The following is a 115,343-nucleotide window of genomic DNA, read 5'->3' as shown; positions in this document are numbered from 1 at the left end:
GCTGGAGGCCAGCATCCTGAAAACGCCCCTGGGACGCCCTCACAGATTTCCCAGTAATGCCACTCAATATCCCCCGTGCTACCCGATCCGTCGACGTAAAGGCCATTCGGGCCGCAGCGGGTGGAGACAATGTTGAATGCCGCTTCTGCCCTTTGGTCGAATTGGGTCAGGTTTACTTCATCGACAACGATGTGGTAGCCCTGAGCAGCCCGTACAAACAGGTACTGATAGGGTTGGTCGGGAACAAGAATAGCGCCCTCGCACTGCGCCCACATCTGTAGGCAAATTTCTGCCGCAACTGGGAAGCCATCGCCAAGCCCCGCGCCTGGCGGAGGCCGCACCGCATTGTCTGAAGGAAAAGCCTCCATGGCTAAGTAGGCGATCCACTGCCCAATCTGGTGCGTTGCGTCGCGATCTGTGCCAGCGACGAAGCCGACATGATAATTGCACCCAACCTTCAGGGGTCGGTCCAGCCGAACCCCGATCGCTTCGTCCAGATCGTTGCCCTGGCCCTCCCCAAAGCTGCGCAAAAGAATCCAGTGTGTTCCCTGGAATGCCTGCGTCACGATTCCTTCAGAATCGCTGCACGCCGCGCTTGCACTCGATCGTAACGACGGGGTGCCTCTCGCCGCGAACCAGTCCGACAAGTCGCCGAACACGCAGTCGCCGCTGTTTGTGTCCCGAAGCTCAAATCCAGCATTCGGAACGATCGCGTGAACACACAGGTGGGCCAGGTCTCCAACGCAAGTCCCTGCTGTGGGTCCCTGACACGGGGTTCCGCGGGGGTCGATTAGCTGTGCTTTAAGTGTGACGGCCGGAGCGACGGCGGTCGCCATGTAGAATAACAACCGCGCACACTTGTGTGTTGGGCATGTTGACATGATCAAATTACTCCGCTTTATCGCATTTCCGACTTGATGTGAAATCGCGCCAGGAATTGATCGCGGCCGTGGGGATCAACCATGAGCCGAACGGACATGGTGCCCACAGTAAGTAGTTCTCACTCGGGATCCTCCATTTGCCAGGCTTTCAACCATAATCCTACCGTGCTGAGCCTTTGGGTTTCAACGGAAAATGAGGTCTTGTGGTGCGTACTCACCGACCGGCCACTCAAACATGCCAATCCTGCCCTTTTAGCCCCGGAAAGAACGCTTTGGGGTTGTTTCGGTGCAGTGTGGCCCATACGTGCATAGGCATCATCAATCGATCCACCCTAGCGCGACTGCTGACTACTTTGCCGCAGGTGGGCACAACGATTTTTGAGCTTCCGTGAATTGAAGAGTGCAACCTTATCAACGAGAACAGCTTAGCATGCTGCTAGCACTTGGCCACACCATGAGGATGATAGGGCCAAGCGCCAGCAGCAAATTGGGGGGCATTAAGGACATGGCTGGCCTGAGTTTAGCCGCTCCTAATGCCGTCTGCATCAAGGGATGACAGAAGGACAAGTTCGGCTCGGCGCGGCGTTTCCCCCGCCCCGCGCTACGTTTTTGCACCGCCGTTCACAACTCGGGACGCCAGTCGCCGGGACGGCCGGCGCCGCCACCAACAACAGCGTCGGCATTTCCGGCGTCGCCTGGAATTGCATGATCATGCCGCTGCGGGTCAGCAGTCCTGGTGGCATCGTTTCTTGGTCGAACCTCGCCACTGCGCTGTCCTGGGCCGCCGACCATCGGGCGAGAGTGGCCAACATCAGCTTCGCCTTCGGTGCCAGTCCGACGGTAAGCAGCGCCGCGCAATACTTCCAGAGCCATGGCGGCGTAGTGACCGTCTCGGCCGGCAATTACAGCACGGTCCACATCAATCCCGACAACCCTTACCTGTTGGTCGTCAGTGCGACGGATTCTGGTGACAAACTTACTACCTGGAACGACACCGGCAGCGACATCGATTTGGCGGCCCCCGGCGTCAGTATTCCTAGCACTTGGAACGGCGGCGGCTACGGATCGAGGAGCGGATCCTCCATGTCCGTCCCGATCGTCGCGGGGGTTGCGGCACTGGCGATTTCGGCCAATCCAAGCCTCACGGCCTCCCAGGTGCAGGACCGGCTCGGCGCTTTCTCAGCGACGGTCAAGCAATCGGCCGACGATCTTGGACCCGCCGGCGGGGACCCCAGCTACGGCTGGGGCCGCATCAACGCCGGCCGGGCCGTCGCATTGGCCGCGGAAACCAGATCGCCGCCGCCCGGTACCACGCCGCCGACCGTCAGCAGTCCAGGTGGAATTCGCGGAGTTGGACCAAATACGCCCACGGGCTGCGACGCCGAACGACCCCTTCTACATCAATGACTGGCAACTTGTCGACTCTAACCATTATTGGAACAGGACTTACACGATTCTGTGATTCCCAAAACATGAACGGTCGCGGCTTCTTGCCCCGAAGGTCACACGTGTCGTACCGGTTAAGTAGGCAAACGCGCCGGTGCTGAGGCGCGCGGAGCTTTGGCCTTTCTGTTTATGGCAGGTGGATTATGCGGCGAACAAGCTCCCTTTCTGCTATCGCCTGAATTCGTTTTTCGAAACAGCCCCCAGCGGCTGGCCCTTTTGGAGGCGAGCCGGTGGTAGTGCATCGGGGGAACCCTCCGGCGGGAGGGTCCCTCGCGGCTAACGCCGCTCCCGGGCGAACCGGGCAACCCGTCCCGCGGCACACCTGGAGAAATCCTTATGCTCTGGATCGCATACATATTCACAGACTACCAGCTCAGATCCCTTTACCGACCTTATCGAGATGGACGACCGTCGGTTATCGACAGCGCTCTCGCGGAGCTTTTCCGTGAGGTATTGCTTGTTGCGCGGCAGCGAGGACGAAACGCTCAACGCGTTGAGGCCTACGGAGGCGCTGCGATTGCCGGTCTTTGGATGAGCCTAGGTCGGTTTCACGGTACGGAAGAAGTTTTTCCGCGCTGGGCGAAACGAGTCATGCGGAACAAGCTAATTGACTACTATTGGGATGAGCGTGGGCCGCAGCAGACGATCACAGATCTCGGCCCCGAGTCGCGGGTATCTGTCAAACAAGCGCCGGCCAAACGGCAGCCGGATATCTTGCTCATTAAAGAGGGGTTAGAGTGCCGATGTCAGCTTCTCGGAAGAATCAAATCTTGGCTCGCCCAGCTCGACGAGCGGGTTCACAAACTCTTTCGGTGCCGCTATCAGGCACAGCACACGTTCGCCGAGTGTGCGCTGGCAATTCACGTCGCGAAGCCCCGGGCGTGGTTTCTCCACGAGCGCGAGATAGGCCGGCTGCTTGAAGTACTCGCGGACGCTTTCCCTTCAATCGGCTTGACCAGAGATCGCCTTATCGATCTGTTGTGGGCTGAGTCCTTGTGGGCAGTCGACGAGTCGAACCTGGCGGCCTGAGGGATAGTGGACGCCGACAGCGGAAAACACCACAGGATTGTCATCATGGAAGAGCGACCAAATGGGGAACCGTTAGTGACACGCGAAGGCTTCGACACCAGCCGCAGGGCGGTCGAAATGTTAGGTGAGAATCATGGGCTCGGGGAGATCATCCGCAGTCAATGGGGATCCGAGCCTGTGCTCACCGGGGAGTCGCTCGCGATGCTCGAGCGAGTGGCGGGGCAGATGGCTCTCGCGAAGCTGTCGCCCGACCTGATTGAGATTTTTTTCAGTCAAATGCTCGTTGCCACTTTCACGGCTATCTACGCGGTCCGACGGGGCTACTACGAATACTGGAAGGACTTGATGGAGAATCCTAGTCGGCGGCTGCCAAATTCTACCCGCCGCCAAAAGAGTAAGCCGCCGGGCCAGCCCACTCGGGGTTCTGAATCGGGCGGCGAACCTGGAGACAAAACAGAGGGTCATCATCCGGGATTAGGCGAGTGAAATCCGGGGCTTCGAGTGCTGCTACGCAATGGTCGGTTGGGGCAGTCGTTTACGCGGACCAGCAAAACAGGTTTCTCGGATTCGCTCCCAGGTGAAGCTGACCATTGCGATGCGCCTCCGTGCAATGCGGCATTGCTGGCGCGATCTCTCAGGTGCGAATAGGTCGCACGATTTGTCATGCGTTCGCGCAGGCCTGATTCTCACATCTTCGTCGGACGCCCAAGCTGAGATTTTTAGAGCATTTTTTAGTCGAGCCGGTTAACGGCTGCCCAGAACGTCAGTATGAATAGTAGGAGCACGCCATGAAGACTTCAAGAACATGTATCCTGATCGAACTTCCCAGTCTACTTTTCGTAGTCCTCGGCCACGCATCCGAGGCGGCGACTCTCACAGTGCAGAGTACCCCGGCTACGGGCGCGGTGATCCAGGCACTTCCATCATCCGCAGGCGGAACCACGAACTATGTCAGAACCGGAGTTTCCGGAAGCGTCTCGCTTACCGCGCCGGCCACCTTTAACGGAGCCGATTTCGTCAAATGGACTGTGGTTGGGCTCGAAGATTTTCCAAGCCGTTACCTCCAGATTGCGATGATCCAGAATTGGACGTGTATCGCGGTCTATGAGACGCCATCCACATGCGGCAGCCCTTGCAGCCTGAACATCACGAGTCCGGACGGCGGGGAGTACTTCTGCGCGGGAAACACGGTGGCCCTGGAGTGGAGCGGAACATCGACGCCGGGATGTCCAGACGTGATCATCGAGCTTTACAACGGTGGAGCCATCGCGCAGCTCTTCAACATCCTAGCCAACAACGGTGGCTACTCCTGCACGCTGTCCCAAGGCCTAGAACCTGGCGATAGTTACAGATTCCGTATTCTCTGTTATGACTGTACCAGCGCGTGTTCGGATTGGAGCAATGCGTTTTCGGTTGTCGCGCCACCACTGGTTATCCAGAATCCAACAGATAATGCGATCTGTAATGGACAAACTCATCAGCTCTGCGCCGACGCGTCCGGTGGCCACATTAATAATCAGTGGCAAAAATGGACGGGAAGCGCGTGGCAAGATGTCGGGAATACCGAATCGTGCTATTCAACAAGCGTCGCGGGCACGTACCGCTGCAAGATCTGGAACTCTTGTGGCACAGTCTATACCAACAGCGCCCTCCTAACGGTGAACTCGCCGCCATCGATCACTGGTCAACCACAAGGAACCACAATTTGTTCTGGTGTGACGCACCAGTTCTGTGTGACCGCCACCGGTAGCGGCTTGAGTTATGAGTGGCAGAAGGATGGAATCAACATCCCAAACGCCACGTCCTCCTGCTACACGGCCAACCAGGCCGGTTCCTATCGCTGCGTGGTGTCCGGAAGCTGTACACCGCCGGCGACAAGCAACAGCACCATGTTGACGGTGAACTCGCCGCCAACCATCACTGGTCAACCACAGGGAACTACAATTTGTTCTGGTGTGACGCACCAGTTCTGTGTGACCGCCACCGGTAGCGGCTTGAGTTATCAGTGGCAGAAGGATGGAGTCGCCATCCAAGGCGCCACGTCCTCGTGTTACACGGCCAATCAGGCCGGTTCCTATCGCTGCGTAGTGTCCGGAAGCTGTACACCGCCGGCGACAAGCAATAGCGCCACGTTGGTCGTCTCGACGACAGCGAATTGGTATCCCGATCAGGATGGCGATGGGTTTGGTAGCGCAATCGCGCATCCTATGACAACGTGCATACCGCCGGCTGGATATGTGCCCAACAATCAGGACTGCAACGATTCGAACAGCTCAATCCACCCCGGTGCAAGCGAATCTCAGTGCGACGGTATTGACCAAGATTGTGTGGGAGGCGATCTCTGTCCACCGTGCTTTAGTAACGGGGGGGACTCTGACAACGATGGTGTCTGCACCAACATTGACAACTGCCCGAATACGCCAAACGCTAATCAAGCCAACTGCGATAGCGATGCACAGGGAGACGCATGTGACAACGATGATGACAACGATGGTGACCCTGACATTACAGATTGTGCGGACTGTGACCCAACGCGGAGCCATGGCACGCCTGAAATTTGCTCCGACGCCATCGACAACGATTGTGACAACCTGACCGATTGCGCCGACGCTGATTGCAGCGGGACTGGTTGCGTGTGTCAAGGAGGCGATAGCGATGGAGACGATATTTGTAACAACAACGATAACTGCCCAAATACCACGAACTCAGACCAGGTTAATTGCGATCATGACTCACAGGGAGATGTCTGCGACACCGATGATGACAACGACAGCACTCCTGATGTGAATGACTGTCAACCCTGCAACCCTAATGTTCATCCGGGCGCGTTTGACGTGCTGTGCGATAATATTGACCAGGATTGCTCAGGAGCAGACTCATGTCCTCCCTGTTTCAATAGCGGAGGGGACGTGGACAATGACGGTATTTGTAACAATAACGATAACTGCCCCAACACCGCAAACCCGGACCAGGCCAATTTCGACAACGATGCCGAAGGGAATGTCTGCGACACCGATGATGACAACGACGGCACTCCTGATGTGAATGACTGTCAACCCTGCAACCCTAATGTTCATCCGGGCGCGTTTGACGTGCTGTGCGATAATATTGACCAGGATTGCTCAGGAGCAGACTCATGTCCTCCTTGCTTTGTGCAAGGCGGCGACAGTGACCGTGATGAGATTTGTGATTCCATGGATAACTGCCCCACCATTGTCAATTCACTGCAGGCTGATAGCGATGGCGATGGCAGCGGCGACGAATGCGACAACGACGACGATAATGACGGCGATTCCGATGACGTAGATTGCGACGATAATAATGCTGCCATCCGACACGGTGCAACCGAGATTCTGTGCAACGGCATCGACGACAACTGCGATGGAGGCGACAGTTGCAGACAAGATTGTGCGGAAGGATCTCAAATGTGCGGGACTTGCGGAACATGCGTTACACCAGCGGTAATTGGCATGTTTGGCTGCATGATGGGGGCAAAAACTCAGCGAAGGCGAAGAAGGAATCGTGATTTGAACGGGCCTCGCATGAGGTAAACGCCCGTCGACATGTCGATGTCGCCGGTCGAGGGTATGTTGTACAATAGCTACCCACTGGTTAGACACGAAATCTGCAATCAACGATCAGGCCGTAACACCAACCTAGAGCACCGTCGAGTGTTTTCAGCTACTCGACGGCGTATTCTTGCGTATCCGTCTATGTCCATCACTTCGCAGCTTGACCAGCTAATCGCACGAAGCGTGTGTGAAATCAGGGCGGAGTGGAGTGGTCAAAAGCTACGCAAGGCAGACCGGCACACGACCGACTAGTCGCACGAGGCGTGGGAAGCCCCAGCGAGATCGATTATGGCACCACAACTGCGAGACGGGGGGGTCTCCCTTGCGGCCGGCGGGCACAACAGTTTTAGCGCCTCTGTGAATTCGAGAGCGCAACTTTTTCAGCTAGAACAACTTAGCGTGCTGCTAGCACTTGGACACAAGGTGAGGATGATAGGCCCAAGCGCCCGCAGCAAGTATTGCGTCAGCAAAGGCATAACGGCCAGAGTTTAGCCGCTGTTGAGGCCCTTCCGCCGATCAAGGGTTAACCCTTATTACGGAAAACCTCGAAAACCGCATCAACTCAGATGCAGTACGCCAGTTTGTTAACCTTCGAGTGTGTTTGCCTCTCGACGATCCTCCACGTGTGCGCGATGCCCCTAAGGTCATATAGATTTTTCTGCCCGCGGCGCTCAGACTTTTTGAAAATTTTTTTCAGGCGGGCAATTCAGGGGTCGTAGGAGTCGTCAAACCCAGGCGGAACGGCTCATGGAAACCGGTTTTTGAGCCTGGCAGCTCAGCCTGCGGGATTTTCCGCTTCGGCACGTATCTCCGCTGACGCAGGAGACGCTCAGCTAGTCGCCCAGGCGCCGGGGTTCCCCCCAGATGTGCCGAATGGCACCGGAATCTCAAATGGGGAGGTATCCCCCCTTGCGTGGGTCGAAAGATTATCCCTTGGGCTTGGCCTCCTCGATCTTCTTGGCCGCATCACTGGATGCGCCCAGCAGTCCTTTCGGGTTCCAGGCATCGTACGTCCCCTTGCGAATGCTCTCGATACGGTCGCGCATCTCCTGAACCGCCTCCGCCGGCACCTGATTAATCGCTTTGAACAGCTTGACGATGAACCGCTGGGCCGGGCTGCCTTTGACCGCAACGTACTTTTTCTCTTTAAGCCAGGCCATGAATTGGACGGCGTTTTCAACATCGGAGGGCGTCTCGTCGGGCTTCGAAACGGTGGCGACATTGTTGACGAAATTGTTCGCCCGGCGAGCCATGGCCGGCACCATCATATCAAAGAGCGAATCGTCCCCACCGTCCAAGACGTTTCTTTCGAACATCGTGTAGGCCCTCCACGCATTCGAAAGTGCGGTCCCGTCCATCCGCGCCCCCTTCAACAACAGGCTGGCGTTGCGGGAGCGCACCTGCATCTGGCTGATCTTCTTCGTGAGGGTCATCTGGGCGTTATTGAAGCGCTTGAAGTCACGGTCTAGTTGCTTGATGAGGATGGTCCAGAGTTCGACCTCCTTCCACTTCTTGGCGGCGTTGGCCTTCTCCAACGAGGCCTTGGCCTCGTTGAGCTTGTACTCACCCAGCGCCTTGATGTACTCGTTTTCAGCCCGGTAGCGGTCTGTCCAGTCCTTGAACGATCCTGACCTCGGGTCGACAACTATTTCTGCCATTTTCATCTCCTCATCGATTCAGTTTAAAAGAACTCTCAGCGGTTGGTCGGAATACAAGGATCCGAACCATCCCCATTCTGAGCGACCTCGCACCACGAATTAACGTCCCAACGTTTTGTTGGCCGCATCAAGTCGCTCCCTCCATGTAAGGCGGGCCAGGTCCCAAGAGACCTCTCGTGGAGAGTGCATCTCATCCGACGCCAAAAGCATTTCTTTGATAGCGAGCGCCGTCCGTTCAGCCTGGAGTCCGGCCAGAGTTACCAATGTCTGGTAATTGCGTTCACGCGTGATGACGTCATCGGCCGCCCGCATGTCGTCAACCCTGGCCTTAAGAATATCTCGAATGGCAACCAGACATTCCCACGCCTTGTTGGCTCCCTCAAAGGGCTCAAGTGCATCGCTTAGGAATCCTCCGACAAGTTGCAAAAAACGCTGGACTGCTTTCTTCTGATAGTGCTCGTCCGAGGCTCCTAATGCGGCAACCGCAGCCCATCCTGTAATATCCGCGGTAAGTAAGACAAAACGGGTTGAAGCGTATGTCAGCTGCCCGGCACGAAACGTACTCTTGGCGACAGCTTTCGAGAGATCGGAACCAACGACGTAGGCCTCGGCCTCGGTAGGATCGGAGGTCTTATTTGCATTGACCACCTGCTGTTCTGCTTGGTCGAGAAGCCGCGCTGTTGACTCGATGGCCTCGTCGATCCGTCTTTTGCGACGCTGCACTAAGCTATGGACTTCTACGGATAGAGTTTCCAAGGAGCTGGCGAGCGCGAGAACGGTGGCCATCGAATCAGAATAGATCCGTTTCGCATCGTCACCAGAGACGTTCCCGTACAGAGAAGTTTGCACCTGGAATCTGGCTTGAAGGGCGTTCATTGCTGTGACGATTCCATCCGGCCTTGATCGCTTCCCGCTATTACGACCACCTTCCGATCTTGATACATTCTTCAAGAGTGTTTCCACTGGTGCGGCGCATTTGCGCGAAGTCAGAAACGTGAGTACGTTGCGGGCTTCAAGCACATAGGTCTGCACGGTACCCACGGCCTCCTCTTTGTTGCCCGTCGGCTCCCACTTGAGAAAGCGGGATAACGCCTCTCCTAGACGCTCGCGCAATTGGTCGCCGATGATGTCGAACCAATAGCTATAGTGGTGCCACATGGCCGATTGCAGCAGCGGTTGTGATTCGACTTGGGCCAGTAGCAGCCTCAGGTCGAAGCAGAATTGCATGAACAAACTGAATTCATGAATTGCGCACGAGCGGGCGTCGCGTTCGGACGGAGGAAGTAGCAGATGGCAGATGAACTCCTCGGGCGCCTCGATAAGCGTTACCACGTCGTCGAACCAATAGCCCTCGATCACGAACGAGTCCAACATCCGAAGAAAATACCCATCCTCGAGCTTTTCCATGAAGCGTCGATCCAAATCCAGAAACGTCAGGAAGCACCCATTCGCATCATTGCTTTCGTGTTCCTGCAGATCGCGGGCTGCGCCATCAATCCGACATCGAAAAAGCTGGGGCAGCTTTGTTGGATAGAAATCTTCGTAATAACGCCGTACGAGCTTATTTCCGAGGATCAGGCGGGCTTCCGTTCCGAAATCGGCCTCATCAAGCTTCGGTATGAAGCGTATGAGGGAAGCAACTTCCATGGCGGAGTAGCAGTTTAGTAACCGATCTGTTGCGGCTCGAAGTTCAATTTCTCTCGCCGCGACGATCGGTTGCTGGCGATAGTCGCGGAGAAGGGTCGCGAGCTGTGAGCCTTTTTTGCGGCGGATCAGGTCAACAAGGTATTTGGCCGCCACGTGCGCCTCTGTGCCGAAGTAATACTTCGCCTGCAGGTCTTCGAAATTTGCCTGTTGGAGGTTCATAGACAGGCCTCCAGGAGGGTTAGCGGATCGAGAAAGTCCTTTCGTGGCTTGCACACACTTGTATGCGTAGTACCGGGGATCGCGTCGGGCGGTGGATCGTCACCGAAGGTGCCGTTCTCGACAATCTTTTCGTATTGGGCGATAACTACTTTTTTGGCTATCAGGTGAGGGTTGGCCCCGCCCTTCGTCGCTGTGGCGGTATCCTCAAGCAACGATTTCAGCGCTCTTGAATCCGGTTTCAATTCGTCAATCAAGGGTGACACGAAGCGGGCACCGATCCCAAAGAATCTCAAGAACTTGAAGGAACTTGCGGCCTCCAAGGCCAGGTCGGCGACCCTGGCCCCCATGTGTGCCGGCGCATATAGCACGAGTTTCGTTCTTGACACCCATTTCAACTTGCCTCTGGTGCCATCGAGAAGCGCCCGACGAGCGATGACCGCACCAAGCGAGTGCGCGACAATCACTAATTCATCGTACTCAAATGACGTAGGCCGCTGGGCAGACGGCGGAAGGTTTGCGGCGAGGAACTCTTGGGTCTGGCCCAGTAATCGATCGACGAAGCTTCGAAAGATCGCCGCGCTGGCGTTCATTTGGGCTCGCAGACCGTCATATCCGTAGAAAAACAAGTCGTATCCTGAGCATTTTGGACACTCGGGGAGAATGGTGTGAAAATCCGACCAAGTAGTGATCGCCTCGCCGCTGAAACCGTGGATAAAGAGCAAGGCCTTGCGGTTGGGTTGCACAGCAAACAGGGCCTGCGTTTCACCATCAGGCTTTTGTGTGCCTTTCAAGGTCCGAGGCGCGAGGTAGATTTGCATGAGTAAGCCCTCTCGGGTGGTTACGTACTTGGACCAGCTACCACTATTCGGGTCAGAGGTGGTTGCATTCTGCTCGGCGACCAAAGGTCCTCCGTGGGCGGCTTGCCCCCCTGAGGAGCGGCGAAAAGCAATAACCCGATGTGCTCGCCTAGCTTGCGATAGCTTTCCCACTGGGCTTCGTCGAAGTACTGATCCATCGTCGACTCCTGAGGAAAGTTAGGTTGTGTTTTTTGGTATTGAAGGAGATCGGCGGGCTCGTCCCCTGAAAGTCCCGGTTTGATAATGAGAATCCAGCCCAATTGCTCGGGATCAGAGTAGGTGACTCGCGCCAAAAGGGCGTGCTTCGGAAAGTACGTAACGCCTGCATCCGCGTCGTTGACTCTACCTTTCACTAGGCCCTCGATGGGGAAAAAATCTTCTGGAGCACCGATGATGTTTAGTAAGTCTGGATGGACGACGTCTTCGAGGTATTTCAAGTCGTCGGCTGATTTGAAGGACGCTGGTCCTTCAAAGTTCCGGTGGCGCAAAAACTCAATCTCCGCCCCAAAATCGATTCGAGCCTTGCGGACCAAGTTGGCGATGTCCGCAAACTCGTATCCGGTATCACGGCCGGCATCGCTAACGATGATGAAGGGGACGCGCCGGCGAATCAGTTCGTACGCCGCCGTGTTCTCGAAATGCCCTCCGTCAGACAAGTACCAGTGGCGTCGTGCTGGTCCATGAAAGCGCCCCATAAACTCATCCAAAAGGCAGGACTGGACCGGCAACACGGTGCTAAACACCTCACCCATTAACGCAGCAAAACCGGGCTTCGTTCGTCCCTTACGCTGGCCGGGCACGACATGGCTGTCCCACCAATATCCGAGGCGGATGTTGAGGAGTCCCAGCAAGAGACTTAAGCCTACGGACGTACTCGCGCCTAAGCCCGTGCTCACGGCCGCCCCGGAAATGGCCACCCAATTTCCCAGCTCCAGCTTTTCCACCGTCCGCGGCTTCCCATCAGTTCCGGCAGTGAGGGCATGGAACCTAACGACCTTGGCCTTGTCTCCGTGCTTTTCTTCTTTGTCTTCTGGTTCAGAAAGCAGGGGGACAAGCTCGTCCTTTTCCGCACTGGTCCAGAGCGCGTGATCGTTAATCCCGACGCTCATCCCGCACGGGCCCACGGCCATCGATAATCCCTTGCGGTCCCGTTGCTCGATTTGCGACTTGCCGGAGAACGTCTCGTTGAGCGTAACGTTTAGAAGGTGAAGAGGACCACCGACCTGATGGGGTTGGTATTTGTTCAAGGGGAGTTCATCCCCCGCGATGGGATCGGTAATGCTATATTGAGCATCCTCTCGTCGCGTCACGTTCGACGCTCCGAGGTACGCTCGTTTCAAGCGAGCGGAATAAAGTTGTTGATGAGAAGAAAGGTTGACGAAGCCAAATTTCCGGCTGAACCACCACGAAAAACCAAAGCTAATCAACACGGACCATACCAATGGAGCGACGCCCTTTACGACGTTGACTGGTCCGGTCGCGTTCTCCCAGGGTATCTCTCGATTCCAGGCGAGGCGATGGACAAAAACGGACAGACTCAAGACGATGATACTTACCCATGCGACGGCGATGAGAAGAGCGACCAAATCAACGGGAACCCTGAGCGATTGCCGGCGCGGTAATTTGTCAAACAGGTTGGCTATCTTTTGCGCCAGGCCGAAGATCACCGCAATCGTGACGGATGTGCCCGTCCATTTCGAGGGGAATTCAAAGTTCTCGAACGCCCATTTTCTATACAGAGTTTGCCCGATCGAATCCACCAGCGCAAAGGTGAAGAGGACGAGAGTCACGATGAGGCCGATAGACAGGCTTTTGGCCAGTCGATTGCGGGTTCTAGCCAGAATTTCGGTGGTCGGGATTTCGGCGGTCGAAGGAATTTGAGATTCGTTGCGGGAAATACCGAACAGGGTCGCGATTGCTGGCAAAAATACGTTGAATTGTGTCAGCCAATACAGACCTCCCGCTGGCACCATCCAAACGGCAAAGGTGAATACCGGGAGGAAGATCCAGGGACTCCACCAGAAGCCATCTGAAGAAGTGGGGCTCAACCAGCGTTCATAGGGCGGGACGGTGTTCCACAAATATCCGAACCAGACTCGCACCAAGGTCGTGCTCGTCAAGACGAAACATAGGACCAGCAACCCGACAACGTGAATCGCTACCCAATTGCGTAGATAAACTGCCGCCGCAAGCCAGGAGTCTCCAGCTCCGTTGGGCGAAAGGTAACGCCCATTCTCCCGCAGCCAGCGAACGGGCCAGGAAAAAGAGTCCTTCAGCGATTCCTCGACCTGTTCAACTCTTTTTTCTTCTGCACCCTCATGCCGGACGAATAAGCCGCCCAGGAAGCTCCCGAAATAACCGCCGCCGGAGACGGTGGATAGCCAATCGATTTTGCGAAGTAGATTCTTGCGGGCGAGTGCCTGGAAGAGCCCGAGACTGAAAGTCGCGCTACGAATCCCACCGCCCGAGAGAGCCACGCCGACTTGGTTTTTGGCGGTTTTCTGGTCAGGTTCTTTTCCGCCGTTGGATTGGGTTTCAATCCCCGCTTTTTTTCTGCGCGTGTTGACTCCATTGGTTTCCGCGTCGCGCAAAGGTGGTGGATAGACTCGATCAAGACACGAAATCCTAGTGCGCTTGTTCGTGTCGTCGATCGGCGCAGGATTTTGTGATCGTCTTGACGATCTCTTAGGCGAAGGCATAGCTAGCGATCTCCCGGTCGTGTCCAGGAAGTCTACTTTCCGGCATCCTGCCGGGATTGTGCCCGGTAGCCCGCAAAAGCGCCAATCACGGGAACAATCACCGCAACCTTGAAGGCAAGTAGCATCCATCCAACGGAAGCAGTCTCGTACACGAGGGGCTCTTTCCAGAGGAGTGTACTGTTCAACTTCAACACCGGAATAGCCTCCAGGAAATGCCACAAGTAAAAGTCCATTAGTCGGCCATGGTTTACTTCTGGCGAGGTCGACGTCGTCAGGGCGAGGTTGCCGTGGCTCACAAGGTAATAGGTAATCGCGGAGAAAAAGAAAATTGAGATCCAAAGCGCGTTGAAGGAATACGCGAACGGCGCGAAGAAACTCAACCTACTCCGCAAGAACCCAAACAGCCGTTCACGGTTTCTCTGAGTAGCAATCAGCGCGATCATGCCGATAAACAGAATTCCCCAAAGGACAAACGCCACCACCTGAAATATTACGGTGAATTTGTCTAGAATTGTCGCAGAGAGCCAGCGGAAAAAGGCGGCTGGTATCACCGCCACGCCCATCCACAAGGTCAAGTGGAAGTACACCGACATGAAAGCGATGCCTGCTCGACCTATCCACCGGAACCACAGGTTAAGAATTGTCAGTACGACCATCACCGCTCCGAAGATCGCACTCGCCCATACTTGGCTAGGTGACACACCTACCCATAGCGCGATGAAGGCAGTAATTGCACCAAAGCAAAGCACTCCCGCAGAAATCTGGAAAACATCCTTCCACGGGACGGGTTCCGTTTTGACTTCGGCCAAGTAATAGTCTTTCACGTCTTTAGAATCCTTGGTGACGTGGCACGGGGACGCGGGCGTTTGCAAGGCCCAAGAGACACTTCCTCAGTGTTGATCCCGGCCCACAAAGAACTCGACCCACACCGGCCAGTGGTCCGACACTTTCTTATCCGTAAAAGCACGATCGACGCCCCAGTTTCCCGTGAGGTCGCCAAACGCACCTTGGGTGACCACGATTCGGTCATAGGCGCAAGGGGCGGCCGCGATGTTAGTATCCGCATCGTCCGGCACGACCCACCGGTAATCGTCGCCCCGGATGGCGAGCGGATTTAGGTGGGCGACGCTGGCATAATTGCAGGAGGCGTTGAAATCCCCCAAAACCACGAAATCATCTTCATCGGGATAGGCCATTTGCGCCCATTCCACAACATCGTGGAGTGCCTCAATCTCCGCGACGGCCTGCTCAGGGGCGGTGTGAATACTGATTAGGACAACGCTGAGATTGCCGGATTTCGCACGGAACCGGGCCATAAAGGGCTCGCGTTGAAAGGAGTCTGCCGCCGAATCGTTGAAAAGTCTTGGAGATCCCACAGGCTCGATCGTGGTCGAGTTGTAGTAAAACCCATACTGCTCCTGAGAATCCCCGTCATCATCTTGAAGGCCGGTCCGCGGGCTTACGATCATGGCGTACTGAGACCCATCCCCGTTGATGCTGTCAAGGAATTTCTGGGGGACTTGGCCCTGAGCATCCTTGATTTCTTGTACGGCGACGAGGTCGTAGGCGCGGATAATCTCGGTCAACACATTCATGATTTGGGGCTTGCCCGCCTTGGTCTTGCCAAAGACCTGGATATTGAACGTCGCAATGCGAATCGTGTCGGCCACGGCCGCGGTGGGCGGGAGCATCCCCGCAGGGCTTTGGGTCTCAAGGCCAAAAGGCAGCGGGTCTTGATTGGAGAAGATGGCATTTAGGACTGCCGCTAAGCGGATGCCGCCCTCCTTCAGGCGGCGCTCCACGATGGGTAGAGCTTGGTCGTAATAGGCTTCGCGCAGATCATCGTTCTCCCGCACGCGGGTGCTGGGAGAGGCTGCACCACTCGATGCGGCATCACGATAGGCATGCACGCGGGCGAGTTGATAGGAGGTATCGGTCCATGCAAAGATCGAGTTCGTCGTAGGCGTAGTCCAAGTCTGCTGTTGGCCATCGCTGATTTCACCACTTAGCGCCTGGGCGTAGTCTTCCCACGCCAAGTCGCCGAGGAGCTGCATCCGCCGCTCAATGATGAGGTCATCCCAAACGTTGTGAAGATTGACCAGCCACCCCTTGGCCTCATTGATGTACTGGCGTCCAAAGAAGCGAACGGCGATGCCGTTTCCGCCCCGGTCCTCCTTGTAGCCGGCATGCAAGGGCTGGTGGAGGTCGCCAACAAAATGGGCCAACAATCGTATCGCTTGTTTCTTTTCGCCTTTGCTGGCGTTGGGATCGCGAAGGACCTTGGCATTCGCCATGATCCCGCCCACGACGCAGTCCCCTTCCGAACAATGTTGATCGTGCTGGTAGGATGCCTGTTTTTTGGGGACGTTGACGTAGTGATAGGGCTTGATCCAGTCGTATTCCTCCAGGCTTCGTACACGATCGGGCCAGGTGGCGGCGTAGAACAGCGTTTCGGAGCCCAGGATATCCCGAATGGCGGTCTTGGCCTGGTTGTTGAGATGTTGCCAAGCGATTTCGGCGATCACCATGTGTCCAATGTGCCCCCACCCGAAACTTGGGACAATGGCAATTCCAATGAGGATTCCCGCTACGCCTACAATTCGTGTTTTTCTAGTCATGGGATTGATCAATTGATCTCCTGGTTGAATTAGGAATTAGTCTTTTTCCGACGCATACTCGACAAACCAATAGCACAATTGCAAGAAACCAGATGGCTGCGAGAACGTAGACCACCTCCAGCCAAACAAGCCAGAGCATTGCGGACACAGCTGATGTCAGGATGACCAAGACAGAAATGCACGCCACGCGGAAAAGAAATTGCTTGGCCGGTATCCCGCGGGCCGCCCAAAGGGCAACCAGATAACAGGCGACTGCGATCACGGCGAGCGCCGACCACCATGAAGTCCGTCGAAAGTAATGCCCCGTGCGCAGCGAATGGACGGCGTATGCATGCGCGACAACACCCGGTTTATTGCCAAAGGGCGTAACAAAGATATCTCCGGGTGAGTCTTCACCGAACATAAGGAACGCGTTTTTGAGTAAACTTCGGCTGGACGGATTCGCTTCCAGCTCTTGATAGGTGACGACTGGGATGGCCCCTTGTTTGTCGGCGGCAAGTGAGCCCGCCGGGGCGATGAATCTCAGTCGTTTGTCGTCAGGCAATTCGAGGGTTTTTCCGCGTATCTTTGCGACACGCAGGCTTAAGGCCTCCAGATTCTCGTCATCAAAAAAAAGCGGCATCAGCCGGACTACGCCATCGGCATCCCTGAGCCCCACCAAATGACCGCGCTGGTTGGCGGTGAAGCAATCGTCGAGATCGTTGGGCATCGATCCCGGGAAGTGGCGACGCCCTTCCTCAACGATTTCAATCCCCACGACGATGTCCAGCTTGGATTTCCGGACCGTTTCGCACAGGACTGAATCAAACCCGCTTATTTGCCGGAAAAAAACATCAAAAGCAATTCCCTTCGCCCCGTTCTCCTCGGCCCATTTGATCAGATTCGCCAATTGCCGACGAGCGTCCAGGACCGAGCGTTCCTTGGAGAACGATCGCGTGACGACAACGAGGTCATCGGGATCGAGCGGCTTCCGTGGGACAATCTTGTATCGCCAGTCTCCCGTCCAGGCGGGTGCGAGCCAATTCCGGTCGACGGGCTGGCCAAACAGAGTGACCTTTCGGTTCCAGACGAGCAGGTCGGAATAGGCCGCACAAGAAAACATCACCACGTAAACCGAAAGGAAGGTCAAAAGCTTGCGATCGAGAAGCCACTCCTTCCGGCCAAAGGAAGAACGAGCCGCGATTATTGCGACGATGCCAAGCGGCACGAGGATCCATATGACTTGCCATGGTTGGGAAGTAAAATGGTCGGCAGTCGCTTTCCAAATGGTCTGTAGCAGGGCGATAGGAAGCCCCAAAATGATGAGTTCGAGCATGCGATCACGATACCTGGAAAGCCGTTCCTTAAGCGGCAACATGGGGCTCTGGTCGTCCGGGGTGCGCGGCGGAGGTTTGGGGTCTGCAGCCATAACGAAAATCGTGACAACCAAAAAGAGCGACTGCCGCTCCCAGAAACGTCATCAGATCACCAGCGGACCGAAACCGCCCTCTTCTGGGTATTTGTGCTAAAGCCGGGCTTGGATACTCGAATGTTGAAGGAGCAGTTCTCGGATCGGCGTTTGCACCGCCAGGAGACCGCAAACTCACCCTTCGCATTGGTCTTTCCGAGGATCGTCGCGCCCCGAATTCCAACTAACTCCACGGGCGGTTCGCCTTTGATAATGACCTCTGCGTCTCCAACCGGCTCTTTCTTCGTCGTCGATACAGAAACAATTAGGGTTGCAACTTGGTCGGCCCGAAACTCCCGGGGAGTGGTGGTGCCGACATTGACAATAAGAGGGGCGTCAGCCTGGCCTTCGGGGAGGAGTCGTTTGATCTCGTCCGGAGCGATGTGGTATTTCTGGATTTCAACCTCGCCAATGAGTCCATCGTTCTTCATCGCCATTTTGTACCAATGCAGGGCGTCGTCCTTTTTGTTCAGCTTCAGATATGCCGATGCGGTCAGGAAATCGCGTACCGAAGCGGATCTACGGTCCGGTTCTTCGATCCGACGGAGGTTGTACAACGCGCCTCGCGAAAGGTTGTACTTGTTTTGAGTCGCTGCCAATGCCAAGCGGACCTCAACGTCCTCTGGGTTGCTGAGTACCTGTGCGTATTGGTGTGCCAAGGCTCGGAAGACGTCTCGAGGAGATTCACCTGCTACGGGGCCGTGGTCTAAGTCAATTGCCACGCCGCTCTTGGCTAAGTCGATTCGGGCGTAAGCCTGGGCGGCGCGGGAATAATCCTCCCGCGGGATATCCATTCGTTTCAGGCCGGCCGCTGCGAAAAGGACTTTTTTTCCATCCTCGACAAAATCGGGCTTGGCTGAGGGGGACGACCGAAATGACACTTTGCCCTCGTAGACCGAAAGGGCGATCTGCGTCTGGTCGTTCTCGCGAGTCACGCTCACGCCATACATCGTGCTTTCCGATCCCATCGTGACGCCGCCCGCGGTGATCGAGGTCGGAGACTCTGCAATCACGTCGGCACTGCCGGCGCGGAGGTCAAAGGTACACTTCCCGGTGTCGTTGTCCCCCGGAGTCACCAGCATCCGGAAGGGAGCGGAGAACCGGAATGATTCGCTACGCTCGCCACAGGTCACTTCGACGGCGATGTCCTCTACCGCGCATTGCAGCTCGTCGCCGACATTGAGTTTCATTTTGGCAGAACACGGCATTGGTTGAGTGCTGCCGAGCGAGAGGATTGTCACGTCAGAAGTCTGGCTGACCGGATCCGTACCCTTGACGATGGTGGAAAGGACGACATCTCCATTACACAAAGTCACGAATAGCAATAGGGGGAACAAAGTAATACTGACAAATCGGGGATGGTTCATTTCGTTCTCCTCCCCTCATCGCGAGGGCTGCTGCTGGGCCGGCGAAGGATTGCAATCCACGGCAGCCCGACGATTGATGAAGCGTTCCCTGGACTGGCACGAGCGCTCGGCGCGACAAGCTCGAACCGATCGTAAGCTCGCGCCCGACTCGGCTGTGGGCGCGAACAAACGATCGTGTTCCCAAGAAATGTTGAGCCCCGCACTCACGGCCCGCCTGGCTGAGGGCCAAACTAGTGTCGGGCGCAGTACTCCAAAGTCAACCACCGAGGGCATCCGAACCACCATGCATAGGACCTCAGAAGGATTGGCTAGGACTAGAGACACTCGGTTATCCAGCGTGACCAATATTCGTACCGTCGCCCGCACCCGAAACTAGAACCGACCGCTTAAGCGACGTCTTTGGTCTCGCGACGACGAGATTGACCGATGGAATTCCATCTTGGCAACGTCTCGCTTAGCCTTGGTAATCCGGGCCAACGTACCTCGAAGTGTGGCCTCGTCGTCATCGAAGTCGCCATGGTGGGCGGCAGACGAAGCCTGCGGGGAGCCCGACGATTGGTTGTTCGGGGCCAACACTAACTCCGCCTTTCTGCTGCTGATCAGCTTCTGGAAATCGGCGTCCTTATCTACGAATTTTTGCATCCCCAGGAGCGGAATCCCCTCGCTCTTCGAATCGAAAGGGATTCGTGCCCGGTCCTCAAAGGCGTTCGAGACCAAGTAAAGCAGCGATTTGTGGTACACACCGGCGCAGTTGTCGTTTTGCTCTGCACAGTCGCTCAGATTAAATACCGTCAGCGCCTTTATCTTGTTGGTCTCCAACATCTTGCCGTAGGTTTTTTTGAAATATTCGAGAGTGATCGCCGGCGCCCAGAGGATGCAGTTTTTGATGACCAGCCCTTGAGCGGCCAAGTTCTGGGCCAGCGGCGCGAGGAGAATGCTGCCGGCGCTATGCCCTACGAGGTGCAGGCGGAGGGGAATTTTCTTTGCCAGCCTGCCAATCAGTTGCGCAACCAGTCGAGCGCCGCCTTGAGATGTCTCCGTGGCGTCGCGAGCGTTTTGTTTCATCTGATCCCAGAGTTGTCTACCCAGCACTCTGGCCACCGGTTCCAAGGCATCATCCAGCCGATCGAGCATGAAGTCCTTGGATGCATCGAGGATTCCCTCTGATCTCCGGCGCTTGATGGCATCCTTCAAGATATTCGTGACGGTCGACCAAAAATCCGTCTTCCAGATGAACGCGAGAGGGTAGACCTCTTGTTCCAACAGGGCGGAGCGATATTCCGCGACGCGCTGCACCGCCGACACCTCATCCGTCAGCCCGCCATGGGCATAGAGCAAGAGGTCGCGCGCCTTGGGTCTTTTGTCCCATTTTGCGGTGATCTGGATGAAATCCTTGGTGATGATCCGCTCCACATCGCTTTGGCTAGTGCCGTAAGTTCCGCCCTCGCGCAACCTTCCATCGTTGCCCAGGCTGATGATGTGGGGGCGCTGACACTCGGCCGCGTAGGCGTGCGATTGTTCAGCGGCCTCCCAACGGACGACCGCCTGGGCCATGTACGAATCGATCTCAACGGGCGCGCCCAACCGGGCCACCCACACGTCTGTGCCATTCTCCAGCCAATCGTCGTAATGGATCCGGCCGAAGCCTCCCCGCCCCCAGGTCGGCCCCCAAGAGTTCTGGATCCAAAAGCCCAGTCGGTCATAGGCCACGATGGCAAACGCATGACCCCCGACCACGTCGGGATTCCGAGGGATGATGCCGTTTCCTCCTACGCGTTCCCAGCCCACATGGACATAGGCCGTGGCGTAGAGAATGTTGACCTCGGCGATGGCGCTGTGCATCGCCACGAGGTCTTTGTGGTTCACTCGAAAATACGCACCCAAGGGCCGGAGCAGCGCATCCCGGCTCCGTTTGGCCGTCAGATTCCGATCCGGGGAGATCGTCTTGCCGTCGGGTTTGTAGTACGGCCAGAGTTCCGACGCGCAGACACCATGCTTGTGCCAGCCCTTCATGGCCCCTCGGGCGCTGGAGCCGTCGTAGCTTTCGCCGGGCCACTCGTCGTGTCGTTTGGCCATCTCGTAGAACATTCGCGGACTGACGTCAGTGGCGTCCGGGATGACCTTTCGACAGCGGAGCAAGAAATGGGCGACGGTCGACAGGCCAAAGCCGGTGCAGGCCCCTTCCCTGCCTTGGTCCAGCACAGGGACTTTCGCAGCCAAGTAATCCTCCAAGTCGATGCGGATAGGAACTTCCACCAGCGTGGGAATATACATTTTGTCCCGGAAGTCCAACGTATCGGGAATCGCGTTGACCAGCCGGTCATTGACCCGTGCCTCTGGCGTTGCGGATTCCATGGCACCCTGCCTGGATCGCTGGCTACCCTTTCTCCCCGCACGGCGGCTTGCGGAGCGGCTCAGAGGCCGCCGTGTGGGGCTGGACTTGAATCGTTTCGATTTCATTCAAGAACCTTCCGGTCTTTGTGCGACCGAGTGCCAAACAGATTGGGCTCTTGCTCGAAACTGGCGTTGGGGAGGAAGGAGCGAATCGTGCTATGCCACTGGCGATACGTAGCGTTCGCTGGCAGATCCTTCAGGGCCTTGATCGCGAAGTAGGTGAACGCCCCATTCGCCCGTCCCTCGAACCAGGCATCGGCGCTGGTTTGCAGGTCCTGGCACCCCGAAATCAAAAGTCCTTGATGGGGCCGCGGACTGGTGACCCGCCCGTGGGAGATCAGCATGGCCTTTTCAGCCTCCTTCGGCGGAAGGAATTTTCGCGGATCGAGGAATCGGGACTTCGTGGGCTTCTCATCACCCCGTAGGACCATCCTCGGGGCCCGCGAGACACTGCCCGAGTGGCAGGAGTCGCTCAGGAATACCAAGTTCACACCCGCCTTGCGGGTAGCGAAGAGGTCGTAAAGCTCGTCGTCCGTCAGTACGGAGTTCTGGCCGACGTCGGAAGGACATAGGACCTCGTCACGGCCGTCGGGCTCGTCGCCATCCTGCTCGGGGACCCAGGAACCATGTCCTGAGTATTGGAAAACGAGGCTATCTCCGGGATTGCCGTCGCCGATGAGGCGCTCGATCTCCGCTACCATGGCGGACTTGGTGGCGCTGCGATCGAGCAACTGGCGGACCGTGAAACCACGGGACTCCAGGACCTTGGTCCAATCTTGGACATCGTTGACGCATCCCGACAGGTCGTTCTGGATGCCGGGGTAATCATTGATCCCGATACAAAGGGCTTTCTTGGCCATGATTTTCTCCTTCTAGACTGAGAGGTTGTGGTTTTTCGAACGGGACAGACCGCCGATGTTCCAGCCAAGACCGGCTGAACTCGTCGGCAAACGGCGATTTCTTGGTGGTATTGGGCGCTTCACCTCCCTTCACGGGCAATGAACTGGATTCCGCTGGCAACCCTCATTCGCCGTGACCGTCTCGAATCTGTCACGGGGACAATATTTTCTTTCCGACGCCTGAACGAGTGACGGGCTAGCCGATGGGGATCCCGACCCATCAGCGTCAGGCTTTCGATTTATGAGTTGGGCGGTCCCTTTCCTCTCGTCTCACTGAATGAATGCGTCAGGCGACCGCCTGCGCAGTTTACAGACTGTCACACCGGGCGGCTTTGCCCAGCTGAATTCTTGGATCAGAATTCTTCTTAAGGGTTTTTGCTTATTGCATCAGCAAAACACCTGAGGTTGACGGGCTGGCCACATTGGTCAGCTCAAAGTGCTCGGCTCCCGACCTAGCTCATGCACGACCTCCCTAAGTACATATAGATTTTTTTGCCTCCGGCGCTCAGGGCTTTTGAAAAATATTTTCGTGGTCGTAGCAGGGCACGGGGTTCCTGACCGTTGTGCGGTCGGTCACAGATTTTCCCAACTTGGACGTCCCGTGTTCGAGTCCCATCAATCGCTATCTTATTGCATTTCAGAGAGTTAGGCGTGGTATTACCCCACCCAGCACATGCCGTTGAGGAGGGTAGAAGTGTCGGTGTTGGCCCGGGTACTTTCGTATCGCGCGGGTGAGCTGGACGTCGCTTGTTTGCGGTCAACTATTGGCCCCGCGGCGCTACCAAAAGCTGTTAACCAGTTCTTCCGCCCCGACCCCTGACGACGAGCAACACCGCGCCTTCAATCTAATCAGTTAGGGACTTCAAAGTGAAGGTTAGACATGCGACCTCGGGGAGAGTGCTGCTGCCCCGCCTCAAAACCGCGGCCTCTGGACCACGGTCCAAGTGAAAGGTCAAACGTAATTCATACTCTCCCTCCGGCAGGTCGGCCGGATCCTCCGGTATGATTAAGGCGCGAGTCTGGTCTTCACTCCAAACGACGAGAGGATCTTCGATCACTGCAAACGAATCCTTACTGATTTGACGCATCTCCCAATCGATACGCGACCAGACGAACGGTTCCGGGCTTTCGATCAGGAGGCCGATCCACACTCCCGCGGAGTGGACAGCATGAATCTCAATGGACTCTGGAAGAGCTCGATACGTATCTTCTCCCAGAAACCGCGAAAGCAGGTCGACATAAGTTTCCCATGCAAAGTTGTGGAGAGCCTCCAGTGCGGAGAGAGTCGAATCAATTTTTGCAGCCTGGTCTGTGTCGGAGGCGGCGGCCAGCGAGGCGCGCTCCGCCTCCACAGCATCTCGCAAAGTGGATATTTCAGAGCGCAGAGAGGGGAGGTCTGTGTCGAATAGCTCCGAGAGGCCGGATTCGGTCATGCCAGCGGCTTCCAACTCGTAAACCGTCCCACTGAAGCTGTCGCAATGTTCGGAAAACCCGCGGTATCGCGAGGTTGTAAACTTCCATTCGAGGACCGACTGTCTAGGAGCTGAGAGGACTTGGAATTCCGAAAAAGCCACGCTGTCGCGACTACCGAGGAGCCCCGCTGATCCGCTCGCCGCCATTCCGTCCGGTGAGTCATCGAACACCGTCTCCTCACCCAGCTCGACGAGAAGTGCGCCCCCTTCACATGTTATCACGACGTGGCAGCTCGACGTGGAGGGCTCCAGGAAGCCGGACGCCACAGTCTTGTCGGTTCCTCCAGAGCGAACGACTAGCGACCAATCGAGGTCGTCTTCGATGAGCAGGCGGCAATAGTTATCCGAGTCGCTGTATCGAACCAACACCCCCGCACCGTGGTCAGTCAGTGCATTGAGAGTGACGTGGACTTGATAATCCTTCCAGGGCTGGCCTTCGCCGACAAGTGCCCGATCGCCGATATCAATCGACTCCCAGTAATTCGCTGGCCAGGAGCTCTCAACTAGGTCGGAATTGAATAGGACATGACTGCCCATGAGGCGCGCTGCATAGAGTTCCTGGCTTCCCAGGAGATTGTCCGGCCAGTCTCGCACCAGCACGGAGTAGAAGTGAGCGCCAGCGTTTCTCCAGGTGTACAGCGCAATTTTCCCGGAGCCGAGTGCCTCTGCATCCGTGTCCTCCACGTCGAACAGATACTCCCCATCGAGCTGACCACGAATTCGGTCTCCCTCGCATCGCACGCATAAGGTGAATTTGTCACCAGATGGATAGGCATCCCGGTTGCTTGAGGACAACCAGTCGAAAGGAAAGGATGTAAGACCAAATGGTATGAAAGAGCCAGCCGTTGAACTGAAAAACGTATTCTCCCAGAGTACCGTAGCGACGCCGCCGGTCATACGCACCAGTCGACGGTACCCACTGTCAACATCTACGCTCAGTCGGTAGTAACTGGGGTCTCCGGCATCGTTCTCGGAATACCGAAAAACGATGCCGATGGCGCTCTGGGCGGACTCCATCTCGACTTCCATGGCGAAGTCAGTCCAAGCGGAATCCCCCGCCACGAAGAGGGTGCCCAGTTTCTCAGGAGATTTTTCTCCGTATGTGCCATCGTTCATGAGGCCCTCCTGGCGGGCCTCGCCGTCCGAAACGATCCAGGACGAGGATTCCTCGCTACCCTCATCCACTACCACCCAGGAATCGTCCGTTCCCTCGAAATCCTCGTAGAAGAGCGCCGAGGCGGATGCGGAGATCATCTGCGGCCGCAGAAGATCGGCAGTTTCCACAAGCTCACAGTCCTCGAGTGCTGCGTAGTACTGGGTATCGGTTGTCGTCACTGCTGCCGTAGGCGACTCACCCCATTGATTCTCGAGTTCGAGCTCCTCGCCGGCTCCGTCGGTGACCGGTTGGTCGTTGCGGTCCCGCAATTGAATTACGAGGTCGGCGCCATACATCTGCTCGACGTAGTTCTCTTTAGGCTCCATTCCGAGGTCGTATGCGGAGTAGACGGCAACGGCCCCATCCTCGGGGATGCGGCGCTTCGTGTAGAGCTGGAGGTCGGTTAGGAAGCCAGCGTCTGGGAAACCGGTGGGAGGATCGGCGATGGCATGCCCAATGGGCAGGATTCCGGGGGGACCACCGGTCTGGAAGTATGCGTAGTGAGTAAACACTTCTGGTTCCTGCTCTGTGCCTTCCTTCTCCAGGGTTGCGGAAGTGATGATCTTGAGGCGATAGCGCGTCTCTGGATCAAACACCTGATCCTCGCTTCCCCAGGATTCGCCACTTGCGATCAACCTTTCGATTCGACTTGAGTTCCAGGCGACGGCATCGGCCTCACTTTGTGTGGTGAAACAGATCGATTCGACGAGAATCCTCTCCTCCAGCAGAAGAGCGTACAGATCAGAATCGTATTCGAGCAGGTAGCCGTTATCGCGGTTCTCAGACTGGAGGGTCTTGATTTCAACCCATTCGATGTTCTCCGCCTCTATTTCGAGCTCGTCATCCGAGACGATCGGGAGTTTGTCGAGGTCTATTTTGGGCAGTGAACCGTAGATAGCCTTCCGGCGGTCCTCCATCTCCACGGATGCAATCTCGACTCCGCCGGAATAGGCGATGATCGTGGTCTTGCCGATGCATTCCAAATTGAGGCGCACCTTTGACATGGGTTCAGGAAAGGCAACATAGAGAGAGAACGTGGATAACCGTGGCTCGTTGAGCACGCGGAGGGCGAACCCGACGGACGGCGTCCATTCGGAATGCTCGATGACATCCCGTTCGACGCTTTCGGGGGCATAAAACGTCAAAACGCCCCTCTCAAAGAGCGGGCCGAAAGACGTGCCAATCAACTCTCTTTCTCCCCAATCCACGCATTGCTCGGTTGCGGTACGTGAGTCCACGCATGGCCACGAGGGGTGCAGGGCGAGGAAGCTATCCGCGACAACCCTGGAACTGTTCCGCGCATACGCAAAGGGCGATCGGACCCCAAGGTAGAGGCGGGTGGGGAGGACCTCTCCGCTTCCGCCGTCGATGGCCGCCCAACAGGTCTGCCCTGGATCGAAGTCAACAGCTTCCCAGCTCCCGTCCAGGCTTTTGCCGCATCGTTCCAGTTCCACCGAAACCAGTTCGTATTGAATCGAGTAATCACCCACGATCTGATCGTTCGGCTCGGATTCCCCGCCGGTTCCCAGATCGTCCTTGAAGTGGACCGGCCGGTTGAACACGATGACAGGTTTCGCATCTAATGGGACGAATGGCGCCCAACTAACATCCACAGGAACCTCGCTCGGCTCATGGACATTTGTCGAGACTTCCAGCGGCCAGGTTTCCGTGCACTTGAGATGCTCGAGACTTGCGGACTGGAACGGATCGATAAGTTTCGGGACGTCCTCTTTCTTCCACTCAAGTTTGATCGAGATTTCGCGATCCTTCAGTGGTTTCGGTAGATCGATTCCGACCGCGACTTTTCCACTGATCAGGTAGGCCGTCGGCGTGTTGCCCTCAAACTGGGTGTAGGCGAAGAGACCCAGGCCGAAACCCGCCACTTTGACCGCGAATTCGCCTCCGAAGTCGATTGAGCCGTAAAGATGGGCCGGGCTCGCGCTGACCTCGGCGGCGCCTTCCAGCCAGGCCTCCATCGTGACCTTCACGGGCCCAAACTTCCAACTATCTCCTAAGCTGACACCGAAGCCGGACCGCACACTCGATGCGTCGAGCATCAAGTAGGCATGCGCGTGGAAAAGGGCGAGGACGTCGGCATGAATCCGCCGGTCCTCAGGCTGGTCTTGGCCGATGTATAGGTGCCAGGCGGAGGCGTTGGTGAAACTGAAGTACGCCTCGGCGGATGCCCCGATGTCGATGATCTTCGCCAGTTCGAGCTGGGCGTCGATGTTGAGCTGGAAATACCCGGCGAGGGCGTCCAGGACGGCCAGTGCAGTGAACGCTCCTTCGGCACTTCCCTCGAGGTCCGGGAGCCCTTTGAGGATGTCCGCCTTGGCCTCGAGCATGATGACGGGGCCAGGCAAAAGGAAAACGAGAAGTCCTTTCGCGGAGACCGAATAGCCGCCGTCGAAGAGCGTGCCGATGGTCAGGCCCGCGCCGATCGCCAGCGCGTCGTCCCGGCCGGCCCACTCTGCATCAATAACTTTGAAGCCCGACGACTTGTACCATTGGTACCAATCGTCTCCGTGGGTGGCGGGATAGATGTTACATCCATAAAGACCCGCCATCCCGTAGATGGCTGTCCCGGTGGCAAACACCGGAATCCCGACCGGTAGATCGAGGCCGAGGAAGATTCTATTATACTTGAACGTCCCCGAATCGTCGGTCTCCTGTCCGATGATGACGGACGCGTCGAGGCTCACCCCGAGCGGCAAAAGTTCCAGGGAAACGTTGCCTTTAAACTCATTCTTTTCGTCCTCGTTGTAGAGCGCCACGGTCCCGTCGAGGTGAAGCAGATTCGGAATCGTCAGCTCAACGCCGATGCCATTGAGTGTGATCTCGGGAGCTTTGTCCGGGTCGTCCGGATCCCAGATGACGCGCAGGCCTTCAACGGAGGCGCCCATCGGGAGCGGTTTGGGGAAGGCCACCCCGCCTGAGCAGCCAAACCACCGCCGCCCGTCATCCTCGTTGCCGAAGCCGATCTGCGTGATCTCCATGAGGAAGCCGTAGAGGTCCAATGAGAACGGTTCCTGCAGGTCGATCCAGCCGCCGTCGATCTGGACCTCGCCGTCGGAGGAGATGCGGAGGTTTTGGATCTGGACGTCGGGCCAATCGAGATCGGCGAGGGTGAGGGAGAGGGTGCCGGAGAGAGCTAGGGTGGCCTCTCCGTCTTCGACCCCGAGGCCCAGGCTGGTGATGCTGAGCGTGCCGACGCCGTCGAGCGTCAGAGAGACCACGCTGTCGCTGTCTGCGTCGGCGAGCGTGACTGCGAATCCGCCGTCGGATGAGAGGCTGAGGGCGACATTGACTTGCTTGTTGAAGAAGGGGATGGTGAGCTTGCCGGAGATGGCGCCCTTGACGATGGCGTTCTGGACGAAGGAGAGTTCTACCGAAGTCAGGGTGAAGGTGAAACCGAAGAGGGTGGCGGTCTTGGACCCGGAGAAGGAAACGCTGCCGGTGAAGCCGCCGGAGCCGATGTAGCAGTCCTTGAACTCGACTTCGTCGGCGATGAGGTCCTTGAGTTCGGAGGGGAGGTAAACGCGGGCGGAGTCGAGGTAGAGGCCTTTGAAGCCGGCCGGAGCGCCGGAGGGAAGTGCGGCTTGGGAGCTAAAATAGAGGCCGATCTGGTCTGCCTCGATCACGACTCCGGTGTCGCCGATCATGGCGGGGGGCAGTGAGACAAACGGGGCAATGTCAGGCAGCGAGACGTCGATGTCGCCGTCACTGTCGATGGATACACTGACAGCAGTGATTCCGAGATCAAGTGGGAGCGCTGCTCCATTTGAATCGGTTTCCACAACCCAGGCGCCGTCTTCATCGCGGACCGGCCTCAGGAGCGAAGCAAACCGCAGGACGGCACTCACGGCCGGAAGACGCACTTGGAACCCGTCCAAACCACTCTCGCCGTGAAGCTCGACTTCGATTTCGAGCGACGTCGAGCCGTCGGGTTGTCCCAGATAAGCGCCCATCCCGTCCATGCCGGGAACTGAGAAGCCGATCTCGCCGTCGAACTCGATGGTGAGGGAGACAACGGTGGTGTCGTCTGACTCCGAGACCTCGTAGGAGGAGATGCCGACGCGGTCGAGAAAGGAATCGCCATCGGGGGCGGTGAGGATGGCGTCGTTCCAGGAGGAGGCGAGCTGGCGGAGCGAGATGAAGGTTTGAGTGGTCATGAGCCTGCCTTCATTAGGTGAGGGGCCATGAAAGTGTGCCCCGGCATACGACTGCTAGCCCAGCGCCCGTAGACTCAAAAATGGAGAAAGTTCCTATAATAGTCCCCCGATCAGATGCTCCTGCGTCCATGGCGCAGACTATCTCGAATAGCCCATCGCTGCTCTGCAAAGTCACTTCCTCGGCAAGGTCCTTTCCGCTCACCGCTGTGAGAATGACTGGGAGCTCGCTCAGGTGAAACGTGGAAGCATCGAATCCTCCACCGAGGGATTGGACGGTGACCTGGAGTCCCGCCGCGGTCCATTTGAAATCCGCTGCTGCACCTGGGTCCAATGGGGCTCCGATGTAAGGCGCTAACGATGAATCGCTCGTGTCGGTGATGGTGGTTGAGCCGGTCTTGACGACCGGCGCGGCAAGCCGGAGCGCCAGACCCCATGGTATTGTGGCGTTCTTTCCGGGCCAGGGAGTGATTTCTGCGACTCCATCAACGACCAATCCGACGGAGTCGCTGCCATCTCCAATCACCGCGTCGCTTACGTTGTGCTCCACGAGCAACTTGAGCAATGGCTCGATCTGTATTCCGGGCAGTGTTGCATCCTTCTGAGCGAGAAAAAACAGGAGGCGCTTCGATCGATGAAGCCCGTATATCGGCTTGCCCTTTGGAGCAAAGTACGGGAACCACTCGCCCGCCAGCCCAGTATTCGCGATTTGCGTGATTCGCGCATCGTCGCTCATGTTGGATATTCCGAAGGGAATTCCATCATGCAGCAAGGGCACGAGTGACCCGACGGCGTGGCTGAACTCAGTACCGGGCGCGTCGCGCGGATCAAGTATCGCCGTGCTCTGGGCCCGACCCACCGAATACACGTCAATTCCCCTCCCGGGCATTTTTCCAATGTAGTACGAATCCATCTTAACATATGAATCATGGGCTCTACCGTCCTGGATGATCGGCCCTGACGATGTCGTATCGCCGAAGAGGGGAACGGAGTATTTCGGCCCGTTAATGACGACGCGCAGACCATCAGCGGTGGAGGCCTCCGCTGCGGTGCCTGAAAACGTGGAGCCCGTAACTTCGAATACTTCGAGATCGTAGAACGCGGCATCAGCAATTACAAAGTGGAAACCATATGTTGGGTCGCGTCGAGCGAATAAGCCATTGTCCGAAAGATAGCTGTCGCGGACAACGCTGAAGAGGTCAGGTGTCGAGAAGTCAAAGTCAGCAAGTGCCATGTGATGCTACTCGGGTGGACTACTCAACCAATCGCACTGCTTGCGCTCGCGAGCAGTGCTTCCAGCTCTGCTTGGGCCGATTCGAGATGTTCACTGACAGCGGGGTCTAATGCCGCGTCACCCGACTGCTTCCAACGACCGGCTATCACTTGACCCGTCGTCTCACCGGCATTGTCTAAGTCCTGATATAGGCCGGACTGTGTCTCTTCATCAAGCTCGCCAAGACCCAAGAGCGTCGCAGCGCGTTCGGTGATTTCCTGCACGCGAACTCGGAAGGAGTCGATGGCTGCGACCGCAGTCGTGACGACGTCCTGTGTATAGGAGAATGAGGCGGGATACACGGTCCCGTCAACTGAGACATCCACCGTCCCTTCTTCCCCCTCGGGTACTGTCGCATATAAAAGAGTGCCATCGGTAGAGGCGTGTAGGTCGGTCCCTGCCACTGTTCCGAACGTGATCGAAGACGAATCCGAAAGGCCTGAGCCGCGAAAGCTCACGCGGGTGCCGCCCTCTACCGGTGCAACTGCTGGCATGAGCGGACCTTGGAGCAACTTCAAGAGGGGGTGGGCGTCCACCAGTGGGCCGCCGAGGGTGGCGAACACGGAAAACTGAAACGCGGGCGCGAGAAGCGAACTTTCTGCATCGTGGAGCGATAGCTCCACCTTGCGATAAGCGGAGGCGTGCGCGGTGTCTTGCGCACCCCGGCCCAGCCTGGTTCCAGCGCTGACGAGCACAACCGAGTCGCCGCTCATGAACTCGTCGACCGCGGCCGCTCGCTCGTCGCTGGTCAAGTCGGCATACACCGGGTTGGCCGCGAACTCGACAGTGATGTCGATGCGGACGGCTGCTTCGTCGAGGTTTGAGTACACGGCGACCACGAGTGTCGGAACGCTTCTGCCGCCGGACGCGGACTGGAGCGAGAGGTAGTCCCATACCCAGGTCCGGCAGATGAGGGTGGGAGTTGTGACGGGAGTGGTTCCGTCCAGGCCGGGCGCACCGGTAGGTGCGTAACGGACCGCGGCCTTGATCATGGCGTAAATACCGGAGTACCGATCGTTGGGGTCGGTCCAGATGGAGACGACGCTCGCTGTTGAGGTCTGCGCTTCGATGCGGGATTCCAACTCGGCGTAGAACGTCTCCGGGTCTTCGCCGGTTGGATGAAGTCCTACGGGCATCGCCAGCGTGAGGGATTGGTCGCTTGCCATCGTTCGCGCTCGTAGCTGAGGTGCTTCGTCAATCGGGCAATGCGTAAAGGGCCCTGACTTCCGTCTCTATGAACTCCGAGTTGAGCAGACCGGTGCCGGACTTCACCCGGAGCCGGTAGACATAACTCACATGCGGCAGCGCCGAGCTGTCGTCGAATGCGTCAGTGCCAGACAGGATCCACGCCGATACAGCTGACCACTCCGTCAGTGTGGCGGCGCGGCGCTCAACGAGGGCCTGGAATCCGTCGGCGATGGGATCCCACCCCAGGTGCACTCCGAGCACTCCCGTGGCTTCCTGCCACTCGGAAACGGTGAAGGCGGGAGGGTCCGGCGGCGCTGTGTCTATAGCGCGGACAGAGACTACAGCAGTGGGACTCGACACGTTGCCATCGGCGTCCACTGCGGCGAGCCGATAGAAGTAGTCGGTGCCGCCAAGCAAGCCCGAGTCTTCCAGTGCTCCTGCCGTCGTCCCGGGTGCGGCGGGAATGGTGCTGGTCGGTTCCATGCGGCGTACGTCTTGCAGCGTCAGCTCATCCGTTGCCCGCCACACGCGGTACTCCACGAGATCGTCCTCCGTTCCCGCTCTCCAGGTAAGCGTGATGGAGCGTTCGCCGCCGAGGGCTGAGAGGATGACGGGGGTGGCGGGGGAACTGATATCGCAGACAGCGACGGGCAATAGCGGCGACGACCAGTTGCTCAGATTGCACGATGCATCGATGGCACGGACTCGCCACACGTAGCACCCCCGCCCCCGGCCGTCGAAAGTATCACGGTAGGTGATGGTGGTGATAGGGTCCTGCGTGATTCGGCTGAACGCACCCGTATTGCACGCCTTACCGGCAAGCTCTTCGACCTTCGACGGCAGAAGCTCGTCGTAGAACCTCGCCTGCCAGTCTCGCCAGAATGCCAAGACTTCCTTGGCCCTAGCGTTCGTCAGGGTGGTCAAAACCTCGGTGAAGGCATCGTCCAGTTCGAGATCGGGATAGTTTTCCGACTTCCAGTCTGAGAAACCTGGGTCATCGCCGAACTCGTAGTCGGTGTAGTCGGTAGCGGTTCGGAGCCTGCGCTGCTCGCGGTCGAACGTGAACAGCGCATGCCCAGATGCGCGATACACTGCATAACCTTCCGCGCCAGACTGCTTCGGCCACTCGATCGTGTAGTGAGCGTTCCCATAGAAGTCTGCGGGCTCCGCGTACGTCCACTCCTCTCCCGCGGCCTGGTCCACGTCGGGGAAAAAGGCCCGCGCGCCGCGTCGGGTGTTGACCGCCTTTCCCGGAACCGAGACGGCGCTCTCGTTCCCCGGCCTTCCTCCGAAGGAACCGGAGGCCCACTTGGCGTCGTCCGGCACATGAGATTTGCCGTCACTGGCCGAAACGCCGACATGGGCAATCGCCGTACTCTCCCCATCCGCAGGCGTGAGATCGAAACCGTCGATGTAGTGTTCGTACTTTCGACCCGGGAAGTACGTGAACTCATCGCCTTCTTTCGGGGACGCGCCGGCGGCCGGCGCGGCGACGTCAGAGGCGGGAGTGCGCAGCGGACGGACGACAAGTTTATCCGTGTGTTCGATGACACGATAAATCAAGCCCGAGACGACGAGCACTCCTGGCGTCAACTCCTCATCAAGCACAAGGTCACTGTCCGGCTCGAGGCCGAGAAGTCCCTGCTCCGAAAAGGCGTCCACTCGATCAATGCGCCCGCTGAGGATGGGCATGTCCGCGACGGATTCGACGTGTATCCGTTCCTGCCAAGTCTCCGGGGCGCGGAAGTCACCCGCCAGAGAGCGGTCCAAGGTAAGCGCGAAGCGCCCCGGCTCCGAGACGACGGCAGGATTCTTGAGGTTCGCTACCGTGATCCGGAACCGCGCTCCTACCGTGTTTCCCTTAACCTGAAAGAAGTTCTGCCCAACCCGAATCCACTGTCCTTTCAGTGCATCTGCCGTTCCTCCCCACGTCTGGTCCGTACGGAGAACCGATGTGGACGCGCCGACTGTGACGCTGGTAACGATGCCCGTAATGCTGTTGAGGGGACCACGTTGCAGGTACACGCGAAATTCTGCGCTACTTCCCGCCTCCATGTCAGGTGCCTGCATCCTTTGGATGCCGGGCCATTCCCAGCGGACCCTCAGCCCAGCTCCGTGGGCCTCGACGAGCGCCGATTCTTCCGAGGTCAGCAAGGGATTCTCAGGATCCAGGTAGGAAACCCCCACAAGTCGTGGAGGAGGAGGAGCGAACGTATCGGCGAGTTCAATTGGTTCAAAGGCGCTGATGCTGCTGAGTCTTCCAAAGAGGTCGATACCCTGTACCGCATACTCATAGGTGCCGTCTGGCAGGCCCGCGTCCGCAAAGTAAATAGGATTCGGCCAGTCCTTCCACTGCTCACCGCGATTGTCCTCCGCATTGTTGGGGATGATGGCAGGTTCCCCCTCGTTCAATCGCTCCGAATCTCCTCCGCTGGTTCCCGTCCTCCGTTCGACCCAGTACGACAAGGGGATCCCCGCCGCTTCTTCATAGGCTGTACTCGTCGGGGCAACCCACGAAAGGGCGACCGCATTGGGCGCGTCGACCAGTGCAGAGCCGGCGCTCCCATGAGCTGCGCGCGGGATCCTTTGGGGCTTTGACATAACCGGATCGAGGACGGGGTAGTCCTTGTCCAGGCTGTGCTCATAGCTGATAAAACCCAGAGTGCCGACGTTCCCAGCCTCGGGTCGCAGGATGACCTCGACCAGTTGGACAGAGCCCGTCGATTCGATCTCGATGCCGTCGATCAAGGGCGATCCCGTCAGATTGACCGTTTGCGGCCCGGCGGGTATGGATCGCTCCGAGTCATAAGAGTCACCGTTCACGGTGCGGATGGTCACATCTGCATCCGCGATGAGGTAAAGCGTAGCGGCAGCGGTCGGTTCATCGAGCCTCAGATAGATTGGCCGACCCAGAAGGGCAGAGTCGAGCTCGAGGGAATTGCGGATGCGCCCTTCCCAGCGGGCGGAAACGATTTCCATTTGACCCACGTATGCAATTGTCAGCCCCTCATGCTTCAAGGGCAGGTTGAAAAGCCGACCAATCGTGAGATCGTCGAAAGTGATGTGTGTCCCTGGATAGGGCACGGGGCCCCAATAACCGACGATGAGGTAATCGTAGTACCAATGCTCTTCGACGTCTGCGTCATGCCAGTACAGCCCCAGGATTCGCGCCACATTCGGGTCGAGAGCGGCCAGCTTGAGCATTCCCAAGGCTTCCGTCTGGTTCCGGGGAGAGGCCCGGATGGACAGATTCTCGTCCTCAGGTTCTCCGTCCGCGGTCAGTATGAGCCGGTGCTGTGGATTGGCGCCAACGAGCCGCCAGAGAATGGGATGCAAGTCGCTTGAGAATCCCTCAATGTATTTCTCCGCAACATCCGCACTTAGCCCATCGGGCAGGCGCGCTTCCGCCTCACGGTCGTCGTTCGGACTATTCGCGTGAGACCCAGGCCATACGGACGGCCGAGTCACCGGGAGGTGAATCCTCTCGGAGTTGAGTTTTTTCCATCCGGTCCAACCACCCGCTCCGTCCGGCTTCAAAACTGTGTCACCGACCTTGACGCAGATCTCACAGATGCGGAGATTCAGACCTGTGAAAACCACACGGTCAATCCGGTTTGCTTGGAGGATATACGTTGCCTGCCCATCGATGATTTCGGGCCAAGCTTCATCTACGACCTCGTCGCCATAGAAAGCCTGAGCGGCATCGGGGTCCTCCTCGTACTCCAGCCATATGCTGATCCAGCGCGTGCCCGCGGGTGGGATAACCTCGGTCGTCGCCTCGCCCGGGATCGAAAGGCTGCCTTTTGGAGTCTCCGTTGAACAGCAGCCGCCCATCCAAGAAAACGCATCTGCCTCGGTGCGCAGGGTGAACTGGTAATCCACTGTGCCGTAGGTGATCGTCCAAGTGTACTCATTCTTGCCCAAGTATTTTGGATCCAACGAGCCGATGGGTGACTCAGACCGGAGGTCAAGACAGACGATGCGTGCGGGACCATCTTCTTCCCTACGGAACAGATCGAACCCAAACTGGGGAAACCCCAAATCGCCGCCGATGCTCCATCGCAGGTGCGCCCCGGTTTCGACAGTACTCCCATCCGCCCTGGCCTCGTCCGAGGATGACGCGATCCCGGTCATCGAAAGCCACTGGTACGCAACGAGATTGATAGCCATCGTCCGCGCTCGCCAAATAAGCAGTTCAGTGAACCATCACATTGAGGCGATTACGCGGCGCTACTCGCCAACCGCACCGCCATAGACAAATTGGGTTTTCGTCGGGGAATCTGGCCGGCACCAGTCCATCCCCTGTAACAGCCCAAACGCCATCCGCGCGCCCCGGGCAAGCTCTCGCCCAAACTGCTCGTCGGGGTCCTTCATTCGGAACGATATCTCCGCCGCGAGAGCCCGCCCGTTCTCACCGTTGGACCAAAGTATGAGCGCGACGCTGGCGTTCGCGCTACCGGGTAGATCGAACAGGAGTCTTGGTCCAGCATATACACGCTCAAACGCCTCGATTTTGTGCACTTCGCTGAGGGGCGTATCTCCGGGGCAGGCGCGACCATCTACCCGGAGCGCCGCCAGCGCCGGAAACAGCGCGGCCGCCGCGGCGAGCGTTGTAGGTAGTTCATCCTGCGCCTCGGCGAGGGTGAGTGTCGCCGAATTCGAGAAACGGCACTGGAAGGGCGGCGCGATGTCCTCCTCCAACTTGCCCTTACTGTCTAGCCCATCTGCGGCGCGCAAGACAATCCCGGCAGCGAAGTACCGATCGTCGGATCGGCACTTCAGCGTGTACTGAACCGAATCGCTCTGCGCGCGCCGGCGCAACACGAAACCATTGCGGCTGATTGAAAGATCCGGAGTATCGAGGAAGGCAATTGTCCGCTTCTCTTTTCGGTCGAAGTCGCCCATGGCCTTGACGTTGTCTGCACGTTTCATTATCTCTGCCGCTTCTTCCCAATACTGCTTCACGGCAACGGACCGATCGCCGAACCTGGTGTGGTCCAGCATTGCCTTGTATTCCCGGGACGAAACCTTCACGGTTGCCTCCACAGGCTAGGGTGTCGAACGCGCGCGCCAGATTCACGTGCCGCCTGATTCGATCCCAATGTCGCGATCACAAGCGACCCTGCATCCGGATTTCACCCCGCCCATACGAAACACAGCCAGTAGATTAACCTCCAAAGCGCCCGATTCTAGTGGTCAGTCTTATTTGAATCCTCGGTGTGCCCGACGCGATTCCGAAAGCTCACACCCGGTTATTCGCCGTGACCGTGTCGAATCTGTCATGAGAATTTTCTTTTTTCCGCGACCTAACCCCTGTCGCGCGAATCCATCTGGCTTCCTGCCTGCAGCCTTGGCTTTGGGATTCTTGAGTTTCCCTCTCGCATCTGGCGGCACCCCGAGCATTTACAAACGGCCATGAGGTCAGGCTCGAGCCTGCCACTCTTCTTGCGTTGATCCTCCACGTACGGGTTTTCCCTTATCGCGTTAGCAAAACACTTGAGGTCCGCGCGGGTCGCCCCTCCCTGTAGATCGATCGTTGCGGCGCACGATCTCCCTAGGGTTATAAAGACATCTGCGCCCGCGGCGCTCATGGTTATTGAAAGATATTTTCAGGGGGGGACGCCCCACGCGGTGTCCGGAGAGGGGAATAGCTAGCTTGACAAGCGCGGGGAAGCCCCCGAGCGGACCAAAAATGGAACCGGCTTCTCGAGGGGGGGACTCTTTAGTCTCGGCCAATAGGTATATCGCGGAGACTGAGCGCAGGCGTCCTGACCAGACGACGGTGACATTGCGCCCCAAGAATGAGACAACCCATCGCAGAGGAAAGATGCGTTCTCTTTCAGGTCCTTGGTGCGGTGGGACCATGCAAGCGATAGGCATTTACGGCATCATAAATCACAGCCCGAAGGAGCAGTGGCGATTGATCGATAGTGACATGGTCCACCCCTTCGAACCGCATCGATTCCAGGGGACCGATTTGGGCGAAACCCTGCCACAGCCCGCTGTTCTGGTAATAGACTTTCCCGGCACGGATTAGGTGAGCGTCTTGCAGCGGAATCGCCTTATTGGAAACGAGGTTCACGAACGGTGAAGAAAAACGCTCTCGAACCATGTCGATCAGGGCGACGAAGGTCAGGCACGCTGATTTCAATGACTCGCGCGCGAATCCCTTGCGAAACTCCCGGTGAATGGTCGTCGCCCCATCGCTGTAACCAACGAGGATGAGACCGTCAGCCGGATCAGCCCCATAGTCGGCCATCAACCCGCGGAGTTTGACTTGATCGACGCCGTCACCGCCGTTGAGGGGAACATAGCCATTGGTGTACGCAGGCAGACCCCCTTCGATCCGATGGCTATTTATTCCCGCGAGAATTCCTTTCCCGATGGCATCGATCCCTTCCCGTCCATTAGGTCCGGGCAAAAGGCCCCATCCATTCAGGCCGACAACCAATGGGCGAGCGCTCATCCTCGAACCTCCTCTCGTCTTCGTGTTTCCATCCGAGCATGTTGGCTAGCGAACTTCCCCAGGGATTCACCTCTTACGAAATAGTCTCCCGGCGATGCTCGATGCCTTTGTCATCGACGTACTTGGCCTCGATTTTGTCGTTCGTCAAATCAAGTACGGCGAAGCCCATGTAAGCCCAGCGTTCGAGTCCATTGAGGATGAACCGTCGATGCTCGTAGAGACCAGGCGGCGGATAGGGATCACTCTCCTTGTGCCATTGATAGACAGGGACGCCGCCATCACCGACGCAACGGCCGAACTTCACGTTGGCGTGAGCGGCGAACGACATGCAGCGATGTTCGTGGCCCCAGAACCAGGCGGTGACGGGATTGCGACTTAAGATCGGAGTCACTTTCTTGACCAGTGTCGAAGCGACTTCATCGAACGCGCTAAAGAGTTGGTGATGGCTAAGAAGGAGTGTCTTGCGACCGCCGGCCGATCGCAGCTCGTCCTCGAGCCATTGATTCTGGGGGTCCTTCAGTCCCGCGTTATCCCAGCCGGTATCCAGGCCGAGGATTTTCCAATGGGCGTTGACGAGGCTAAAGAAACTCGTGGGTTTGTGCCCATCGTTCTGCCAGGCGGCAAACCTCGGATCACCCAGCGCGTCGCCGAAATAACCGTACCCGCCCGAATACATGTCGTGATTGGCATTGAGACACCAGGAGCCGACGCGTTGGGCCTCGCCGGCACGGACGGGCCAGTAGGGCAGAAATCGCTTTTTGTATTCACGACCCCAACCTGAGTAATAGACATCGCCCAGATGGATGACATGGACGGAGACACCTTGGGCCAAGGCCTCGTCGATCTTGATTCGCATCTGAGCGGCCACCGCTTGGGCGCGGGGAAGGCCTGTTCCCCAATCGCCGACCAGGACGAGCCGCACGCGGTCCGGCATCGTCGCGACTTTCGCGGGGCGGGAATTGAACTCATGTTTGCCACGCAGGAGTCGGATACCTTCGGCTACCTTGGAGCGAACCCAGCCGATATCGGTGATGGAGAACTTTTCGAAGAGGCGACGGTCGCGTGCTCGGGTCGATTGCAACGACCGGCCGAGCGACTCATCGGTGACCAGGGGGAGTTCGTCACCAAGACGACCAACGGGCGGGGCTGCGGCCCGACTTCCATCGTTGTAGGCCTCGCATTCAGCACATTCATCGAGGGCGGATTGCAGCAAGCTGATGACTGGGTCTTTGCTGATGAACACGTAGTCATCCAGGGGAGGCGCTTCCTTCCAAACACGGCGATCCGTTGGCGGCTCAAAGCTCGCCTGGCCGGTTGTGGCAACACGTTCCTTTGCTTCGGCTTGGTTGAGTTCGGTGAGAAGGGCATCCTCGTCGGCGGTGGGCTGGCCGGCGCTGGACTTTGTGCCCCGTTCCGTCACCACGGATTTTTTCAAGAGATCGAGGTGATGGAGTACGACGTCTCGGTTGAGGAATTCGGCAAACATGATAAAGATGATCAGTCGTCATCTTGGTTGCTGATCAGCGGTTTTCCGAACGAAGCGACATTGATCCCGCGATCTGCCAAATAAATCTGATAGCCGATAAAACCAAGGCAGACCGTAATAATAGTTTCGAGTATCAGCCGAGGGCTGGAGATGGCCCTGAGCATGGCGCGAAATGGTTCGCCCGCTCCGCTGACCGAAATAAAGTCGTTCAGCAGGCAGATCGCCATTGCTATCGGTGATGAATAAAACAACGCTAACACAAAGAAACGCGCTGGCCCTCGCTTCGACGTGCGGAAAAGGAAGTGCAACTCGATTATCTTGCGGAATAACGCTGCGTTTTCCTTGTCGGGTCTATCGGAATCCTCGGCAACAAAAGTGTTGCGAAGCGTCGTCACGATAGAACCCAGTTGTCGGAACGAGAAGCAAAGCCACGAGTAGAGGATCAATAAGAATAATCCGGCAATTGGTACCAAATCGTTTCGCGGTACAACCAGCCCGATTGGTAATCCCTGACTCGCCGGCAACGCGATCTGCCCCATGTCGTTCTTGATGCGCCTCAGGCGAAACATTTGAAAGCTCACCGCTTCGAGCCAATCTTCTGGCATCGTCGTTGTTGTTCTTTTTTCGAAAACCACCTTTTCAATCCCATCAACGTCACCCTCGCTTACGAGGTCGCCCGGAAGTCCGCGCGCAATAAGCTGTTTCTTTATATCCTCGATTGCCAGTAAATAACCACGACGAAGGCTAAGGTCGAAACTCCAGCGCTCGAGGTAGACGGTGACCAACAATACGGCTACGACGATATTGATGGTGAAAAGCAAAGCGCGGTTTCGAGCCATCGCGCCAATTCCAGCGTCAAGAGCTCGTTTGCGTAATTCGACTTTGCCTTCCGCTTTCGTCATCTCTCGTCGATCCATCTACGTTTAGTGCAAGGCATCCACTAGTAGGTATGACAAATCTATGATAACCGGGGCCATATGTCCATAATATGGTATATAGCTATCTGTACCTCCGGCGCTCAGGGTTTTTGAAAAATATTTTCAGGTAGGGATAACCAACGTGGCGTCAGGGATGGGAAGAGCTAGATTGACTAGCGAGGGGAGTCCCCCGAGCAGACTAAAAATGGCACCGAATTCTCGTTGGGGCGGGGTCAAGTGACGGCAGGCGAGCAACGTCGGGATGCAAGACTGATGCTCGCCAGCCGTCCGGTAGCCTCCGATCGCTACTGGCACATTATGTCATCGAGGAAGGGCTGGATGTCCAAGGCGTTGACTTCGCAATCGTCATTGAGGTCGGCGCGGGGGCGGCCCTGGCCGTTAATTGTGTCGATCAAACACGCGGGAGTACAATCGCACACGTCGATATCGTCTAGCACGCCGTCGTTGTCGTCATCATCATCGCAAGAGTCGCCTAGGCCGTCCGCATCGCAGTCGGATTGGTCAGGGTTGGGATCGCCGGGGCAGTTATCACAGGCATCACCGACCCCGTCCGCATCGCCATCAATCTGAGCAGGATTCAAAAAGGTCGGACAATTGTCGCAGGCATCGCCAACACCGTCGAAATCGGCATCCGACTGATCTGGATTGGCTGTAGTGGCGCAGTTATCGCAAGGGTCAGGGATAGTATCTGCATCTGGATCGTTGGCCCCAAATTCCCACGTATCGCCTAACGCTGGAGACGGTTCCGGCTGGTTACCTCCCCCGAACAACACGGCGACTTGGTGGGAACCACCCATATAGGCCATGTCGTGGGCGAACCGCGGCGGCGGGTCGCACGAGGCAATCATCGTCCAGCCGCCGTTCCCGTATTGCCATGTATCTCCAAGCGGGTTCGTGTACCCGCCATTCGTACCACCAAACAGGAGGACGCGACCGTTCAAACTATCGAACGCCATCGCGTGCAGAAACCGGGCGGACGGTCCGCTACCGGCAATCGGAGTCCACGTTGCACCGTCCCACTCCCACGTATCCGAAAGTCCGATGTTTTGTCCCGAGGACCCCCCAAAGAGAACCACACGGCCTTGGCCATTGTCGGCCATCACGTGGTCGAAGCGCGATGCCGGCCCGAGCGTCGGCATGAGCGTCCAGCTCGTTCCATCCCATTCCCAGGTATCGCCTTGGGGCGAGCCGCCACTCGCGCCGCCAAAGAGAACAATCCGGCCACGCACACTGTCGTAGGCCATCCGATGACGGTGCCTGCTGGAGGGGCCGGTATTCGTTTTGTATGTCCAGATCGATCCATTCCATGTCCACGTCTCATTCGATTCGACCCCAGAAGTTATGTGGCCGCCGAAGACCACGGTTTCGTGGCGAGCGGCGTCGTATGCCATCGCGAAATGAGTGCGCGGCGACGGGCCGGAGGACGCTACCTGGACCCATGCCATCCCATCCCATTCCCACGTAGTACCGCTAGGTAAGCCGGACTCGTAACCGCCGAAGAGAACCACGCGATCGCGGTCAGAGTCGTAGGCCATCGCATGGTAAGAGCGCGCCGTCAGGGCACCCGACTGCTGCTCGGTCCAGGGACAACAAGAGACCTGAAAGCCGATGACCTGAATGGTCTGTCCCCTCGGATTGTAAAGGTATGATCCATCCCACGCCGTGTCACCAAGGTAGACATCGTCCAACGACGTCAGGTCGATGGTGCATTCTGTTTGGTGGGGTGATGACGGGTCGATCAGATAAAGCGTGCGGCCATCAGTTGGATTAAACAGAAGATGTTCCCCATCCCACTCAATTCCTTCGGCACCAAAACCACCCGGTGCAGGGAATTGTTCCAACAAGCTCCCGCCCGTTGTCATTTTGACAATTTTTCCTTCATCGAAATCGGAATACCACAAAGTGCCGGGACCGTCTGATGTCATGTCGCGGGCCCCAAAGGTCGGTGTCGCCTGGGGTGGGCCGTCCGGCAGAATCGGTTTGAAGAAAGTCTGACCGCCGGGATCATAGCTCATGTATAAGCCACCCCCGTCGCTTCCCAAGCCGTTGTGCGTGGTCAAACCAGTCGAAATCGTATCAAGCGTCTGGCCCGATAGCGGATCAACTTGCCGGCCGGTACCGCTGGTATCGATGGTCCAAAGCTGTCCTTGATGCCAGGCTACGCCCGCCGGCGTGTGATCCACAGGCCCGATGGTGCGCTGGAGGTAGGGCTCTGCCCCACATGGAATCGGGGCAGACCATGCCGGCGCGACCGAGAAGGCCAAAATGACACTACTTGCGGTGATAGAACGGGGGATCCTACTTCTCATTGCATCGCTCCTGTTGATAGGTCCATCGAAGCATCGACTGCCAAGCGGCGGCCTAAAAAACTCACCCGTATCTGATTCCGGGGAGCGCAGGCTTTCTTTCAGGTGATTTTTGGGCGCAAGGACAAAAAGGGCGGATTGGTCCCGGCGAAAGCTGATTGAAGCACGGCTACTGGGGAGATTCCTGAGATGTCGGTAGGGGTCCCCAAGCCAGACATGCGATGCGAATCGAATTGTCTTTCATGACCTCGGGATGGGCGCGACAGAATGCGATAGCCTCTTCGGGGGTCACAGCGGGAACCGCCAGGAGCCGGACTTCACGCTGAAGCGAAGTTAGTTCTAGCACAGGATCGACGGGAAGCGTGCGGACAAACCGCTGCTTTATCCCGGGCCATAGTTGCGACTGGGCGTGATGCAAAAGTACAAATTGATCTCCACCCCACAGGAATAACTGGAGAATCTCCCCCCTTGGATCTTGAACGTCACCGGTAACAGGGTTCTCTATGCTGTAGACCTGATAGGTCCCCGCCACGATGAGGTTTTTGCCGTCCGAATCTAATCGTGTCTGAAGATCACTAAAGTGAACCCGCCCATATATGATGTATTCGCCCCCCTGCGCGTGATTACGAATTAGCCCGATGGCGCCCTTCCCAGTGGTAACCGTGTACCTCCATTCCGAACCGTCGTACGGGGCTTGCGCTAAGCGCAGCTTCGTAGGGTCTTGGCGGTCGAACCGCCACTTCATGCCCGCGAGGCCAAGCGCAGCGCCCACGAGGAAGGCGACACATATGGCCGGCACAGCGATCGACCGTCGAACGGTCTTCGGACCACGTAATTCCAAGCTTGCAGCGACGAGACGGCGAGTCTCGGCGAGGTCCGCAAGGCGCTTGCTAGGCGAGGGATGACAGAGGCGATTGATGAGGGTTCGGAGGCTGCCAAGTCGTTGATTCGCAGATGCAGAGTAACTCTCGTCAACGTTCGTCTTCGAAGGAGCCGGCGAATCGTCCAAATCCCCAGGCCATTCGGGAAATGCGGACGCCGTCAAGCCGGTCACCATCTCGTAAAGTACTTTTCCAAAGGCGTAGAGGTCGTCGGGCTTGCCCTCGGGCGGTAGGTATCCGCTGGTGCCGATCGACTCGTCGCTCGCCTCGCCCACTAGACCGACGTCGGCTAACTTGAGAACGCCTTCAACGAAGAGGATGTTGCCCGGCTTGATGTCGCGATGGTGAATGCCGGACTCGTGCAAGTGCTCGATCGCCTCAAGGAGCTGTTGAGCGAAGCCGACGGCCTTTTCTACCGGGAGCCGCTCTTTTCGAATCGCGGCCGACAAGGTGTGCGGTTCGTAGTCCTGCGGCCGATGTGGCTGCGCACCGCGGACGTGGTCAGCGATTTCCATCACGTAATAGACATGTGACTCAGAGGTGTCCGCCGGAAGTGCCGGCGCGATGTCAGAAGCCGACGCATGGGAACTCCGATCGGCTGCCGGCCGGAACGCCGGTCGACAATAGCCGGTCTTGAAGATTTGAACCAGATGGAGATGCCCCTGCGCCTTGGTTTGATACGCGTGCAAGCCCTCGAGCTCACAGTTGGTCAGCCTCGCATAATCCCTCCGAGATCGCCCCCCGCCGTCAAGGATCTTGATCGCTCGAAAGATGCCGGCGAGGGGTTCTTCTGCCAACCAGACGATGCCGAAGGCCCCCCGACCGATGACCTTGATGAATCGATAGTCCGGGACGTTTGGACAAGCCACTTCAGGCTGACGGGGACGCGGCAGCCCTATCGTCGTTGCGGCGATCGAGGACGAAGCGTCGATGGCGCCCATGGCCCCTGGCTCCCTTCCCCAACCGAACATGGTATCCGACCGACGATTCACGATCAATCGGGAAGGCGGGGCTCCAAGGTATCTGCGAGCGGTCTTACGGCATCACGAGTTCTTGAAAGTTCGAGGATATCCGCTACGAGCATCGCATCGCGCCGGGCCTGCGCTATTCTCTCCCGGCACCGAGAACAACCTTCAAGGTGGAACTTCAGTTTGGGGTTAGGGGCCTCTGCGGAAGAGGCCATGCGCTCAATCTGCTCCTCATTCATGCATCGCATGCTATCACTCCTCATCTTTGCAGAGTTCGCCAACGATTTGGCGAAGTCGCTGTAATTGGCGGGTCTTGCTGATATAGACAACATTCGCGCTGACACCGAGGAACGCGGCAACCTTGGCCGCAGGCCACCCCTTCAAGGCATAAAGATCGAAGGCCTGATAGGCGTCCGGATCGGATTCCTGCCGCAGCAGATTCAACGCCTCGTGAAGGCACTCCAGTTGCCACTCCCGCTCGAATTCTTGCATCCGGGGATCGACGGCGGCAGGCTCCAAGCGCGAGTCCGTACCATGGACTGAGGCGTCTAAAGAGGCTTCCCGGCGCTTGGCAAGCACCTTTCGCACGCGGTTGACCATGATCCCGCCGAGCCAGGATTTGAGGCGGGCGCGTTCTCGGTCATACTCGCCGGCGCGGTATTTCTGCACAAAGATCGTGAGCGAATCGGAAACCGCGTCCTGGGCATCAGCATCGGACAGGCCGACACGCCTCGCGTAAGAGAGCAGCATCGGAGTGTAGCGGGCGTAGAATCGCCGCCAGGCGTCATGATTCTCCGTTTCGGCGAGACCGGCAAGGAGCGTGGTGCTGGTTCGAGTGAGCATGGCAGTAGTTTACCAACACTGATTCCTGCGGTGCGCGAGGTACTTTCGCGATTAGCCGCAGATGCGCCAAGAAACGACACTGGACTCGCAAAGAGAGCTGGCTGCCGCAGGGGCGGCCATCTTGGATCGAGCCCCTACCGTTCTCCAGACCAACACGGTCGTGTCGCCGAGAGTGCGGCGAAAGTCATTCGCTCAGTCTGCGCTCTTTGCCGATCAAAGTCCCTATTAACTTTGGAGAACACCCATGCCAAGCCCTATGAACGTCGTTGTCCTGCAACGTGGCTTTGGTCGGCTTGAAAGGTACTCCGTACATGGCTGTTGGACGTGGCGATCCTGGAACAAACATCGACGCCGATGGGCCTCGCAACCTACCGGCCAACGCTTCGTCGTTGACGCCCGGCGCTGGGTCATCAAACAGGCGGCCGTGCGCCAGGTGGCAGAGGACAAATCGCCGATCCAGCCGATCCAGTTCGAGGTCGTGGCCAGGGCCTATTTCGACGCTCGACGCAACGGCATGCGCTGTAAGCGCCTCCGCGCCTCGAGCCTCCGGAGGATCGAAACAGCTCTCAAGTCTTTCGAGCGATTCCTGGGACCGGGTTATTCCGCCACTTATCTTGCGGAGATCGACGCATGCCTCCTCGATCGCTTCCTCGTCGATCAGACGCCGAGGCTCAGCACGGCTGTGGCCAATAGCTACCTCGAGGTCGTCACCCAGGTCCTCGAATTCGCGGTCAAGAAAGAACTTCTCTCTAACAACCCAGCTAAGAAGGTCGCAAGGCTCTACAACAACCGACGCGAATCGGACGACTCCGCCTTGAAGGGTTGGGCCTGTCCCTGCGCCGAGAAGGTTCGTCAGATTATTCAACATGCCACGCCCACCCTAGATCCCACGGGGGTCCGAGTTTTCAACGGAAGTGAAAGTGGACGCCCGGTTTATCGGGGCATCAACCAAAATGACTATGCGCCTCTTTATTCGGCGCTGGCGATGACGGGGCTGCGAATCGGTGAAGCGAGATTTCTAACTTGGGAAGATATTGATTGGGAGCGCAAGGTCTTGTTAGTCCGTCCGGGCTTGAAGAACGGCGTCTTCTGGCAGCCGAAGACACGGCAGTCCATCCGGCGTGTACCGATCGTTCCGGAGTTGGAGGCCATACTTCGACGACTTCAAAAAACAAGTCACCGACGCATTTGGGTGTTTGAAACGAGGCGAGGCACGCAGCTTAGTACGTCGCATCCAACGCTATGCTTCCGGAAGATCTGTGACTCGCTGGGTTTTTCGAAGCGATTCGTCTTGCACTCCCTTCGGAAGTTCTGGGCCTCAACGGTGGCTGAGCAGGGCATGGAACCGATGCTGATGATCAAGGCCCTGGGTCACGCCGACCTCAGGCTCGTCATGTCCACGTATTACGCCCAGCGAGACGACGACCGCCTCGTTTCGGCAGCCTCAGCGATTCGCTTCGGGGTGCAGGCCCCAATCTGAGGCGGAGGAAGCCGATACCGGGGAGCGCGACGACCAGAGAAACTGGCTCGGTATGGGACTAAGGAAGGGGGCATTCCTGGAAGCGTTCCCACCCAGGGCCATGACCTCCGGGGTCTATACCCGGAGGTTTCGGTAGACATCAGCGTTTGGGCTTCCCATGCTCGAGACCTCATCCAAGGCTCTTCCGAACCGGTCTTGTGAACTTGGCTGGCGAGATTCACCGAAGGTGAACAAGTTGTTACTTATTGAAATATGCGCAGATCCCCCCATTCGCTCAACGAATCCCCCACCTGATCGGTCGATATGACCGTTCGGCTGTACGCCAGCCACGGTGTCCCAAATGTCGCTGTCGGCCGGTTGCGTAACCAGCAGTCGGCTTTACACTTATGGTGACCACCGTCGCGACGAGGCCGATCGGGTCAGGCTTACATGCAAAAGGTGGGCAATCGGACCGTAACTTGACCTGAGGCGGCGATGACTCTTCGATGGGACGTATGAGCCTCGCGACGGACGAGCGGCCAAGACGTTTGGATACAGGCATCTACCATCCCAAGCCGGGCTTCGAGGTTGCCGTCACTGATACGATCGATCTGCCGGCACGAGTGGTGCTTCGGTGGGACTGGCTTAAGAAGAGGATGATCGCGGACCGCGGGATTGAAAGAAAATGAACAATCGACCGCTTATCACGTTGACCTCTGCAGTTCATGCCGCGCGCCTGGCTGTTCGGAGGAGACTCACATGAAGTGGAAGGCCTGGGTCGGTGTTGGAGCCGCAATCGCTACGGGACTGGGACTTTTCGCTTGGGCAACCCTTCGATCGACGGCAAAAGATGCCCGCAATCAAGTCAGAGTTGGAACCGTACTTCCTCTAACTGGTGCTGCAGCTAGCCTCGGTAAATGGATTCAAAATGGCTACGAATTGGCCGTCAATGAACTAAATGAGGAACAACTCGTTCCCGGTGTTCGCATTGACTTAATCTACGAAGATGGCATGAGTGATCCACGCAACTCCGTTTCCGCTTTTACGAAGTTGTCTGCCGCGAATGACATCCAAATTTTGACTACGACTCTTAGTCCCGTAACCCTCGCGCTTCTTCCGCTGGCGAAAGAGCGAAGAATCGCCGTGTTCGCTGCAGCAGCACACCCTGGCATTACGGGGAGTTATGATCTGGCCTTCCGGCACAATCTGACTGTTCAGGCGGAAGCTGACCTCCTTTACTCTTACATGGTGGACGAAATCAAGCCTAAGAAGCCACGACTCGTTTATCTTAACGACGACTACGGTATTGCATTCAGGAATCGCTGGGAAACGCACCTCTCTGGCGCGAGTCAAGGACTTCCCTCGGTTTCCTTCGACCGGTCCACGCAAGATCTTCGCACGTTCGCAGTAAAGTCATTGGCCGATTCTCCGGATTGCGTCATCCTTGTCGGATATGGGCAGCAGCTTGGAACGCTCTTACGGCGACTCCGGGAGAATGGCCACGGTGGCTCGGTCCTTGTGAACAATGCACTTCCATATCCTGATGTGCGCGCAGCAGCTGGCGAGGCGGCTTCTGGTGTATTCTACATCGACTATGACATTGACCGTCAGAATTCAGCTTATGTTCAGCTGAACGAAAGGTACCGGGCACGTTTCGGAGAGGATATACCACCAATCTCTCTCTTTGAGCATAACACGTTAGTCCTTATAGCCCGGGCATTCAAAGAGACCAATGGCGACATCGGGAAGTTCGCCGTGTGGCTGCAGTCGCAAGGTTCGCTTACTCTCGCCGGTGAGGTTGCTACTGTTACTCCTCAGGGCGACATCGTCCCTCGGCTGCGGGTTAGTCGGCTCCCGTAAGGCAGACGGTTGAGGAAATGACGAATGTCGCTGCCTAGACTCCGCCAAACAATCCGAGATTTCTATTGTGACCACAACGCGTTTACAGCGCAACAGGGGACGGGCCTACTCAGCGACGTGTTCCCTAACACATTCACACCGAGCGTCGGGCACCCTGAAGCCATTCAGGCGGTGCGTTGTGATCCGATACCAAGGCTCCGGAATCTTATACAGGACATTTGCTTTCGGGCGGTAGATCTCAATCGTGTTGGCTTTGGTCCACATCTTTCGCTTTTTGAAATGTCAGTTTCTCTTTGGATCACTGATTTTTGCCGAGAAAACTGCGTAGCGGAGATCGAACGAACATTTACGAACCTCGTTGATGCGCTCCACCTAGAACCGCGCAACGTCCTCGTCACGATCTACCCCGGAGGAGGCATGATTGATACACCAATTGAGGCCGATGACTGGTCGCGCGATGCTTGGTGTCGGCTCGGTATTCCGCCGGACAACATAATCCCCGCACCAGGCAATGCATGTGTCCTCGTCCCTGATACTGCGGGCGAACCAGCCGGGATTAGAAGCGAGGTCTTCTATCGTCCCGCGACGGGTGCGCCACCGTTCGAAATCGCGACACTCGAATTCCTCCAGTACCGGATGGCAGACTCAAAAGGACGCAAGTTCTTAGAGGTCCTACCAAGTTGCACGGGTCTTTGCGCAACTGCCTACGGTCTCGAACGCCTAGAGGTTGCTATATGTTCGCTCGATTCGATCTTCGATGTGGAGGAGGTTCGCGTGGTACTTGAAAGAGTCGTTGATCAAGCGGCTTGCCCGGCGTTCTACGCCGTACAGCCCTATCCCTTTCGAGTCGTAGCGGATGCGTATCGAGCCGTCACAGCAATTCTCAGGGCAGGCCAGCCACTTGACCAGTCTCGCCGAGGGCAAATAGCTCGGAATGTCGTTGGTCGTATTCGTCGCGGAATAGCGGAACTTGGCATGCAACCTTGCCACATGATCCAAGCTCTTCTGACTCAGGAAGAGTTGCAAAGTGATTGGGCAAGTGTGCTGTTGGGCGCCATATCCGCCGGGACTTGCCCACGAGGAGGTGACCATAGTGAACACCGTTGACGCGCGGATCCAACGCCTGGTCAAGTCCCTAGCGTCGGATAGGCAAGACCTTAGTAGATTTCAAGAAAAACTGCGCAGCGAGGGATTCTTCAGGTTATTCGCATCGCTTATCGCAAATCCCGTAATTCCTAAATCAGTAGGCGCCAAGCGTCCTTTGAAGTGGGACATTATCCCGAATTGCCAGCTTCTTCTGACGCGGATGTGGTCTCCTCTCGTCGAGGACGAGAAAGTCTCGGGGTATGTGCTTGACAAATCGCTTGTCGGAAATGGCATTCTTCAGGTTCAACTCGATCTCCTTGCGAAAATCGGTTTCGAGATAATTGGGCGCCACAATACTCTTAGTGAGAGAATAGTTCACTCGGCGTCGCGCAACAAACATTTCATGCCCGGCGGTACTTGCCTTTTCCATCTCCGCCACGATTCCGACGCGAAACAGCCGCTCTCTTTTTCGGTTTCGACCCAAAGCTTGACTTGCTATGACTTAAGCTATTCGCCAGATGTCCGCCGCAAGCTGATTACCCATAGCAAGCACGGTAAGAGTGTTAATTTGCCTGGCCTATTTCAATGTTCGGTTGCTAAGTTTGCAAACATGAATACGAAGCCAATCCATTATCCCGCACTTGCTCGGTCATTACGCCGCAAATTGCGTCAAATTGCCACAGACACAGATGCCTTGGAACACTCGCGAAAAAATGCGCTCGCCGAGATAGCCGGGAATGTTAATGCGCTCGGCGCGCTTCACAAGGCCACGGCGCTGCTCCGTGATCCAACGGCTGATCGCATAGTTCCGAGCAAAAAGGCAGACATCGCACACTGGCACCACGAATACCTGGATTTCCTCGGGGTTATTCAAGCCGGCCTGCTTTTCGCTCCTTGGCACCACTATGCAGCGTGCCTAACTGTTGCTGTCGATGAGAATGCGCCGAAGTGCATTTGTTTGGTCGCTGTGGGGACACATCCCATTTTGGACCAAGACCTCGGAAAGGCAGAAGTTATAGCAAAAAAATTTCTTCAGAAAGCCGTAGTCCAGCAGGAGGCCTTGAAGAAGTGTCGGGATAGCCAGTCAGTTAGTCTGAGAGACGAGCTTTTGAAAGATAAACCAAGAAAGCAACTCACGAAGCCCCTTTTGCGCGGGTACGACCCGGATGAGCGCGTAAAACAATTACATATCGTCAGAGTCATTATGAAGAAACTGGTCAAAGATCCTAAGATCAGTAGCAAGTTTTCTGGTGCGCCGGTAGTGGGTTTGAGCATGCTGATTTCCCAGATGGGCGAAGTGAGCAATTACATCCACGAAGGAACGCCGTGCCGCTTTCTGCTTCTGTTCGGACCAGGACGTTGTTGGAGATTGTTCAACGAGACAGTTAGCAGAGAGGATATTCGTGATATGCCACTTAGCAGAATCCTCAAAAGCAACTATTCGGTTTTTCAGAATCCTCCTGTCGCTGGCTTTGTGGACGCCAACGTACATCCCGATGGAAGAGGGATCAATTATCTAGGGCTTCTCCGGGATGTTCCTGACGAAGCTTGGATGCGTCGCACGACAAAGCGATTCAAGGGTCTGTTTGTTCTTTCTTCCAGCGGCGATGGCATTGTTCGGATCTACGGGGAAGGTGCCCTTCTAGGGAAGTGGCGCCACGAATCAGGCGTCCTCGGACTTCCGAACACGCTTAGGAAGGATCAATTGAAGAAGGCCTTCACTGGGAAGCCGGTGTGGATCGACGAACTCTTTGAGGCACTGAGCCAAATCGAGGAAACGCCGGGAGAGGGCGCTCTCATAGTTGTCGCCAGGCACGCAGACATTAACGCGTGCATTAGCCCGATGGAGTCTCGCACGCTGCAAATGGAATGGGCCAAGCTTGATTCGCTTGAGTATACAGATCTGATGCTCATCCGCGCACTTTTCCGCAGGGATGGTGCGTCCGTAATCTCCCCTAATGGGGACATGCAATTGCGATACCTCGTCTTTCCCGTGGATCCAAGAACTAGAGGTGCTGCAAGAAAAATTGATTTCGAAGGCAATCTAGGAAAGGTAAAGCACCTCCTCGGCCGAGGCGCGCGTCACCTCACTGCCGAAAACCTTTCAAAGGTATTAGGGCGAAAAAAGCATCTCATCCTATCGCTGTCTGTGGACGGGGGAGTGAAGATTTGGCCTCGTGGGCGAAGGTAGATGTTCATCCAACTCCTATTCAACGGATTGGTCGTTGGTTCTAGCTGCGTTTTGCTCGGGATCGGGCTCAACCTGTCTTACCTCGGGAGCGGCTTCTTTAATATCAGCTACGGATCTGTGCTCGTTTTAGCGGCGTACACATTTTGCACAGCGCACCAAGAAATGCAACTTGGCATCGTCCCAAGTTCGCTCCTTGCAGCCGTAAGCGCGATTGCAATGGCCATAGCACAAGAGAGAATCGTTTTTGAGCCGCTCCGGCGATTATCAGCATCATCTCAGATTCTGCTTCTCTGCTCAATTGCCCTCTTGATAATAGTGCAGAATGGAATTTCACTCATTTTTGGCGATCAGGCCCGGAACGTTCAAGGCCCAGAGGTGGGGGAAGGACTTACGTTTTTGCCGCTCCGCGTCATGCCGCTGCAGATCGCCACGATGGTGACAGCTACAACCGTAGCAGTTTTTGCCTGGGTCTTTCTTAAATATGCGGAAACTGGAAAGCAGATTAGAGCACTCGCAAGTGACAGTGAACTTTCGGCCGTCGTTGGCATCCATCGCGCAAGGCTCAGATTGCTGAGCGGGTCTCTTGGCGCGATAACAGCCACGCTGTCCGCTGTCCTCGCGACCTGCGAAAACGGTGCGGAGCCAGCAATGGGGTTCAATGCAGCCCTACTAGGTGTGGTTACCTTGGTGGTTGGCGGAGTTGGAAGCATCGGAGGGGCGGTTTTAGCGGGACTCTTTCTGGGTATAGTGCGGCAGCTCGCTATTGGCTGGTTTCCAGGTCAGTGGCAGGATGGTATCGTTTTCATAATCTTATTTCTCTTTGTGCTCATACGGCCTCAAGGGCTTCTCGGGAGTCCGGCTAGGCGGAAGGCGACCTAGCATGGAATTCCTTCTTCACGTTGCCGTTGTCGTAAGTATTTACGCGATACTCGCGATGTCCTTGGATCTGATGGTCGGGCACGCCGGGCTACTCTCGATCACTCAAGCCGGATTCTATGGCTTAGGAGCGTACACTGCGGGTTTGCTTGGGCTTTATGTTGGTCTGCCGTTCGGCGTCGCGTGCTTGCTCTCGATGATTGTTGGAGCAATCCTGTCGCAGATAATCGCGCTCGCGTCGGTGCGTGTGCATGACGATTACTTCGTGTTGGCAACGTTTGCATTTCAAATGATCTTGTTTGCTATGTTCAACAACTTTCAAGTGGTTACACAAGGGCCGCTTGGAATCTCGGGAATTCCGCGACCTACTGTATTTGGTTGGGCTGTGTCATCGCACGCCGACTTTCTAGTGCTTTCCGGCGCATTCGCAGTAATGGCGCACTTTATTGTTCGCCGGATCACGACCAGTCAGTTGGGTAGAATCCTACGTGGTATCCGTGAGGATGAGAGCTTTACTCAGTCTCTCGGCAGAGACACGGTAAGGGCCAAGCTTGTGGCAGTTGCGGTTAGTGCCGCCTTGGCATCTTTAGCTGGGAGCCTTTATGCCCACTACATCACGTATATCGATCCGACAAGCTTCACGGTGATGGAGTCAATCTTGGTGTTGTCGATGGTAATCATCGGCGGCGCTGGGAGCATGTGGGGGCCCTTGGTGGGGGCGATCGTACTCGTGACGCTACCCGAGGCATTGCGCTTTCTCGGCCTCCCTACTGCCGCCGCGGCGAACCTCCGTCAGATTATTTACGGGGCGCTGCTGGTGTTCATTATGATGGTCCGGCCAAAAGGGCTCGTCGGACGCTATGCTTTTAGGCGGTGAGCCAATGTGCCAGTTGCGGTTCCTGTGAAGGATGGAGTTCGTGTAGGCAGATCGTTGTTGTACTTTTCAGGAAGCATAAGCGAATGGAATCGTTGCGTTGCGTGAATATCCGGAAATCGTTTGACGGCACAGCAGTGCTAGACATTGCCGCTCTGTCCCTACCGCTCAGTGGTTTTGTTGCCATCATCGGTCCTAATGGCGCAGGTAAGACGACCCTACTGAATGTCGTCACAGGGTTTATGCGCCCCGATGAAGGAAAGATCTTCCTCGACGACGTGGAGTTGACTCGTTTGGCCCCGCACCGCATCGTGCAGGCCGGTCTCGCGCGAACCTTTCAAGAGCTTCGTCTGATCAGTTTGATTAGTGTCCTCGAAAACGTGATGCTCGCCCGGCAATGCCAAAAGGGCGAACGGCTTTGGCGCGCCCTAACGCGCATCGGGGTAGGCGCCAACGAGCGGGCGAATAAAGAACGTGCGATGGAACTGCTCGAGTTTGTGGGGTTGGCAGAGAAAGCGCACGATATGGCAGGCACTCTCTCGTATGGTCAACAGAAAATCCTTACGCTCGCCTGTTGCATTGCCACTGATGCTCGAATCCTATTCCTCGATGAACCGGTAGCAGGTGTGCACTCGCAAATGGCGGAGAAGATTCTCGGCTTGTTGCAGACCTTGCACGACGACGGCAAGCTGGTTTTCTTCATCGAGCATGATATTCCGGCCGTCAGGCAGATTGCCGAGCGGGTCATTGTAATGGACCACGGCGTCGTGATCGCGGACGGACCGCCGCATGAGGTCCTGGAGCGTCCGGAGATTCTGGAGGCGTACGTTGGCTGAGAGTAACGAAATCCTCCTCGACGTGGACGCGCTCGTGTCGGGCTACAGCAAGAAGCAGGTGCTCGGCGGCGTGAGCATGAACGTCGCCCGCGGCGAGATCGTAGCGATCATCGGCCACAACGGTGCGGGGAAATCCACGTTGCTCAAAGCCATCTTCGGCATGATCCCAATCTGGAAGGGACACGTTTATTATAACGGCCAAGCCATCGGGAAACCAAAACCCAGGGAGATGATCCACGCGGGTGTTGCCTACGTGCCGCAAGGCAACCGAGTCTTCGGCGACCTGACGGTCCGCGAAAACCTTCAGGTCGCCGGCGCCACTCTGTCGGACAACCGCGTTCGTCAAGCGGGGCTCGAACGTGCATTGATTGAGTATCCGGTGCTCGAGCCGCGACTGAGGCAGCGCGCGGCCACGCTCTCGGGCGGCGAGAAGCAAGTGCTCGCCCTGGCCATGTCGCTTGTCCTGTCGCCTTTAATGATCCTGCTGGATGAGCCTTCGCTTGGGCTGGCCCCTCCATTGGCCAACGAAGCGCTGCATCGCATCCAGACCCTAAGCCGAGATCATGGCGTGTCGATTCTGATCGTCGAGCAGAAGGTCCGCCAAGTGCTGAGGATCGCCCATCGCGTGTACGCCTTGCGGAACGGGGCAATTTCGTTTAGCGGACCGACCGCCTTGCTAAATGACGATGATAAGCTGCGCGAAGTCTATCTTTGAGGAGAGAGCGATATACGCTCTGTCGGTGACGTCTAACTTGGGAATTCAGCGGCCACCGAGGATTTGGTGTGTCGGATCCTGTTTGGCGGCCCCAGAATCGGGCTTATGTTGCGTCGGCCCCCGGTAGGCCGATCCGGAGAGCATCTTCCTCGGCACAGCGACGTTCCAATGACGGCAACAGTGGAGCCTTTGGCCTCCAGCGCCGCGACATGGGCCGCCGTGTCGATGCCCTCGGCCAAACCACTGATCACCACTCCTCCGCGAGTCACGATGAGATTGGCGATAAGACGGGCTTTGGTAAGGCCGTCGGGAGATGCTTTACTGGATCCGATGACGGAGATACGGGGGCCCCGACGCAGGAGCCTTAGGTCGCCGGCCGTGAAGAGTACCCTGGGGGCGTGCTTTCGTTCCGTCTCATTCAAGCCCCCCAAGAGCTCTACTGTTCGAAGTTCGGCAACGACCATCCGATAAGTTTCTTGCCTCAGACATGTTATATCGTCCTGCGCAACAGGTAAGCAAGCCTCCATTGCGTGTCACTGGCGCTTCCCATCGCTTTTGTCGTCCTTAAGGGCTCTCCCACCTGATACCTCAAACAAATGATCCGTCGCTTGTATGTGAACGCATTCAAGCCGACCCACTTTCGCTAATGACCGTGGATGGAAGAGTATTGTTGTGGTACTAGTCGAGCCAATACCAATTCTTGCCATCGTTCTCGGAATACATGACACCGGTTCCCAACAGCAAAAACATGCCATCTGGCATTTCCACTATACGTTGTGGGTCTAAAAGCATGGGACTGTTCGCAAATCCGGAATACACATAACTCCAATCTCTAGTTTTCTCTGACCACCAACAAATGGCGGCCGCCCCCAGTATTAAATCCGCGGTGCGCTTGATGCTCCTGACTTCACGGTCCTTTACGACCTTAATATCATCAGGCAGTAATACCCACACTTCGTCAGTAGACTCATTCGCGCCAGTGCTAAGCACACCATCCGTTGATGCGCCGATTTGCAGGTTCCGGTAGCATCCCAAATTCACTGGGCTAATCCAGCCTACCTCGTCGCACCAGGCGAGGAAATAGCAATATTCGGCATTCGAACCAGAGTATTGCTTTGTTGAGTAAAAGGCATACATCCGGTCCCCGCAGTACTCCATACGTACTCCGTGGATGTCGGCATTTTCAAACCTATACCTTTTTCCAACTTCGGGCCAGTGGCAGATTTCTCGCGAACTAGCAATCCAAAACCCTTTGCCACTTGGGTCCGCCAAGAGGTCCTTCAAATCCGCGACCGATGGAGCATCTTCCATCCTGCGCCAACTCTCCCCGTGATTTATTTGCTGCCAAATCTGCCCTCCTGACGTGCCAACCAGAACTGAGTCATCGACCGCGATCGCGCTAATAGCTCGCCACGCCTGCAACGGAGTAATAGTCCACTTGTGAGTTTCATCGTCAGAGTACCTTAGAGTCCCTAAAAGTACCCATTCTTTAATCGTCGCCAACAGATCAAGGCGCAGCCCAGTGTGAGAAATGCCGTATGGATGTCAGCGCGACGATCATAGCGAATTCGAAGGCGTCGGAATTGGCGCAGCCAACTGATCGTTCGTTCCACGACCCAGCGACGTTTGCCCAATCCACTGCCGTGCTCGGTATTTCGATGCGCAATCTGCGGCGCGATGCCGCGCGACCACAAGGCCATGCGATGGGCGTGCGAGTCGTAGGCGCGGTCGGCATACAACAGGTCCGGCCGTCGGCGCGGACGACCCGACTTGCCCTTCACGGGTTCAATGGCATCGACCAGGGGAATCAGTTGCGTGACATCATGGCGGTTCGCCGCGGTAAGCGTGAAGGCCAAGGGGAGGCCGCCGCCCTCCGTGGCGAGATGATGCTTGCTGCCGGGCTTGCGGCGATCCGTTGGATTGGGGCCGGTTTTTTCGCCCCCCCGACCGCGCGAATCGTGCCACTGTCGACCGCGGCACGCGACCAGTCGAGGAGGTCGGCGCCATTCAGCTGGGCCAAGAGCACGCGGTGGATTCGCTTCCAAACGCCGGCCCGTTGCCATTCGGCCAGACGATTCCACAGCGTCATGCCGGAGCAACCCATCTCCTGCGGGAAGTGCTCCCAGCCGATGCCGGTCTTGAGCACGAAGATGATCCCGGCCAGACAGAGCCGGTCGCTCTTGCGCGGCTGCCCGCCCTTGGGGTTCGGCTTCCACTGGGGTAGTAAGGGCTCGACAATTGCCCAGAGTCCGTCGTCGACGAGAGGCTTGGCCATATGCGTGTCCTCCATGACACCCGGTGTCGTCGCATCCTGCAACACCCTGGCTATCGGCACTCTTCGTCATTGTTTATGAAGTTCTTTTAGGGACTCTTAGTGGCCTCCAGCCCAGTTGAGTCGGTGCCCTAAGTCTGTTAAATTGGATTGGTGTTCGATTCCCAGCGATCAAACCCAGGGGCGTCCTTCTTCCGCAGGCGACAGTTGACCTGTGGGCCAGTCGTCGTGTTGGCGTTCTGCGTTGCCGCATTTGCGCCTGCCGCCAGGGCCACCCCGCCCGGAGCGCTCATCTCCAGCCAGGTCGATTCGCCGACCTATCAGCACTACTTGGAAGACCTGCTATACACGCACCTCGGGGACAACCGCGGCAACGGTCCGCAACACGACCTCGCCCGGACCAACATCGTTAGCACGCTGCAATCGTTCGGCCTGACCGTTGCATTGGAGCCGTTCGTGTACCTGAGTGTCACCTATTACAACGTCGTCGCCACGCAGCCGGGCACCGATACGCCGGGCCAGGTCATCGTCGTCGGGGCGCACTTCGACAGCGTGAACAACCCCGGCGCCGATGACAACGCGACCGGCACGGCCCTGGTCATGGAGACGGCGCGGATTCTTTCGCAGCACCGCGCGACGCGCACGATCCGCTACTGTCTCTTTGACCGCGAAGAACAAGGCCGGCGCGGCAGCATCGCCTACGTCGCCGCCCACCCGGGCGAGACGGTCCTCGCCGTTACCGCCGATATGATCGGCCACGACAGCGGGGCATTCGGAACGGATCTCTACGGCCGGACCACTTCGTCAGTGGTGGTCAACGGCCTCGCCTCCGCGATTACCACCTACGGCAATCATCTCAGCCCCTTCGTCAACCTCGGCAACTACAGCTTCAGCGACCACTGGTCCTTCGAATCGGCGGGCATCCCTTCCGTCGTCGCCATCGAGCGCTGCTACACCTGCAATGCCAACTACCACACGCCGAACGACGCGGTCGATATTGCCCCGGGATACATCTCGTACCCGCTTGCGACCGAGGTCGTGAAATCCTTCGTCGGATACCTGGTGGACACCGTCCCGGTCGCGCTCTGGGGCGACAGCGACAACGACGCGGACGTGGATGCGGCGGACCTCGCGGCCTTTCGAAGTTGCTATGGGGCCGGCATGACGCCGGTTTGCCGCGCTTTTGATCGCGACATGGACGGCGACGTGGATTGCAGCGACTGGCCGAGCTTCCGATTGGCGTATTTTTCCAGTTCGGGAATGACGCCGGCCCTCTCGGACGACGAATTCGTCGAGGTTCTGCTGGGCAACGACACCAACGCCGCGGACGTTTGCATCGCCGACATGAACCTCGACGGCACGGTGGACGGCCGCGACGTCGCGGCCCAAGTCGCAGCGGATCTAGGCAACTAGACGCCGCCCGCTCTCTCAAATTTCCTCTTGTTGATCTCCTTCAGCGATTGAAATGAGTATCACGCATCGCCTAATATGGCTTAGGAGTCGCGCGTCGCCGGAGTGATCAATCGTGGGCTCGAAGAAGCAATCACTACTTCGTCGAAGTGCGCCACTCGTAGTAAGCACCGTTTTGATCGCAAGTGCTACCGTGGCCGTCGCCGCGCCGCGCGGGGGTGTTCCGCTGACGATCAACAATCCCGGCTTCGAGGCCAATCCCGTCGCCGACGGTTGCTTCGCCGTTTTCGACCCGACCGGCTGGTCGCTCTACGATCCGATTGGAATCCGCGATTGCTGCGCGGACGTCATCGGCGGCATCAACTGCGACACGCCCTATTTCCCCGGAGGCGCTCCCGAAGGCGAGCATGCCGGGATCGTGTTTCTCTCCGGCGACATCGGCGGCGGGCCGATGGGACTCACGCAGGTGCTCGGCGACGTCCTTGAGGCAAACACGACCTACGCGCTCTCCGCGCAGGTCGGCAACATCGCCTCCGGTCAGGGCCCGCCGCCGTGCGACGTCTTCGGCTTCTTTGATCTTGACGGATTCCCCGGCTATCAGGTGCAACTCCTGGCCGGCGGGGTGATCGTCGCGCAGGACGACAACTCGCTGGCCGGTACGATTCCCGAGGGCGAGTTTCGTCAGAGTGCGTTTTACGTGACGATCAGCGAATCCCACCCGCAGCTCGGCCAGCCGCTGGAGGTTCGGTTGATCAATCTGAACATGATCGACACGTCCGAGGATCCGGGGATCGAGGTCGATTTCGACGACGTCCGACTCGTGATCGGATGCCCCCATACGGGCGATATGGACGAAAACGGCCTCGTTGACGAGTTCGACGCCGCGATACTGATCGACGTACTTCTAGAAATCGACATAACGGAATCGCACATCGACCTTGCGGACCTCGATTGTTCCGGCGTGCCGGACGGGGCGGATATCGCCGTCTTTGTTGACGCTTGCCTGGAATGATTCGAGCTTCTCGGCTTTACGCGAGTCAGGCTATAATCGCGTCCGAACATAAGGAGTGACGCATCATGAAAGCCGAGCCGATTCTCGCCAAGCTCAACCAGCTCCGCCACGAAGTCGAGGACGACAAGTCCGACATCGAGTGGCTGGCGCTGCACCACGCGTTTTGCTTCCTGTCCTACAAGATGGGCGAGTTTCAGAAATACCTGGACGAGGTCGAGGCCCAGGAAAAGGAATAGTCCCGGCCCCGGCGGTTTCCCGATTCCGCCATTCGCTATTCGTGATTCTCTCTACATCCCCGCCTTCACCGCCACACCGCAGCAGACGATGACGAAGCCCGCCATCGCGTGCGCGTAGCGATGGAACCGCGCGAAGGGGATCGCGGTGGCACCGAGATACAGCGCCGCGACGATTGCCGTCATGGTCGCCAGTGTCGTCGCGCCGAAGAGACCGGCGACCAAGCCGACACTTCGATAGTCCGCCTGCGCGGCGGGGTACATCAGGAAGGGGATCAATGGCTCGCAGGGGCCAAAAAGGAAGATCGTGAAGAGGACCCAGGGCGTCAAACGCGGCTCCTTCGATTGCGGATGGAGTTCACCCGCCGTGGCGGGGATTGAGGACTGCGGATTGCCAGCGTGGACGTGCAAGTGCTCATCGGTGTGAGTGTGTTTGTGCGTGTGGATCGTGCCGTCCTCGTGGACGTGCACGTGTGAGTGTGGTTGATTACGGATGGCCCGCCACAGGCCGTAGGTGAAGTACGTCAAGCCAAACGCCAGCAGCAGCCAGCCCGCGATTTCGGCTCGAAACGCCTCGATGCTCTCCAACTTGAACAGGGCGATGCCGCAGCCGATCCCGATGAAACCGATTACGATCGATCCGGCGACGTGACCTATGCCGCAGAGCAGTGTGACGCCGAGCGTGCGGCCCAGTGACCAGCGGCCGATCCGCGCCATCGCCACGAACGGCAGGTAATGATCCGGACCGATGAGCGTGTGGAAAAATCCCATCGAGCAGGCGGCGAGAAGAAGCGTCGGTAGGTCGTGCGACAAGAGGGGGTATGCTCCACGGTGCGGATCACGTAGCGACGTAGGGATGATAGTCTCTTGCGAGACTACCCGCTAGGACGCGAAGAGTTCCTTGATCGGCGCCGCCGTCTCGTCTTTGACGATGCGAAACGGCCGCTTGTCCGGAGCGTAGTTGGATTGTGAATAATCGATGCCGAGCGCTTCGCAGAGCGTCGCGTGCAAATCGCCCACGCGGATCGGCCGGTCGGCGACTTCCTGTCCCAGATCGCTGCGGCCGATGAGGCGCCCGCCGGCGAGCCCGCCGCCGCCGATGACCGCGCTCCAGACGCGCGGCCAGTGATCGCGGCCGTTGTTGCCGTTGATCCGCGGGGTGCGGCCGAACTCGCTGGTGAGCAGGACGATCGTCCGCTCATTGAGCTGCTTGGCCCGCAGGTCCTGGATCAGGGTGCTGACGGCGACGTCGAGTTCGGTGGAAAGTTGCTTTACGCGCTCAAAGTTGTCCTGATGCGTGTCCCAGCCCCCCAGCGCGACTTCCACGAAACGCACACCGGACTGGACGAGGCGGCGGGCGAGCAGGCATCCCTGTCCGAAGCCGGAGTCCTTGCCATAGGCTTCTCGAACGACTTGGGGCTCGTCATCCAGATCGAACACCTTGGCGGTCTGCGGGCGCATCATGAGCAGGGCCGCGTTGTAATTCTGAGCGTACGCAGCCATCGCCGCGTTGCCGGGGTGTTTACGCTCAAAGGACTTATCCAATTCGCGCAAGAGCCGAAGTCGGTCATTGAATCGCGCCTGACCGATGCCCTGAGGCACGACGAGATTCGCATTGGCCTGCTGTGCCGCACCGACGTAGTAGGGGGCGTACTCGGGACCCAGATAGCCGGCGGCCCAGTCGATCCCGATCGAGACGTACGGCGGCAGGCACTCGTCGCGAGGCGGGCCCTTGTACTTCGCGACGATCGAGCCGAGCGTCGAATGCTTCATGCTCGACAGCGGGGGATAGCCGGTGTGCAGGACATAAGTCGCGCGATCATGGTCAAATTCGCTGCCGGTCAGGCTGCGGATCAGCGAGATGTCTTTGAATTCTTTGGCCAGGCGGGGCAGGTGTTGCGAAATACGAATCTCGTCGGAGGCGGTGGCGATCGCCTCGTACGGCCCGCCGAACTCGCTTCCGGGCTGCGGGTCGAAGGTGTCGATGTGGCTCATCCCGCCGCCCATCCATAGAAGAATGACGGAGTCGGCGGTCCGCTGACCCTTGCGCGGCTTGGCGAAGAGAATGGCGGGATCGAGAAGGCCCAGAAAGGCCGCGCCGCCCGCTCCGAGCGCGCGGCCCAGCAATTGGCGCCGCGTCATCCGCCAATAACTCTCACACCCGTCACATTTCATACGTAATCCCCGATTCAAAGCCCAACTTGAGCCCTGAGCTACTGTTGATTGGCGAGACTCTTCCTGGCCATACCTTAACGCTTTCGCGCCTTGGCTAGCGCTGGTCATCCCTGAATTCCAACCAGCACTCGCTTTCCGAGTCCTTGATGCTTTCATTGTCATTTCGGAATACGAGCCAACAATAGGGCCTTATTCTCACCATTGTTCCGTAGGCAGACATATGAAAAATTGACTCGGGTTCGGCGTGGCGCTTGGCGTCAAGGAATGTGGAGCCCGGGCCAAGGCCGTGAGCCAGCCAAACCCTACTATCTTCCGTGGCTACATAACAAACTTGATCCTTGCCATCAAAGGCTACAGTCACTTCTATTCCATTGTTCAATCGCACCGGTCCACCTCGCGCGAGTTCGCTGGGATTAATCAGGACCACTCGATCCGTTGGAAACTTTGTTTGCGTGCGTTTCTCCAGCTCTTCCAGCGGCATACCCATACTGATCGGAATCAATGGATGCACTGAGTCTGTTACAAAGTGAGGATCTTCAGGACTAGGCTTCGCGCAAGTAGTAAGAAACAGCACGAGGATAAGAGTCGCGTAACGAGAACCTCTTTTCATGTAGCCGTTCATGACTTGATCCCACTCGGCCAAGGTAGGACGTTAAGCGTCCGGCCGACGTTTTGCTAACGGATGAACTGAAACTCCCGCGTATTGAATAGCGCCCACTGCAGGTCTTCCCACGCCCACTCGCGCGTGCCCTCGCCGATGTACGAAAGTGCCCAGCGGCGCTCGTCGCCCGTCGGCGGGCGGGTGAGGATTTGCAGAAAGAGGGCATCTACACAATCGGCGGCGCTCATTCCCTGCCGCTCCCAGTACCGGATGGGATGCTCAGGGTGGATGCGGACGGCCTGATTGAGGAAGTCGCCGTTCAACATCGTCAGCGATTGCTGGATCGTCGGCGTCTGAGGACGCGGAAGCAGCGTATCGCGGTCGGTCGATCCGAAGATCCGCAGGAAATCGCGCGGCGGCGGGGGGTTGGACTTTTCGATCGCCGGTTGGAAGAAGCGCCGGTCGCCGAAGTACCGACCGGTCGCAGCGAGGATGGAGTCGTGAATCTGCTCGGCACTCATCCGCCGGAGCAGCATGCACTCATAGAGAGCGCCGGGCACGACTTCGTTCTGATCGTCGGACGGGCCGACTTTTCGCGGCGGGGGCAGCCGCTTGATGTCGCGGCGCGTCGTCTGCTGGTATGTTCGCGAGGTAGCGATCAATCGCAGGATATGCTTGAGGTCGTAGCCACTATCGATGAATTCCAGCGCCAGCCAGTCGAGCAATTTCGGGTGCGACGCCGGATTCAGCGCGCTGAAGTTATCGACCGGGTTCACCAGGCCGATTCCCATCAGCTTGTCCCATAAACGATTCACCGTGACTCGCGCAAAGAATGGGTTGTCTCGCCGAGTCAGGAGATCGGCGAGACCATCACGACCCTCACCTTTCTCCGATGTCGCTCCGGTCACGAAGACGCCGGCAGCCCGGCGCTCGCGCGACTCGACGCCGAGGAGCGGTCGGTCCATCGTGCCGCGACGAGTCTCCATCGTCTCCATGCGATAAAACCGTGGCCGAGTGCCCAACCAGAACCCGTTCATGTCCTTGAATTGCCGGTGGGTCCACCAGTCGAAAGGATGGTCGTGGCACTGGGCGCACTTGAGTTGGATGCCCATGAAGCCTTGAGTGATGGAGATGGTCAGGAAATCGGGGTCCGCGCGATCGCGGAGGATGAAGGCCGTTGCCGGGTTCTCATCCGACGGACCGCTGGCCGTAATCAACTCGCGGACCCACTCGTCGTACGGCCGGTTTTCCGTTAGGCATTGGCGAAGAAATCCCTTGAGCGAATCCGGCGGCGTCCCGGGGACGCGGCCCTGTTCGCGAAGCAGGTCGCCCCAGAAGATGGTCCAGTGATCGGCGTACTGCGATTGCGCGAGCAGGAAATCCACCCACTTCGTTCGTCGCTCCTTCTGCGGCCACGCCAGATACCGCTTCAGGTCTGTCGCCGTGGGGATCACGCCGACCAGATCGAGGCTCGATCGCCGGGCAAAGTCGCCGTCGTCACAAATTCCCGCCGGCTTGATCTTCCGTTCTTGGAGTTCCTTTAGAACAAAGTGATCAATGGCGTTGAACGGTTTGAAGACGCCGAAGCGAATCTCCGGAGGTTTGGGGCGCTCGTGTGGCAGCGCCGGGAGGATTTTCGGGGGACCCTGGGGTCGGGAGTACGTGAAGTCGGGCACTCGCTGGTCGGGTACTTCATCCGCCAATAATAGTGATGCACCAACGAGCGCGGCGCACGCCAACCCCACACCGGTGCATATGCGATTTCCGATCGGCACGGCGGGCCTCCGACGGCATGAAGGTGGATGCGCCCGGTAAGCTTAACGCACACATCTTATTATTAATTGCCGCAAGGGCCAAGAATTACGTGATGGCAACAAAAAAGGCCGCCGGCATCCATTCGATGCCGGCGACCGCTCATAGCCCTGTAGTGTTCGATGGCTTAGACCCAGCCGCGGAGTTTGCAGGCCTCGGCGACGCGCGTAACCGCGACCATGTACGCTGCCAGCCGCATGTGCACCTTCGCCTTCTCGCGCGTCGAATAGACGGATTCGAACGCATCGGTCATGTGCCGGTCGAGCTGGCAATGGACGGCGTCCAATGACCAGTAGTAATTGGACGTATTCTGCACCTGCTCGAAGTAGCTGACCGTCACGCCGCCGCCGTTGGCCATGAAGTCCGGCAGAATCAAGACGCCTTTGCCATGCAGGATGGCGTCGGCGTCCGGCGTGGTGGGTCCGTTCGCCAATTCGCAGATCAGCTTGGCCTTGATGTTGCCCGCGTTGGCGCCGGTGATCACGCCCTCGAGGGCCGCCGGGTACAGAATGTCGACATCAAGTTCCAACAGCTCCTGATTGCTGATCGGCGTGGTGCCAGGGAATCCGTCGACCTTGCCGGTTTCCAGTTTGTATTTGACGATGGCCGAAGCGTCGATTCCCTTCTTGTTGATGACACCGCCGCGCGAGTCGCTGACCGCGACGAGCGTGCCGCCCTTGAGGATTTCCTTGTGCAGCGTCGCCGCGTATTGGCCGGCGTTGCCGAATCCCTGAATGGCATAGGAGGACTTGCTGGGGTCGATCTTCAGCTTCTTGGCCGCCTCGCGAACGCAATACACGCCGCCGCGCGCCGTCGCATCGCCGCGGCCTTCGGAGCCGCCGAGCGGGATGGGCTTACCCGTGATGACGCCGGGGTGACTGTGGCCGACGATGGTCTCGTACTCGTCCATCATCCAGGCCATAATCTGGGGAGTGGTGTAGACATCCGGGGCGGGCACGTCGCGATGGACGCCGAGTTCGCGCCCGACCGATCGAATGTACGCGCGGGCCAGCCGCTCCTTCTCGCCCTCGGACATCTCCTTGGGGTTGCAGATGATGCCGCCCTTGCCGCCGCCCAGCGGGATGTTCACGACCGCGCACTTCCAGGTCATCCATGCCGCGAGGGCGCGGACCGTGTCGATCGTCTCATCGGGGTGCCAGCGGATGCCGCCCTTGGTCGGTCCGCGGGCGTTGTTGTATTGCACGCGAAAGCCGTGAAAGATCCGCGTCTGGCCGGTGTCCATTTTTACCGGCAGCGTGAAGTGGTATTCCCGCATGGGCCAGCGAAGAAATTCATGCGTCGCCGAATCCAGGCCGAGTTTCTTGGCCGCCTCGTCCAACTGCTGTTGTGCGATCTTGAAGGGGTTCATCTCCGACATTGAAAGGCTCCTTGTGCAGAAAATACCTATCGGGAAGGCGCTCCGTCTGCGGCGCTCGTCGATCCTCCCGTCTCGCTGACCACTAGCAATTTGCGTGCCAAAGACGTTGGACCGTCGTTTTTTACCCCCCCAAGGCTAAAAAACGGGGAGTTCCTGCGGTCCCCATCGTAGAAGAAATCCATTTGGGCGGCAAGCGGGGCTTAGCTGTCGCAGAACTTCTGAACGGTGAAGACAAAGACCTCCGTACCCGGACTGCGCCAGGCGTTGGGGTCCAGTCCGGCCTTTTGCTCGCAGCAGTTCGCCAGGAAGGCCTGGGCGGTCCAGCCGCGCTCGGTCGCGACATCGGGCAGGAAACATCCGCTTTGATGGCCGCGGCGGACGTAGATTCCATGAACGCCGACCTCCAGCGCGAGCGGATCGGCGATGGGGGCAAGCGGCGAGAGGATGGAGATTTCGATGGTGATGTCCTTCAGTTCGTTTGCGCTGATAGGCATCTGGACAAAGCGGGGGTCCCGCGCCGCGGAGATTGCAATGCTCCGAAGAGTTTCCAGCAAGCTCCCATGAGGAAGGAACGTTCCGATGCAGCCGCGGAGGCTGCCGAATTTGCGAAGCGTAACGAAAACGCCGCTGCCGGGCAGATCGGGCGGTAACTCGACCGACGCGCTTTCGGGTGTTCCGGTCAATAGGCCGGCTATGGCGGACCGGGCAGCCGCCAGGAGTTGGCGACGAAGGGTTTCATTCAATGGAGGCATGCGCGAATCCTCACGAACCGGACGTGAGGAGATTCAATTCGATTAACGGATCATAGTCGAGAGCGCGATGGCGAACCGCCCGGCCGATGCTAGCTTCTCGGCAAGCGGTCGGGTGACGCACCCAGCCGGGCGAGCGCGGCCACGACGCCAGGGGCGCCGGGATCGAGTTCGTACGCCTTTTGGAGGCTCTTGACGGCCTCGGCGTCGTTCCCGCAGCGCATGAAGAAGAGGCCCAGCTCGGCCTGCGCGGCGGCGTTGTGGGGTTCGACAGTCGTGGCCTGCTTGAAGGCCAGTTGCGCCTCATCGAGATCGCCGGCTTGGGCATACTGGCGGCCCTTGAGGATGAGCATTTTGGCCTGGGGTCCGCAGTTACGAGCGGCCCAATTGGCGATATCCAGTGCGGCGGCGTGCTTACCCTTGAGTTTCAGGGCGTCGGCCTTGGCCTGGACGGCCTGGCTGTAGCCGGGGAAAGCCCCGACGGAGGCGTCGAACGCGCCGATGGCGGCGTCGCATTGGCGGAGTGCCGCGGGCAGATTGTCGTCCTTGAATTGCCGATCCGCCATGCCCAGATAGCACAGGCCGGTGTAGTAGGACGGTTCGGGTCGCTCCCGATCCACTTCCTGGGCGTGCTTGAAGACGCCGAGGGCTTCCCGATAATTCTGGGCCTCGTATTCGGCGACACCTTCCTGCATGATCTCATCGAACCCGGCCTGCGGCTTGCCGCAACCGGAAGACAGGACGGCGCTGACCAAGCCGATTAGTCCCAGGGATAGCGCGAATTTGCGACGCATAGTAATAGATCGGCCTTTCACCCCGACGGCATGGAACTCAACACCGAGGGTATGATGCTACCGATCGCGCCCCGACGATGCAAGCGAGACCTGTAGCGTCCCGCCCGCAGTTTACCCGCCGTGGCGGGTGGGGGACGACGAAACGCCCAGGTCGCACGCAACGGGCTACGGCAGACCGAGGAATACTTGCCCACTGACCCGACGACAACCGAATTTGTCGTGCTACGCCACGAGGACCGTGAAGGGGTTCATTACGACTTGATGATCGACACCGGCGCGGCCTTGGCGACCTGGAAATGTTCGGGGCCTCCGGAGTCCGCGGGGGAGTCGCCTATCTTCTGCCGGCAGATCGGGGATCATCGGCGGGCCTACTTGGATTACGAGGGGCCGATTTCGGGGGGTCGCGGCGAGGTCCGCCGGCACGATCGCGGTCATTGCGAGATCTTGAACCAATCCGGCGATGTCTGGACGGTCGCATTTCATGGGTGGAAACTGAATGGTCTCTACGAACTTTCGCGGAACGAGGGAGATGTATGGCGACTCAATCCTTACGCTCACTGACCACTAATCACTTCTTGTGATGCTGGCCCAGCGGCTCGATCTCCACGTCGATTTGACCAGATCGCAATGAGATGTCTCGAACGCGGTACTCCATCCCGCCGTTCTTCCACCAGGCCGTCGAGTCAATGCGCAGCCCTTTCACCAGATCACCCGACATCGCCGGGCTTCCGGGCCATGTCTGCTCGCGCTCGCGGTGAATGGGGGCGTCCAGCCCCAGCCCCTCGAAATCGAGCGATACACTCACGGAGCCGCAGCGGATGCTGCGTGCGGATAAGACGATGTCCTGTCCATCCATGCGAATTCCAAAATCGATCGACAGCACGACATCGAGCGGTCCGGTCTGATAGCGGCCCGCCAGCCTGACGCCTTCTTCGTCGAAAAAAACGAAGGGGTCGGCGAGTTGCGGCGGCGCCAATTCGTCGATCAACGGATAGATCTCCCGCCGCATCGCAATCCAGCGATTCACGTCGTCCTGATAAAGGTGGTAAGTGAAAGGGCCGGGCGAGTTAAGCAGGTTTTCCGTCATGGCCTGCTCGGCGGCGACGAGATTATTACGGACGCGCTGGCGATCTTTAACGGCAATCGTCGGCGGGGCATACCACCCGGGCGTGCGAAGCAGCGCAAAGCCGGTCACGGAAAGCAGGGCAAGCATGACCGCCATGCCGATAAGGAAGAAGCGCTTCCACCGGGTATTGATCCGCATGGTTCGAAGTTGTCCGGCATCTTAGAGTGAGTGTAAAGACCAATAGGGAACCGGGGGCGGAAATTATGAAGGTGCGGGAATAAGGGCGGCGATGATCACCCCGTGGCGGGCAGCCGATAAAGTCGGTTTGACCGCCCGTCGTGGGGCTCCCTAAAATTGACAGCCTCCAGCCTCCCGCCGCGGCGGATCTGCGACAGGACCGCCGCAAGACGCATGAACGCGGGTCCCAACGCCTCGGACGGCTCGGCTTTGCGGACAAACTTAGGTCGCCTCACTGTGAATCGAATCCTCGGCATCATCCTCGCAACCGTCTGGCTGGCCTGCATGGCCGCCCTGGTGCAGCGGGATGTCGTGCCCTTCTGGACCGCCCAGGACCCTCCGTCGCAGGGCGCTCCCTCTGGCCGCTATCAATGCCGCCTCGCCAACGGCGTGGGCAAACAGATTGGAACGGCATGGGTGACGGCGACCAACGGTCCGCAACTCACCACTGTGGAGAGCCTCACGGTCCTGGAACTGGGGCGGATCACGGGCTTGTTCCGCGGTCTAAACCGGCTCGCGATCCAGACGGACATGACTTACGAGCGGGACGGGGCGCTCAACATGTTCAAGATCACCCTGCACGGCGCGGGGATGCCGATCGAGGTGGCCGCCGAGCGGTATGTCCACGACTTTTCGTGCATCGTGCGGATCGGCGAATCGCGGACGAGCCTGCTTCTGGACGGGCGGATGTACGACCGGCTGTCCGAGTCGTTGCGGCCGTTTACGCATTTGCCGAATCTCCACGTCGGTCAGACGTGGCGGATCCGGCTGCTCGACCCGTTGGCGATGCTCAAGGGCGACTCGTTTCCTTTTCAAGAGCAATTGGTTCGCGTGGTGGGGCGGGAGCGGATTCGACATCAGGGCGGCATGTTGGAGTGTTTCCGTATCGAGTCGGCGGGGACCGTGGCGTGGGCGGACGGTGCGGGCAAGGTCCTGCGTCAGGAACTCGCCGTGCCGCTGCTGGGCAAGATGGTCTTGACTGACGAGCCGTATGACCGGGCGGCGCACAACGCGGCGTCGGCCTCATTCCGACGGAGCGATGTCTCGGCGGGCGAGGCGATTTTGGAAATGGGCGCGGACTAGAGCGGGCTTTGTCCGCGGGGTGACGGCAGCAGAATGTCCATTCACATCGACAACGTGACGAAGTGCTTCGGTCGGCTGCGGGCCGTGGACGGCGTGAGCCTTGTCGTCGAGCCGGGCGAGGTTTTTGCCTTTCTGGGCCCCAACGGTGCGGGCAAGACGACGACGATCAAGATGCTGACCGGGCTTTTGTCGCCGGACGCCGGGAATATCGAGGTCTGCGGCCATCGCATGTCCACCGACGCGCAGGCGGCGAAGGCGAAGCTGGCGTATGTGCCGGACCAGCCATTTCTCTACGACAAGCTCTCGGCCCGCGAGTTCCTCGAATTCGTCGGCCAGATGTACGGCCTCGATGCGCCGACGGTGGAGGTGCGAGGCCGAAGGTACATGGACCGGTTGCAGGTGACCTCGTTCGCCGACGAACTCGCCGAAACCTATTCGCACGGGATGAAGCAGCGCGTCGTCCTGGCGGCGGCCCTCCTGCACGAGCCGGAAGTCCTCGTCGTCGACGAGCCCATGATCGGACTCGATCCGCGAACGGTCCGGACGGTCAAGGAACTGTTCCAGGAACGGGCCAAGTCGGGGCACACCGTCTTCATGTCCACCCATACGCTTGACATCGCCGAATCGATCGCCGATCGGATCGGGATTATCCATCACGGGCGCATTGTTGCCTGCGGCACGCTGGCCGAATTAAAGGCCCGCGCCGCACAGGAATATCGCCTCGAAGATATCTTCCTCGAACTGACGCAGTCGTCCGAAGCCGAGGCCGCGTAATGACGCCCCTGACACTATCCTCCACGCTCTCTGCCGCAGGAGACACCAGCTCGCTTGCGGTCCTGATCCGCCTGCGCCTGAGGCTCCTGCGCAATCGAATGCGCCAGCTTGCCGACCAGTCGCCGCTGCGGCTGATCCTGATCCTGCTTTTCATCGGGATCATCTGGATCGCCCTCTATGGCGTCTTCGATTTCGTCTTCACTTATCTCCGCCGGTTCGAACAGCAGTCCATCATCGCCATCCCCATGGTCTTTCACGTCTTCGTGATGGCCATGACGTTTCTGCTGACGTTCTCCGGCGCAGTGCTCGCCTATGCCGGTCTCTTCGGCCGCGCCGAGCCGTCGTTTCTCCTGACCACGCCGAGTTCGCCGCGGCATATTGTCGCCATCATGTACGCCGAGGCCCTCTTCTTCTCCAGTTGGTCGCTCGTCCTGCTCGGCCTTCCGCTCATGCTGGCCATCGGCCGCGTGCAGGGGTTGGATTGGAATTTTTACATCATCTTCATCGCCTCGTTTCTCGCCTTCGTGCCCATTCCCGGCGCGCTGGGATTGATTGTCGCGCTGGGCGTCGCCCTGTGGCTGCCGCGCCTGGCCAAGCGGACGCTCTTTTACGCCTCCGCCGTCGCGCTCGGAGTGTTGATCCTCTGGTGGGGAAGACTCTGGAGCCTCTCGACAGGAGACTCCAACCAATGGCTGCAAGGCTTCCTCTCCGAGATGCAGTACCTCAAGGCCGCGCTCTTACCATCGACCTGGGTCACCAACGTCATCCGCTTCGCCATGGAAGGCAAGCCCGCCGACGCCTCGTTCTACCTCGCGGTCACGCTCTCGACCGGCCTGTTCATGAGTTGGGCGGCGGTCACCATCGTCGGCAGCAAGCTGATTCCCGCGTACGCCTCGGCGCACTCGGCACAGGAGAAGCAGCGGGCCCCCCAGGGCCATCTGACGCAGGCCCTGACGGACCTATTGTTCTTTTATCTGCCGCATCGGATGCGCCTCCTTGTCCTCAAGGATGTCCGCAATTTCCTCCGCGATCCGGTGCAGTGGTCGCAGCTGGCCATCCTCTTCGGGCTGCTCGGCCTCTATCTCGTCTATCTGCCACGAACCCGTCCCGAGGGCTTCAGCGTTCAGTGGCAGGCGCTCATCTGCTTCCTCAATTGCGGAGCGGTCACGCTGATCCTGTCGACCTTCACCAGCCGCTTCGTCTTCCCCATGATCTCGCTGGAGGGGCGGCAGATGTGGCTCGTCGGCCTGTGGCCGCTTCCGCGGCGCTCGGTCATGTGGGCCAAGTTCGTTTATGCCCTGACGATCACGGCCTTGGCGGCGCTCACGGTCACGCTGCTGTCCATCCGCGCACTGCATCTGCCCATGGCCCTGGCCCTGGTTCAGGCAGGCTCGACGCTGACGGCCTGTGTGGGGCTGTGCGGTCTGGCCGTCGGACTGGGTGCGCGACTGCCGAGCTATCGCGAGGCCAGCGCGGGGCGGATCGCGTCGGGCTTGGGCGGGACGGTCAACCTTATCGGCTCCGTCGGCCTAGTCACGATCTCGATCGGCCTAGTCGGGGCGATCTGTTACCGCATGGTGCAGAACGAAGACCTCACGCGGCTCGACGGCCCGTCGATCGCGCTCTTCGCCCTCGTGATGCTGGTGGGCTTGGCGACCGGCACGGCGGCGATGCGGCTGGGGTTGCGGCGGTTTTCCCGGGAGGAGTTTTGAGGGCCGTTCGAAACGTCACTTTCGACCCACCGATTTCAGTAGCATTTTAGACTCTCTCACTTCGTATCTAATCGCCGATTACGACGAAAATTGTATCACTGATGTCCATGAATCCACCTAGCGAGCCTCGAGGAGTATCTGGGATTTTGATCGGTGATTTCGTGTGTTCTCAATGTGGGGGAAACGCTTGCGAAATGTCGCAGTTTCCCAACCGCCGCGTGCTGTGAGTTTTCCGATAACGTTCTATAATGGGGAGGCGGGCTAGCCGGAGGGTGGCCGAAGGTAAGTGATGGAGCCACAGGCTGATAGGCCGGGCCACAAGGTGTTCGAACCCTCACCCCCACCCTCTCCTGAGAGGGAGAGGGAGTTTGCAATGACCATGGCCATGAGCGTCGAGCGCGAGGGATTGTTTGAAAAGCTGGGGCAGCTTCGCGCCAATATCGAATCCGTCTTCATCGGCAAGACCGAGGCCATCTCGCAGGTTCTCATCGGCCTGCTCGCCCGCGGGCACGTGCTCATCGAGGATGTTCCGGGCGTCGGCAAGACCGTCCTGGCGCGGGCGGTGGCCAAGAGCATCGACTGCGGCTTTTCGCGGATTCAGCTCACCCCCGACCTGCTGCCCTCGGACATCCTTGGCGTCAGCATCTACAACGAGACGACCGGGATGTTCGACCACAAACGGGGGCCGATCTTTGCGAACATCGTCCTGGCCGACGAGATCAACCGCACGACGCCGCGGACGCAGTCGGCCCTGCTCGAAGTGATGAACGAGAACCAGGTCAGCGTGGACGGGAAGGCCGTCCCGCTCGATCAGCCTTTCATGGTCATCGCCACGCAGAACCCGTTTGAGTTCGAGGGGACCTATTTCCTGCCCGAGAACCAGCTGGACCGGTTCATTTTGCGGATTCGGATCGGCTACCCGTCGCGGGAGGACGAGCGGCAGATTCTCATGCAGCAACCGGATCGGGCGCCGCTGGAGGCGTTGCGGCCGGTCATGGAGGCGGCGGACATCGTACAGTTGCAGGAGCTGACCGACTCGGTACGGGTGGATGACCCGTTGATGGCGTATTTGCAGGATATTGTCGAGGCGACGCGGCGGCACGATTCGTTCGAGGTGGGCGTCTCGCCGCGCGGGGCGCTGGCGCTGCTGCGGGTAGCGCGGGCTTCGGCGCTGCTTCAGGGGCGCGACTACGCCGTGCCCGATGACATCAAGCAGCTTGCCCGGTCGGCGTTTGCGCATCGGATCGTGAGCAAGTCGTATCTCCGCGACGGTCACGCCCGCTCGCCGGATCAGATTCTGTTGGAGATTCTGGAGCAGATCCCGGTGCCCTCGTAGGGTCGTAGGGCGGGTTCCACCCGCCGCGAATTGGGGCGGATGGTCCCAGCGCTGGTAAAATCCGGCGGGCAGAGCCCGCCCTACACACATGCGGCGCAAGTCTTCCAAATCATCGCCCGCCCGAAGACTACCGGCCTACGGGTTTCAACTGACCCGCGGCGGCGCGCTGTTTCTGCTGGGGACGATCCTGGTCGGCATGGCGGCGATCGATTCGGACATGAATCTGCTGATGCTGCTCCTGGGCCTGGGCGCGGCCGCGCTGGTGCTCAACGCCTTTTCCGGCTGGCGGACGCTTCGGGCCCTCAGCGTGCGTCGGCTTCTTCCGGACATCGCGATTGCGGGCCAACCCACGGAGATTCGCTACAGCCTGACGAATCATCGGGCGTGGAATGGCGCCCGGGGACTCCGATTGATGGACGCCTTGTCGGGAAACGCCGCGATGGCCTCGCCGGAGACCTTCATTCCATTCCTGCGACCGCAAGAGACGATCGTGATCACCGTGCCCGCCGTGGCGGGGCGGCGCGGGCGGGTCCGGTTCTCGACGATACGGCTGTCGATGGGTTTCCCCTTCGGCATCTTCAACAAATCGGTCGTTTTCCCGGCGGAGGCTGATCTGGTGGTGCTGCCGGCGCTGGGGCGCCTTCGCGGTGATGTGATTCGGGCGTCCCGAACGGCGGATTCGCCGGGCGGGGGGTTCTCGATGTCGCGGGCCAAAGGGGACGAGGAGTTTTACGGTCTGCGGGAATTCCGCGAGGGCGACAACCCGCGCCGCATCCACTGGCGGCGCTCGGCGCAGGTCGGCCAACTCATGATCCGGGAGATGGCCAATACGCGCGAGGCGCAGATCTGGTGCGTCGTGGATACGCGTTGCGATCCGCGTGACGTGGAGCAGGCGACGCGCCTGGAATTGGCCATCAGCGCCGCCGCGACGGCGATCTGCGATGCGCTCGAACGGGGGACCAAAGTCGGCCTCATCTGCAACGGCGAGCCTCTGACGGTCCTGCCCCCCGTGGGGGGACGGCCGCGGCGGGCGCGGCTGCTGCGCGAGCTGGCGATCCGCGGGTCCAATCCTGATGACGAACTCGCTCCGCACGTTCGACGAATGTCCTGGCCGACGCGCTGGCGGGGAAGCTGCCTGTTGTTTGCCGCCCACGAGAACGCCGACCTGCGGGCCGCCGCCCGCGTTCTCGGCACCGTCGTCGGGTCGACCACGATCTATCTGCCGGGCACGCCGACGTTCGACGCCATGTTCATCTGTCCGGGCTCCCCGATCCCGATGCCGCCCGGCGCGCATGTCGACCATGCGTCCGGGGGCGGGGACACCGCGAGGGGAGTGGCATGAAACCGCTGGGCAAGATGCACTTCGGTCTGCTGGCGCTCGCGCTGCTCAACATGCTGCCCGTCGTGCAGGTCGAGGCCTCCTGGGGCGTATGGCTGATCGCCCTTTTCGCGGCGGCGCTGAGCTGTGTGATCGCCCGGCCAGACGGGGGCACTCGCCTTCCGATGGAGGTGATTTACGGCATGATCTGCGCGTCGTCGCTGTATCTGCTGTATGAGATGTTCTGGCCGCACGACGAACCGACGGTGTACATCATCGATTTGGCCCACTTCATGATCTTCTTGGCCTGCTGTAAGTTTTTTGAGTTACGGACCCATCGGGACGCGGCCCTGGTCATGGTGATATCGGGGCTGCTCATCCTGATCAGCGCGTTTGCCAGCGCGAGTCCGATCTTTGCGGCCGTCGTGATTATCGATATCAGTTTCGGCGTGGCGTGGCTGCTGGCGTTTCAGACGTTGCGCGAGGCCGATCGCGTGTTGGAGCGCCGGCGGATCGCCTGGCGCGCCGCGGGGGCGGGGACGCCGCCGAGCATAATGGAATGGAACCGGTGGACCGGCGGCGGATCCATCGGGGCCACGAGCGGGTGTTTTCTGGGCCTCGCGGTCATCGGCATGATGGTGTTTGTCGCGTTCCCCCGGGGGTGGGGCCGCGGGTTGTTCGGCAAGATACAAGGCGTGATTCCCAATGCGGTGACGGGCTTTACGGACCAGATTCAACTGGGTGATACGCCGCTGCTCGAAAATGAGACGCCGGTGATGCGGGTCCGCCTGCGCAGTTCGGCGCTGGGGTTTAAGGCGGAGGATCAGCCGCTCTATCTGCGCGGCCTGACGTTCGAACGTTACGATCAGGGGCGCTGGCACCCGTTGCGCAAGAGCCCTCGACCCGTGGAATTGGCGCCCGATGGTTCAAAATCGGAGCTGTCTCTTCTGGCCAACACGGCCGATCCGGATCGAATGATCGATCAGGAAATATCGCTGGAGAATATCGGGAGCGGAAGCCTCTTTTCGCTGTATCCGCCGTTGACGATGGCGTCGATCGATATCAAGACGGCGAAGCTCGACCAATCCGACCTGGCGATCCAGACGGACGAACGGCCGCGCGGTCCCATTCGATACCAGGTTCGATCGCTGGCGAAAGTACTGCCGGAGGAGATCGCCAAGCTCGATCCGCCTCCGCCGCGGCGAACGCGGCCCAGCAGCCTGTCGATCATCGCGCCGGAGGTTCGGCAATTTGCCAGGGAGTTTTTTGCGAGATTCGGGGATCCGTCCGACCCGGCGCAGCGCGAACGGATGGCCCAGCGCGTTCGGGAGCACCTGTCTTCCGGGGAGTACGAATACACCCTCAGCCGCGGCCGTGGTTCGCGCGGCGTCGATCCCATTAAGGACTTTCTGTTCGACCATAAACGCGGGCATTGCGAGTATTTTGCCTCGGCCATGGCCGTCATGTGCCAGGCCGTGGACATCCCCGCGCGCCTGGTGAACGGATATTACGGCGGTGATTACAACGCCGTCGGCGGCTATCACCAATTCCGTCAGAACGACGCGCATGCGTGGGTGGAAGTTTATATTCCTCAACGCGGGTGGGTCATCTTCGACCCCAGTCCGGCGACCGCAACGCTTCGCGCCACCCAGGAAGATGGGTTCCTGGCGCGTTCTCAGCGATTGGCGGAGTACCTTCAATTCAAATGGTCGTCTCTGGTCGCATTCGATGCCAACAGCCGGTACGACCTGGTCGAGCAGTTCGCGCGGGCGCTGCGCAAGTTGACGGAAAGCGCCGATCAGGGCCCGGCCACGCTTTCTTCGTCCGTGCTGGCCTTTCTATGGGGGCCCGAGCTGCTGACGCTCTGGCAGCGATTCTTTTACTGGCTGCTGATCGCGCTGTGCCTCGTGTTCATTATCCTGACGATGCGGGTGCTGGCAATTCTCTCGCTGATGATCAAGGAACGGCTGCCGATCGGGCGGCGACGGCGGGGCGGGGTCATGGTGCGGCGGCCGGAAGCCCGGTTCTATGATCGGCTGCTCCTCTTGCTGGCCAATAAGGGCCATGTCAAGCCGGCGCATTTCTCCCCGCGAGAATTCGCGGTTGACCTGGCGCGGTCGCACCGGGATCTGGCGGAGCTTCCCGGTCTGACGGATTGGTATTATGAAGCGCAGTACGGGCGAAGGGACCTCAGCCGGGTGCAATTCGCCCACATTCGAACCTTCTTGCAGCGGCTTCGGGAAGACGCCCAGTTTGGAACGCGGTGACCGCACCGGCGAATGTTTTGCTGGGCCTGCCTTCAGTTTCCGGATTGCTCTTCCAGCATCTTACGAAGGTAGCCGTTCTCGCGGCGGGTCGCTTCCAGATCGAAAAGCAGATACTTAATCGATAACCGCAGATAATCAATCGACTCCTGGAGGCTGTTGACCGTATCCCGGAGTTTCTCGTTGCGCGCCTTTGATTGCGCGGCCACGGTCTCCAGCTTGGCCCGTTCCTCGACGGGAATGTTCCCGATCTCGTGTACCAGATCCGAAAGCTTTTGCTGAAATGCGGTCTCGTCCATCGTGTCTCCCCCTTGGCGAAATAAGTGCGCCCGCGCGAATCGTACGCGGACCCTCGCTCGCGTTTATTTGTCACGGGCCTGATCTGCAAATCGCCGGCCAGGATCGCAAGGGCAACAAGCGACCGAGAAAAGGACTCGCCGTCTTGGGAAACCGCGGAAGCGCGGGGGCGGGCGGCAGACCGTGACGGAAAGGGATGATGCGAGGGTTTTGCCGACACGATGACTCGCGGCAACGCGGGCGATGGAATGACTCGGCGCGTCGATCGCATTATGAGACGGCGGCTAGCCGATGAACGTCGTAGGGAGCGCGCATGAAAACCACGGACAATTCGGCCCCAACGACCCATATGCCGATCCCTCGGCGACAGCCATGGATGGCCCCAGCCATCATGGTGGCCATCGCATGCGCCGTCGTTGTCGCAATGGGCCCCGCCGTCGACGGGGAGTTTCTCAACTGGGACGACGATCGCAACTTCGTGGAGAACATCGCGTTTCGCGGATGGGGTCCGTCGCAATGGGCCTGGGCCTGGCGCACCGATCACCTCGGGGTCTGGCAGCCGCTTTCGTGGATGCTCTTCGGCGCACAATGGTGCTGGGCCGGATTGACGGCGCGGACCTATCACGTCGTGAGTCTCGCGCTGCACGCCTTGAATTGCATGATCCTTTATGTGGTCATTGCGAGGATTCTGACGTTGTCGCAGTTGCCGTCCGCACAGCGCAGTGCGGGTTGGAATCGGGTCTTCGCACTCGCGGCGACGCTGCTGTTCGCCGTTCATCCGCTGCGTGTCGAGGCGGTCGCGTGGATATCCGCGCAGCCCTACTTGCCGGCCGCGTTCTTCTATTTGCTTGCGATCCTGTCCTACCTGGAATACCGGTCGCCCACGCGAACGCACGGCCGGGGGCGTTGGCTCTTCGGCACTATTCTGTTTTTTGCCATCGCCGTACTTTTCAAGGCGGTTGCGATCACGTTGCCGATCGTGCTGTTCATTCTGGACTTCTACCCGCTTCGCCGGCGCGGCGCGGGACTTCTCATGGACAAGGTTCCGTTCATCATCCTTGCCGTTCCGGTTTGTATTTGGGCCATCGCGGCGAAGGATGCCGGTGCGTCCCGTGCCCCGTTGTCGGAGTTCAGCGCCGACGCCCGGCTGGCGCATGCGGCCTACGGGCTGATCTTCTACCTGGTCAAGACGATCGTGCCGGGTGATCTTTCACCCTATTACAGCCTTCCAAAGAATCTGAGCCTGGCGCACGGTCGCTTTGCGCTCATGGCGGGCCTCGTCGTCGCTGTGACAGTCCTGGCGCTGTTGATGAGGCGGCGTTGGCCGGGACTTCTTGTCGCGTGGGTGGCGTACGTAGTCATTCTTCTTCCGAACCTGGGACTAATTCAGATCAGCCAGCAATTGGCGGCGGATCGCTACAGCTATCTGGCGATGATGCCGTGGACCGCGCTTCTCGCGGGGCTCTTATCCGTTACCGCCCGGCGCGAAGGGCTTCGTCGGGCCGGGATGGCGCCGGCCGTATTGTTCCTTGCGCTATTGGCGGGCGGCGGACTGACGTGGGCATCGCGAAGCCAGTCCCGCATATGGAAGAACTCCACTAACCTCTGGTCGCGGGCGCTGGAGGTCGAACCCGATGGCGCCGTCGCCCATTGCAACCTCGGCGAGGCGCTGATGCGCCAGGGTCGGTACGGCGATGCGTCGTTCTATTTGAGCCGGGCCATCGACCGCGATCCCGAATTTGCTTTCGCGTACAGCAACTTCGCGGTCTTGTTATGCAATGCCGAGCGCTTCGAGGATGCCGTCGTGGCCGCCGAGCGAGCCCTGGGGGCGAATCCACCCTTGACCGGCCGGGACCTGGCGCGGGTCCACGCGGTGCTCGGCCAGGCGTACGCCGGATTGCGTAAGGATGAACTGGCGATGCAGCACACGTTGAAGGCCCGCGAATTGGGCTTCATCGAGGCGGACAAGATGATCGAGTACCTTCGGCGATTTCGCGGCGAAATCCCGCCGTCGTCGCAGCCGGCCGCGCCAATCAAGGATTAGCGCGCAGGGAGGGTCCAGTCTGCTCCTCGTCGGAGTGGAGGATGCGGGGCCGCGAATGCTCCGCCACCGCCGGGGCGGGGGCTTCCAGTTTTGGTCTTAGTCGTCGGAAAGCCGCTGCGACCGGGCCCGTCAGCGCGTACGCCGCCGTCGCGATGGCGATGGTCAACTGGAATTGCACCACGAGACCCACCAGCAGGATGATGAGAATGCCCACCACCTGGCGGAACGATCGGCGACCGCGGAGGATGGTGTTGAAAAGATGAACGTAGCGCATCCGGCTGACCATAAAAAGACCCAGCACCATGGCAAACGGCGGCAGCAGCGCGGCAACGAGGCGCAGCGTCCACGTCGGGGCGAGGTCCTTGAGCAAGTCCTGATGCAAAATGACCAGCCCCACGACGGCGCCGGCCGCGCCGGGAGTAGGAAGTCCGCGGAATCCAAGGTGCGCGGATTCATCTTCAACATTCTCGACATTAAAGCGGGCCAGACGCAGCGCGGCGCAGCAGACATAAGTCGCCGCCATGACCCACTCGGCCCGCCAATAGACGCGGTCAATTCCGGAAAGCGCCCGAACATCGTCGGGGTGGGCGATGCACAGGACGAGAATGGCCGGCGCGACGCCGAAGCTGACGATGTCGGCCATGGAATCAAGCTGGGCCCCGAATTCGCTGGTCTTTCGGGTAAAGCGTGCCAGCCGGCCGTCGATTCCGTCAAAGGCCATGGCCGCTACCAGCAGGTATGCGGCGATGGCTAGAAACGTCGGAAAGAGATTGCTGATCCGCGTTCCGCTGAGTGTGGCGCGCGCCAAATCTTCGCCCTGCGCCTGGATGCTGAGCATGCAGAGGTAAATCGCTCCCAATCCACAGACGAGGTTACCCAGCGTGGCCAACGAGGGCAGCACCGCGACCGTCTTGAGCACGCGCTCGCGCCGCCGCGCACGACGTTGGGAAGAATCGATTCGCGAGGCGATCTTCATAGCGTCACCAACTTGCACGGATTCTAGCCGCGCGCCGCCGTGGCAGCCGACTTCCGGGCCGCCCGGCCTTCGGCTCCACGTCGCAGCATTATAGTTTGTCCGCCCGTGACATGGTCATTCAGCGTGACCGCCGGCTCCAGGCCGCAGTCCGCGGGTACGATCAGTTCGGTGCGCGAACCAAATTTGATCAGCCCCAGGCGCTGACCGCGCTCGACGCGGTCTCCTGCCTTGATGTTACAGATAATCCGCCGCGCAATCAGTCCCGCGATTTGCCGCACCACGACGGGTCCGCCGAGGTCATCCTGGGGATCGATCACGATCGTATTGGCTTCATTGCGCACGCCGCACTCAGGGTGCCGGGCGTCCAGGAACGCGCCGGGATGATATTCGGTGCGCACGACGCGCCCCGCGCAGGGCACGCGATTGATGTGCACGTCGAAGACGGAAAGGAAGATGCCGATCCGCAGCGCCGGCCCGGGAAAACCCTCGCAGCGCGTCAGCCGCGTGATCTCGGTCACCTTGCCATCCGCCGGAGCGACCAGCACGCCGGGATCGTCGGGGATTTTTCGCCGGGGATCGCGAAAAAACAGAAGCGTAAACACCCACAGATCGAAAAGCGGAAAGAGGGCGATCCAGTACCACGGCGAAATAAGTAGGGCGGGAATCGCCGCGGCCGCGCTCAATGCCAGGAAGAGCACCGTGGCAATCAGTATCTCGCGGAGACCTTCACGGGCAATGGGCATGGGTGTCCTTTCCTGGCGACGCATTATACGCGCAAAGGACCGCGGAGAAATCTCGGTTGAACCGCGCGTGGGGCTGGTTGATTGACCATCCCTTCTGCCCTACATTGCGGACGCGCATGAACCTCATCTATATCCACGAGTACTTCGTCACCAATGAGGGCACCAGCGCGACGCGCAGCTACGACGTGAGCAGGTACCTCGCGCAGTGGGGCCATAGAGTGACGATGATCACCGGTCTGCACGAGCAATCGGGGTTAGCAAGGCTCCCCTGGTGGCGGCTTTTTGCCGAGCACGACATCGACGGCATCCGCGTGGTGACATGCAATTCGTACTACAGCAACAAGCTGCGGGTGCACTGGCGGATGTGGGCCTGGGCGAAATTTGCCATCCTGGCCACATGGGTCTGCCTGCGCACGAAGAACGCCGATCTGATCTTTGCGACGAGCACCCCGCCGACCGTGGGCATCCCCGCACGAATCGGCTCAGCGATGAAAGGGATTCCGTACGTGTTTGAGGTGCGCGATCTTTGGCCGGAGGACCTCCTCGCGGCGGGGCGGATGAAAAAAGGTCTCGCCTATCGATTCTGGGAATGCCTCGAAACGTTTTGTTACGCAAGGGCCCGAAAGATCCTCCTAGTCTCCAAGGGTTTTCACGATCGTCTCTTGGAGCGGGGCTTCGATCCCTCCCGATTGAAAACGATTGTTCTGGGGGCCGATGGGTCTCTCTTCAGGGACGTCGCGCCGGATTCGACCTACCTCCGCGAGAACGGCCTGGATGGAAAGATTGTCGCCGTCTACACCGGGGCTCACGGCGATGCCAACGGCCTCGACCAAATCCTTGACGCTGCAGACCGGCTTCGCGATCGGACGGATATTGTCCTTGTCATGATCGGCACGGGCATGATGCGCGATGGGCTTATGGCCTCGGCGGCCCAACGCAACCTGACCAACGTCCGATTCCTTCCGCCGGTGCCCAAGCTGCGGCTTCCCGCGATCCTCACCGGTTGTCACATCGGCCTGATGATCCTCAAGCAGATCTCCCGACCACGCTGGGTGACGCCCAACAAGATCTTCGACTACATGTTTGCCGGTCTGCCGACGATCGTGAATTTCGCCGGGACGACGGCGGAGATGGTGGTGGCGGACGGCAGCGGAGTGGTGAGTACGCCCGGTTCGGCGGACGATCTCGCCGCGAAGATTCGATATTACGCGGACCATCCCGAGGTGCGCGCGGCCGTTGGCCGGCGCGCGAGGGAAATCGCCCGGCAGAAGTACGATCGCGAGGCCATTGCCCGTGAGTTGGCGGACGTTTTCGAGGAGGTTACCCGGGCTGCAAGGACGGGCTAATGGGCGGCAAAGAGCAGGACGGCCACCACAATGGCCCCAAAGGTGGGCGGAAGCAATGTAGCGCCGACAACGATCGATTTGATTCCAGCGACAACGGAGGCGTCCCGCCATGGAAGTGCTTGGCGCACGACGGGCAAGGGTGCGTAGCCGATCTCAACCACGGGCATTCTCAGGCCATAGGCATGTGCGGCATCCATTGCGGAGACCTTTCCCAAAGAGGAAGTATGTAGTTTTGCCGGCCGAACGTCCTATTCTATCATGCCATCCGCGGGTTTTCGCGATCGGAAAGGGATGAGGAATGAAGATCGGATGGATTGGTACAGGAGTCATGGGCCGGTCGATGGCCGGACATCTTCTTTCGGCGGGTCATGAGCTGGTCGTGTTCAATCGCAGCCGGTCGAAGGCCGAGTCGCTCCTGGAGCGCGGCGCCCATTGGGCAGGATCACCGGGCGAGGTAGCCCGCCAGTGCGAATGCGTCTTCACCATGTTGGGTTATCCGAAAGATGTTCGCGACGTGGTCCTGGGTGCGGATGGGGCACTCAGCGGGATGGGAGAGGGCGGATGGCTTGTCGATTGCACCACGAGCAGTCCATCCCTGGCCGTCGATATCTCCGCGGCGGCCAGTGCCAGGGGCATCGAAAGTCTTGATGCGCCGGTCAGCGGGGGCGATATCGGGGCACGGAATGCCACGTTGTCTTTCATGGTCGGAGGGAGTCCTCAGGCCTTTGAGCGCGGCAAGCCCCTTTTCGAGAAGATGGGGAAGACCATCGTGCTCCAGGGCGGCCCCGGAACCGGCCAGCACACGAAAATGGTCAACCAAATCCTGATCGCCGCCGGGATGGTGGGTATCTGCGAGGGGTTGGTCTATGCCCGTGCTGCCGGACTCGATCCGCAACGGGTCTTGGAGAGTGTCAGCGGAGGGGCGGCGGGTTCGTGGAGCCTGACAAATTACGTCCCGCGGATGCTGAAAGGCGATCTGGCGCCCGGCTTTTATGTGGAACACTTCCTGAAGGACATGAAGATTGCCCTAGAGGAAGCGGACCGGATGAAGCTCCAGCTACCCGGCCTGTCGCTGGCCCGCGAGCTTTACACGAAACTGGCGGAGATGGGCGGCGGCCGCAACGGCACCCACGCCCTCATCAAGGTCCTCGAGGCTATGAACGACCAGCGGGGCCCCGGCCGCCTCGGTCCGTCGGCTCCCTAGTCACATCAATGGTCCGTGTGGCACGGTCTCGCAGCAGCGAGGCCGTGGGCGCCTATGTTCAACACGGCCTGCCCGCTTCGCGGTCAGACCGCGCCACCCGGCTATAAATTTCCCCCAGAATTATGTTGCATAACTGTGCATACTATGCAATAATGAATACATGGTCGCCAAGGCCGAGAGATGGGAACTCATCCGCCGACTCGTCCGGCAGGGCGAGGTCGGCACGCAGGACGACATCCGCCGGGTCCTCCGCCGCGAGGGACTGGCCGTCGATCAATCGACGCTCAGCCGCGACCTGATCGAATTGGGTATTCGTAAATCCGCCGGTCGTTACGTGATCGAGCAGGCCAAACCGGCGGACGAGGGAGAGATTGATTACTCCGCCGTCGTCGAGAGTTTCACGACGTGCGGTCCGCACCAGATCATCGTGCGGACCACGACGGGGCAGGCCCAGCCGGTCGCCGTCGCGATCGATGAGAAAGAGGAGCCGGCGATCGCCGCCACGTTGGCCGGCGACGACACGGTCCTCGTATTGACCAAAAGCCGCCGCACGCAGGTCGTAGCCCTGCGGCGGTTGGAACAGTGGTTCGGAGACAAGCATGAAAGATAACAAGCGCTGCGTGCTCGCCTTTTCCGGCGGGCTGGACACCACGACGATCGTCGTCTGGCTCAAACAACGAGGCTATGAGGTCCACGCCGTCCTGGTCGATGTCGGCCAGCAGGAGGACCTGACCGGCCACGTGGAGAAGGCCCTGCGGCTCGGTGCAAAGTCCGCGGTCATCTGCGACGCGCAGCCGGCCATGCTCGACACGGTCATCCCCAAGGCGATCGGCCTGGCGGCGACTTACGAGGGCAATTACCGCCTCGGTACGGCTTTGGCGCGCCCATTCATCGCCGCCGAACAGGTTTGCTTGGCCAAGAAACTGGGCGGGGCGACGCTCGTTCACGGCGCGACTGGCAAGGGGAATGACCAGATTCGCTTCGAGTTCGCCTATCGCTCACTCGCGCCGGAGTGTCCGGTGCTGGCCCCGTGGAAGGTCTGGGACCTCCGCGGCCGCCGGGACATGATCGACTTTCTCCAGAAGGCCGGCGTCTATGACGACTTCGCCGTGACGAAGGACTACAGCATGGACGAGAACCTCTGGCACCTGAGCGTCGAGGGCAGCGATCTGGAGGACCCCACGGCGTCTCTGGATATCGACGAAGTGCTGGCAGCGGTGGCCGATCGCTTCGCAGGAGGCTTGCAGCAGCCCGCCGGACCGGCGAGCGTTCGCGTGCGGTTTGTAAATGGCATCCCTGTCGCATTGGGCGGCAGGGAGATGGCGCTACAAGACCTCCTGGCGACGCTGAATAGCCAATACCGTGCGGCCCCTTGGGCGTGGGATTTGGTTATCGAGAACCGCTTCACCGGCGTGAAGTCGCGAGGCGTGTACATCAACCCCGCGGCAAAGTTGCTGCACCTGGCCGCCGATGGCCTGGCCCGCTGCACGATGAATAAGCCGGTCTATGAGCAATATTGCGATCTCGGCCGGCAATACGGGACCATGATCTATCGCGGCGAGTATTTCTCGGATCAACGCGTGCTGCTCGACGCCGCCGCCTCCGCCGCGATGGCGCACCTGAACGGCGAGGTGACCGTGCAACTCGCGCCGGTGCCGTACGTCGCACAGGTCCGCGCCGATGCGCCGATCTTCCGAAAAGACCTTTCGACCTTCGAGAAGAGCGACTTTTCGCATCAGGACGCAGCCGGGTTCATCCGCCTCAGTTGGCTGGGCAATGTCGGGCGGACTTTCGTGGAGCAAGAGAATGGCAACGCTGTGGAAGCAGGAGACGACGCTGCATCCGACGTTCGACGCGATGAACCGGTGTCTGGCCGACGACTGGTTCCTGCTTCCGTTTGAGTTGCGCCTCCAGCGGGCCCACGCCTCCGCGCTGACAGCGGCGGGCATCCTGAGTGCCGATGAGCATGCCGCGCTGAATCGGGCCCTCGACACGATCGAGCGGAACCACGGCGGGGGACTCGTGCCCGTCTCGCAGGCCGAGGACATCCATACCTGGCTGGAGGAAGCGCTGACGGAACTGGCGGGCGAGGCGGGGCGGAAGATCCATACGGCCCGCTCTCGTAATGACCAGGTCGCGACGCTGCTCGTGATGTTTGTCATCGAGACCGGTCGCGGCATGGGACAGGCGTTGAGTCGGCTGGTGGAGTTGCTCTGCCGCCGGGCCAAAGACTGGAGCGAGTTGGCGTTCCCGTTGCTAACTCATACACAGTTCGCTGCGCCGGGGACGGTAGGATTTTGGGCGTTACGGTATGCCGCTGCGTTGGATCGAATCCGCCGGCACGTGAAATGGCTTGGCGGACATTGGCGCGAATCGTGCCCGCTCGGCAGCGGGGCGGTCGCCGGTTCGTCGATTCCCATCGACCGGCGGATACAGGCGCGGGAATTAGGCTTTGACGGCCCGTCGAAGAATGCGCTTGCTTCGACATCGTGCCGCGACGAGGTATTGGAATACCTGGCGGTCGCCGCACAGGTGTCGCTGCATTTGCAAAGCTTCGCGGCGGATGTGATCTCATTCGCGCAGACGCCGCTGGCCTGGACGATTTACCCGAAGGCCTTCGCAACGGGCTCGTCGATGATGCCGAACAAGTCCAATCCGGATGCAATGGAACTGTTGCGCGGCGAATGTTGCAGAATCGCGGCGGCGCACGGTCAGGCATTATTGCTCATGAAGGGCCTGCCGAGCGGCTACAACCGTGATCTGCAGTGCATCAAGCCTCTGTTGCGTGACACGGCTCAGTCGCTGGGAACGATGCTGGAACTGACGACGGCTTTTGCGGAGGGATTGGGGTTTGACGCGGCCCGGCTCGGTGAAGCGCTGAAGGTCGGCCATGTCGGGGCGACGCTGCAAATGGAGCAGAAGGTAAAAAACGGCTTGCCGCTTCGTGAGGCGCACCACGCCGTCGCGAACGAACTCGCCGAAAATCCCGCGACGGTGGACGTCAACGGCCCACGACTCGTGAACCAATATCAGACGATCGGCAGCGCCGCGCCCGCCGAGACAAGGCGGGTCGCCGACGAATTGCTTGCGGCGATACATAAGGAGAAATAGACGTTGATCGAGGCGGTAGCCAACGGAAACGGAAAACGAAAGCTGGGGAGGATCAAGCGCGTCGTCGTCAAGGTCGGCAGCGCGGTCATCGCTGGGAAGGGCAAACCGCGCCCCAAGGTCATCGAGAATCTCGCGTACGACGTGACCGTGCTGCGCCACCAGGGCTACGAAGTCGTCATGGTCGCCTCTGGGGCCGTGGCGGCGGGCTTCGCGCTCATGGGCCTGGAGGCGCCGCCGACGACTGTCGTCGAGCGGCAGGCCGCCGCGTCCGTCGGCCAGCACCGGCTGATGGGCCTCTTTGCGAAGGCCTTCGAGCGGCATCGCTTGCATGTGGCGCAGCTTCTCATGACGGCCGACGACATTGAAAACCGCCGCCGCTTCCTCTCCGCGCGGCACACGCTCCAGACCCTTTTGTCTCGTGGGATCGTGCCGATCATCAACGAAAACGACGCCCTTTCCGACGATGAGAGCAAGGTCGGCGACAACGACCATCTCGCCGCCCTCGTGACCAATGTCGTTTCCGCTCAGCTTCTCATCATGCTCAGCCGCGCCAAGGGCGTCTACGCCAACGGAGACGGCAGCGTGATCTCGCAAGTCGAAGTCGGCTCGTCCGTCGAGGAGCATATCACCACAGCGCTCAGCGAATCCGGCGTCGGCGGGATGATCGCGAAGGTCTCCGCCGCCCGCCTCGCCGGTCAGGGCGGCGTTCCCACGATCATCGCCGACGGCCTGGAAGCCGGGCTGTTGCCCCGCATCGTGAAAGGCGAGGACATTGGTACGCTCTTCCTGCCGCGCGAGAGCAAGTTGACCTCACGCAAGCGCTGGATCGCGCTACGCAACCGCTCGCACGGCGTCCTCCGCGTGGATGCCGGGGCGCGGCGGGCGATTCTGCAAAAGGGGGCGAGTCTGTTGCCGACGGGCATTCGTACTGTACAAGGGCAATTTCCTATGGGCGCCCGCGTCGAGCTTCAAGACGAAAGCGGCCGGGCTTTCGCCGTGGGCCTCGCCTCCTACTCGGCGACCGAAATCCGCCGCCTGCAGGGCCGAAAGCGGAGCGAATTCAAGGAAATCCTCGGCTATGAATACACCAAAGAGATCATCAACCGCGACGACATGGTGGTGATGGAGTAGCGGTCGGCAGGTGTAGCGTCCAGCGCCCCTGCCGGCCGTAGAACAAGAGTTTGCGCCGAAAACCGACTTGCCGTATTAGAACATGATCAAGGTAGAATCCATCGAATCGCTCGCTCAGCGCGCCCGTCGCGCGGCCGCGGATCTCGCGCACTTGAATACGGCCGTTAAGAACGATGTCCTTCTCGATCTTGCGGGCCGAATCGAAAGCGACGCCTTCCGGATTCGGCAAGCCAACGAGCAGGACCTCGCCGCCTCCAAGGCTGCCGACCTTGGGAATGCCAAACTCCAGCGACTGGAGCTGACCGACGCCGGTATTCGCCAGATGGCAGCAGGTCTGCGACAAGTCGCCGCCCTCGATGATCCCGTCGGCAAGATCACCCGCGAGTACACCGCTCCCAGCGGCATCCTTGTCCGCAAGGTCCGCTGCCCGATCGGCGTGATCCTGATGATCTACGAGGCCCGGCCGAACGTGACGATCGACGCCTTCGCCCTCTGCTTCAAATCGGGCAATGCCTGCATCCTCAAGGGCGGCCGCGAGGCGCTGCATTCGAATCTGGCCTTGATGGAACTGGTGCGGCAATCGCTCGACGCGAAAGGCGTCACGCCGGACGCCGCTGCGTTGCTGACGACCTCGGATCGCGAGGAACTCAAGGCACTGCTCAAGCTGGATCACTACATCGACCTCGTCATTCCGCGGGGCGGTACCGAGCTGATCCGCTTCGTCCACGAACAATCGCGCATCCCCATGGTCCAGCACTTCCACGGTGTCTGCCACATCTTCGTGGACGCCTCCGCGGATGTGGATCGGGCTGTCGATATCTGTGCGACGGCCAAGACCAGTGGACCGGCCACCTGCAACGCCGTCGAGTGCTGCCTCGTCCACGAGAAGATCGCGCCGGCGTTCGTGCCGAAGCTGGCAGCGAGGTTGGCGAAGGACGGCGTCGAACTTCGCGGCGACGAGACGGTCTGCCGCCTCGCGCTCACGGCGATCCCCGCCACCAACGACGACTGGGGCCGCGAGTTCCTCGACTTAATCGTCGCGTGCAAGATCGTCCCCGACCTCGACGCCGCCGTTGAACATATCCACCACTACGGTTCGAACCACACCGACGCCATCCTCTCCAGCGACGAATCCAATCAGCGGACTTTCGTCGAGCGCGTCCAATCCTCTTGCACACTCGTCAACACTTCCACCCGCTTCAACGACGGCTTCTCACTCGGCCTCGGCGCCGAGATCGGCATCAGCACCTCCAAAGTCCACGCCTACGGCCCGATGGGGCTGGAGGAACTGACGACGCAGCGCTACGTGGTCCACGGCCAGTGGCACCTGCGGTGATTTGCCGCCAAGATGCCGGTTCGATCGGCAGGAGACCCGCGCCGTGATCCAGCCCCCGACTGCTCGTCCGGCCCTTGCCCCAATTCCTTTCGATCTTGCGTGCCTCGGCTGCCGCTACAACTTGCGAACAATGCCCGTTGAAGCCGTCTGCCCGGAGTGTGCCCTGCCCATCCGGCGGACCCTCGAACACGGCTGGCTGATCTTCGCCGATTCGGCGTGGCTGTGGCGCGTCCGCGGTGGACTTTCTTCCCTGTTACTCTCGCTGCTTGTTTGGCCGGTCGGTATAGCAGGCATTGTCCTTTACACGGTCGTTTCTGCCGGTGGCGAGCCGGACGAAGTGGTCCTGGGTGTATTGACGTTGGCGACGGGCCTGGCATTTATTGCCCTGTTACTTTTCGGAGTCTGGGGTGTCACGTCGCCGGAGCCACTGTCGAACCCGGGCCGCATGAAAACCAATCTCGGACACTGGATTCGCGCTCTAAATGTCGCCGCGATCGTCACCGCTGTTGTCGGCGTCTGCGTTTCATCGGGCACACATGAAATCACCGCGCCGGACATAATCAAGGTGCTGAGCATAATTGGCGTAGGCGCCGTGGGCGGGTCAGCGTATCTGCTGGGTTTCCTCTTGCTGCTCGTGCACATGCGGAGGCTGGCTCGCCGCGTGTCCAAGCCTTCGTTAGGAAACCTGTTGAGCTTTATCTTATGGAGTGGAATAGGCTTCACCGCACTTACATTAGGCGGCGTAGTTACCGCTGCGGTAATCGGCGGTCGCGGCGTCGCACCAGTCAGCGGGCCTTCGTCCGCTCCATCGCCGACGACCATGAATGTCCGTGTTCGTCCCATGGCTGTTTCCGTCGAATGGCCAAGTCCTGCGAGCGCGCCGGCGTCGGGGCCAGCACAAATTGTCTCGCCCACCACGACACCTACTGCACCCGGGGCGGTCATGCCGCCGCGCATGCCAGCCGTCATGTTCCTGAGCGTTGCCTTCGCCGTCGCTTTTTATCTTTTCGTGCTGGCTTTGGGCGGGGCTTGGCTTCTGGCTTTAATCTCCTTCCGCCGAATCCTCAAACAGACGATCCGTGAAAACTCGGCCGCTACATACAACGCCTGGCTTCATCCGATTCCATCGCCGCCTCAAGCCACATGATCGCTTGATGAACATTCGCCCCGGGTGACTCACCGGGGGCTAAACGTCGTTCGCGTTTCTTTGTAGAATCCCCCCAATGCCCCAACCGCCCGTCTCCATCGTCGTCCCGACTTATCGCGAGGCGCAGAACATTCCGATCCTGACGCGGCGGGTCTTCGAGACGCTGCGCGCCGCCGACATCCCCGCCGAGCTGATCTTCGTCGACGATCACAGCCGCGACGGGACGGAGACGCTGGTCACCGAACTGGCCGCGCACTTCCCCGTTCGGCTCATCACCCGCTTCGACGAACGGGGGCTTTCGTCCGCTGTTGTGCGGGGATTCTCCGAAGCCAAGTACGACATCCTCCTCTGCATGGACGCCGACCTCTCGCACCCGCCGGAAGTCCTGCCCGCCGTTATCGCGCCGATCGCCGACGGCCGCGCCGACTTCTGCATCGGCTCGCGCTACACCGCCGGCGGCAAAACGAAGGAGGACTGGGGCTTCCTTCGCCAACTCAACTCCCAAGTCGCCACGCTCCTGGCGCGACCGCTGACCGCCGCGAAGGACCCGATGGCCGGATTCTTCTGCCTCACGCGCGATACGCTCGATCGCGCCCAGGCCGCCGGTCTCAATCCCATCGGCTACAAGATCGGTCTCGAAATCCTTATTAAGGCCCGGTGCCAGCGCGTAACAGAGGTGCCGATCGAGTTCTCCGACCGGCTGCACGGCAAGAGCAAGCTGACGCTCAAACAGCAGATCGAGTACCTGCAGCACCTCGGCCGTCTCTATCGATTTCGCTGGCCCTATGCGCTGCCCCTGGTGCTGTTCGTCGTTCTGGTGGCGGCTTTGGCGCCAATTCTTTGGGTTTATCTTTATTAAGGCCGGACGGCCCGCCGCTTCTGTTACCTTTTGATGAGCGGAAAGTTAGCGGCGGCAACGTCCGTTTTTGTTGGGGTTAACGCACCAAAACTTCCGATTTTAACCTTGAAGAGTCTGAGACCTTCGATATCCTCAAAAACCCGGCCAGGGCTTCGGCGCCCCGCGCGTTTCCCCCCAGCGCGCACCCGAACCCTGGCCCTTTTTATTCCTTTCTACGCGGCAGCCGGGGGCGGCTGCTTCACATCAAGTACCGACGCTGGCCCGACGGTCGGTTGTGAATTATTCTATTGGCCGAAGTGAGACCTTCCCGATGGGTGAGACCGCTCCCGCCGAATCGAAAAACGCACCCCGATCCAACCGACAGCCGACGCCGGAATTCCTGCGGCAACTTACGAGCGTCCGGCGGCCGCTGGTCGTGGGTCACGTCACGCCCGACGCCGACTGCATCGGCGCGGCGCTGGGCGTGGCGGGGAGCCTCCGCGAGCATGGCATCGAGGCCGTCGTCGGCCTGCCCGCCGATTGCGTGGCCCAGCGGCTGGGCTTCATGCTGGAACTCGCTCCCACGACGCCGCGGTCGGTCGAATGGTCCACCGACGGCCGCTACGACAGCCTGATCATCGTCGACACGGCGAGCGAGAAGCGGATCAACATCCGGCCGCCGCCCGCGATGACGGGCCCGCTGCCGACCCTCAACATCGACCACCACATCACCAACATCGACTTCGGCCGCCACAACTGGGTCGATCCGCACGCCAGCAGCACTTGCGAGATGATCGCGCTCCTGCTGAACGCACTGAAGTGGCAGCCTTCGGCGGCCGTCGCCTCGCTCCTTTACGCCGGTCTGCACGGCGACACCGCGGGCTTCAGCCTGCCGTCGACGACGTCCGACGCGCTGCACGTCGCCGCCGAACTCGTTCGCGCGGGGGCCGACGTCTCGCACATCGGCGAACAGCTCTGCCGCTCGCAGGGGCAGCACGACTTCGAACTCCTGCGGCGGGTCTACGACCACACCCGCGTCGTCGCGGCCGGCCGAATCGCCTACAGCCACCTCTCCTATGCGGACATCAGCGAGTCCGGCTGCAAGGCCGACGACATCGACGACCAGGTCTCCATCCCCCGGGCCCTCAAGGGCGTGGCCATCGCCATGCTCTTCTCCGAGGGCGAGCCCGGCGTCATCCGCATCAACCTCCGCGGCGAGGGCAAGATCACGGTCCTGGAATTGGCCCAGCGCTTCGGCGGCGGCGGTCACAGCCAGTCGGCCGGCGTCCGCGTCAAGAACAAGCCGATGCAACAAGTTATCGACGAGACCGTGGCGGCGGCGCAGGAGCATCTGCGGTCGATCGGGGTGATCTGATTCCCTGACGGAAGTAATTTCCACAGATGACGCAGATGAGCCCAATGCGGAATTCGGAATGCGGATTGGGGAATAAAGGTGCAAACCACAGTGACGCCTGCCTTCGTGGGTTAACTCCTGCCGCAGATATTGTTTTCATGCGCAAACGACCGCAATGGAGCGCAAAGTCGAGACTTGAGACCTGAGGCTTGAGGGGGACCGCGGAAACTGAGCAGGTAACAGTTGAACAGGGAGAGGTGAACCCCGGGGGAGGGGGGGCGGAATTGAGCGAAATTGAGCGAAATCGCAGGGCTGTTCTTTTTTTGTTGGTGGAACAAGGCGGTACCAGGCGGAACAGGCGGAGGCCGGAGGCTTGAGACCTGAGGCTTGAGGAACGGGGGACGGCGCGGCGAAGATCGCAACGTTGAAAACACCTGAATCTCTTGAAGTTCAAGGTCATAGCGCGGAATCTCCGACCTTACGAGCCATAAGCTTTCAGCCATATGCCGTAAGCTGCACGCAGGCGGCGGCTCGCCGCCCTAGTTGTTCCTCAGCCAGCATTCTTGTTCAGCGCTCCCTGTAAAAATGAGCAGTGGAACAGTAGAAAAGGGGAGCAGGAGAGGGCGGAGGTGGATTTTGGCGGGCGGTTCACATGCCACAACGGGGCTTCGGCAATAGCCCAGGGTTGTCGCCGCGGCGAATACCCTGGGTCGCGTCGGGTCCCGCGCATGCACAACCCTGACAGGGTTGAGTCACAACGCCGTTGGCGTTGTCGTTGGATTGCGCATTGGGTACCCAGGGTAGGTCGCAAAGCCGACCAACCCTGGGCTAGGCGGACATCAACGCCGTTGGCGTTGGTTCGGCGGGCACAGGGCGGGGCGTGAGGCCGTTTCAACGGCCTTGCCCGCGGGGCCATGAGAGCGAGGGAATAAGGGAACAGGGATTAAGGGATTGAGGGGAGGCAGGGCAGGGGAGCAGAAGATAGGCGGGGGGGAGTAAACGGTGGGGTGGCGTTGCTCGGGCCGCGCGACCGGCCCTGAAGGACCTACCAAAAAGCCCGCCGTTGGCGGGAAAGCCCCGTGAACGGGACTGGGCGATGGCATGCGGCTCCCAAGTGTAGGAGAGAACATTGGTTTCCATTGCTTGTTTTCGTCAGGCGCGCGCGGCTGGGGGGCCTCACCCTCCCGAGAAGGTTAACGGCGTCCGCCACTGAGGGCGGACGCTACGGCTCAAAACGTCATCTGCGCCCGCATTCCGTAAATGACCGCCACGTCGCGGTCCTGGTAGCCGGCGCCGGGGTCGACGATGACCTGCAGGTTCGGCGAGAGGTGCAGCCAGGGGGTGATCTCGATGTTGTAGAAGAGTTCGACGCCCTGTTCGGCGTTCAGGCCGAGCATCCGGGGGAGGTCGTCGGTCATGTTGATCAGGTAATAGCCCAGGCCCCAGGTGTCATGGTCGCGGCACGGGATCGAGCCCTTGCCGCCGAGGCCGATGCTGTAGAACTCCTCGATCGGGTTGCACTCGCCGTTGGACCAGCCGAAGCGGCCGAAGAGGCCAAAACCCTGCGTGGGGTCTTCGGTCTCGGTGTAGAGGTACTGGTCAAAGTTGTAGTAGAAGCCCCAGTCATCGGGACACTTGTCGGGTCCGTCGGCGCTCAGCACGGTATCGCCCACGCGAACCGAGCGCAGCCAGCGCGGCGGCTTGCGAAGACGAAAGGGTCCGACGTTGCGGGGCAGCAGACCGAAACTCTGCTGGCGGCCGGGCAGTTGCAGCCGCGGGTCGCCGGCGAAGTCGATGAAGTCCTTCGTGGTATAGAACCAGCCGAACCGCTGATTACCGGGTTTATCCAAGAGTTTGATCTTGACGGCATATTCCTGCATCACGGTCAGCCAGGTGCGACCGTGGAAGGCGGTGTTAAAGCCGGTCATGGTGGCCGCGCCGTCGGGGTCGTTGTCGGACACGAGCGTGCTGATGGTGAGCCACTTGGTGGGGAGCAGGACGAATCCCGCCGCCATCGCGGTGTACGGCGCGGCACTCAACAGGACGGGGTTGACGTTGAACGCCGTGTTCATGAACTGGGTGTAGTGCTTGGTGTCGCCCGCGAAGACGTTGCGATCGCCCGCGGCGGTCAGGTCCATTTTTCCGGCGACGATGACAAACGTCTCGGACAGGGCCTGCGTGAGGTAGTATTCCGAAAGCGTAGTGATGCCGGGGTCGCCGGGAACGGGGAGCAGCGACTTGAAGTTCGGCGAGCCGAGGCTGCCGGTGTTGCCGTTGGTTGCGCGGCCGAACTGCGTCTCGCCGTGGAGGGTGATGAGACCGCCGGGCCAGAGGCCCATGCGGGCGGTGTCCAGACGCAGGGTGTAATCGGCGGAACCGCCGTATTCGAGCGCGCCCTTAGTGTTCTTGCCGCCGTGGGCGTTGCCCTGGAGGACCTGCGTCACGTCGAGGTCGAAGAGGACGCCATGCTCGGCGAGCTGCGTCCGCGCGCCGCCCCAGTCGCCGGTCAGGTAACCGCGCTTCCAGACGTCGCCCGAATAGTCGGGGAGCGTGGGGATGAGCGATTGGAGGGCCATGGGCTGGGTGGTCGGGTGCTTGGCGTCTTTCGCAGTTGACGATTCGTTGGCCGCGGCGGTCTCGGTCTGAGCCGGCGGGTCTGTGACCGGAGGCTGCTCCTGCGCGGCGAGGGGCGTGGCCGCCGTCAGAATGCTTGCGAGGGTCAACAGGCCGCATGTCAGGGACGCATTGCGCATTCGCATCGTACCGCTCCATCCGGTCCGCCGCGGCGGACGTGACCCCCAGGTTTTCGACTCTGCCTATTTAACGTCGATCGTGACCTTGTGGATCTTACCGGTGAACTTATTGTCGTGCTGCTTGTAATCGGGCGACACATTGGTTTCTCCATCCTCGCCCACGTCGGCGCCTTCATCGGCGGAAAAGGCGAAGGGCTGGGTCTTGGGAATGTGCCCTTCGATAGCCTTCTTGCCGTCGATGGTGATGATGGACTTGCCACCGGCCCCGGGCTTGGTCTCGTCGGGGATGAACTCGTACACGACGGTGTGTCTGCCCGGTTCAAGAGTCGAGGGGGCGGCGATGTTGGTGCGCTCCAGGGCGAAAAAGTTGTATTCGTGGTGGACCTTGCCCTCTTTCATGTACAGGGTCCAGCCGCCGAAGTAGCCGGCCTGGGCGAGGATCACGCCCTCGGTGTTCGCATCCGGCACTTCGATATCGGCGGTGATGGTGTGGTGCACGCCCTTTATGTTGATGAAGGCGTTTTCCATCATTCCAGTCATGCCGTCATAGACGGTGAGCGACTTGCGACCGCCCATGAGGTCAGGGCGACCGGCGACGGCCGGGTTGAAGCGCTCGGAGCGGCGGTCGTCGATCGGGAGGACGTGGTTCCTGATGGCTTCCTTGATGAAGAGATCCTGCAGCTCCTTCAACTTTTCGGGATGCTGGGCCGCGAGATTGTCGGCCTGGGTGAAGTCCTTGTCCACGTTGTAAAGTTCCCAGACGTCGTCCGTCAGCGGCGGGAGATGAACCATCAGCCACGGGATGGAGTGGCGGGTGCAGGCGACCCAGCCGTCATGATAGATGCCGCGGTTGCCGAACATCTCGAAGTATTGGGTGGTGTGGCGGTCCTTGGCGTCGGGATCATCCACGGTATAGAGCATCGAGACGCCATCCATGGCCCGCTGCGGGATGCCGTTCACCATTTTGGGCTCGGGGACTTTTGCCGCGTCCAGGACGGTGGGGGCGACGTCGATCACGTGGTGGAATTGCGAGCGGATTTCGCCCCGGGACTTAATACCGTTCGGCCAGTGGAGGACCATGCCGTTACGCGTGCCGCCGAAGTGGCTGGCGACCTGCTTGGTCCATTGGAAGGGCGTGTTGCCGGCCCAGGCCCAGCCGATGGCGAAGTGGGGGAAGGTCTTGGGTCCGCCCCAGTCTTCGATGTGGCCCATCATCTGGTCGGCTTTGCCGATGATGCCGTTGAGGGCCATCATTTCGTTGTAGGTGCCTTCGGGGCCGCCTTCGGCGCTGGCGCCGTTGTCGCCGACGATGTAGAAGAAGAGCGTGTTGTCCAGGACGCCGATGGATTCCAGTTGCGCGACGAGGCGACCCACCTCGTGGTCGGTGTGCTCGGCGAAGCCGGCGAAGGTCTCCATCTGGCGTTCGAAGAGGCGCTTCTGGTCGGCGCTCATGTCGTTCCAGGCGGGGATTTCCTTCGGCCGCGGGGTCAACTTGGCATCGGCGGGGATCACGCCCAGCTTCTTCTGACGCGCGAAGGTCTCCTCACGCAGGTTGTCCCAGCCGCTGGCGAATTTTCCCTTGTACTTGTCGATCCACTCCCTGGGGACATGGTGGGGGGCGTGCGTCGCGCCCGTGGCAAAGTACATGTAGAAGGGCTTGTCGGGCGTGAGGGCCTGCTGGGCGCTGACCCACTTGATGGCCTGGTCGGTCATGTCGGTGGTGAAGTGGTAATCCGGCTTTTGCGGAGGCGCAATTCGAACGACGCCGTCGAAGATGCCCGGCGCCCACTGGTTGGTCTCGCCGCCGATGAAGCCGTAGAACTTGTCGAAGCCGGAGCGCGTCGGCCAGCGATCGAAGGGGCCGGAAATGGAGACTTCCCACGGCGCGGTCTCGTGGTACTTGCCGAAGGCCGCGGTGCTGAAGCCATTGAGGCGGAGGATCTCGGCGAGGGGCGTCACGCTTTCGGGGCGGACCCCGGTGTTACCGGGAAAACCCGTGGCCAGTTCCATGATGGCCCCGGCGTTGTTGACGTGATGGTTGCGACCGGTGAGCAGGGCGACGCGGGTGGGACTGCAAAGCGCGGTGGTGTGGAAACGATTGTATTTCAGTCCCTTGGCGGCCAGCTTTTCCAAGGTGGGCATGTGGATGGGCCCGCCGAAGGCGCTGGAGTGACCGAAGCCGATATCGTCGATCAGGACGATTACGACGTTGGGCGCCCCCCGGGGCGGCTTCACTTCAAAGCGCGGCGGGGCCTTCGCATTGCGGGCGTCGAGGATGGAGATCGGGGTGACTTTTGGCTCGGGGATCGGCAGGTTCGTACGGTCGAGGTTGTCCCCTGACGGCGATGGTGCCTGTGCGTGGCCGGACGATGGGGTGAGGAACGCGCACATCGCGAGTGCGATGAGGGTGAACAGAGCGAGGAGCGTGCGATTCATCGTGTCCTTTCCAGTTGTGGCATGGTTCGGGCGTTGCAGCGTTCATGGCGTTAGTCGCATTTCTCGTAGCGGCGGATGCGGCGTCGGGTATCATGCCGGCGGTGCGCTGCCCGCCGAGGCCGCGACGTCCACGAGATCGACTTCATTGCAGCGTTCCTGGGGGTCGAACTTCAGGCGGCAATATTTCGGGCTGCCGATGCCCTCGATCATCCGGGCATCGTAAAGCTGGGCCAACGTGTTGGTCGTCTCGCTGCGGACGGTCAGCAGCGGGCGACCGAGGCCCAGCGCCGCTTCACATTCCTGCGGGGATTTGCCTTCCGCCTTTTGATCCAAGAGCAATTTGCGGGCCAGATCGATGCCGCTCGAATCGAGCTTCTCCTTCGTGACTCCGACGATCCGTTCGCGGGATATTTCCACGACATAGCGTTCGTTGCCCAGGACGTCCGTCGCGCCTCCGGGGTACACGCGCCACTTTCGCGAGCCGCCGACCTCCGCGAAGACATCGTTGGGTTGACCGAACTTGGCGTCGGCGGCGGATGGAGGCTGGCCCTCGAGTTCGTCGCCGTACTTTTGGGTCTCCACGGAATCCACGGCCTTGCCGACCAATTGGACGGCCATTCCGGCCGGGGAATTGCAGCCCGCTGCCAGAGCGACGAGACCCGCGCACATGACCATGTAACTGTATTTGCCATAAGTCTTCATCATCGAACGTACTCCCGTTTACTGTTTACCTTTTGGAAAAACCTGTTTCCAATCTTTTTTCATATCTACGACGGTCCAGCCATTCTCCGTGGCTTCGTCGAGGCCCTTGTCGAGCCGGACTTGAAGTCGTTGGTGCGAAGATGGCAATCGAACAACGCAGCATTTAACGCCACAACGATGAAGGTCGCAGGCCCGACTGAGTGCGCCTTACTTGCCTTCAAGATAATCATCTCTCAGCTCCCAGAAATTCGTCATTCGCTGTTTTAAGGGCCGGCCGTGGTCCGCACCCGGCGGACGGTTGTCACGCAGGACAAGGATCAGATCGGACGAAGCCGCGGGACTGCCGGTGAAATACGAATGCCCGATGTAGCCCGAATGCACGAGGGCCTCGACAAGGGTCACGGGCGACATTTCGAGCCAATTGCGGTGGCCGGGCGTCAATTCCGACGGTTGAAGCTGGCCGAGGCGAGCGACGCCGAGCGTCAGCGCGTCGGCCATGGCCAGCGCGCGATCCGTTGGAGAGGTGTAGATCGTGACCCGCTCGGGCATGAAGGTAAACCGCTCTCCGCATTCTCGCTGCTGGTAGACGTCGAAATCCAGATCAGGCGCTACCAGAACGACGTTACCCAGCTTCAGGGTCTCACGGGCCGATTGTGGGGCATGGGTATGTTCGATGTTCAGCTCACGCAAAGCGCTGGTGACGACCTCGGTCCCGCGGCTGTGCGCCAGGATATGTACCTTTTCGATCGGTTCGCAGCGGCCTAGCGACCGGAGCAGCTGCTTGAGATGAAAGACCGTGAACTCACAGGATACGCTGTCATAATCGTAGCCCAGGCTGCTCATTCCCCGACCGGCCGGCCAGGTGTAGCAGATCGGCACGCCCTGTCGTCCATAGAAGTGCCACAGCTCGGCCGTGGTGAACGCTGCATCGTCAAACGTGTTGGCGAATCCGTGGACGAAAATGTACGCATGCTTTCGATCGGTATGGGATAGCCGGGCCGCCAGGTCGGTGTGCAGCTTCGCTTCGGTCGCCGCGTATTCTGCCACCACTGCGGGATCGTCGATCGGCCGAGGGCCCTTCTCAACGATGGGATGGGGTACGGACGGAAAACGAGCGATCTCGCGGACCTGTTTCACCGAGAGCGGCAGCGACAGCCGGCGCTTCGCTGTGCGACTTTCGCGAGCCAGATCTTCCCAGGAGATATTGTGGCCGATTTCGACGACGCACGTGCCGAACGCCAGCGAGTGTGAGCGACCGTAGCCATACTTCGGTCCTGTTTTGGTGTCGCCTTCCGGCAGCCGGTCGGTGACATATAAGACGTCGACCTCGTTACTGCGATATTCGGGAGGCACATGGGCAAACGCGTCGTCACGGCCATAGGAATACAAGTTCGGCGTCGGCATGAGCTGGTGCTGGCAACCGCAAGCCAGACCGAGCACGACCAGAGGCGCAATGAACGTCGCCGCAGAGGCGAACCGATTGGCCCTTGTGGACGACTTCTGCCACTCCTTGTCCTTATCGCTCATAGAGCCTCCTCGAACCTCCGCAGATTATCGCCAAGAGGCGTTCAAACCTTGGTGACGCATCGCCAAGATATCCAAGGCACAGGGCGTCACGAAGTGCGGAATTGCGGTCGAATAGGGCGGACGGTCCCTTTGGACCGCCCGCCGCGGGGTAGCCGGCTTACTTGCCCATAGCCGCTCTGGCGGCCTCAATCTTCGCTTTCACGGCATCGAGGTTGAAGCTCGCGCCCTTCTGCATGGGCGGGTACTCGACCGCCGTCATGGCCAGCTTCGCCACTTCCTGCTGGACAAAAACGAAGCGCCAGAACTCGTATTGGAACCAACTGAAATAGTTCTGCGCCCCATCCTTTGTCCCATTTCCCGGCCAGCCCGTGCGCTCGAACGGGTCCAGACGAAGGTTGGTCAGGAAAGGCACATCCGCGTGGGTCTTTTCGCCCAGCCAGCCTCCCGGCTGGTCAATGAACCGGTATTTGTAGTCGTCCACGCGCACCGCCCCGAGCGTGCTTTCTCCGAAGTAGAAAATCTCATGGCGAGCCGAGGGGCCCTTGCCGGTGATCAGGTCCATCTGGTTGTAGCTGTCGAGGTGGTTCTTGTATGTCCGATCGCCGATCGTCTTGCCCTTGAGCAGGTCCTCCTTGATGTTCGGATTGCCCGCGGCGGCCACCAGCGTCGGGAACCAGTCGAGCCCGGACATGATGCCGTTCTCCACCTTGCCGGCCGGCACCTTGCCCGGCCAGCGAATCATGGCCGGTGCGCGGAATCCTCCCTCCATGACCGTTCCCTTGCATTGCGCAAACGGCGTCTGTCCGCCATCGGGCCAGGTGAAAACTTCGGTACCGTTGTCGGTGGTGAACACGACGATGGTGTCCTCGTCCACTCCCAAGTCCTTGAGCTTCTTCATGACGTCGCCGACGATGTCGTCGAGCTGGGCCATGCCGGCTTCCGAAATGGTCCAACCATTCTTCGAATTGCGCATCTTCTCGTACTTCTCTGAGAGATGGGTGACGATGTGCATTCGCGTGGGGTTCAGCCAGAGGAAGAACGGCTTGTTGTCGGCCCTGGCCTTGTCCACGAACTTGAACGCGAGATCGCGAATCTCGTCGTCCACCGTTTCCATGCGCTCGGGGCAGAGCTGGCCGGCGTCCTCTATTTTCTGCTTGCCGACCTTGCCCCAGCGCGGCATCTCGGTCGGATCGTCGTTGTCCGTCGCCCAGGAATGAACCACGTTGCGTGGCCCGACCTTGTCCAGGAGTTCCTGCGGGTAGCCGGGGTGACACGGATCCTCCATCGCGTCGAGGTGATACAAATAGCCGAAGAACTCGTCGAATCCGTGCAACGTCGGCAGGAACTCGTTCTTATCGCCGAGGTGATTCTTGCCGAACTGTCCCGTGGCATATCCCTGTTCCTTCAGCGCCGTGGCGATCGTACAAGCTTGAGAGGGCAACCCGACGGACGCGCCGGCCTGGCCGACCGTGGTCATGCCCGTGCGAATGGGCAATTGCCCGGTGATGAACGCGGCGCGACCGGCCGTGCAACTGGCTTCGGCATAGTAGTCGGTGAACAGCATGCCCTCGGCGGCTAGCTTGTCGAGGTGCGGGGTCCGGCTGGCCATCATGCCCCGGTGGTAGGCGCCAATGTTCCAAATGCCGATGTCGTCGCCCATGATGACGACGATGTTGGGTTTCTTCTCCTGCGCGTGCGCGGGGACGGCGGCGAAGATCAAGGCCGCGAGCGATGCCGCGATCAACGTCATCATTTTCTTGATCATCGAAATGGTCTCCCTTGGTTGTGGGGAGTCCATTCCCCTGGTGTGAGGGCAAAGTTTCCTATCTTGAATCCGGCTGCCGGAGTCTATCCACAGTCATCACGCAGCGAAAGCCCAAATGGCTCATGCTGGTGTCGGGGGTCTGACCGCGGCGGGCGCTGGGGCGGTAGGACTCGCAGTAGCTCTTGTGGCAGAGGAACGATCCGCCGCGGATGACGTGTTTGGTCGTCGAGTCAATGGCCTCGTCCGGGTCCCAACTGTCGCGCGGACCGGGCGGATCGACGAGGAGCGCGCCCTTGTGCAACGCCATCAGGCGATCGTATTCGTCGGCGCGATAGAGATCGCTGCACCATTCCCAGACGTTTCCGGCCATGTCGTACAGGCCGTAGGCGTTCGGGGGGAACGACTTGACCGGCGCGGTCCGCAGATATTTGTCCGATAGCGTGTTCTTCCATGGAAAGGCGCCGTTCCAGATATTGCAGCGCGGTTTGGCGTCGGTCGGCTCGTCATCGCCCCACGGAAATCGTTTTCCGGCCAGACCACCGCGCGCGGCGCACTCCCACTCGGCCTCCGTCGGCAGGCGTTTTCCCGCCCATTTGGCGTAGGCCATCGCATCGTCCCAGCAGATATGGACGACGGGGTGCTTCCCGCGCCCCTCGATGGAACTCTTCGGGCCTTCGGGATGACGCCAGTTCGCGCCCGTGGTCCAACTCCACCAGCCGCCAATGTCGTCCAAAGGCACCGGATGATCGGGCGGCGTGAAGACGAGCGAGCCGGGCAGGAGCATCTCCGGCGCAGGTTTGGGAGTGCCGGGGGGGACTTGTTTTTTTAATTCCTCCCAGTCGACCGGCCGCTCGGCGAGGGTCTTGTAACCCGTCGCTTTCACGAACGCGGCGAATTGGTCGTTCGTGACTTCGGTCTCGTCCATCCAAAATCCGGAGACGCGCACGCGATGGGCGGGTTTTTCGGTGTTCCATGCGGATTCATCGTCGGTCCCCATGACAAACTCGCCGCCGGGGATCCAGACCATGCCGTCGGGCTTCGGCCTGGGTGATGTTGGCGCGCTGGAGACCGGGGGCGACATCCCCAGTTGATGGATCGACGGATCGTCGCCGGCGATCAGGGGAGAGACCGCGAGCGCGACCCACCACGCTTCAAGTGCAATTCGATTCAATTTTCGCCCGTTCTCAAACTACGATCCGATCAAGCGGACCATCGCACTTAGTCGTCCGTCGGATTCCAGGTATCGTCCGGATTGAACTCCGTCATGGGCTCGGCCAACTTGGCAGTGTCGGGCCCGAAGTCCTTTTCCACCAGCGCGCCCTGGTGGTTAACCGCAAACGTCATGACGCCGGACGCGCGATAATCCGCCGGCCAGGCGATCAGTGCAAATCCCGCGATCATGTTTCCGTTGATGACGTAGTCGTACTTTCCGCCGGGAGGATTCGCGCCCTGGCGCGTCAAGACCTTGTAGTAGTAGCCCATATAGGGAACCCGAGACTTGCTGTGTCGTAGTCCGTCGAAGTCGTCGGGCAGCAGTGCCTCGAAGGGGCTGGGGTGTTCGGCCGACTGAGGGTCGCGATCCCAATACAGGCCGTCGCGTTTGCCTTCCGTGCTAATAATTCGCTGGGCGAACTCGCGGACCTTGTCATCGTCGCGGTCGATTCGGGCATACTCGACCTGGGCGCGGACATATTCGCGGCACACCTCGATGGCGGCCAGCTCGTTTTCTCCGATACGCCGCGCCAGCATTTCCTCCATACCTTCTTCGGTGTCGAACCGCCAGCCCGCGGATTCCTTTACCAGCGGGACCGGGACCGGCCAGCGTTCGCGACCGACGATCAAGACCGCCCGGTCTTTCTCTTGCTCCTCGATTTTCATGAACTCCCGCGTCTTTTCGTAGAAGTCTGCGCGGTGCTGCCGCTCCTCGGCGTCGTCCATCTTCTCCAGATGGGCGCCGTAACCCGGGCCCAGCATCCGTACCAGCGCTGCGGTGTCATCGTTCTTACAGGCTTCCAGGAGCGAGTCTATCGCGGCCTGGGGTGTGGGAAATAATTGCTGCGCCTGCTTGGTTTCCATTGAAGGCGATTGTGCGTGGACGACGGCCACCGCGAGCGCCACCACAGCACCAAAGATGAAGTTTCTATTCATGTTTGCTATCCGATCTCGCTCGCCGTCGCGGAAAAAATACCTCGGTCCAAATCCCTTTCCGGGGCGCTACCGCCGTCCTCGGCCACCACCACCGCCACCGCGCCCACCACGTCCGCCGCCGCCGCCAAACCCTCCCCCCATGCTCCGACCGCCACGGCTGCTGGCGCGGTTGGCGCTGTGGCCGCTGGAATATCCTCCGAATGGGCTTCCGCCATCGGAACCGCGCCCGAAGCTTCCGTGCCCGGCACCAGAACCCCCGTACCCTCCGCGGTTTCCGGTGCTGCCCCGACCAGCTTCGGCACCGCTACCGTATCCTGCCTGTCCGCCAGCGCCGCGGCGTTCCCCACCTTGTCCGGCTGCACCTCGACCGAGTCCGGCATCGCCTGCGGCGCCGCCACCAAGGCCCGCCTGGCCGCCTCGACCGGCACGTCCGGCACCAGCGCCGGCTGCGCCGCCGCCCAGTCCCGCATCGCCACCGACACCGGCGCGACCGGCACCGCCCGCGCCTCTTGGGTCGGCGGGACCTCGGGGATCCGCTGCGCCCCGCGGGTCATAGCGACCTCGGGGGTCCGCCGCGCCGCGGGGGTCGGCCACACCTCGCGGGTCGGCGACGCCGCGAGGATCGGCGACACCGCGAGGATCGGCGACACCGCGAGGATCGGCGATACCTCGGGGATCTGCTACGCCGCGCGGGTCATATCGTCCGCGGGGATCGGCGATTCCACGAGGATCGTAGAGGCCGCGGGGGTTGTACGGGTGGGCAGGGTGGGCGTAGGTGCCGTAATGGACCGGATAGGCTCCATGATAAACGCAGCCTCCATGCCAATCGCAGGAATCGTCGTTGAGGATAGCCCCCACGGCGACACCGAGGCCGAATCCGACGGCCGCGCCGGCGGCAGCGGCCGACGCTTGCCCGGTGTTGCTGGTCTGATTGACGACTACGACGTCGGGGTTGTACGTGGGGACATACACGACTTGCGGGTCGGTCGGAACGATTCTCACCACTTCCTGCTGTACGATGACCGTCTGTTTGTCATTGGACTGTAAAGAACCGGCGGCACTGGCCGCATGGCGCACGGTCTGAATCGCCGCCATGACGTCGGCTTGCTGCGCCAAGACGGCCGAGCCGAGTTGCTGGGTCCAATCCAGGTTTTCGTCCATTCGGTAGAGGACGTCGGGAAATTTCAGGAGCACAAACACGCTGGTGTTCCACTTGGCGTTCGGCTTGGGATCGGCCTTGCCATTGTTCTTGCGCAGGAAGCGGGCCGCCTGGACGACATCCATTCCGGCGGTGGACGCGGGGAGGATGTGGGCGATCAGAGCGTCGGGATATAACGCGATCGGAGCCACGAGCGCCTGCAGGTCGGCCGACCCGAGCTTGGCAGGGGCGGGAGTCGACGTATCGCCGGCGGCGGGGGCCTGGGCGGAAGCCGGCGTAGCGTTGACGCAAGACGCGGTCAGCGCGCACAATATCAGTCGAAACCCATGCAACATGGCTTGTCTCCTTACGTGCGCAGGACTTAGTCATCGGCTAACTGCCGAAGGCCCTGATCACGTTGTTGTGGCCGGTTCCCGCTCCGGCGGCTAGATCGCACTTGGCGATTTTATTGGCGAGTGAGCGCAGGATAACCACGCGCGGGGGGCCAAGCAAGACGCTTTCTTGTGCCAATTTCCTTGCGCCGATGGGGCAATCGACTCAGGCTCATGGATCGGGTGTGAGCGGATTCGGGGGCTGAGGGTCCGTCAACCGTGCTCGAATCCGTCGCGAAAAATCCGGAGCCTGATCGGCGAGCTTGGCGAGATCGTTGATGTGCCCGCGGCGCTCGAGTTCCTCGAAGCTCACGCTGTGGTCGAGGCCGCCGGATTTGTAACCGTACTCCGCCGAATATCCGCTCAGCAACACGCCGGGAGTAAACGGCGGATAGGGCGGTGCGCAGCGGAGGTGGGCGAAAATGCTCGTGGTGCAGTTTTCGGTGAGGGCGTTGTAAAACCGGGGGCGCTTGTGGATCGTGTTTACGGTGTCCAGGTAATCCAGGAAGACGGCACGCACTTTTTCGACCGGCACCCGCCCTCGAAAGATGTAGACCTCCTCGTTGCGATAATTCGTACGCAGTCGAATCAGGTCGCGTTCATCCGCGACGACGTAGATTAATTCGTACTGTCGAAAGAAACCTTCTATGGTGGAGTATTGCTCGCCTTTTTCTTTGCGAGTCTCGATGGAGATGGCGATGTATTGGCCGTCGTCGAAGCCGAAGCTCAACATGGCGTGGGCGATTGCTCGGCCCGACCAATAGGAGAGAATTAAGTCTGCCGTCTTTATCTGCTTCAAATCGAGGGTTCGATCGTAATAGCCCGGCGTGAAGTCGTTTTCCGAGCGGTAGTCGAAATTGCGGATGTCGTGCAGATGGACGAGATCGCCCTCGATCGTCGCGTGCGGCATGCGGGCGACGTCGGGGAGCCATTCGAGGGAGCTGTTCGGCCGGATCGAAAAGTACCAGGCCAGCACCCCCGCGAACATGGCGGCGAAGATCACCAAGCCGCGCCGTCGCGGGCGAACGAAGGCGGCGACCGACAATGCCGCAATCGCCACTATCAGGGCCAGGAACTTTCGCGGCGGAGCGGTGTGCAAATCCGCATAACAGACGGCCAGGGCCATCCAGCCGGTCATCCCCAGTAGGACGAGGCCGCCGAGGGCGAAAAGCAGTCCTCGGGCAACGCGGCGCGGCAGGCGGCGCCGGGGCGCGGTCGGTGCCGGTACGGGCTGAGATTGCGTCATCGTTGTCATCGTCGCAAGAGCGCTACTTGGCGTCGGAGAGAAGGTAATCGTCGCGAATCTCCCAAAAGCCGTCGTCCCGGCGGATCATGGGACGGCCATTCTCGGCGCCGGGGCCCGCGTTATCACGGAGGACAAGGAGCAGGTCCGAACTGACGGCGGGATTGGTGTGGAAATAGGCGTGGCCGATCAGGTCGCTCTTAATATTGGCGTCGATGATCTGCAACTGCGGAAACATGGCCAACGACTTTCGCTGCTGAGGCGACAAGTCTGCCGCGGTCATATGACCGAGGCGGTCACCGCCCTTAAAGATAAACTTTGAGGCCGCTCCCAGTGCTCTGTCCGTCTGCGATACGTAGAGCGTCACGCGCTCAGGCACGAATTGGAGGCGTTCGGCCCCGAGCCGCTGGCCGACGACGTCGAGATCGAGATCGGCGGCGCAGAGCACAAGATTTCCCAGCTTTAGCGCGTCGCGGGTGCTTTTGCCGGCCGACTTGTATTCGATATTCAGTTCGCGAAGTGCCGTGGTGGTGACGTCCGTTCCGCGGCTGTGCGCGATGAGGTGTATCTTTTCGACATCAGGGCACGAGGCAATGCCCCGGAGAAACTGCTTGAGGTGGAAGATGGTGAATTGGCAGGATTCGTAGTCGGCGGGGTAGCTCTTGCCGGCCGGCCAGGTGTAGGCGATGGGAACGCCCTTGCGGCCGCCGAAGTGCCACATCTCGCCGATGGTGAAGGCGGCATCATCCATGGAGTTATTAAAGCCGTGGATGTAGACGGCCACTTCTTTCTTTGACGGGGTCAGGGCCAATCGTCGCGAAACCTCGGCGCAAAAGACGTCTCGCGCCTGCTCACTCCGTTGTCGGACGGCTGGGTCCTCCGAGGGAACACCGTCGATCATTATCATCGGCGTCGGGGTTTCATCGAGCCGGCCGATAACGCGGATCTCCTTCCGCCAAAGCGGCAGCGCATTCTTGCGCGACTTGGTACGGCTGTCCGCGACGAGATCGGCCCAGGAGACGTTGTTGCCGACGCCGACGATGTACGAGCCGAACGCGAGTGACCGCGAACGTCCATAGCCGAAGTCGGGCTTTCCATTTTTGTCCTTCGTCTCGGCGCGATCTGTTACGAAGAGCACGTCAATGTCGCTGGTCTGCAGGGCCGGGGGGACTTCGGCAAACGGATTGATGTCCGTATGCAAATACATGTTCGGCGTCGGCATCAGTTGTTGCGCGCATCCCGAGACGCATGTCAAAAAAATACAATTGGCAAGATTCGTGAGATTTCGACCCATCGTGAATACCGCTCCAATCCGAATCGAGGTGCGCCAGCCTGCCAAAGCGACATCCGCGCATCCGATCCGCAGTTGAAACCCTATTGGGAAAACGGATTTTCTTCAAGAGGAGGGCGCTTGCGGATGGGCTCAGAGATTGCCGCGTTTAATTTTGACCCTCCCGCAGGATGCGGGGGCTCGGACCCACGACTGGAGGAAGACCCATGATCAAGATCGCCGAATCGAAAGAACCCAACATCATGAATGACGTGCTCAATGCCCTGGATCGATGGTACATCGCCGTCTCCAGCGACGGCTGCTTGTGGATTCAACCCCGCCGGTCGGTGCTCAGCCTTCTCGATTTTTGCGTCCTCATCAAGCGCATTCACCGCATCGTCAACGAACACCGTTTTGACGTCATGATCTTTCACTTTGACGGCGTGCGAGCGCCGCGGAGTGTGTGGGCGATCGTCCTGCGTCTCCTGACCGCCCTGGCCAAAGCGGTCGAGACGGACTGCCGCGTCATCCGCTCGGTCAAGGTGAACGCCCAACCGCCCGCCGATTTCCATCCGCTTGGAAACGCCGCGGATCCAGCCGATCGACTGGAGGCCCCCCGGCGAACCGTGGATTTGAACGGCATCTCCGTCGTCATGGAAACGTGTTCGTCGCACACGCCTCAGCGCGATGCACAAACCGGTTCCTGATCGAGGCACTTGTTTTTCCGGGAAATGCCCCGATAATCCGTAAACGGTCGCTGAACTGGCTCGTCGGCCCGCCACGGATTCATGGAAAAAGACAAGTCGTCACCGGCAACGGAGATTCTGGGTCGCCTCGGCGAATCCGACCCTTCTCTCGTCGCCGCCGAACTTCTCCCGCTGGTCTATAACGAGCTGCGCGGTCTCGCCGCGAAATACCTGCGGCGCGAGCGACATGGCCACACCCTTGATCCGACGGCGCTCGTCCATGAGGCATTTCTGCGTCTGGTGGATCAATCTCGCGTGGATTGGCAGGGCAAGACGCATTTCATGGCCGTCTCCGCGGAGGCCATGCGCCGGATTCTCATCGACCACGCGCGTTCGCGCAAGCGAAGCAAGCGGGGCAAGGACTGGCGGCGGGTCGCCTTCGATCATGTCGTCTCTGAACTGGCCATTCTCGAAACGGACCTCGTCGACTTTCGCGATACCCTGGAAAAGCTCGCGGCGCTCGACAGTCGACAGGCGAAGGTGGTCGAGCTGCGCCTCTTCGCGGGACTTTCGATGGAGGAGATTTCCACCGTCTTGAGCGTTTCGAAGCGCACCATTGAGGGTGACTGGACGCACGCCAAGGCCTGGCTCCGCGCCGAGTTGGGTCCGGATGACGCAAAGTGAGCGCCGATCGGCACGCGAAAGCCAAAGCGATCTTTTTGGAGGCGTGTGCGCTGGCGCCCGAGCGGCGCGCCGCATTCGTCGCCCAGGCGTGCGGAGGCGATGAATCATTTCGTCATGAGATCGAACGACTGCTTGGCCATTATCTGCCCCCGCGCGAACCGACGACCGTCGTGAAGCTGGCTGGTGCTACGGATATTTCTGAACCACCGGTATTCCAGACTGGAGACGTGGTCGCGGATCGCTATCGCATTGTCGCGCTCCTCGGCAAGGGGGCGATGGGGCGGGTCTATCGCGCTGAGGATGATCGTCTTGAACAGGAAGTCGCGCTGAAGTTCCTCCCGCGATTGCAAGTACTGGACCCCACCTGGCGGCGTCGCGTCGAAAGCGAGGTCAGACTCGGGCGCGAAGTGGGGCATCCCAACATCTGCCGGGTCTATGACCTCGGGAATCTGGAGGGGGCCCCTTACATTTCGATGGAATACGTTGATGGCGAAGATCTCGCCTCGCTACTCCGGCGCGTGGGCCGACTGACCGGGACACGGGCCGTTGATATCGCCCGCCAGATTTGCGCGGGCCTGGCCGCGGCGCATATTCATGGCGTCCTGCATCGCGACTTGAAACCCGCCAACGTCATGATCGATCAGAAGGGGCGCGTCCGAATTACGGACTTCGGCCTCGCCGTCCTGGCTGGTCAAGTGTCGAGCCGTGAAATCCGGGCGGGCACGCCGCGCTACATGGCTCCGGAGCAAATCGCGGGCGTCGCGGTCACTGAGAAGAGCGACATCTATGCGCTGGGTCTCGTCCTTTATGAGATGTTCACCGGTCGACCGGCCTTCGACGCGGACAACGTCCTTGAATACCTGCGACTTCACCAATCGGTGGATCCACCGGCGCCTTCGACGATCGTGCCGGAAATCGATCCCAAGGTCGAGGCCGTCATCCTCGCCTGTCTGCGAAAAGACCCAACGGAGCGGCCGGAATCGGCGCTGCTTGTCGCGGCGGCCTTGCCCGGCGGCGATCTGCTGGCGGCGGCCTTGGACGCCGGTCAGATCCCGACGCGAGAAATGGTCGCGCAGGCCGCGGCACAGGGGCGCCTCAGCCGGCGCGGCACCTATCGGGCCGCCGTCGGGGCATTGGGCCTTTTTGTTGCCGCGATTGTCATTGGGAACAACACGCACCCGATCGCGCGGCACGGAGGGGTAAAGGCACCGGAAGTCCTGATGGAAAGGGCCCATGACGTGATCCGAAGGGCGGGCCGTCCACCGAGCCCGAGGCAAGGAGAGGGTCAATATGTCCCTGCCGAGGATGTCGTGAATTCGCGAATCGCTGCAACCGTAGACGGCGCGCCACTATGTCTGGCGATTCCGGAGCGTGATGAGCTTGTTTTCGTTTACTCCGAACACCGCGCGGACGGTGGACCGCTGGGCAGCGATGTCCTCTCGTTTCTCATGCCGGGTCCCCGGCCCCGGCTTTTCGATGCGGAAGCGAATCGGAAGACGACGGTGGTCCTGGATGGACAGGGGCGCCTGTTGTGTCTGGAAACTCCGACCCAGTACACCCCCACGGTTTCGGGTCAGGAGATGACGGCCGACTGGTCGGCGCTGGTTCAGACGACGGGCCACGACGTCCACGAACTGGTCCCCACGCAACCGGTCGCGGTTGGTGATTTCGATCGCGGGCAGTCCCGGGCTTTTCTTTCGCGATCCGGTGAACCGCTGAATCGATCCGTGCGAATTGAGGCCGCAGGGGAGCACGATCGCATTCAGTGGCTCGCCGTCCTGGACAAGGCTCCGTCTCGATCGGACTCCATTTTTTCCTCAAGTTCTGCGCGGTGGATGTTTGTAATGACGCTTCGGAACGCCGTGCTGTTGCTCCTTCTGGCGGCGGCGTTGCCGGCGGCCTGGAAAAACTGGAAACAACGCGGCGACCTGGCCGGCGCCGTGCGTTTAGGCTGCTTCGTCTTCGCCCTGCGGATGCTCGGCCATCTCCTGACCATGCGCAACGTCGGCGGACTGGCCGACGCCATCAACAGCGCCGCCGCCAACGCCATTAGCGCCTTGTGCGAGGGGATGATCGTTGCCCTATTTTACATGGCCATCGAAGCGCAGGTTCGACGGCGCTGGCCGAGAATATTGGGCGGTTGGAGCCGTCTGCTGGAGGGCCGGGTTCGCGACCCCTTCGTCGGTCGCGATGTTCTCCTCGGATGTGCGGTCGGCTGTTTCTGGGCGGTACTGGTGTTTGTGGATCGCCAATTCCCTGAGTGGACGGGATGGGAGGCGCGGACGCAAATGCGGCTTTACCAGGGCTTCGAAGATGTGTTCGGCGCGCGTTTCGCCGCCGCCGGAATCCTGAACAGCCTGCGCGGCGGGATCTACCAGGGACTGGTCGTACTGCTGCTCTTGCTCATCGGCACGTGGTTGGCGGGCGCGCGGCGCTGGCCGGCACTGTTTTTCGCGTGGTTGATCGGCGCGGCCATGTTTGCCCCCGCGGCCACGCACCCGCTGACCGCCTGGACGCTATTTGCCTTCGGCATCGTCGGCGTTGCCCTCTTCGTGCTGCTCCGCTGGGGGCTGGTAAGCATCCTCGCCGCGCTGCTGGTCGTTGGGTTCTTGACCGACTTTCCGGTTACCTTTGATCTCGACGCCTGGTTCGCCGGGTACAGTCTCTTTACCCTGGGAGCGACCCTTGGCCTGATCCTGTGGGGCTTTTATCAGGCGTCGCGACTCCCGTCCCTCGAAAACATGCGTAATTCGCCGCCGGGTCTCTCCTGATCCGAATATCGGCCCTCTCGCTAAAAAAAAGCACATTCTCACCTGCGGATTTCCCGGCAAACCGTCGCGTTGGCTGACGGCGAAGGCCCACACCGGGCCGGCGTTGCAGGTCACACGACTTCCGAGAACGGTTCTCGGCAATGCCGGCGCGAACGGTCAAGCCCCATAAGGAGCCGTATTGTGAAATACGCACGAATGAAGAAGTTGATGCTGGCGGTGAGTGGTTTCGTGGCCTTTCAGGCGGCCGGGTGCAGTTTCCTGGAGCAACTCCAGGATCAGCTCGGCGGCCTGATCCCGAACATTCCGGGCATCACGGGTTGAGGTCTCCCTTCCGGCGCCGGCGGCGATCCCGCCGGCGCCGACCACTCTTTGAAGGAATGATCCGCATGATGAGAGGGTGAGGCGCTGCGAGTCCCTCCTTCGATCGTACGCCTCTACCCTCTCGCGGATTCAAGCGGACGAGTAGGAAAAGCAGGTTAACGGCGCGTCCCCTCGCAGTTCATGGACGAAGCCAGTCGCAGAGAGAGGATGCCCCATGGCCCCCAAATATTCAGTTCATGTCGCCGGAACGGGAAGCTGTCTTCCCGGTGACCCCGTGCCCAACGATCGCGTCGAGCAGGTGCTCGGTCGGTTGCAGGATGCCCCGCCCAAGGTACTCAGCTTCGTGGACAATATGGGTCCGCGGATGCTCGAGCGCAGCGGCATCGACGCGCGGCACTTCGCGGTCGATCCCGAGACCGGCAATCTCACCCATACTTTTGCAAGCTTGTCCGAGGTCGCGGCGCGCAACGCCCTGGAGATGGCGGGGATGTCCGCCGGAGACGTGGACCTCCTGATCATGTCATGTCCGTCGTACGACCAGAGCACGCCGCCGACGAGCGCCCTGCTCCAGGAGCGGCTGGGCATCGAGTCCTGCGCGGAGATGGAGATTCACTCGAATTGCTCGGGCATGGGCAAGGGCGTGCAGGTCGCCTTCGATTCACTCACCAACGGCCGCTATCGCACGGCGCTGGTCTGTTACAGCCAACTTTCCTCCGTCTATCTGCGAAGCTGCTATTTCAATCAGCCGAAAATGGACAAGGTCAACGCGGCCTTGCGGTGGATATTGGCGGACGGGGCCGGGGCCGTGCTGCTTCGCGCGGGCGATCCGGGCGATACGCAGCGACGCGTCATCGACACGTTTGTTGAATCGGTCGGGGGTGGACGGCCCGCGGGGATGAAGGCGGGCGGCGCGGCGGCCGATTTGACCGATCGGACCTGCCAAATCCCGGAACTGTACGCCGCCGGGCGCCACCACCTGTGGCAGGACTTCAACGCCGTGAACGATTCCGCCGCGCCGCTGCTGCTCGAAGGGCTGGCCCGGTTTACCGCCAAGATTGGAATTCCGTCCAACACCGTTGACCACTATGTCGTCTCGATTCCGTCGCTGAAACTCTACGAAGATCACATTCCGGCTTTTCTTGACCGGCTGGGCGTAACGCGCGAGCAGATTCAGTTCCGCTGCGCCCGCATCGGGTATGTGGGGGGCGCGGCCACGCTGGTCCATCTGGATCAGATGGTGCGGTCCGGGGAAATCCAACCTGGCCAGCTCGTCGTCATTCACGCCGTCGAGTCGAGCAAGTGGATGACGGCGGGCTTCGCGCTGCGTTGGTAATACCGGCCGCGCGACGGACCGGGTAGGGATGACAAACGAACTCTTTGAATCGCCGGGATGGCGCAGGATCGCGTCTCCTGTCCTGGCCCAAACGCCGACATGCAACAACGGAATGGCAGGTGGATGAAGACGGGCGGTTGGCGGACCTCTTTGGCGGAGATCCGCCGGTTCCTGGACACCTGGTATTTTTCCATCTCCGCGGCGGGACATCTTTATGTGCGACCGCTAAAGGAGTCGATCACGGGCCGCGACGTCGCCGCATTTCTTCGCCGGCTCGACGCCCTGGGCGAGAGCGGCCTGCCCGAGTCGATGTGCTTCGATTTTTCGAACTTGGCCATTCCAGAGCGCCACTGGAAGCGCATCACGACGGAGATTCGCGGCTATGCGAATCAGATCAACGCCCCCAGCGCCGTCCTCTCCGCAGGCGAAGGGCGCGGCGGGCGGGTGCTGATACTGCGGTCGCTTCCGGGAATCATTGCAACGGCGGAGCAATGTCTATTGGAGAGGACGTGCCAGCCGGCGTTTGAAGGGGTCTAACAAAAGCCCCGCCGTTGCGGCGGGGCCGGGTCCCTACCTCTCGGGCCGGAGAGTAGAGAAAGGAGGCTCTCTAACGGGACCCGGAGAGATTCTAATCCTGCCACGGCC

At 59.7% G+C, this 115,343-nt stretch carries 88 protein-coding genes (1 of these 88 running past the window's edge); 40 read left to right on the top strand and 48 right to left on the bottom strand.

Annotated elements, in window-relative coordinates:
• A protein-coding gene (locus tag VJZ71_20140; GenBank protein ID HKQ50395.1) for a LamG-like jellyroll fold domain-containing protein crosses the window boundary here: on the bottom strand, positions 1-566 show its 5' end (the start). It extends 2,464 nt beyond the left edge of the window; the window shows 566 of its 3,030 coding nt (coding positions 1-566); its start codon is at positions 564-566; its stop codon lies off the left edge, out of view.
• 867 nt (positions 567-1,433) lie between these two features.
• Between VJZ71_20140 and VJZ71_20135 the strand changes: the two genes are divergently transcribed.
• The 4 genes from VJZ71_20135 (at position 1,434) to VJZ71_20120 (ending at position 6,907) form a co-directional block, all read left to right on the top strand.
• Positions 1,434-2,288, top strand: coding sequence for a S8 family serine peptidase (locus tag VJZ71_20135; GenBank protein ID HKQ50394.1), 855 nt, complete (start codon positions 1,434-1,436; stop codon positions 2,286-2,288).
• A gap of 375 nt (positions 2,289-2,663) precedes the next feature.
• Positions 2,664-3,356, top strand: coding sequence for a hypothetical protein (locus tag VJZ71_20130; protein HKQ50393.1), 693 nt, complete (start codon positions 2,664-2,666; stop codon positions 3,354-3,356).
• Between the two features lie 45 nt (positions 3,357-3,401).
• Positions 3,402-3,842 (top strand): hypothetical protein, encoded by a 441-nt coding sequence (locus VJZ71_20125; GenBank protein ID HKQ50392.1) that lies wholly within the window; start codon positions 3,402-3,404, stop codon positions 3,840-3,842.
• Between the two features lie 302 nt (positions 3,843-4,144).
• Entirely contained in the window at positions 4,145-6,907 is a 2,763-nt protein-coding gene (locus tag VJZ71_20120; GenBank protein HKQ50391.1) for a MopE-related protein, read from the top strand.
• Positions 6,908-7,854: 947 nt separating this feature from the next.
• Here VJZ71_20120 and VJZ71_20115 read toward each other — a convergent pair.
• From VJZ71_20115 to VJZ71_20035, 17 genes are all read right to left on the bottom strand, one after another.
• Positions 7,855-8,586: a hypothetical protein gene (locus VJZ71_20115; GenBank protein HKQ50390.1), complete on the bottom strand. Its 732-nt coding sequence runs from the start codon at positions 8,584-8,586 to the stop codon at positions 7,855-7,857.
• A 99-nt stretch (positions 8,587-8,685) separates the two neighbouring features.
• Positions 8,686-10,452: a hypothetical protein gene (locus tag VJZ71_20110; GenBank protein HKQ50389.1), complete on the bottom strand. Its 1,767-nt coding sequence runs from the start codon at positions 10,450-10,452 to the stop codon at positions 8,686-8,688.
• Positions 10,449-11,354 (bottom strand): alpha/beta hydrolase, encoded by a 906-nt coding sequence (locus VJZ71_20105; protein HKQ50388.1) that lies wholly within the window; start codon positions 11,352-11,354, stop codon positions 10,449-10,451. Before VJZ71_20105 ends, VJZ71_20110 begins: the two co-directional genes overlap by 4 nt.
• Positions 11,291-13,900, bottom strand: a complete 2,610-nt coding sequence (locus VJZ71_20100; GenBank protein HKQ50387.1) for a hypothetical protein — start codon at positions 13,898-13,900, stop codon at positions 11,291-11,293. The genes VJZ71_20105 and VJZ71_20100 overlap by 64 nt, the downstream gene beginning before the upstream one ends.
• 140 nt (positions 13,901-14,040) lie before the next feature.
• Positions 14,041-14,832 carry a hypothetical protein gene (locus VJZ71_20095; protein ID HKQ50386.1) on the bottom strand — a complete coding sequence of 264 codons (792 nt, stop codon included), beginning with the start codon at positions 14,830-14,832 and terminating at the stop codon, positions 14,041-14,043.
• Positions 14,833-14,898: 66 nt separating this feature from the next.
• Positions 14,899-16,626: a S1/P1 nuclease gene (locus VJZ71_20090; protein ID HKQ50385.1), complete on the bottom strand. Its 1,728-nt coding sequence runs from the start codon at positions 16,624-16,626 to the stop codon at positions 14,899-14,901.
• Positions 16,619-18,034, bottom strand: a complete 1,416-nt coding sequence (locus VJZ71_20085) for a CHASE2 domain-containing protein (protein HKQ50384.1) — start codon at positions 18,032-18,034, stop codon at positions 16,619-16,621. Before VJZ71_20085 ends, VJZ71_20090 begins: the two co-directional genes overlap by 8 nt.
• A gap of 56 nt (positions 18,035-18,090) precedes the next feature.
• Positions 18,091-19,440 (bottom strand): hypothetical protein, encoded by a 1,350-nt coding sequence (locus VJZ71_20080; protein HKQ50383.1) that lies wholly within the window; start codon positions 19,438-19,440, stop codon positions 18,091-18,093.
• 372 nt (positions 19,441-19,812) lie between these two features.
• Positions 19,813-21,795 (bottom strand): C1 family peptidase, encoded by a 1,983-nt coding sequence (locus VJZ71_20075; GenBank protein ID HKQ50382.1) that lies wholly within the window; start codon positions 21,793-21,795, stop codon positions 19,813-19,815.
• A gap of 101 nt (positions 21,796-21,896) precedes the next feature.
• Positions 21,897-22,694: a caspase family protein gene (locus tag VJZ71_20070; protein HKQ50381.1), complete on the bottom strand. Its 798-nt coding sequence runs from the start codon at positions 22,692-22,694 to the stop codon at positions 21,897-21,899.
• An 884-nt stretch (positions 22,695-23,578) separates the two neighbouring features.
• Positions 23,579-29,533 carry a family 16 glycoside hydrolase gene (locus tag VJZ71_20065; protein ID HKQ50380.1) on the bottom strand — a complete coding sequence of 1,985 codons (5,955 nt, stop codon included), beginning with the start codon at positions 29,531-29,533 and terminating at the stop codon, positions 23,579-23,581.
• Between the two features lie 13 nt (positions 29,534-29,546).
• Positions 29,547-30,764: a hypothetical protein gene (locus VJZ71_20060; protein ID HKQ50379.1), complete on the bottom strand. Its 1,218-nt coding sequence runs from the start codon at positions 30,762-30,764 to the stop codon at positions 29,547-29,549.
• 23 nt (positions 30,765-30,787) lie between these two features.
• A complete protein-coding gene (locus VJZ71_20055) occupies positions 30,788-31,969 on the bottom strand; it encodes an IPT/TIG domain-containing protein (GenBank protein ID HKQ50378.1) in 1,182 nt (393 codons plus the stop codon).
• Between the two features lie 28 nt (positions 31,970-31,997).
• Positions 31,998-36,161: a fibronectin type III domain-containing protein gene (locus tag VJZ71_20050; protein HKQ50377.1), complete on the bottom strand. Its 4,164-nt coding sequence runs from the start codon at positions 36,159-36,161 to the stop codon at positions 31,998-32,000.
• A 60-nt stretch (positions 36,162-36,221) separates the two neighbouring features.
• Entirely contained in the window at positions 36,222-37,025 is an 804-nt protein-coding gene (locus VJZ71_20045; protein ID HKQ50376.1) for a hypothetical protein, read from the bottom strand.
• 805 nt (positions 37,026-37,830) lie between these two features.
• Positions 37,831-38,457, bottom strand: a complete 627-nt coding sequence (locus VJZ71_20040) for a hypothetical protein (GenBank protein HKQ50375.1) — start codon at positions 38,455-38,457, stop codon at positions 37,831-37,833.
• Positions 38,458-38,530: 73 nt separating this feature from the next.
• Positions 38,531-39,391 (bottom strand): metallophosphoesterase, encoded by an 861-nt coding sequence (locus VJZ71_20035; protein ID HKQ50374.1) that lies wholly within the window; start codon positions 39,389-39,391, stop codon positions 38,531-38,533.
• A 33-nt stretch (positions 39,392-39,424) separates the two neighbouring features.
• On the opposite strand from VJZ71_20035, the gene VJZ71_20030 reads away from it, so the two are divergent.
• Entirely contained in the window at positions 39,425-40,027 is a 603-nt protein-coding gene (locus VJZ71_20030; GenBank protein ID HKQ50373.1) for a hypothetical protein, read from the top strand.
• Here VJZ71_20030 and VJZ71_20025 read toward each other — a convergent pair.
• The 4 genes from VJZ71_20025 to VJZ71_20010 all read right to left on the bottom strand — a co-directional run bounded on the left by VJZ71_20025 (position 39,955) and on the right by VJZ71_20010 (position 45,879).
• A complete protein-coding gene (locus tag VJZ71_20025) occupies positions 39,955-40,845 on the bottom strand; it encodes a hypothetical protein (GenBank protein HKQ50372.1) in 891 nt (296 codons plus the stop codon). The genes VJZ71_20030 and VJZ71_20025 overlap by 73 nt on opposite strands.
• A gap of 320 nt (positions 40,846-41,165) precedes the next feature.
• Positions 41,166-42,896, bottom strand: coding sequence for a kelch repeat-containing protein (locus VJZ71_20020; GenBank protein ID HKQ50371.1), 1,731 nt, complete (start codon positions 42,894-42,896; stop codon positions 41,166-41,168).
• A 460-nt stretch (positions 42,897-43,356) separates the two neighbouring features.
• On the bottom strand, positions 43,357-45,009 hold the full coding sequence (locus VJZ71_20015) for a protein kinase (GenBank protein HKQ50370.1): 1,653 nt from the start codon (positions 45,007-45,009) through the stop codon (positions 43,357-43,359).
• Between the two features lie 279 nt (positions 45,010-45,288).
• Positions 45,289-45,879, bottom strand: a complete 591-nt coding sequence (locus VJZ71_20010) for a sigma-70 family RNA polymerase sigma factor (protein ID HKQ50369.1) — start codon at positions 45,877-45,879, stop codon at positions 45,289-45,291.
• A gap of 244 nt (positions 45,880-46,123) precedes the next feature.
• Between VJZ71_20010 and VJZ71_20005 the strand changes: the two genes are divergently transcribed.
• The 3 genes from VJZ71_20005 to VJZ71_19995 all read left to right on the top strand — a co-directional run bounded on the left by VJZ71_20005 (position 46,124) and on the right by VJZ71_19995 (position 49,198).
• Positions 46,124-47,359, top strand: coding sequence for a tyrosine-type recombinase/integrase (locus tag VJZ71_20005; protein ID HKQ50368.1), 1,236 nt, complete (start codon positions 46,124-46,126; stop codon positions 47,357-47,359).
• Between the two features lie 494 nt (positions 47,360-47,853).
• Positions 47,854-48,027 carry a hypothetical protein gene (locus tag VJZ71_20000; protein ID HKQ50367.1) on the top strand — a complete coding sequence of 58 codons (174 nt, stop codon included), beginning with the start codon at positions 47,854-47,856 and terminating at the stop codon, positions 48,025-48,027.
• A gap of 70 nt (positions 48,028-48,097) precedes the next feature.
• Positions 48,098-49,198 (top strand): ABC transporter substrate-binding protein, encoded by a 1,101-nt coding sequence (locus tag VJZ71_19995; protein ID HKQ50366.1) that lies wholly within the window; start codon positions 48,098-48,100, stop codon positions 49,196-49,198.
• A gap of 720 nt (positions 49,199-49,918) precedes the next feature.
• On the opposite strand, the gene VJZ71_19990 is transcribed toward VJZ71_19995, so the two are convergent.
• Positions 49,919-50,188: a hypothetical protein gene (locus VJZ71_19990; GenBank protein HKQ50365.1), complete on the bottom strand. Its 270-nt coding sequence runs from the start codon at positions 50,186-50,188 to the stop codon at positions 49,919-49,921.
• 103 nt (positions 50,189-50,291) lie between these two features.
• Between VJZ71_19990 and VJZ71_19985 the strand changes: the two genes are divergently transcribed.
• From VJZ71_19985 to VJZ71_19965, 5 genes are all read left to right on the top strand, one after another.
• Positions 50,292-52,475 (top strand): hypothetical protein, encoded by a 2,184-nt coding sequence (locus tag VJZ71_19985; protein HKQ50364.1) that lies wholly within the window; start codon positions 50,292-50,294, stop codon positions 52,473-52,475.
• Positions 52,476-53,354, top strand: coding sequence for a branched-chain amino acid ABC transporter permease (locus VJZ71_19980; protein ID HKQ50363.1), 879 nt, complete (start codon positions 52,476-52,478; stop codon positions 53,352-53,354).
• 1 nt (position 53,355) lies between these two features.
• Positions 53,356-54,228, top strand: coding sequence for a branched-chain amino acid ABC transporter permease (locus VJZ71_19975; protein HKQ50362.1), 873 nt, complete (start codon positions 53,356-53,358; stop codon positions 54,226-54,228).
• A gap of 83 nt (positions 54,229-54,311) precedes the next feature.
• On the top strand, positions 54,312-55,061 hold the full coding sequence (locus VJZ71_19970; GenBank protein HKQ50361.1) for an ABC transporter ATP-binding protein: 750 nt from the start codon (positions 54,312-54,314) through the stop codon (positions 55,059-55,061).
• Positions 55,054-55,776 carry an ABC transporter ATP-binding protein gene (locus VJZ71_19965; protein ID HKQ50360.1) on the top strand — a complete coding sequence of 241 codons (723 nt, stop codon included), beginning with the start codon at positions 55,054-55,056 and terminating at the stop codon, positions 55,774-55,776. Before VJZ71_19970 ends, VJZ71_19965 begins: the two co-directional genes overlap by 8 nt.
• A 32-nt stretch (positions 55,777-55,808) precedes the next feature.
• Here VJZ71_19965 and VJZ71_19960 read toward each other — a convergent pair whose 3' ends face one another.
• The 3 genes from VJZ71_19960 to VJZ71_19950 form a co-directional block, all read right to left on the bottom strand.
• Positions 55,809-56,240 carry a DNA-processing protein DprA gene (locus VJZ71_19960; GenBank protein HKQ50359.1) on the bottom strand — a complete coding sequence of 144 codons (432 nt, stop codon included), beginning with the start codon at positions 56,238-56,240 and terminating at the stop codon, positions 55,809-55,811.
• Positions 56,241-56,454: 214 nt separating this feature from the next.
• Positions 56,455-57,087 carry a hypothetical protein gene (locus VJZ71_19955; GenBank protein ID HKQ50358.1) on the bottom strand — a complete coding sequence of 211 codons (633 nt, stop codon included), beginning with the start codon at positions 57,085-57,087 and terminating at the stop codon, positions 56,455-56,457.
• A 161-nt stretch (positions 57,088-57,248) separates the two neighbouring features.
• Positions 57,249-58,051, bottom strand: a protein-coding gene (locus VJZ71_19950; GenBank protein ID HKQ50357.1) for an IS5 family transposase whose coding sequence is annotated in 2 segments (ribosomal slippage) — positions 57,249-57,718 and positions 57,718-58,051 — 804 coding nt in all. Because the reading frame shifts where the segments join, the coding sequence is not laid out codon by codon here.
• A 204-nt stretch (positions 58,052-58,255) separates the two neighbouring features.
• Between VJZ71_19950 and VJZ71_19945 the strand changes: the two genes are divergently transcribed.
• From VJZ71_19945 to VJZ71_19935, 3 genes are all read left to right on the top strand, one after another.
• The gene (locus VJZ71_19945; protein HKQ50356.1) at positions 58,256-59,461 is read left to right on the top strand and encodes a M28 family peptidase; all 1,206 of its coding nucleotides are present in this window, start codon (positions 58,256-58,258) and stop codon (positions 59,459-59,461) included.
• A gap of 172 nt (positions 59,462-59,633) precedes the next feature.
• Entirely contained in the window at positions 59,634-60,470 is an 837-nt protein-coding gene (locus VJZ71_19940; protein ID HKQ50355.1) for a hypothetical protein, read from the top strand.
• Between the two features lie 65 nt (positions 60,471-60,535).
• Positions 60,536-60,706 carry a hypothetical protein gene (locus VJZ71_19935; protein ID HKQ50354.1) on the top strand — a complete coding sequence of 57 codons (171 nt, stop codon included), beginning with the start codon at positions 60,536-60,538 and terminating at the stop codon, positions 60,704-60,706.
• 51 nt (positions 60,707-60,757) lie between these two features.
• Here the strand turns inward: VJZ71_19935 and VJZ71_19930 are convergent, their stop codons facing one another.
• From VJZ71_19930 to VJZ71_19900, 7 genes are all read right to left on the bottom strand, one after another.
• Positions 60,758-61,516: a hypothetical protein gene (locus VJZ71_19930; GenBank protein ID HKQ50353.1), complete on the bottom strand. Its 759-nt coding sequence runs from the start codon at positions 61,514-61,516 to the stop codon at positions 60,758-60,760.
• Positions 61,517-61,585: 69 nt separating this feature from the next.
• On the bottom strand, positions 61,586-62,878 hold the full coding sequence (locus VJZ71_19925) for a DUF1501 domain-containing protein (protein HKQ50352.1): 1,293 nt from the start codon (positions 62,876-62,878) through the stop codon (positions 61,586-61,588).
• A 94-nt stretch (positions 62,879-62,972) separates the two neighbouring features.
• On the bottom strand, positions 62,973-63,500 hold the full coding sequence (locus VJZ71_19920; protein ID HKQ50351.1) for a hypothetical protein: 528 nt from the start codon (positions 63,498-63,500) through the stop codon (positions 62,973-62,975).
• Between the two features lie 53 nt (positions 63,501-63,553).
• Positions 63,554-65,254, bottom strand: a complete 1,701-nt coding sequence (locus VJZ71_19915; protein ID HKQ50350.1) for a DUF1553 domain-containing protein — start codon at positions 65,252-65,254, stop codon at positions 63,554-63,556.
• A 164-nt stretch (positions 65,255-65,418) separates the two neighbouring features.
• Positions 65,419-66,669: a Glu/Leu/Phe/Val dehydrogenase gene (locus tag VJZ71_19910; protein ID HKQ50349.1), complete on the bottom strand. Its 1,251-nt coding sequence runs from the start codon at positions 66,667-66,669 to the stop codon at positions 65,419-65,421.
• A gap of 200 nt (positions 66,670-66,869) precedes the next feature.
• Positions 66,870-67,421, bottom strand: coding sequence for an AmmeMemoRadiSam system protein A (gene amrA / locus VJZ71_19905; protein ID HKQ50348.1), 552 nt, complete (start codon positions 67,419-67,421; stop codon positions 66,870-66,872).
• Positions 67,422-67,510: 89 nt separating this feature from the next.
• On the bottom strand, positions 67,511-68,212 hold the full coding sequence (locus VJZ71_19900; GenBank protein ID HKQ50347.1) for a tetratricopeptide repeat protein: 702 nt from the start codon (positions 68,210-68,212) through the stop codon (positions 67,511-67,513).
• 186 nt (positions 68,213-68,398) lie between these two features.
• On the opposite strand from VJZ71_19900, the gene VJZ71_19895 reads away from it, so the two are divergent.
• Positions 68,399-68,773, top strand: a complete 375-nt coding sequence (locus VJZ71_19895) for a DNA polymerase ligase N-terminal domain-containing protein (protein ID HKQ50346.1) — start codon at positions 68,399-68,401, stop codon at positions 68,771-68,773.
• 7 nt (positions 68,774-68,780) lie between these two features.
• On the opposite strand, the gene VJZ71_19890 is transcribed toward VJZ71_19895, so the two are convergent.
• Positions 68,781-69,476 carry a hypothetical protein gene (locus VJZ71_19890; protein ID HKQ50345.1) on the bottom strand — a complete coding sequence of 232 codons (696 nt, stop codon included), beginning with the start codon at positions 69,474-69,476 and terminating at the stop codon, positions 68,781-68,783.
• A 276-nt stretch (positions 69,477-69,752) separates the two neighbouring features.
• Between VJZ71_19890 and VJZ71_19885 the strand changes: the two genes are divergently transcribed.
• The 6 genes from VJZ71_19885 to VJZ71_19860 all read left to right on the top strand — a co-directional run bounded on the left by VJZ71_19885 (position 69,753) and on the right by VJZ71_19860 (position 78,005).
• Positions 69,753-70,598, top strand: a complete 846-nt coding sequence (locus VJZ71_19885) for a hypothetical protein (GenBank protein ID HKQ50344.1) — start codon at positions 69,753-69,755, stop codon at positions 70,596-70,598.
• Positions 70,599-70,631: 33 nt separating this feature from the next.
• Positions 70,632-71,372, top strand: a complete 741-nt coding sequence (locus VJZ71_19880) for an ABC transporter ATP-binding protein (GenBank protein HKQ50343.1) — start codon at positions 70,632-70,634, stop codon at positions 71,370-71,372.
• Positions 71,372-73,084, top strand: coding sequence for a hypothetical protein (locus VJZ71_19875; GenBank protein HKQ50342.1), 1,713 nt, complete (start codon positions 71,372-71,374; stop codon positions 73,082-73,084). The genes VJZ71_19880 and VJZ71_19875 overlap by 1 nt, the downstream gene beginning before the upstream one ends.
• A gap of 373 nt (positions 73,085-73,457) precedes the next feature.
• Complete coding sequence (locus tag VJZ71_19870) at positions 73,458-74,420, top strand: MoxR family ATPase (protein HKQ50341.1); 963 nt, start codon at positions 73,458-73,460, stop codon at positions 74,418-74,420.
• Positions 74,421-74,508: 88 nt separating this feature from the next.
• Complete coding sequence (locus tag VJZ71_19865; protein ID HKQ50340.1) at positions 74,509-75,762, top strand: DUF58 domain-containing protein; 1,254 nt, start codon at positions 74,509-74,511, stop codon at positions 75,760-75,762.
• The gene (locus VJZ71_19860; protein ID HKQ50339.1) at positions 75,759-78,005 is read left to right on the top strand and encodes a DUF3488 and transglutaminase-like domain-containing protein; all 2,247 of its coding nucleotides are present in this window, start codon (positions 75,759-75,761) and stop codon (positions 78,003-78,005) included. Before VJZ71_19865 ends, VJZ71_19860 begins: the two co-directional genes overlap by 4 nt.
• Before the next feature lie 32 nt (positions 78,006-78,037).
• On the opposite strand, the gene VJZ71_19855 is transcribed toward VJZ71_19860, so the two are convergent.
• Positions 78,038-78,301 (bottom strand): transcriptional regulator, encoded by a 264-nt coding sequence (locus VJZ71_19855; protein HKQ50338.1) that lies wholly within the window; start codon positions 78,299-78,301, stop codon positions 78,038-78,040.
• 374 nt (positions 78,302-78,675) lie between these two features.
• On the opposite strand from VJZ71_19855, the gene VJZ71_19850 reads away from it, so the two are divergent.
• On the top strand, positions 78,676-80,343 hold the full coding sequence (locus VJZ71_19850; GenBank protein ID HKQ50337.1) for a tetratricopeptide repeat protein: 1,668 nt from the start codon (positions 78,676-78,678) through the stop codon (positions 80,341-80,343).
• Here the strand turns inward: VJZ71_19850 and VJZ71_19845 are convergent.
• Both VJZ71_19845 and VJZ71_19840 read right to left on the bottom strand, forming a co-directional pair.
• Positions 80,333-81,337 (bottom strand): CDP-alcohol phosphatidyltransferase family protein, encoded by a 1,005-nt coding sequence (locus tag VJZ71_19845; GenBank protein HKQ50336.1) that lies wholly within the window; start codon positions 81,335-81,337, stop codon positions 80,333-80,335. The genes VJZ71_19850 and VJZ71_19845 overlap by 11 nt on opposite strands.
• Before the next feature lie 5 nt (positions 81,338-81,342).
• Positions 81,343-82,062 (bottom strand): phosphatidylserine decarboxylase family protein, encoded by a 720-nt coding sequence (locus VJZ71_19840; protein ID HKQ50335.1) that lies wholly within the window; start codon positions 82,060-82,062, stop codon positions 81,343-81,345.
• A 116-nt stretch (positions 82,063-82,178) separates the two neighbouring features.
• Between VJZ71_19840 and VJZ71_19835 the strand changes: the two genes are divergently transcribed.
• Entirely contained in the window at positions 82,179-83,408 is a 1,230-nt protein-coding gene (locus tag VJZ71_19835) for a glycosyltransferase family 4 protein (protein HKQ50334.1), read from the top strand.
• Here VJZ71_19835 and VJZ71_19830 read toward each other — a convergent pair.
• Positions 83,405-83,605, bottom strand: a complete 201-nt coding sequence (locus tag VJZ71_19830; protein HKQ50333.1) for a hypothetical protein — start codon at positions 83,603-83,605, stop codon at positions 83,405-83,407. The genes VJZ71_19835 and VJZ71_19830 overlap by 4 nt on opposite strands.
• A 101-nt stretch (positions 83,606-83,706) precedes the next feature.
• Here VJZ71_19830 and VJZ71_19825 point away from each other — a divergent pair, with 101 nt between their 5' ends.
• The 9 genes from VJZ71_19825 to VJZ71_19785 all read left to right on the top strand — a co-directional run bounded on the left by VJZ71_19825 (position 83,707) and on the right by VJZ71_19785 (position 93,550).
• Positions 83,707-84,612, top strand: a complete 906-nt coding sequence (locus VJZ71_19825) for an NAD(P)-dependent oxidoreductase (GenBank protein ID HKQ50332.1) — start codon at positions 83,707-83,709, stop codon at positions 84,610-84,612.
• Positions 84,613-84,772: 160 nt separating this feature from the next.
• Positions 84,773-85,222 carry an ArgR family transcriptional regulator gene (locus VJZ71_19820; GenBank protein HKQ50331.1) on the top strand — a complete coding sequence of 150 codons (450 nt, stop codon included), beginning with the start codon at positions 84,773-84,775 and terminating at the stop codon, positions 85,220-85,222.
• Positions 85,212-86,513: an argininosuccinate synthase gene (locus tag VJZ71_19815; GenBank protein HKQ50330.1), complete on the top strand. Its 1,302-nt coding sequence runs from the start codon at positions 85,212-85,214 to the stop codon at positions 86,511-86,513. Before VJZ71_19820 ends, VJZ71_19815 begins: the two co-directional genes overlap by 11 nt.
• On the top strand, positions 86,419-87,723 hold the full coding sequence (argH, locus tag VJZ71_19810) for an argininosuccinate lyase (GenBank protein HKQ50329.1): 1,305 nt from the start codon (positions 86,419-86,421) through the stop codon (positions 87,721-87,723). Before VJZ71_19815 ends, argH begins: the two co-directional genes overlap by 95 nt.
• 3 nt (positions 87,724-87,726) lie before the next feature.
• Positions 87,727-88,854 (top strand): glutamate 5-kinase, encoded by a 1,128-nt coding sequence (proB, locus tag VJZ71_19805; GenBank protein ID HKQ50328.1) that lies wholly within the window; start codon positions 87,727-87,729, stop codon positions 88,852-88,854.
• Positions 88,855-88,936: 82 nt separating this feature from the next.
• Positions 88,937-90,190, top strand: a complete 1,254-nt coding sequence (locus tag VJZ71_19800) for a glutamate-5-semialdehyde dehydrogenase (protein ID HKQ50327.1) — start codon at positions 88,937-88,939, stop codon at positions 90,188-90,190.
• Positions 90,191-90,233: 43 nt separating this feature from the next.
• Positions 90,234-91,337, top strand: a complete 1,104-nt coding sequence (locus VJZ71_19795; protein ID HKQ50326.1) for a hypothetical protein — start codon at positions 90,234-90,236, stop codon at positions 91,335-91,337.
• Between the two features lie 76 nt (positions 91,338-91,413).
• Entirely contained in the window at positions 91,414-92,196 is a 783-nt protein-coding gene (locus VJZ71_19790; GenBank protein ID HKQ50325.1) for a polyprenol monophosphomannose synthase, read from the top strand.
• 310 nt (positions 92,197-92,506) lie between these two features.
• Positions 92,507-93,550, top strand: coding sequence for a bifunctional oligoribonuclease/PAP phosphatase NrnA (locus VJZ71_19785; GenBank protein ID HKQ50324.1), 1,044 nt, complete (start codon positions 92,507-92,509; stop codon positions 93,548-93,550).
• A gap of 1,208 nt (positions 93,551-94,758) precedes the next feature.
• Here VJZ71_19785 and VJZ71_19780 read toward each other — a convergent pair.
• The 10 genes from VJZ71_19780 to VJZ71_19735 form a co-directional block, all read right to left on the bottom strand.
• Positions 94,759-96,288 (bottom strand): carbohydrate porin, encoded by a 1,530-nt coding sequence (locus tag VJZ71_19780; protein HKQ50323.1) that lies wholly within the window; start codon positions 96,286-96,288, stop codon positions 94,759-94,761.
• Positions 96,289-96,345: 57 nt separating this feature from the next.
• The gene (locus VJZ71_19775) at positions 96,346-98,718 is read right to left on the bottom strand and encodes an arylsulfatase (protein HKQ50322.1); all 2,373 of its coding nucleotides are present in this window, start codon (positions 98,716-98,718) and stop codon (positions 96,346-96,348) included.
• Positions 98,719-98,808: 90 nt separating this feature from the next.
• Positions 98,809-99,423 carry a hypothetical protein gene (locus tag VJZ71_19770; protein ID HKQ50321.1) on the bottom strand — a complete coding sequence of 205 codons (615 nt, stop codon included), beginning with the start codon at positions 99,421-99,423 and terminating at the stop codon, positions 98,809-98,811.
• A 204-nt stretch (positions 99,424-99,627) separates the two neighbouring features.
• On the bottom strand, positions 99,628-100,947 hold the full coding sequence (locus tag VJZ71_19765) for an alpha/beta hydrolase (GenBank protein ID HKQ50320.1): 1,320 nt from the start codon (positions 100,945-100,947) through the stop codon (positions 99,628-99,630).
• A gap of 157 nt (positions 100,948-101,104) precedes the next feature.
• Positions 101,105-102,712, bottom strand: a complete 1,608-nt coding sequence (locus VJZ71_19760) for an arylsulfatase (protein HKQ50319.1) — start codon at positions 102,710-102,712, stop codon at positions 101,105-101,107.
• Positions 102,713-102,770: 58 nt separating this feature from the next.
• A complete protein-coding gene (locus VJZ71_19755) occupies positions 102,771-103,793 on the bottom strand; it encodes a formylglycine-generating enzyme family protein (protein HKQ50318.1) in 1,023 nt (340 codons plus the stop codon).
• 137 nt (positions 103,794-103,930) lie between these two features.
• Positions 103,931-104,860: a DUF2950 domain-containing protein gene (locus VJZ71_19750; GenBank protein HKQ50317.1), complete on the bottom strand. Its 930-nt coding sequence runs from the start codon at positions 104,858-104,860 to the stop codon at positions 103,931-103,933.
• A 66-nt stretch (positions 104,861-104,926) separates the two neighbouring features.
• A complete protein-coding gene (locus VJZ71_19745; protein ID HKQ50316.1) occupies positions 104,927-106,354 on the bottom strand; it encodes a DUF3300 domain-containing protein in 1,428 nt (475 codons plus the stop codon).
• A gap of 208 nt (positions 106,355-106,562) precedes the next feature.
• Positions 106,563-107,636 carry a DUF4105 domain-containing protein gene (locus VJZ71_19740; GenBank protein HKQ50315.1) on the bottom strand — a complete coding sequence of 358 codons (1,074 nt, stop codon included), beginning with the start codon at positions 107,634-107,636 and terminating at the stop codon, positions 106,563-106,565.
• 22 nt (positions 107,637-107,658) lie between these two features.
• Complete coding sequence (locus VJZ71_19735; GenBank protein HKQ50314.1) at positions 107,659-108,855, bottom strand: alpha/beta hydrolase; 1,197 nt, start codon at positions 108,853-108,855, stop codon at positions 107,659-107,661.
• A gap of 275 nt (positions 108,856-109,130) precedes the next feature.
• Between VJZ71_19735 and VJZ71_19730 the strand changes: the two genes are divergently transcribed.
• The 6 genes from VJZ71_19730 to VJZ71_19705 all read left to right on the top strand — a co-directional run bounded on the left by VJZ71_19730 (position 109,131) and on the right by VJZ71_19705 (position 115,235).
• The gene (locus VJZ71_19730) at positions 109,131-109,610 is read left to right on the top strand and encodes a hypothetical protein (protein HKQ50313.1); all 480 of its coding nucleotides are present in this window, start codon (positions 109,131-109,133) and stop codon (positions 109,608-109,610) included.
• Positions 109,611-109,691: 81 nt separating this feature from the next.
• On the top strand, positions 109,692-110,273 hold the full coding sequence (locus VJZ71_19725; protein HKQ50312.1) for an ECF-type sigma factor: 582 nt from the start codon (positions 109,692-109,694) through the stop codon (positions 110,271-110,273).
• Positions 110,270-113,044 (top strand): serine/threonine-protein kinase, encoded by a 2,775-nt coding sequence (locus VJZ71_19720; GenBank protein ID HKQ50311.1) that lies wholly within the window; start codon positions 110,270-110,272, stop codon positions 113,042-113,044. The genes VJZ71_19725 and VJZ71_19720 overlap by 4 nt, the downstream gene beginning before the upstream one ends.
• A 180-nt stretch (positions 113,045-113,224) precedes the next feature.
• Complete coding sequence (locus VJZ71_19715; GenBank protein HKQ50310.1) at positions 113,225-113,365, top strand: hypothetical protein; 141 nt, start codon at positions 113,225-113,227, stop codon at positions 113,363-113,365.
• A gap of 214 nt (positions 113,366-113,579) precedes the next feature.
• A complete protein-coding gene (locus VJZ71_19710) occupies positions 113,580-114,698 on the top strand; it encodes a 3-oxoacyl-ACP synthase III family protein (protein ID HKQ50309.1) in 1,119 nt (372 codons plus the stop codon).
• Positions 114,699-114,821: 123 nt separating this feature from the next.
• Complete coding sequence (locus VJZ71_19705) at positions 114,822-115,235, top strand: hypothetical protein (protein HKQ50308.1); 414 nt, start codon at positions 114,822-114,824, stop codon at positions 115,233-115,235.
• Positions 115,236-115,343 lie beyond the last annotated feature (108 nt).

This window comes from Phycisphaerae bacterium (assembly GCA_035275405.1).
In the GTDB taxonomy this organism is placed as follows: domain Bacteria; phylum Planctomycetota; class Phycisphaerae; order UBA1845; family UTPLA1; genus DATEMU01.
Note: the sequence above shows the minus strand (reverse complement) of the source record. Positions and strands in the feature narration are given on the sequence as shown.

What these genes read in the sequence shown, in the direction of transcription:
- VJZ71_20135 (HKQ50394.1), top strand. Translation starts at nt 1,434, where the DNA reads ATGACAGAAGGACAAGTTCGGCTCGGCGCGGCGTTTCCCCCGCCCCGC.
- VJZ71_20130 (HKQ50393.1), top strand. Translation starts at nt 2,664, where the DNA reads ATGCTCTGGATCGCATACATATTCACAGACTACCAGCTCAGATCCCTT.
- VJZ71_20125 (HKQ50392.1), top strand. Translation starts at nt 3,402, where the DNA reads ATGGAAGAGCGACCAAATGGGGAACCGTTAGTGACACGCGAAGGCTTC.
- VJZ71_20120 (HKQ50391.1), top strand. Translation starts at nt 4,145, where the DNA reads ATGAAGACTTCAAGAACATGTATCCTGATCGAACTTCCCAGTCTACTT.
- VJZ71_20115 (HKQ50390.1), bottom strand. Translation starts at nt 8,586, where the DNA reads ATGGCAGAAATAGTTGTCGACCCGAGGTCAGGATCGTTCAAGGACTGG.
- VJZ71_20110 (HKQ50389.1), bottom strand. Translation starts at nt 10,452, where the DNA reads ATGAACCTCCAACAGGCAAATTTCGAAGACCTGCAGGCGAAGTATTAC.
- VJZ71_20090 (HKQ50385.1), bottom strand. Translation starts at nt 16,626, where the DNA reads ATGACTAGAAAAACACGAATTGTAGGCGTAGCGGGAATCCTCATTGGA.
- VJZ71_20085 (HKQ50384.1), bottom strand. Translation starts at nt 18,034, where the DNA reads ATGGCTGCAGACCCCAAACCTCCGCCGCGCACCCCGGACGACCAGAGC.
- VJZ71_20080 (HKQ50383.1), bottom strand. Translation starts at nt 19,440, where the DNA reads ATGAACCATCCCCGATTTGTCAGTATTACTTTGTTCCCCCTATTGCTA.
- VJZ71_20075 (HKQ50382.1), bottom strand. Translation starts at nt 21,795, where the DNA reads ATGGAATCCGCAACGCCAGAGGCACGGGTCAATGACCGGCTGGTCAAC.
- VJZ71_20070 (HKQ50381.1), bottom strand. Translation starts at nt 22,694, where the DNA reads ATGGCCAAGAAAGCCCTTTGTATCGGGATCAATGATTACCCCGGCATC.
- VJZ71_20065 (HKQ50380.1), bottom strand. Translation starts at nt 29,533, where the DNA reads ATGACCACTCAAACCTTCATCTCGCTCCGCCAGCTCGCCTCCTCCTGG.
- VJZ71_20060 (HKQ50379.1), bottom strand. Translation starts at nt 30,764, where the DNA reads ATGGCACTTGCTGACTTTGACTTCTCGACACCTGACCTCTTCAGCGTT.
- VJZ71_20055 (HKQ50378.1), bottom strand. Translation starts at nt 31,969, where the DNA reads ATGGCAAGCGACCAATCCCTCACGCTGGCGATGCCCGTAGGACTTCAT.
- VJZ71_20050 (HKQ50377.1), bottom strand. Translation starts at nt 36,161, where the DNA reads ATGGCTATCAATCTCGTTGCGTACCAGTGGCTTTCGATGACCGGGATC.
- VJZ71_20040 (HKQ50375.1), bottom strand. Translation starts at nt 38,457, where the DNA reads ATGAGCGCTCGCCCATTGGTTGTCGGCCTGAATGGATGGGGCCTTTTG.
- VJZ71_20035 (HKQ50374.1), bottom strand. Translation starts at nt 39,391, where the DNA reads ATGCCGGACCGCGTGCGGCTCGTCCTGGTCGGCGATTGGGGAACAGGC.
- VJZ71_20030 (HKQ50373.1), top strand. Translation starts at nt 39,425, where the DNA reads ATGTTTGCCACGCAGGAGTCGGATACCTTCGGCTACCTTGGAGCGAAC.
- VJZ71_20025 (HKQ50372.1), bottom strand. Translation starts at nt 40,845, where the DNA reads ATGACGAAAGCGGAAGGCAAAGTCGAATTACGCAAACGAGCTCTTGAC.
- VJZ71_20020 (HKQ50371.1), bottom strand. Translation starts at nt 42,896, where the DNA reads ATGAGCTATGATCCCGGCGGTCAGACTTTCTTCAAACCGATTCTGCCG.
- VJZ71_20015 (HKQ50370.1), bottom strand. Translation starts at nt 45,009, where the DNA reads ATGGGCGCCATCGACGCTTCGTCCTCGATCGCCGCAACGACGATAGGG.
- VJZ71_20010 (HKQ50369.1), bottom strand. Translation starts at nt 45,879, where the DNA reads ATGCTCACTCGAACCAGCACCACGCTCCTTGCCGGTCTCGCCGAAACG.
- VJZ71_20005 (HKQ50368.1), top strand. Translation starts at nt 46,124, where the DNA reads ATGCCAAGCCCTATGAACGTCGTTGTCCTGCAACGTGGCTTTGGTCGG.
- VJZ71_20000 (HKQ50367.1), top strand. Translation starts at nt 47,854, where the DNA reads ATGAGCCTCGCGACGGACGAGCGGCCAAGACGTTTGGATACAGGCATC.
- VJZ71_19995 (HKQ50366.1), top strand. Translation starts at nt 48,098, where the DNA reads ATGAAGTGGAAGGCCTGGGTCGGTGTTGGAGCCGCAATCGCTACGGGA.
- VJZ71_19980 (HKQ50363.1), top strand. Translation starts at nt 52,476, where the DNA reads ATGTTCATCCAACTCCTATTCAACGGATTGGTCGTTGGTTCTAGCTGC.
- VJZ71_19975 (HKQ50362.1), top strand. Translation starts at nt 53,356, where the DNA reads ATGGAATTCCTTCTTCACGTTGCCGTTGTCGTAAGTATTTACGCGATA.
- VJZ71_19970 (HKQ50361.1), top strand. Translation starts at nt 54,312, where the DNA reads ATGGAATCGTTGCGTTGCGTGAATATCCGGAAATCGTTTGACGGCACA.
- VJZ71_19960 (HKQ50359.1), bottom strand. Translation starts at nt 56,240, where the DNA reads ATGGTCGTTGCCGAACTTCGAACAGTAGAGCTCTTGGGGGGCTTGAAT.
- VJZ71_19955 (HKQ50358.1), bottom strand. Translation starts at nt 57,087, where the DNA reads ATGGAAGATGCTCCATCGGTCGCGGATTTGAAGGACCTCTTGGCGGAC.
- VJZ71_19935 (HKQ50354.1), top strand. Translation starts at nt 60,536, where the DNA reads ATGAAAGCCGAGCCGATTCTCGCCAAGCTCAACCAGCTCCGCCACGAA.
- VJZ71_19925 (HKQ50352.1), bottom strand. Translation starts at nt 62,878, where the DNA reads ATGAAATGTGACGGGTGTGAGAGTTATTGGCGGATGACGCGGCGCCAA.
- VJZ71_19920 (HKQ50351.1), bottom strand. Translation starts at nt 63,500, where the DNA reads ATGAACGGCTACATGAAAAGAGGTTCTCGTTACGCGACTCTTATCCTC.
- VJZ71_19910 (HKQ50349.1), bottom strand. Translation starts at nt 66,669, where the DNA reads ATGTCGGAGATGAACCCCTTCAAGATCGCACAACAGCAGTTGGACGAG.
- amrA (HKQ50348.1), bottom strand. Translation starts at nt 67,421, where the DNA reads ATGCCTCCATTGAATGAAACCCTTCGTCGCCAACTCCTGGCGGCTGCC.
- VJZ71_19900 (HKQ50347.1), bottom strand. Translation starts at nt 68,212, where the DNA reads ATGCGTCGCAAATTCGCGCTATCCCTGGGACTAATCGGCTTGGTCAGC.
- VJZ71_19890 (HKQ50345.1), bottom strand. Translation starts at nt 69,476, where the DNA reads ATGCGGATCAATACCCGGTGGAAGCGCTTCTTCCTTATCGGCATGGCG.
- VJZ71_19880 (HKQ50343.1), top strand. Translation starts at nt 70,632, where the DNA reads ATGTCCATTCACATCGACAACGTGACGAAGTGCTTCGGTCGGCTGCGG.
- VJZ71_19875 (HKQ50342.1), top strand. Translation starts at nt 71,372, where the DNA reads ATGACGCCCCTGACACTATCCTCCACGCTCTCTGCCGCAGGAGACACC.
- VJZ71_19870 (HKQ50341.1), top strand. Translation starts at nt 73,458, where the DNA reads ATGACCATGGCCATGAGCGTCGAGCGCGAGGGATTGTTTGAAAAGCTG.
- VJZ71_19865 (HKQ50340.1), top strand. Translation starts at nt 74,509, where the DNA reads ATGCGGCGCAAGTCTTCCAAATCATCGCCCGCCCGAAGACTACCGGCC.
- VJZ71_19860 (HKQ50339.1), top strand. Translation starts at nt 75,759, where the DNA reads ATGAAACCGCTGGGCAAGATGCACTTCGGTCTGCTGGCGCTCGCGCTG.
- VJZ71_19855 (HKQ50338.1), bottom strand. Translation starts at nt 78,301, where the DNA reads ATGGACGAGACCGCATTTCAGCAAAAGCTTTCGGATCTGGTACACGAG.
- VJZ71_19850 (HKQ50337.1), top strand. Translation starts at nt 78,676, where the DNA reads ATGGCCCCAGCCATCATGGTGGCCATCGCATGCGCCGTCGTTGTCGCA.
- VJZ71_19840 (HKQ50335.1), bottom strand. Translation starts at nt 82,062, where the DNA reads ATGCCCATTGCCCGTGAAGGTCTCCGCGAGATACTGATTGCCACGGTG.
- VJZ71_19835 (HKQ50334.1), top strand. Translation starts at nt 82,179, where the DNA reads ATGAACCTCATCTATATCCACGAGTACTTCGTCACCAATGAGGGCACC.
- VJZ71_19830 (HKQ50333.1), bottom strand. Translation starts at nt 83,605, where the DNA reads ATGGATGCCGCACATGCCTATGGCCTGAGAATGCCCGTGGTTGAGATC.
- VJZ71_19825 (HKQ50332.1), top strand. Translation starts at nt 83,707, where the DNA reads ATGAAGATCGGATGGATTGGTACAGGAGTCATGGGCCGGTCGATGGCC.
- VJZ71_19820 (HKQ50331.1), top strand. Translation starts at nt 84,773, where the DNA reads ATGGTCGCCAAGGCCGAGAGATGGGAACTCATCCGCCGACTCGTCCGG.
- VJZ71_19815 (HKQ50330.1), top strand. Translation starts at nt 85,212, where the DNA reads ATGAAAGATAACAAGCGCTGCGTGCTCGCCTTTTCCGGCGGGCTGGAC.
- argH (HKQ50329.1), top strand. Translation starts at nt 86,419, where the DNA reads ATGGCAACGCTGTGGAAGCAGGAGACGACGCTGCATCCGACGTTCGAC.
- VJZ71_19800 (HKQ50327.1), top strand. Translation starts at nt 88,937, where the DNA reads ATGATCAAGGTAGAATCCATCGAATCGCTCGCTCAGCGCGCCCGTCGC.
- VJZ71_19790 (HKQ50325.1), top strand. Translation starts at nt 91,414, where the DNA reads ATGCCCCAACCGCCCGTCTCCATCGTCGTCCCGACTTATCGCGAGGCG.
- VJZ71_19785 (HKQ50324.1), top strand. Translation starts at nt 92,507, where the DNA reads ATGGGTGAGACCGCTCCCGCCGAATCGAAAAACGCACCCCGATCCAAC.
- VJZ71_19780 (HKQ50323.1), bottom strand. Translation starts at nt 96,288, where the DNA reads ATGCGAATGCGCAATGCGTCCCTGACATGCGGCCTGTTGACCCTCGCA.
- VJZ71_19775 (HKQ50322.1), bottom strand. Translation starts at nt 98,718, where the DNA reads ATGAATCGCACGCTCCTCGCTCTGTTCACCCTCATCGCACTCGCGATG.
- VJZ71_19770 (HKQ50321.1), bottom strand. Translation starts at nt 99,423, where the DNA reads ATGATGAAGACTTATGGCAAATACAGTTACATGGTCATGTGCGCGGGT.
- VJZ71_19765 (HKQ50320.1), bottom strand. Translation starts at nt 100,947, where the DNA reads ATGAGCGATAAGGACAAGGAGTGGCAGAAGTCGTCCACAAGGGCCAAT.
- VJZ71_19760 (HKQ50319.1), bottom strand. Translation starts at nt 102,712, where the DNA reads ATGATCAAGAAAATGATGACGTTGATCGCGGCATCGCTCGCGGCCTTG.
- VJZ71_19755 (HKQ50318.1), bottom strand. Translation starts at nt 103,793, where the DNA reads ATGTCGCCCCCGGTCTCCAGCGCGCCAACATCACCCAGGCCGAAGCCC.
- VJZ71_19750 (HKQ50317.1), bottom strand. Translation starts at nt 104,860, where the DNA reads ATGAATAGAAACTTCATCTTTGGTGCTGTGGTGGCGCTCGCGGTGGCC.
- VJZ71_19745 (HKQ50316.1), bottom strand. Translation starts at nt 106,354, where the DNA reads ATGTTGCATGGGTTTCGACTGATATTGTGCGCGCTGACCGCGTCTTGC.
- VJZ71_19740 (HKQ50315.1), bottom strand. Translation starts at nt 107,636, where the DNA reads ATGACGCAATCTCAGCCCGTACCGGCACCGACCGCGCCCCGGCGCCGC.
- VJZ71_19735 (HKQ50314.1), bottom strand. Translation starts at nt 108,855, where the DNA reads ATGCCGACGCCGAACATGTATTTGCATACGGACATCAATCCGTTTGCC.
- VJZ71_19730 (HKQ50313.1), top strand. Translation starts at nt 109,131, where the DNA reads ATGATCAAGATCGCCGAATCGAAAGAACCCAACATCATGAATGACGTG.
- VJZ71_19725 (HKQ50312.1), top strand. Translation starts at nt 109,692, where the DNA reads ATGGAAAAAGACAAGTCGTCACCGGCAACGGAGATTCTGGGTCGCCTC.
- VJZ71_19710 (HKQ50309.1), top strand. Translation starts at nt 113,580, where the DNA reads ATGGCCCCCAAATATTCAGTTCATGTCGCCGGAACGGGAAGCTGTCTT.
- VJZ71_19705 (HKQ50308.1), top strand. Translation starts at nt 114,822, where the DNA reads ATGAAGACGGGCGGTTGGCGGACCTCTTTGGCGGAGATCCGCCGGTTC.